The sequence below is a fragment of the Wolbachia endosymbiont (group A) of Bibio marci genome, from assembly GCF_947251645.1.
In the GTDB taxonomy this organism is placed as follows: domain Bacteria; phylum Pseudomonadota; class Alphaproteobacteria; order Rickettsiales; family Anaplasmataceae; genus Wolbachia.
Window position 1 is genome coordinate 1,037,023 of sequence record NZ_OX366364.1, and the last position, 115,343, is coordinate 1,152,365.

The 115,343-nt window shown below is 35.2% G+C and carries 113 protein-coding genes, 4 tRNA genes and 11 pseudogenes (2 of these 128 only partly in view); 48 read left to right on the forward strand and 80 right to left on the reverse strand.

Features of this window, described 5'->3' with window-relative positions; translation table 11 throughout:
- The 3 genes in view from hflK to OPR48_RS05480 are tightly spaced (at most 3 nt apart) and all read left to right on the forward strand, a layout consistent with a single transcriptional unit that may run on beyond the window.
- Window positions 1-318, forward strand: the 3' portion of a protein-coding gene (gene hflK / locus OPR48_RS05470) for an FtsH protease activity modulator HflK (protein ID WP_265026642.1). 720 nt of this gene lie to the left of the window's left edge; the window shows 318 of its 1,038 coding nt (coding positions 721-1,038); its start codon lies off the left edge, out of view; the stop codon is at window positions 316-318.
- A gap of 2 nt (window positions 319-320) precedes the next feature.
- Window positions 321-1,193, forward strand: coding sequence for a protease modulator HflC (gene hflC, locus OPR48_RS05475; protein ID WP_265025752.1), 873 nt, complete (start codon window positions 321-323; stop codon window positions 1,191-1,193).
- A 3-nt stretch (window positions 1,194-1,196) separates the two neighbouring features.
- Window positions 1,197-2,681, forward strand: a complete 1,485-nt coding sequence (locus tag OPR48_RS05480) for a DegQ family serine endoprotease (RefSeq protein WP_265025754.1) — start codon at window positions 1,197-1,199, stop codon at window positions 2,679-2,681.
- Here OPR48_RS05480 and OPR48_RS05490 read toward each other — a convergent pair.
- Window positions 2,656-3,734, reverse strand: a pseudogene (locus OPR48_RS05490) (alpha/beta hydrolase). The gene OPR48_RS05480 and the pseudogene OPR48_RS05490 sit on opposite strands and share 26 nt — an antisense overlap.
- Before the next feature lie 60 nt (window positions 3,735-3,794).
- Here OPR48_RS05490 and terL point away from each other — a divergent pair.
- Window positions 3,795-5,225 carry a phage terminase large subunit gene (terL, locus tag OPR48_RS05495; protein WP_265025757.1) on the forward strand — a complete coding sequence of 477 codons (1,431 nt, stop codon included), beginning with the start codon at window positions 3,795-3,797 and terminating at the stop codon, window positions 5,223-5,225.
- Here terL and OPR48_RS05500 read toward each other — a convergent pair.
- The 5 genes from OPR48_RS05500 to OPR48_RS05520 all read right to left on the reverse strand — a co-directional run bounded on the left by OPR48_RS05500 (window position 5,222) and on the right by OPR48_RS05520 (window position 8,568).
- Complete coding sequence (locus OPR48_RS05500; RefSeq protein ID WP_265025758.1) at window positions 5,222-6,586, reverse strand: hypothetical protein; 1,365 nt, start codon at window positions 6,584-6,586, stop codon at window positions 5,222-5,224. The genes terL and OPR48_RS05500 overlap by 4 nt on opposite strands.
- 30 nt (window positions 6,587-6,616) lie before the next feature.
- Window positions 6,617-6,850 carry a hypothetical protein gene (locus tag OPR48_RS05505; RefSeq protein ID WP_265025760.1) on the reverse strand — a complete coding sequence of 78 codons (234 nt, stop codon included), beginning with the start codon at window positions 6,848-6,850 and terminating at the stop codon, window positions 6,617-6,619.
- Complete coding sequence (locus OPR48_RS05510; protein ID WP_265025761.1) at window positions 6,814-8,064, reverse strand: hypothetical protein; 1,251 nt, start codon at window positions 8,062-8,064, stop codon at window positions 6,814-6,816. The genes OPR48_RS05505 and OPR48_RS05510 overlap by 37 nt, the downstream gene beginning before the upstream one ends.
- A 24-nt stretch (window positions 8,065-8,088) precedes the next feature.
- Window positions 8,089-8,286, reverse strand: a complete 198-nt coding sequence (locus OPR48_RS05515; protein WP_265025763.1) for a hypothetical protein — start codon at window positions 8,284-8,286, stop codon at window positions 8,089-8,091.
- Window positions 8,287-8,397: 111 nt separating this feature from the next.
- Window positions 8,398-8,568: a hypothetical protein gene (locus OPR48_RS05520; RefSeq protein WP_265025765.1), complete on the reverse strand. Its 171-nt coding sequence runs from the start codon at window positions 8,566-8,568 to the stop codon at window positions 8,398-8,400.
- 161 nt (window positions 8,569-8,729) lie between these two features.
- Here OPR48_RS05520 and OPR48_RS05525 point away from each other — a divergent pair, with 161 nt between their 5' ends.
- On the forward strand, window positions 8,730-9,686 hold the full coding sequence (locus tag OPR48_RS05525; RefSeq protein WP_264735368.1) for an IS5 family transposase: 957 nt from the start codon (window positions 8,730-8,732) through the stop codon (window positions 9,684-9,686).
- Between the two features lie 119 nt (window positions 9,687-9,805).
- Here the strand turns inward: OPR48_RS05525 and OPR48_RS05530 are convergent, their stop codons facing one another.
- The 7 genes from OPR48_RS05530 to OPR48_RS05560 form a co-directional block, all read right to left on the reverse strand.
- Window positions 9,806-11,128 carry a hypothetical protein gene (locus OPR48_RS05530; protein ID WP_265025767.1) on the reverse strand — a complete coding sequence of 441 codons (1,323 nt, stop codon included), beginning with the start codon at window positions 11,126-11,128 and terminating at the stop codon, window positions 9,806-9,808.
- A gap of 575 nt (window positions 11,129-11,703) precedes the next feature.
- Entirely contained in the window at window positions 11,704-13,425 is a 1,722-nt protein-coding gene (locus OPR48_RS05535) for an ankyrin repeat domain-containing protein (RefSeq protein WP_406831126.1), read from the reverse strand.
- Window positions 13,426-13,443: 18 nt separating this feature from the next.
- Window positions 13,444-13,593 (reverse strand): hypothetical protein, encoded by a 150-nt coding sequence (locus OPR48_RS05540; protein ID WP_265025770.1) that lies wholly within the window; start codon window positions 13,591-13,593, stop codon window positions 13,444-13,446.
- A gap of 188 nt (window positions 13,594-13,781) precedes the next feature.
- Window positions 13,782-15,695 (reverse strand): excinuclease ABC subunit UvrB, encoded by a 1,914-nt coding sequence (gene uvrB, locus OPR48_RS05545; protein WP_265025771.1) that lies wholly within the window; start codon window positions 15,693-15,695, stop codon window positions 13,782-13,784.
- 101 nt (window positions 15,696-15,796) lie between these two features.
- Window positions 15,797-16,561: a cytochrome c1 gene (locus tag OPR48_RS05550; RefSeq protein ID WP_265025772.1), complete on the reverse strand. Its 765-nt coding sequence runs from the start codon at window positions 16,559-16,561 to the stop codon at window positions 15,797-15,799.
- Window positions 16,561-17,790 (reverse strand): cytochrome b, encoded by a 1,230-nt coding sequence (locus tag OPR48_RS05555; RefSeq protein WP_265025773.1) that lies wholly within the window; start codon window positions 17,788-17,790, stop codon window positions 16,561-16,563. Before OPR48_RS05555 ends, OPR48_RS05550 begins: the two co-directional genes overlap by 1 nt.
- A gap of 95 nt (window positions 17,791-17,885) precedes the next feature.
- Complete coding sequence (locus OPR48_RS05560; RefSeq protein ID WP_265025774.1) at window positions 17,886-18,209, reverse strand: DnaJ domain-containing protein; 324 nt, start codon at window positions 18,207-18,209, stop codon at window positions 17,886-17,888.
- Between the two features lie 97 nt (window positions 18,210-18,306).
- Here OPR48_RS05560 and OPR48_RS05565 point away from each other — a divergent pair, with 97 nt between their 5' ends.
- Window positions 18,307-18,879 carry a NifU family protein gene (locus OPR48_RS05565; RefSeq protein ID WP_265026643.1) on the forward strand — a complete coding sequence of 191 codons (573 nt, stop codon included), beginning with the start codon at window positions 18,307-18,309 and terminating at the stop codon, window positions 18,877-18,879.
- On the forward strand, window positions 18,876-20,099 hold the full coding sequence (gene hisS, locus OPR48_RS05570) for a histidine--tRNA ligase (RefSeq protein WP_265025775.1): 1,224 nt from the start codon (window positions 18,876-18,878) through the stop codon (window positions 20,097-20,099). The genes OPR48_RS05565 and hisS overlap by 4 nt, the downstream gene beginning before the upstream one ends.
- A 24-nt stretch (window positions 20,100-20,123) precedes the next feature.
- Here hisS and surE read toward each other — a convergent pair whose 3' ends face one another.
- From surE to rseP, 8 genes are all read right to left on the reverse strand, one after another.
- Window positions 20,124-20,876 carry a 5'/3'-nucleotidase SurE gene (gene surE / locus OPR48_RS05575; RefSeq protein WP_265025776.1) on the reverse strand — a complete coding sequence of 251 codons (753 nt, stop codon included), beginning with the start codon at window positions 20,874-20,876 and terminating at the stop codon, window positions 20,124-20,126.
- A gap of 285 nt (window positions 20,877-21,161) precedes the next feature.
- Window positions 21,162-22,505, reverse strand: coding sequence for a signal recognition particle protein (gene ffh, locus OPR48_RS05580; protein ID WP_265025778.1), 1,344 nt, complete (start codon window positions 22,503-22,505; stop codon window positions 21,162-21,164).
- Entirely contained in the window at window positions 22,490-24,049 is a 1,560-nt protein-coding gene (locus OPR48_RS05585; RefSeq protein WP_265025779.1) for a proton-conducting transporter transmembrane domain-containing protein, read from the reverse strand. The genes ffh and OPR48_RS05585 overlap by 16 nt, the downstream gene beginning before the upstream one ends.
- A gap of 303 nt (window positions 24,050-24,352) precedes the next feature.
- The gene (locus tag OPR48_RS05590; RefSeq protein ID WP_265025781.1) at window positions 24,353-27,187 is read right to left on the reverse strand and encodes an FAD-dependent oxidoreductase; all 2,835 of its coding nucleotides are present in this window, start codon (window positions 27,185-27,187) and stop codon (window positions 24,353-24,355) included.
- 29 nt (window positions 27,188-27,216) lie between these two features.
- A complete protein-coding gene (gene fabZ / locus OPR48_RS05595; protein ID WP_265025782.1) occupies window positions 27,217-27,657 on the reverse strand; it encodes a 3-hydroxyacyl-ACP dehydratase FabZ in 441 nt (146 codons plus the stop codon).
- A 4-nt stretch (window positions 27,658-27,661) separates the two neighbouring features.
- Window positions 27,662-28,213, reverse strand: a complete 552-nt coding sequence (locus OPR48_RS05600; protein WP_265025784.1) for an OmpH family outer membrane protein — start codon at window positions 28,211-28,213, stop codon at window positions 27,662-27,664.
- A complete protein-coding gene (gene bamA, locus OPR48_RS05605) occupies window positions 28,214-30,544 on the reverse strand; it encodes an outer membrane protein assembly factor BamA (protein ID WP_265026644.1) in 2,331 nt (776 codons plus the stop codon).
- A gap of 7 nt (window positions 30,545-30,551) precedes the next feature.
- The gene (rseP, locus tag OPR48_RS05610) at window positions 30,552-31,670 is read right to left on the reverse strand and encodes an RIP metalloprotease RseP (protein ID WP_320109920.1); all 1,119 of its coding nucleotides are present in this window, start codon (window positions 31,668-31,670) and stop codon (window positions 30,552-30,554) included.
- Between the two features lie 99 nt (window positions 31,671-31,769).
- Between rseP and OPR48_RS05615 the strand changes: the two genes are divergently transcribed.
- Window positions 31,770-32,048 carry an FAD assembly factor SdhE gene (locus tag OPR48_RS05615; protein ID WP_182158663.1) on the forward strand — a complete coding sequence of 93 codons (279 nt, stop codon included), beginning with the start codon at window positions 31,770-31,772 and terminating at the stop codon, window positions 32,046-32,048.
- Here OPR48_RS05615 and OPR48_RS05620 read toward each other — a convergent pair.
- From OPR48_RS05620 to OPR48_RS05630, 3 genes are all read right to left on the reverse strand, one after another.
- Entirely contained in the window at window positions 32,023-32,349 is a 327-nt protein-coding gene (locus OPR48_RS05620; protein WP_250295111.1) for a cell division protein ZapA, read from the reverse strand. The genes OPR48_RS05615 and OPR48_RS05620 overlap by 26 nt on opposite strands.
- Window positions 32,350-32,421: 72 nt before the next feature.
- The gene (locus OPR48_RS05625) at window positions 32,422-32,700 is read right to left on the reverse strand and encodes an HU family DNA-binding protein (RefSeq protein ID WP_265025786.1); all 279 of its coding nucleotides are present in this window, start codon (window positions 32,698-32,700) and stop codon (window positions 32,422-32,424) included.
- 29 nt (window positions 32,701-32,729) lie between these two features.
- Window positions 32,730-34,382 (reverse strand): 30S ribosomal protein S1, encoded by a 1,653-nt coding sequence (locus OPR48_RS05630; protein WP_265025787.1) that lies wholly within the window; start codon window positions 34,380-34,382, stop codon window positions 32,730-32,732.
- A gap of 139 nt (window positions 34,383-34,521) precedes the next feature.
- Here OPR48_RS05630 and trmB point away from each other — a divergent pair, with 139 nt between their 5' ends.
- Entirely contained in the window at window positions 34,522-35,187 is a 666-nt protein-coding gene (gene trmB / locus OPR48_RS05635) for a tRNA (guanosine(46)-N7)-methyltransferase TrmB (protein ID WP_265025788.1), read from the forward strand.
- A gap of 297 nt (window positions 35,188-35,484) precedes the next feature.
- Here trmB and OPR48_RS05640 read toward each other — a convergent pair whose 3' ends face one another.
- The 11 genes and pseudogenes from OPR48_RS05640 to OPR48_RS05690 form a co-directional block, all read right to left on the reverse strand.
- Window positions 35,485-35,670 (reverse strand): hypothetical protein, encoded by a 186-nt coding sequence (locus tag OPR48_RS05640; protein WP_265025789.1) that lies wholly within the window; start codon window positions 35,668-35,670, stop codon window positions 35,485-35,487.
- Entirely contained in the window at window positions 35,667-36,623 is a 957-nt protein-coding gene (locus OPR48_RS05645) for an IS5 family transposase (protein WP_265025790.1), read from the reverse strand. The genes OPR48_RS05640 and OPR48_RS05645 overlap by 4 nt, the downstream gene beginning before the upstream one ends.
- Window positions 36,608-36,826, reverse strand: coding sequence for a hypothetical protein (locus OPR48_RS05650; RefSeq protein ID WP_265025791.1), 219 nt, complete (start codon window positions 36,824-36,826; stop codon window positions 36,608-36,610). Before OPR48_RS05650 ends, OPR48_RS05645 begins: the two co-directional genes overlap by 16 nt.
- Window positions 36,827-37,356: 530 nt before the next feature.
- Entirely contained in the window at window positions 37,357-38,094 is a 738-nt protein-coding gene (locus OPR48_RS05655) for a putative folate metabolism gamma-glutamate ligase (protein WP_265025792.1), read from the reverse strand.
- A 76-nt stretch (window positions 38,095-38,170) separates the two neighbouring features.
- Window positions 38,171-38,674, reverse strand: a pseudogene (locus OPR48_RS05660) (dihydrofolate reductase).
- Window positions 38,671-39,951: a dihydropteroate synthase gene (folP, locus tag OPR48_RS05665; protein WP_265025793.1), complete on the reverse strand. Its 1,281-nt coding sequence runs from the start codon at window positions 39,949-39,951 to the stop codon at window positions 38,671-38,673. The pseudogene OPR48_RS05660 and the gene folP overlap by 4 nt, the downstream one beginning before the upstream one ends.
- Window positions 39,951-40,349 (reverse strand): dihydroneopterin aldolase, encoded by a 399-nt coding sequence (locus tag OPR48_RS05670; protein ID WP_265025794.1) that lies wholly within the window; start codon window positions 40,347-40,349, stop codon window positions 39,951-39,953. Before OPR48_RS05670 ends, folP begins: the two co-directional genes overlap by 1 nt.
- Window positions 40,350-40,396: 47 nt before the next feature.
- Window positions 40,397-41,053, reverse strand: a complete 657-nt coding sequence (locus tag OPR48_RS05675) for a CADD family putative folate metabolism protein (RefSeq protein WP_265025795.1) — start codon at window positions 41,051-41,053, stop codon at window positions 40,397-40,399.
- 81 nt (window positions 41,054-41,134) lie between these two features.
- A tRNA-Ile gene (locus tag OPR48_RS05680) sits at window positions 41,135-41,208 on the reverse strand.
- Between the two features lie 42 nt (window positions 41,209-41,250).
- Complete coding sequence (trxA, locus tag OPR48_RS05685; protein WP_265025796.1) at window positions 41,251-41,574, reverse strand: thioredoxin; 324 nt, start codon at window positions 41,572-41,574, stop codon at window positions 41,251-41,253.
- 124 nt (window positions 41,575-41,698) lie between these two features.
- Window positions 41,699-42,319, reverse strand: coding sequence for a ribonuclease D (locus tag OPR48_RS05690; RefSeq protein WP_265025797.1), 621 nt, complete (start codon window positions 42,317-42,319; stop codon window positions 41,699-41,701).
- A 180-nt stretch (window positions 42,320-42,499) separates the two neighbouring features.
- Between OPR48_RS05690 and OPR48_RS05695 the strand changes: the two genes are divergently transcribed.
- Window positions 42,500-42,572: transfer RNA gene (locus OPR48_RS05695), tRNA-Gly, on the forward strand.
- A gap of 485 nt (window positions 42,573-43,057) precedes the next feature.
- On the opposite strand, the gene OPR48_RS05700 is transcribed toward OPR48_RS05695, so the two are convergent.
- Window positions 43,058-43,330 carry a hypothetical protein gene (locus OPR48_RS05700; RefSeq protein WP_265025798.1) on the reverse strand — a complete coding sequence of 91 codons (273 nt, stop codon included), beginning with the start codon at window positions 43,328-43,330 and terminating at the stop codon, window positions 43,058-43,060.
- 185 nt (window positions 43,331-43,515) lie between these two features.
- Here OPR48_RS05700 and OPR48_RS05705 point away from each other — a divergent pair, with 185 nt between their 5' ends.
- The 6 genes from OPR48_RS05705 to OPR48_RS05730 all read left to right on the forward strand — a co-directional run bounded on the left by OPR48_RS05705 (window position 43,516) and on the right by OPR48_RS05730 (window position 47,782).
- A complete protein-coding gene (locus OPR48_RS05705; RefSeq protein WP_265025799.1) occupies window positions 43,516-43,797 on the forward strand; it encodes a hypothetical protein in 282 nt (93 codons plus the stop codon).
- Between the two features lie 12 nt (window positions 43,798-43,809).
- Window positions 43,810-44,082 (forward strand): 30S ribosomal protein S15, encoded by a 273-nt coding sequence (gene rpsO, locus OPR48_RS05710; protein WP_006279944.1) that lies wholly within the window; start codon window positions 43,810-43,812, stop codon window positions 44,080-44,082.
- A 14-nt stretch (window positions 44,083-44,096) separates the two neighbouring features.
- Window positions 44,097-46,370 (forward strand): polyribonucleotide nucleotidyltransferase, encoded by a 2,274-nt coding sequence (pnp, locus tag OPR48_RS05715; RefSeq protein WP_265025800.1) that lies wholly within the window; start codon window positions 44,097-44,099, stop codon window positions 46,368-46,370.
- A 178-nt stretch (window positions 46,371-46,548) separates the two neighbouring features.
- Window positions 46,549-46,689 carry a hypothetical protein gene (locus OPR48_RS05720; protein WP_265025801.1) on the forward strand — a complete coding sequence of 47 codons (141 nt, stop codon included), beginning with the start codon at window positions 46,549-46,551 and terminating at the stop codon, window positions 46,687-46,689.
- Window positions 46,674-47,630, forward strand: a complete 957-nt coding sequence (locus tag OPR48_RS05725) for an IS5 family transposase (RefSeq protein WP_265025515.1) — start codon at window positions 46,674-46,676, stop codon at window positions 47,628-47,630. The genes OPR48_RS05720 and OPR48_RS05725 overlap by 16 nt, the downstream gene beginning before the upstream one ends.
- Window positions 47,627-47,782, forward strand: coding sequence for a hypothetical protein (locus OPR48_RS05730; protein ID WP_265025802.1), 156 nt, complete (start codon window positions 47,627-47,629; stop codon window positions 47,780-47,782). Before OPR48_RS05725 ends, OPR48_RS05730 begins: the two co-directional genes overlap by 4 nt.
- A gap of 338 nt (window positions 47,783-48,120) precedes the next feature.
- On the opposite strand, the gene rpe is transcribed toward OPR48_RS05730, so the two are convergent.
- Together rpe and OPR48_RS05740 are read right to left on the reverse strand one after the other, a co-directional pair.
- Complete coding sequence (gene rpe, locus OPR48_RS05735) at window positions 48,121-48,801, reverse strand: ribulose-phosphate 3-epimerase (protein WP_265025803.1); 681 nt, start codon at window positions 48,799-48,801, stop codon at window positions 48,121-48,123.
- Window positions 48,802-48,904: 103 nt separating this feature from the next.
- A complete protein-coding gene (locus OPR48_RS05740; protein WP_265025804.1) occupies window positions 48,905-49,333 on the reverse strand; it encodes a zinc-ribbon domain-containing protein in 429 nt (142 codons plus the stop codon).
- Between the two features lie 73 nt (window positions 49,334-49,406).
- Here OPR48_RS05740 and dapD point away from each other — a divergent pair, with 73 nt between their 5' ends.
- Complete coding sequence (dapD, locus tag OPR48_RS05745) at window positions 49,407-50,237, forward strand: 2,3,4,5-tetrahydropyridine-2,6-dicarboxylate N-succinyltransferase (RefSeq protein WP_265025805.1); 831 nt, start codon at window positions 49,407-49,409, stop codon at window positions 50,235-50,237.
- 6 nt (window positions 50,238-50,243) lie between these two features.
- Here the strand turns inward: dapD and OPR48_RS05750 are convergent, their stop codons facing one another.
- Both OPR48_RS05750 and OPR48_RS05755 read right to left on the reverse strand, forming a co-directional pair.
- On the reverse strand, window positions 50,244-50,528 hold the full coding sequence (locus OPR48_RS05750; RefSeq protein WP_007549418.1) for a DUF2610 domain-containing protein: 285 nt from the start codon (window positions 50,526-50,528) through the stop codon (window positions 50,244-50,246).
- On the reverse strand, window positions 50,529-50,900 hold the full coding sequence (locus OPR48_RS05755) for a hypothetical protein (RefSeq protein ID WP_370273656.1): 372 nt from the start codon (window positions 50,898-50,900) through the stop codon (window positions 50,529-50,531).
- 101 nt (window positions 50,901-51,001) lie between these two features.
- Between OPR48_RS05755 and OPR48_RS05760 the strand changes: the two genes are divergently transcribed.
- Window positions 51,002-52,045 carry a class I SAM-dependent methyltransferase gene (locus OPR48_RS05760; RefSeq protein ID WP_265025806.1) on the forward strand — a complete coding sequence of 348 codons (1,044 nt, stop codon included), beginning with the start codon at window positions 51,002-51,004 and terminating at the stop codon, window positions 52,043-52,045.
- 260 nt (window positions 52,046-52,305) lie between these two features.
- On the opposite strand, the gene OPR48_RS05765 is transcribed toward OPR48_RS05760, so the two are convergent.
- The 5 genes from OPR48_RS05765 to OPR48_RS05785 all read right to left on the reverse strand — a co-directional run bounded on the left by OPR48_RS05765 (window position 52,306) and on the right by OPR48_RS05785 (window position 55,861).
- Window positions 52,306-52,392 (reverse strand) — tRNA-Ser (locus tag OPR48_RS05765).
- A gap of 31 nt (window positions 52,393-52,423) precedes the next feature.
- Window positions 52,424-53,230, reverse strand: coding sequence for a DUF2163 domain-containing protein (locus OPR48_RS05770; RefSeq protein ID WP_265025807.1), 807 nt, complete (start codon window positions 53,228-53,230; stop codon window positions 52,424-52,426).
- A gap of 68 nt (window positions 53,231-53,298) precedes the next feature.
- Complete coding sequence (locus OPR48_RS05775; RefSeq protein ID WP_265025808.1) at window positions 53,299-53,541, reverse strand: type II toxin-antitoxin system RelE/ParE family toxin; 243 nt, start codon at window positions 53,539-53,541, stop codon at window positions 53,299-53,301.
- 32 nt (window positions 53,542-53,573) lie between these two features.
- Window positions 53,574-53,798, reverse strand: a complete 225-nt coding sequence (locus OPR48_RS05780; RefSeq protein WP_265025809.1) for a ParD-like family protein — start codon at window positions 53,796-53,798, stop codon at window positions 53,574-53,576.
- Window positions 53,799-53,911: 113 nt separating this feature from the next.
- Window positions 53,912-55,861, reverse strand: coding sequence for a WD0745 family porin (locus tag OPR48_RS05785; protein ID WP_265025810.1), 1,950 nt, complete (start codon window positions 55,859-55,861; stop codon window positions 53,912-53,914).
- A gap of 327 nt (window positions 55,862-56,188) precedes the next feature.
- Here OPR48_RS05785 and OPR48_RS05790 point away from each other — a divergent pair, with 327 nt between their 5' ends.
- Window positions 56,189-57,652 (forward strand): lipase family protein, encoded by a 1,464-nt coding sequence (locus tag OPR48_RS05790; RefSeq protein ID WP_265025811.1) that lies wholly within the window; start codon window positions 56,189-56,191, stop codon window positions 57,650-57,652.
- Here the strand turns inward: OPR48_RS05790 and OPR48_RS05795 are convergent.
- A complete protein-coding gene (locus OPR48_RS05795) occupies window positions 57,604-57,786 on the reverse strand; it encodes a hypothetical protein (RefSeq protein ID WP_265025812.1) in 183 nt (60 codons plus the stop codon). The genes OPR48_RS05790 and OPR48_RS05795 overlap by 49 nt on opposite strands.
- A gap of 40 nt (window positions 57,787-57,826) precedes the next feature.
- On the opposite strand from OPR48_RS05795, the gene OPR48_RS05800 reads away from it, so the two are divergent.
- Complete coding sequence (locus tag OPR48_RS05800) at window positions 57,827-58,783, forward strand: IS5 family transposase (RefSeq protein WP_265025515.1); 957 nt, start codon at window positions 57,827-57,829, stop codon at window positions 58,781-58,783.
- Between the two features lie 70 nt (window positions 58,784-58,853).
- Window positions 58,854-59,129 (forward strand): annotated as a pseudogene (locus tag OPR48_RS05805) (GIY-YIG nuclease family protein); the annotation flags it as partial.
- 98 nt (window positions 59,130-59,227) lie between these two features.
- On the opposite strand, the gene OPR48_RS05810 reads toward OPR48_RS05805, so the two are convergent.
- The 3 genes from OPR48_RS05810 to OPR48_RS05820 all read right to left on the reverse strand — a co-directional run bounded on the left by OPR48_RS05810 (window position 59,228) and on the right by OPR48_RS05820 (window position 62,690).
- Entirely contained in the window at window positions 59,228-60,049 is an 822-nt protein-coding gene (locus OPR48_RS05810) for a 3'-5' exonuclease (RefSeq protein WP_265025813.1), read from the reverse strand.
- On the reverse strand, window positions 60,042-60,926 hold the full coding sequence (gene era / locus OPR48_RS05815; protein ID WP_265025814.1) for a GTPase Era: 885 nt from the start codon (window positions 60,924-60,926) through the stop codon (window positions 60,042-60,044). Before era ends, OPR48_RS05810 begins: the two co-directional genes overlap by 8 nt.
- Window positions 60,927-61,655: 729 nt before the next feature.
- A complete protein-coding gene (locus OPR48_RS05820) occupies window positions 61,656-62,690 on the reverse strand; it encodes an aspartate-semialdehyde dehydrogenase (RefSeq protein ID WP_265025815.1) in 1,035 nt (344 codons plus the stop codon).
- 140 nt (window positions 62,691-62,830) lie between these two features.
- Between OPR48_RS05820 and OPR48_RS05825 the strand changes: the two genes are divergently transcribed.
- Window positions 62,831-63,280, forward strand: a complete 450-nt coding sequence (locus OPR48_RS05825) for a hypothetical protein (RefSeq protein WP_265025816.1) — start codon at window positions 62,831-62,833, stop codon at window positions 63,278-63,280.
- Between the two features lie 22 nt (window positions 63,281-63,302).
- Here the strand turns inward: OPR48_RS05825 and OPR48_RS05830 are convergent, their stop codons facing one another.
- Window positions 63,303-64,580 (reverse strand): APC family permease, encoded by a 1,278-nt coding sequence (locus tag OPR48_RS05830; RefSeq protein WP_265025817.1) that lies wholly within the window; start codon window positions 64,578-64,580, stop codon window positions 63,303-63,305.
- 122 nt (window positions 64,581-64,702) lie between these two features.
- On the opposite strand from OPR48_RS05830, the gene OPR48_RS05835 reads away from it, so the two are divergent.
- From OPR48_RS05835 to OPR48_RS05845, 3 genes are all read left to right on the forward strand, one after another.
- Complete coding sequence (locus OPR48_RS05835; protein ID WP_265025818.1) at window positions 64,703-65,584, forward strand: hypothetical protein; 882 nt, start codon at window positions 64,703-64,705, stop codon at window positions 65,582-65,584.
- A gap of 34 nt (window positions 65,585-65,618) precedes the next feature.
- Window positions 65,619-66,134: a hypothetical protein gene (locus OPR48_RS05840; RefSeq protein WP_265025819.1), complete on the forward strand. Its 516-nt coding sequence runs from the start codon at window positions 65,619-65,621 to the stop codon at window positions 66,132-66,134.
- 195 nt (window positions 66,135-66,329) lie between these two features.
- A complete protein-coding gene (locus tag OPR48_RS05845) occupies window positions 66,330-67,496 on the forward strand; it encodes an aspartate kinase (protein ID WP_265025820.1) in 1,167 nt (388 codons plus the stop codon).
- 369 nt (window positions 67,497-67,865) lie between these two features.
- On the opposite strand, the pseudogene truB reads toward OPR48_RS05845, so the two are convergent.
- Window positions 67,866-68,552 (reverse strand): annotated as a pseudogene (gene truB, locus OPR48_RS07290) (tRNA pseudouridine(55) synthase TruB); the annotation flags it as partial.
- 127 nt (window positions 68,553-68,679) lie between these two features.
- On the opposite strand from truB, the gene OPR48_RS05860 reads away from it, so the two are divergent.
- Window positions 68,680-69,069 carry a hypothetical protein gene (locus tag OPR48_RS05860; protein WP_265025822.1) on the forward strand — a complete coding sequence of 130 codons (390 nt, stop codon included), beginning with the start codon at window positions 68,680-68,682 and terminating at the stop codon, window positions 69,067-69,069.
- 72 nt (window positions 69,070-69,141) lie between these two features.
- On the opposite strand, the gene ribD is transcribed toward OPR48_RS05860, so the two are convergent.
- Window positions 69,142-70,224: a bifunctional diaminohydroxyphosphoribosylaminopyrimidine deaminase/5-amino-6-(5-phosphoribosylamino)uracil reductase RibD gene (gene ribD, locus OPR48_RS05865; protein ID WP_265025823.1), complete on the reverse strand. Its 1,083-nt coding sequence runs from the start codon at window positions 70,222-70,224 to the stop codon at window positions 69,142-69,144.
- Window positions 70,224-71,405 (reverse strand): deoxyguanosinetriphosphate triphosphohydrolase, encoded by a 1,182-nt coding sequence (locus tag OPR48_RS05870; protein WP_265025824.1) that lies wholly within the window; start codon window positions 71,403-71,405, stop codon window positions 70,224-70,226. Before OPR48_RS05870 ends, ribD begins: the two co-directional genes overlap by 1 nt.
- A 47-nt stretch (window positions 71,406-71,452) precedes the next feature.
- Here OPR48_RS05870 and OPR48_RS05875 point away from each other — a divergent pair, with 47 nt between their 5' ends.
- Both OPR48_RS05875 and OPR48_RS05880 read left to right on the forward strand, forming a co-directional pair.
- On the forward strand, window positions 71,453-71,917 hold the full coding sequence (locus OPR48_RS05875) for a HesB/IscA family protein (protein ID WP_265025825.1): 465 nt from the start codon (window positions 71,453-71,455) through the stop codon (window positions 71,915-71,917).
- Window positions 71,918-71,939: 22 nt separating this feature from the next.
- Window positions 71,940-72,614 (forward strand): ABC transporter ATP-binding protein, encoded by a 675-nt coding sequence (locus OPR48_RS05880; RefSeq protein WP_265025826.1) that lies wholly within the window; start codon window positions 71,940-71,942, stop codon window positions 72,612-72,614.
- 246 nt (window positions 72,615-72,860) lie between these two features.
- Here OPR48_RS05880 and OPR48_RS05885 read toward each other — a convergent pair whose 3' ends face one another.
- Window positions 72,861-73,559, reverse strand: coding sequence for an alpha/beta hydrolase (locus OPR48_RS05885; RefSeq protein ID WP_265025827.1), 699 nt, complete (start codon window positions 73,557-73,559; stop codon window positions 72,861-72,863).
- 155 nt (window positions 73,560-73,714) lie between these two features.
- Between OPR48_RS05885 and OPR48_RS05890 the strand changes: the two genes are divergently transcribed.
- The 5 genes and pseudogenes from OPR48_RS05890 to OPR48_RS07530 all read left to right on the forward strand — a co-directional run.
- Complete coding sequence (locus OPR48_RS05890; protein ID WP_265025828.1) at window positions 73,715-74,869, forward strand: cysteine desulfurase family protein; 1,155 nt, start codon at window positions 73,715-73,717, stop codon at window positions 74,867-74,869.
- 511 nt (window positions 74,870-75,380) lie between these two features.
- Window positions 75,381-75,566, forward strand: coding sequence for a hypothetical protein (locus tag OPR48_RS05895; RefSeq protein WP_265025830.1), 186 nt, complete (start codon window positions 75,381-75,383; stop codon window positions 75,564-75,566).
- A gap of 230 nt (window positions 75,567-75,796) precedes the next feature.
- Complete coding sequence (locus OPR48_RS05900; protein WP_265025831.1) at window positions 75,797-75,982, forward strand: hypothetical protein; 186 nt, start codon at window positions 75,797-75,799, stop codon at window positions 75,980-75,982.
- Between the two features lie 56 nt (window positions 75,983-76,038).
- A pseudogene (locus tag OPR48_RS07525) lies at window positions 76,039-76,952 on the forward strand (IS5 family transposase).
- Between the two features lie 45 nt (window positions 76,953-76,997).
- Window positions 76,998-77,069, forward strand: a pseudogene (locus OPR48_RS07530) (WPE palindromic element domain-containing protein); the annotation flags it as partial.
- Between the two features lie 69 nt (window positions 77,070-77,138).
- On the opposite strand, the gene leuS reads toward OPR48_RS07530, so the two are convergent.
- The 6 genes from leuS to OPR48_RS05940 all read right to left on the reverse strand — a co-directional run bounded on the left by leuS (window position 77,139) and on the right by OPR48_RS05940 (window position 82,242).
- Complete coding sequence (gene leuS / locus OPR48_RS05915) at window positions 77,139-79,673, reverse strand: leucine--tRNA ligase (protein WP_265025834.1); 2,535 nt, start codon at window positions 79,671-79,673, stop codon at window positions 77,139-77,141.
- Between the two features lie 12 nt (window positions 79,674-79,685).
- The gene (locus OPR48_RS05920; RefSeq protein ID WP_265026646.1) at window positions 79,686-80,300 is read right to left on the reverse strand and encodes a murein hydrolase activator EnvC family protein; all 615 of its coding nucleotides are present in this window, start codon (window positions 80,298-80,300) and stop codon (window positions 79,686-79,688) included.
- 53 nt (window positions 80,301-80,353) lie between these two features.
- Window positions 80,354-80,689 carry a MerR family transcriptional regulator gene (locus OPR48_RS05925; RefSeq protein ID WP_265025835.1) on the reverse strand — a complete coding sequence of 112 codons (336 nt, stop codon included), beginning with the start codon at window positions 80,687-80,689 and terminating at the stop codon, window positions 80,354-80,356.
- Complete coding sequence (locus OPR48_RS05930) at window positions 80,689-80,994, reverse strand: integration host factor subunit alpha (protein ID WP_265025836.1); 306 nt, start codon at window positions 80,992-80,994, stop codon at window positions 80,689-80,691. The genes OPR48_RS05925 and OPR48_RS05930 overlap by 1 nt, the downstream gene beginning before the upstream one ends.
- 61 nt (window positions 80,995-81,055) lie before the next feature.
- The gene (locus OPR48_RS05935; RefSeq protein WP_320109939.1) at window positions 81,056-82,021 is read right to left on the reverse strand and encodes an MFS transporter; all 966 of its coding nucleotides are present in this window, start codon (window positions 82,019-82,021) and stop codon (window positions 81,056-81,058) included.
- Entirely contained in the window at window positions 81,994-82,242 is a 249-nt protein-coding gene (locus OPR48_RS05940; RefSeq protein ID WP_265025837.1) for an MFS transporter, read from the reverse strand. The genes OPR48_RS05935 and OPR48_RS05940 overlap by 28 nt, the downstream gene beginning before the upstream one ends.
- 157 nt (window positions 82,243-82,399) lie before the next feature.
- Between OPR48_RS05940 and OPR48_RS05945 the strand changes: the two genes are divergently transcribed.
- Together OPR48_RS05945 and OPR48_RS05950 are read left to right on the forward strand one after the other, a co-directional pair.
- Window positions 82,400-82,771 (forward strand): ankyrin repeat domain-containing protein, encoded by a 372-nt coding sequence (locus OPR48_RS05945; protein WP_265025838.1) that lies wholly within the window; start codon window positions 82,400-82,402, stop codon window positions 82,769-82,771.
- A 266-nt stretch (window positions 82,772-83,037) separates the two neighbouring features.
- A complete protein-coding gene (locus OPR48_RS05950; protein ID WP_265025840.1) occupies window positions 83,038-83,349 on the forward strand; it encodes an NUDIX domain-containing protein in 312 nt (103 codons plus the stop codon).
- Window positions 83,350-83,586: 237 nt separating this feature from the next.
- Here OPR48_RS05950 and folD read toward each other — a convergent pair whose 3' ends face one another.
- The 5 genes from folD to OPR48_RS05975 form a co-directional block, all read right to left on the reverse strand.
- A complete protein-coding gene (folD, locus tag OPR48_RS05955; RefSeq protein WP_265025841.1) occupies window positions 83,587-84,465 on the reverse strand; it encodes a bifunctional methylenetetrahydrofolate dehydrogenase/methenyltetrahydrofolate cyclohydrolase FolD in 879 nt (292 codons plus the stop codon).
- A complete protein-coding gene (locus OPR48_RS05960; protein ID WP_265025842.1) occupies window positions 84,449-85,111 on the reverse strand; it encodes a UbiX family flavin prenyltransferase in 663 nt (220 codons plus the stop codon). Before OPR48_RS05960 ends, folD begins: the two co-directional genes overlap by 17 nt.
- Window positions 85,104-85,370, reverse strand: coding sequence for a DUF2312 domain-containing protein (locus tag OPR48_RS05965; RefSeq protein WP_265025843.1), 267 nt, complete (start codon window positions 85,368-85,370; stop codon window positions 85,104-85,106). Before OPR48_RS05965 ends, OPR48_RS05960 begins: the two co-directional genes overlap by 8 nt.
- A 13-nt stretch (window positions 85,371-85,383) precedes the next feature.
- Entirely contained in the window at window positions 85,384-86,667 is a 1,284-nt protein-coding gene (locus tag OPR48_RS05970; protein ID WP_265025844.1) for an HlyC/CorC family transporter, read from the reverse strand.
- An 88-nt stretch (window positions 86,668-86,755) separates the two neighbouring features.
- Window positions 86,756-87,934 carry an aspartate aminotransferase family protein gene (locus tag OPR48_RS05975; RefSeq protein WP_265025845.1) on the reverse strand — a complete coding sequence of 393 codons (1,179 nt, stop codon included), beginning with the start codon at window positions 87,932-87,934 and terminating at the stop codon, window positions 86,756-86,758.
- A gap of 498 nt (window positions 87,935-88,432) precedes the next feature.
- Here OPR48_RS05975 and OPR48_RS05980 point away from each other — a divergent pair.
- Window positions 88,433-88,555: pseudogene (locus OPR48_RS05980) on the forward strand (4-hydroxy-tetrahydrodipicolinate synthase); the annotation flags it as partial.
- 51 nt (window positions 88,556-88,606) lie between these two features.
- Here OPR48_RS05980 and OPR48_RS05985 read toward each other — a convergent pair.
- The 5 genes and pseudogenes from OPR48_RS05985 to OPR48_RS06005 form a co-directional block, all read right to left on the reverse strand.
- A pseudogene (locus OPR48_RS05985) lies at window positions 88,607-89,829 on the reverse strand (IS256 family transposase).
- A 236-nt stretch (window positions 89,830-90,065) separates the two neighbouring features.
- Window positions 90,066-90,853 (reverse strand): annotated as a pseudogene (locus OPR48_RS05990) (IS5 family transposase).
- Between the two features lie 422 nt (window positions 90,854-91,275).
- Window positions 91,276-91,599, reverse strand: coding sequence for a Grx4 family monothiol glutaredoxin (gene grxD / locus OPR48_RS05995; RefSeq protein ID WP_265025846.1), 324 nt, complete (start codon window positions 91,597-91,599; stop codon window positions 91,276-91,278).
- Window positions 91,600-91,614: 15 nt separating this feature from the next.
- Window positions 91,615-91,833, reverse strand: a complete 219-nt coding sequence (locus tag OPR48_RS06000) for a BolA/IbaG family iron-sulfur metabolism protein (RefSeq protein ID WP_265025847.1) — start codon at window positions 91,831-91,833, stop codon at window positions 91,615-91,617.
- 78 nt (window positions 91,834-91,911) lie between these two features.
- Window positions 91,912-93,234 (reverse strand): malic enzyme-like NAD(P)-binding protein, encoded by a 1,323-nt coding sequence (locus tag OPR48_RS06005; RefSeq protein ID WP_265025848.1) that lies wholly within the window; start codon window positions 93,232-93,234, stop codon window positions 91,912-91,914.
- A gap of 134 nt (window positions 93,235-93,368) precedes the next feature.
- Between OPR48_RS06005 and pgsA the strand changes: the two genes are divergently transcribed.
- From pgsA to OPR48_RS06040, 6 genes are all read left to right on the forward strand, one after another.
- Window positions 93,369-93,902 (forward strand): CDP-diacylglycerol--glycerol-3-phosphate 3-phosphatidyltransferase, encoded by a 534-nt coding sequence (pgsA, locus tag OPR48_RS06010; RefSeq protein WP_265025849.1) that lies wholly within the window; start codon window positions 93,369-93,371, stop codon window positions 93,900-93,902.
- Window positions 93,903-94,022: 120 nt separating this feature from the next.
- On the forward strand, window positions 94,023-94,964 hold the full coding sequence (locus OPR48_RS06015) for a hypothetical protein (RefSeq protein WP_265025850.1): 942 nt from the start codon (window positions 94,023-94,025) through the stop codon (window positions 94,962-94,964).
- Window positions 94,965-95,024: 60 nt separating this feature from the next.
- The gene (locus tag OPR48_RS06020; RefSeq protein WP_265026648.1) at window positions 95,025-95,732 is read left to right on the forward strand and encodes an outer membrane protein assembly factor BamD; all 708 of its coding nucleotides are present in this window, start codon (window positions 95,025-95,027) and stop codon (window positions 95,730-95,732) included.
- A 59-nt stretch (window positions 95,733-95,791) separates the two neighbouring features.
- Complete coding sequence (locus OPR48_RS06025; protein WP_250295785.1) at window positions 95,792-96,532, forward strand: YebC/PmpR family DNA-binding transcriptional regulator; 741 nt, start codon at window positions 95,792-95,794, stop codon at window positions 96,530-96,532.
- Window positions 96,533-96,535: 3 nt separating this feature from the next.
- Window positions 96,536-97,669 (forward strand): peptidoglycan DD-metalloendopeptidase family protein, encoded by a 1,134-nt coding sequence (locus OPR48_RS06035; RefSeq protein ID WP_410529727.1) that lies wholly within the window; start codon window positions 96,536-96,538, stop codon window positions 97,667-97,669.
- 7 nt (window positions 97,670-97,676) lie between these two features.
- Complete coding sequence (locus OPR48_RS06040; protein WP_265026650.1) at window positions 97,677-98,588, forward strand: SPFH domain-containing protein; 912 nt, start codon at window positions 97,677-97,679, stop codon at window positions 98,586-98,588.
- Between the two features lie 905 nt (window positions 98,589-99,493).
- Here OPR48_RS06040 and OPR48_RS06045 read toward each other — a convergent pair.
- Window positions 99,494-100,555, reverse strand: a complete 1,062-nt coding sequence (locus OPR48_RS06045) for a hypothetical protein (protein ID WP_265025851.1) — start codon at window positions 100,553-100,555, stop codon at window positions 99,494-99,496.
- Window positions 100,556-100,776: 221 nt separating this feature from the next.
- On the opposite strand from OPR48_RS06045, the gene OPR48_RS06050 reads away from it, so the two are divergent.
- From OPR48_RS06050 to OPR48_RS06060, 3 genes are all read left to right on the forward strand, one after another.
- Window positions 100,777-102,180: a malonyl-CoA decarboxylase gene (locus OPR48_RS06050; protein ID WP_265025852.1), complete on the forward strand. Its 1,404-nt coding sequence runs from the start codon at window positions 100,777-100,779 to the stop codon at window positions 102,178-102,180.
- 75 nt (window positions 102,181-102,255) lie between these two features.
- Complete coding sequence (lepA, locus tag OPR48_RS06055) at window positions 102,256-104,052, forward strand: translation elongation factor 4 (RefSeq protein WP_265025853.1); 1,797 nt, start codon at window positions 102,256-102,258, stop codon at window positions 104,050-104,052.
- A 616-nt stretch (window positions 104,053-104,668) separates the two neighbouring features.
- The gene (locus OPR48_RS06060; RefSeq protein ID WP_265025854.1) at window positions 104,669-104,806 is read left to right on the forward strand and encodes a hypothetical protein; all 138 of its coding nucleotides are present in this window, start codon (window positions 104,669-104,671) and stop codon (window positions 104,804-104,806) included.
- 142 nt (window positions 104,807-104,948) lie between these two features.
- Here OPR48_RS06060 and OPR48_RS06065 read toward each other — a convergent pair whose 3' ends face one another.
- On the reverse strand, window positions 104,949-105,089 hold the full coding sequence (locus OPR48_RS06065) for a hypothetical protein (protein WP_265025855.1): 141 nt from the start codon (window positions 105,087-105,089) through the stop codon (window positions 104,949-104,951).
- Window positions 105,090-105,464: 375 nt separating this feature from the next.
- On the opposite strand from OPR48_RS06065, the pseudogene OPR48_RS07535 reads away from it, so the two are divergent.
- A pseudogene (locus OPR48_RS07535) lies at window positions 105,465-106,328 on the forward strand (transposase).
- Here OPR48_RS07535 and OPR48_RS06080 read toward each other — a convergent pair.
- Window positions 106,284-106,469 (reverse strand): hypothetical protein, encoded by a 186-nt coding sequence (locus OPR48_RS06080; RefSeq protein WP_265025858.1) that lies wholly within the window; start codon window positions 106,467-106,469, stop codon window positions 106,284-106,286. The pseudogene OPR48_RS07535 and the gene OPR48_RS06080 sit on opposite strands and share 45 nt — an antisense overlap.
- A 793-nt stretch (window positions 106,470-107,262) precedes the next feature.
- Between OPR48_RS06080 and OPR48_RS06085 the strand changes: the two genes are divergently transcribed.
- Together OPR48_RS06085 and OPR48_RS06090 are read left to right on the forward strand one after the other, a co-directional pair.
- Window positions 107,263-107,793, forward strand: coding sequence for a phospholipase D family nuclease (locus tag OPR48_RS06085; protein WP_265025859.1), 531 nt, complete (start codon window positions 107,263-107,265; stop codon window positions 107,791-107,793).
- A 109-nt stretch (window positions 107,794-107,902) separates the two neighbouring features.
- A complete protein-coding gene (locus OPR48_RS06090; RefSeq protein ID WP_265025860.1) occupies window positions 107,903-108,445 on the forward strand; it encodes a hypothetical protein in 543 nt (180 codons plus the stop codon).
- A 416-nt stretch (window positions 108,446-108,861) separates the two neighbouring features.
- Here OPR48_RS06090 and OPR48_RS06095 read toward each other — a convergent pair.
- The 7 genes and pseudogenes from OPR48_RS06095 to OPR48_RS06125 all read right to left on the reverse strand — a co-directional run.
- Window positions 108,862-108,997 (reverse strand): annotated as a pseudogene (locus OPR48_RS06095) (IS66 family transposase); the annotation flags it as partial.
- Between the two features lie 81 nt (window positions 108,998-109,078).
- The gene (gene rnc, locus OPR48_RS06100) at window positions 109,079-109,777 is read right to left on the reverse strand and encodes a ribonuclease III (RefSeq protein ID WP_265025861.1); all 699 of its coding nucleotides are present in this window, start codon (window positions 109,775-109,777) and stop codon (window positions 109,079-109,081) included.
- A 92-nt stretch (window positions 109,778-109,869) separates the two neighbouring features.
- Window positions 109,870-110,937 carry a quinone-dependent dihydroorotate dehydrogenase gene (locus tag OPR48_RS06105; RefSeq protein ID WP_265025862.1) on the reverse strand — a complete coding sequence of 356 codons (1,068 nt, stop codon included), beginning with the start codon at window positions 110,935-110,937 and terminating at the stop codon, window positions 109,870-109,872.
- 129 nt (window positions 110,938-111,066) lie between these two features.
- A tRNA-Cys gene (locus tag OPR48_RS06110) sits at window positions 111,067-111,138 on the reverse strand.
- Window positions 111,139-111,143: 5 nt separating this feature from the next.
- A complete protein-coding gene (locus OPR48_RS06115; RefSeq protein WP_265026651.1) occupies window positions 111,144-112,040 on the reverse strand; it encodes a class I fructose-bisphosphate aldolase in 897 nt (298 codons plus the stop codon).
- A 64-nt stretch (window positions 112,041-112,104) separates the two neighbouring features.
- On the reverse strand, window positions 112,105-114,411 hold the full coding sequence (locus OPR48_RS06120) for an AAA family ATPase (protein WP_265025863.1): 2,307 nt from the start codon (window positions 114,409-114,411) through the stop codon (window positions 112,105-112,107).
- Window positions 114,412-114,615: 204 nt separating this feature from the next.
- A protein-coding gene (locus tag OPR48_RS06125) for a DEAD/DEAH box helicase (protein WP_265025864.1) crosses the window boundary here: on the reverse strand, window positions 114,616-115,343 show its 3' portion. It continues 499 nt past the right edge of the window; only the last 728 of its 1,227 coding nucleotides appear in the window; the start codon falls outside the window, past its right edge — the gene reads right to left on this strand; the stop codon is at window positions 114,616-114,618.

The following is a 115,343-nucleotide window of genomic DNA, read 5'->3' on the forward strand; positions in this document are numbered from 1 at the left end:
GCTCGTGCAGATAAAGAGCGTACTATAAACGAAGCATATTCTTATAGTAATGATATCATACCTCGAGCAAAAGGTGAAGCGATAAAGATAAAATTAGATGCAGAGGCATATGAGAATGAAGTAATAAATGAAGCAAAAGGTAATGCAAATCGCTTTTTATCTCTTTATGAGGAATATAGACAGAATCCTTCTCTCGTTAAGAATCGTATTTATCTTGAAACTATGGAAAATATTTTCAGTAAGGTAGACAAAGTTGTTGTAACTGATGATCTGAAAGGTATGTTTTCTTATTTACCTCTTACAAATTTAGGGAAATAACCATGAGTAGTAATATTAAAATCATTTTTGTTTCTGTATTTGTTGTTTTATTGATTGTTTTATCTAATTCAATATTTGTTGTACAAGAAACAAAGCAAGCTATAGTTATACAACTGGGTAAAGTTGTAAGGGATGTTAGGGAAAGTGGCTTATATTTTAAGTTACCATTCATAAATAGTGTAGAGTTTCTTGATAAAAGAGTTTTAGATCTAAGTCCTGATAAAACCCCAAGGGAAGTGATAACAGCGGATCAAAAACGTATTATAGTAGATGCGTATGCAAAATATAAAATAACGAATCCTGTTACTTTTTACCAGGCTGTGAGGAATGAATCAGGGCTGGTTAGAAGATTATATCCGGTTATAGAAGCACACATAAGAGAAAATATAGGCAGATTTTCGTTGATTAGTTTGCTGAATGAAAAAAGGTCAGAAGTCATGCAGTTAATTCAGCACGGAGTTTACTCTGAAGCTGAAAAATTTGGCATAGAAATAATAGATGTAAGAATTAAGAGAGCAGATTTACCAGAAGAAAATAGTTCTGCAATATTTCGCCGTATGCAAACTGAAAGGGAAAAAGAAGCAAAAGAAATTAGAGCAGAAGGAGAGCAAGCGGGGCAGGAAATTAGATCAAAAGCTGATAAATTAAAAAGGGAAATTATCTCCAGTGCAGTAAAAGAATCATATGAAACAAGGGGCCGTGGTTATGCTGAAGCAACTAGAATTTATAATGAGGCATTTAAGATTGATGAAGAGTTCTTTAACTTTTATCGCTCCATGAGCGCTTACAGTAAATCATTTGCCGAAAATAATACTAAATTTGTACTTTCACCAAACAATACCTTTTTAGATATTTTAAATAAAGGATGGAAATAATTTATGAAAAGTAAGGCATTTATTTTATCTATATTTGCATATTTTCTAATTGCGTTTTCTTCGCATGCTAATATGTTTGATTGGAATGCAAAAAAGGTCGTTGATGCTAGCACTACTGCATGCAACTGTAATCAAGGACTTGCCGATTTAGTGGAAGAACTCATTCCTGCGGTTGTAAATATTTCAAGCGAACAAATCATCAAACAAGAAAATAACAGCAGAACTAGAGTTCCATCTATGCCAGGAAATAATTTTTTTGATGATTTTAGAGAGTTTTTTGAGCACTTTGATCAGTTTTTTATGGATAGGGGCCCTAGTGTTAACAGAGAGGTGGTGTTGCTTGGTTCTGGGTTTATTATAGATAAAGGTGGAACTATAGTAACCAATTATCACGTTATTAAAAATGCCAAAGATATCACAGTTACTATGAACGATAATACTTATTTCAAAGCAGAAGTTTTAGGCTATGATGCAAGAACTGATCTTGCTGTGCTTAAGATTAATTCTGATAAAGATCTTTCTTCTGTTGCATTTGGTGATTCTGATAAAGCAAGGGTTGGTGATACGGTTATGGCAATAGGTAACCCATTTGGTTTGGGTGGCTCTGTAAGCACAGGAATTATATCTGCAAGGTCCAGAGACATTAGTATCGGCACTATGAATGAATTTATTCAAACTGATGCTGCAATTAATAGAGGCAACTCTGGAGGGCCATTATTTGATTTAAATGGAAAAGTTATAGGCATTAACACCGCTATCTATTCCCCATCTGAGTCTGGCGGTAACGTGGGTATAGGCTTTGCTATACCATCTAATTTAGCTATGTCAATTATTGACACATTAAAAAGTGGCAAAAAAATAAAACATGGTTGGCTTGGTGTGCAAGTTCAGCCTATAACGAAAGAATTTGCTGAGTCTTTGGGTTTAAAAGATACAAAAGGTGCACTGGTTGCAAGTATAGTAAAGGATAGCCCTGCAGAAAAAGGTGGAATTAAGGTGGGTGACATATTATTAGAATTTGATGATAAAAAAATTGATAGAATGACACAATTGCCTCAAATGGTTTCAAGAACTGAACCTGGAAAAAAAGTACAAATTAAGTTACTTAGAAAGGGCAAAGAGGTCAATATTAAGGTTGTGATTGAAGAATCTGCAAATGATGGTCAAGGTAATAATCAAGAAGAAAATAAATCAACATCCGATTACATAACTGGTTTAACTGTTTCAAACCTGCCAAAAGAATCAAAAGAAAGTAATCCTACAAAAGGTGTGATAGTTACTAATGTAGATAGTAACAGTAATGCCACGCTGCGTGGTATTAAAAAAGGGGACATCATTATCCAATTAGATGGAACCGATATAGAAAATATTAATGATTTTCAAAAACAAGTTGATTCAGCAGTAAAGAAAAACGGTAAAGATTCAATAATGTTGCTTATTTACCGCAATGGAAATCAATTCTTTACTTCGATAAAGTTGAAGAAATAGTTGACTCATAGCTACCTGCAGGGTGTCGGTTTGCTGCCGTAATATTTACTTTCGACATTGAACTTGTACAGCCAGAAAAATCTTCATAAAATTTACTTTTTCTAAACTCTTCAACTTTCTCTTCGCTGTTTAGTGAGCCACATTCAGCAAAGTATGAATCTGTCTTTTGAATATATAAACTGATTAATTCAGGAAAAGTGTAACTAACTTTGTTGGAAGATTTTAAACACTTAATAGGCAAGCCATGAATGCCCTTGTTAGTCCTTTTAGGATCAATACATTCATTATTTTTTATTAACATTGTATGTGCTTGAAAAATTTCTCATTCTCTTCAAAACCTTCGAAGACTTCTTTTTTTTGGTAATTTTTCTTTCTACCATTTTTTTCTATTCTTTCTATTTTTGTTGCAAGTTGCGCTGATTGTTTGATTGTCTTATCTCCTTCGCGATTAAAGTACATCGTATAAGGAGTAATTGAATTTATGATTTTATGTGTCTTCCAATGACAACCAAAAATCTTTAGTACTAATTTGATTATCGGAGCAAGAAGAATTTTTAATTTTGCTATAAAACCAAAGTAGTAAAGAGAGGCTTGTTTGAGTGAACTAGCAGCGTTGCTAACAACACACCTCAAATGTATATCATTATTTTTAAAATTTTTATGAACCTCTGCAGCTACATGTCCGCCAAAGCAATCCCCAAATAATATTATATTATCCGGCTTTATACCATTTTTTAACAAATCAGTGACAACTACAATGCCTGATTCAACTCTATCGTTACGAAACGTAAAAGAGTTTTTGCTCTTGCCCAAGCCAGGATAGTTAAAGAGATGTACAGTAATTCCTCGGTCTGTTGCCCATTGCCAATTTTGCAAATCCAACTCTTTGGATTTTACAATACGATTCCCTCCACCTACAAAATAGACTAGATGCTTTCCATTCCGTTGATCTACATCTTTACTAGGCATTATTATCTTTTGGATTTTCATCCCATTTTGAGTTCTTACAAACTCTTCCTTAGTTTGTATTTTAATTTCTCTTGTTTCTTTCACGTCTTAACTCTCACTACATCAATTTCATAATACATAAAATCTTTAAAAGAGTCAATCCTCATGAATAAAATCAACTTTCTAAAATTCATTGAACTGTGCTTTCAAACGGTGGTGCCGGGATGTGAGTATAATGATTATCAGTACATAAAAGTCATAGAAGACAGGCTGAAAGCAGCGAATGCTGGCGAAGTAAGGCGCATAATATTCAATATGCCTCCGCGTTCAATGAAGTCCATATGTGCTAGTGTTGCGTGGCCCGCGTGGATACTGGGAAATCAGCCATCTGCAAGAATAATAGTTACAAGTTATTCTAAGTTGCTTAGCGAAAAACATTCGCTCGATACGAGGTGCATAATGCAATCTGATTGGTATAAAGAACTATTTCCAGAGGTAAAATTATCCAAAGACCAGAACACTAAATATAAATTCCAAACAGTGCAGAGAGGATTTAGAATCGCAACATCAGTTGGAGGGACGTTAACCGGTGAAGGTGGAGATTTCATCATCGTGGATGATCCGCTTAACCCTGCTCAAGCTTTGAGTGAAACGTTTAGAAAGCGTGCCACAAACTGGTTCGATCAGACTTTGGTAACGAGGCTCAACGATAGAAAAAAAGGAGTAATTGTGCTTGTTATGCACAGGCTGCACCTGGAAGACTTAACTGGGCACCTCTTATCCAAGCCAAAAAACATATGGCATCACATTTGTTTGCCAATGATTTCTGAAAAAGTGGAGATAATCGACTCAATTACGACACAAGAAAAAGGTTTATATTCAAGAGAAGAGAATGAGTTATTATATCCCCTCGAGGGAGGAAGAGAAGAAGTTGAGATGATAAAAGTTGAACTCGGGAGTTACGCTTTTGCTGCTCAATATCAACAAAACCCCCTGCCGCTTTCAAGTGGTATAATAAAACAAGAGTGGCTAAAGCGCTATAAAAATTTCCCTGATAATCTCTCACATGTAACTCAAAGCTGGGACACTGCAGTTTCAACAAACGATTCCAGCGACTTTAGTGTCTGCACCACCTGGGCAAAAATAGATAATAAATTCTATTTACTTGATGTATATCGAGCAAAGCTTGAGTACCCAAAGCTTAAAGAGCAAGTTCTGTCACTAGCTGCAAGATGGGCACCACATGCAATTTTGATTGAAGCAAAAACGAGTGGTCAGCAATTAACACAAGAGCTAAAGGCAAATAGCGATCTACCGATTATTGAAATAGTGCCACACAATGACAAACTCACTCGATTTTATCAAATTGTTCCGGTGATAGAGTCTGGCAGGGTTTTTTTGCCACAGCAAGCGGTATGGCTCAGCGATTTTGAGTACGAAATTTTAATGTTCCCAGAAACTCGCCATGACGATCAAGTGGATAGTACCGTACAATATCTGCAATGGATGAGAAAAACTAATACCAGTGCTTTCAGGGTCAGGGACTTTGGCCCCAACCCTAATAAAACACTTGGGTGGCTGAGAGCAGTGGATTAGATTAAATCAATAGCTGAAGACTTATCTGTTTGATGAGAGGGACTACTCAAACTTAACGACTTCAGCATTGAAAGTGGTGAAGAATCTCTTTTCGGAGATTTTCTTAGACTATCTTCACCTACAGGCGATTGAGACTTACGTTTTGGCAATCTTTTTCCAGTATTCTCACAATCCATAGACTCATAACCACTTATTCCACTTGTTGTTGCCTCAGCTTTAGAACTTACGTTTTCAGCATCAGTTACGAACCCGGAAGAATAACCGCTGTCTTTATTATCTTCGAGCTTCCCCTTTTTAGCTACTGATGTACCTTTAGTACACTGTTGCTCTTTCAAAGGCAACTTTGTTTCCCAATCGTTAAAAGTACGGTCAAGGCAGTATCCACCTTTGTCTTTTATAATTGGAATATCTTCTAATGCGTTTTCATCGGGATAACAGGCTGTAGCTGCTTCGCGATGTTTTATCCTATTGTAATATCCTCCTTCTCTTTCTATTCCTTTCTTCACCTTGAGATCTACCAATCTGTCCTTTTTAGATTTCACTGCCTCTTTGATAATGTTAATGTCGATCTTTTCTATTTTCACTTCTTCCTCATACCCATAAATAAAAAGTTTTTCTAAGTTAGATAAAGCACCACTACTTATATTAGCAACAACTGTCTTTCTTGAATTTTTCTCACAATCATTTTGATTTTTTTCATAATCAGGATCAGGAAGAAATTTAAATGGAAACTCATCAAAATCGCAAGATTCTCTTGCTTCTTTCTCAGTTTCATAATACTCTTCTACTACATAATCTATTACCGCCTGTAAATATTCCTCTCTATCAACATTATCATGGAGTAAACTAACAATTTTCCCATCTTTTGCAAAAAAGTTAGTATAAACACTATCAAGAGTATAATTCATTAGGTTGAATGTATAAAGCAATGCTTTAGACAACTTTTCTTCTTCCTTTTCCTTAGTAACTTGCTGTTTTTCTTTCATGCTACAAATGTTCTCCGTATCTTCTGGAGGATCTGCAAAAATTCCAAGATTTGAGGATATTGGATCATTCCTTGTCGTAAGAGAAGAAGTCGATGGTGGCAAACACCAAGAACTACTCCCTGTTGGCATATTTTTACCAGCGCCTCTCGATGATGAAGCTCCACTCTGTGAGCATGATAAACCACTAGGTTCTGGTTTAGTAAATTGCATTGACGATATCCATTTATTTTCGGACGTGCCTTGTGATAAACAAGGGTTCGTTTGCTGAGCCCAAGGGTTAGCCCCTACTGGATTAGCACCTTTCCATGATGAAGGTCCACTCTGTGACCATGATAAACCACTAGGTCCTGGTTCAGTAAATTGCCGTGACGGCATCCATTTATTTCCGGACGTGCCTTGTGATGATCAACGATTTTGAGCAGCACTTACAGATTGCGATAATGAAGATGGCCCTGAAACACCATAACTAACTGCAATAGAATTCAGCTGCGGCAATGGCGGAAATCCTTTACTCGTTCCAGCTAAATTTACATGATTGTGCAGTAGCAGACCTTCTTTTTCCGTTTCTGATCCTTGCTCTGACCCTCGCCTGGGAGAATCATTTAATGCTCCTTCCTGACTCCGCGTGGGAGACTCCAATTGTGTGTCTGTGACATCTTAGACGATGGCCCTGGACCACCACTTGAAGAACCAGAATCCTTAGGTTTCGAAGGTGAATTACTATCATAACCACTATCTGTGTCTGCTTTCCTTTTGTTGGGCGGTGTTTTTGGAGGCGGCAATGCTCGAAAATGAAGCTCATGGTCAATGGACAGTTCATGATCTTTGTTGATTACAGAGTTTTCTATGATTTTATTCAGCACACAATAAGAAATGTTCACATCAGCAAAATCTATAGCATATACGTAATCACTACTCCAGTATGGATTTTTTAAATGACGACTTTCAATTCTGGTAACCACAGCATCACCAAATGTACGGTTGAGGTCATATGCATCATCCTTGCTGAGAAACTCAAGAAACTTACCATTTTGCACAAGAGGAATAAGAACTGAATCTTCTTTACTATTAACATAAGAAGTACGAGTAATAGTACGAACTGGAAGGTCTGCTGCCCTATCTATAAAATCGATTATTGTATATTTCAGTTTATCAACAGTTTTGTTCTTAGCACTAGGAGTCTGAAGATAACGACATTCTAAAGATGTATTATATGCTATTATGTCTTTAATGAACTCGACATTATCAAAAATGCTTTTTTTTATGTATACACAATTACCAATTATTTCCAAGTAGTCTCTTGGAGCATTTTCGTACCCTTCAATATTTGCTAAAAATGAATCAACAAAGTCTTTTTGTAGTCCCTTATCATAAAAATGCATACAATATAAATAGGAGTTCCTATCGAAACTTATATTATATATATGTTCTCTTAAATACCCTGGACCATGTTTCTTTCCCATGCCCTCTTTTACATCTCCGGCAAGTGCTTTAGCTAGATAGCATTTTAAATTAAAAACCACTTCTTCATCTATTTTTACTGAAAATTTCTTTCTTCCTTTATCATCTCTAGGTAAATGTTTCGTGTTAAAAGCGAACGGAAAAAACTTCAAATTATAAGATACACCAGCAGCTTTTTCATCTCTATAAGATTTTTTAATTATTTTCTCCTTCACGTTATTCAAATACTTCATACATTGTTTGGAATCCATATTTTTATCAAATGAGACAACAATATGATCCTTACCATGCAAACTTTGCACGGTAAGGTTAGTAAATGCAATATCATTAAAACGAAGATTAATATTAAATGCCTTTACTAATTCTCGATTTACTTCACTTATATTAGGCATAACACCCCCCTGTTTTAAATATACTTATGACCTTGAACTACCTTTACTACTACTCTGACTATTACAACTACTCATAGAACTGCTAGGATCATTCTTTCTTGCCCTCTCTTCATCTCTTTCTTTAAACCTATCACGATAGTCATCGATATACTTTGGATCTACTTTGCTTAGATCAGCTATTTCTCTTTTTCTTGTAACACGATCAGATTCTTTTTTATCCATATTGCTCCCAGTAAAAATATTATGTAATTAATATACTAAAAATAAAATTAAGTGCAAGCACTTTTTTATATTTTTTTTTAAAAAACTTTATTCACTCTTTTTTCATAAAACTTAAGTTTTCGAGATTCCAGTGTCACGCACTGGAATGACAAAAAAAGACGCTGAATGACGCCTGTGTTTCTTTTTGCCATCAACTCCTACTCTTTTAATGTCATACCAGTACCTCTTTTTCTTGTCATCCCAGTGCCCAGACACTGGGATCCAGTCTTTTTTGCAATTCATCAAAAACGCTCCCTTTTAACATAAAACCCTACATTTATCAAACCTAATGTACAATTAAGTTTCCTGGATTCCAGTGGGCTTTGTTGCATAGCAACCGAAAAAATCTGGTGGCTACTGACAAAATTCATTATAAATAACCATTTAACTGTTGAAGAAAAAATATGCCACAGAAAATGAAAGTCAGCAACCAAAACGAATATAACAAATTCCTTGAAAAAAGGGGAAATATTTTTCGTTACATCGATGAAGCTATCGAAAATTGGTATGAAAATAGTCCAAAAATGCAGGGCGGCAACTATATTTACAGTGATAAAGTCGTAATTTTGGTGCATATAATTGTCAATCTTTTTAGAATTGGTTTAAGACAAACGGTGGGGTTTATAAAAGGATATCTGCAACAAATAGGAAAAAATTTGGCAGTTATCAGCTATTCACAAGCATCAAGAAGGTTTAAAAAACTTAATATTAAGATAAATGATTGCAGGGTTGATAAAAGCAACATGGAAAATATTGAAATTATCATAGATAGCACAAGTATCAGCATTTACAGTAACACTCCTGGCCACAGTAAGGAAAACAGTGCAGATAGAAAGTACCGAAGCTACGAGCAAGTAAGAAAGTTACATGTTATGTTAAGTGTGAATAGTAAAAAAGCTATAGCTGCAAGATACAGTAATGGCGTCTACTCTGACCACTATGGAGCTTGCGATTTGCTTGAAGAAGTTAATTTTCAGCACAAAATAAAAGCATTATATGCAGATAGGGCATACGATAGGCACAAACTTTATAAATTGTGTAAGAAATACGATATAAAGACAAAAGTTCTACCAAAAAAGGATGCAGCAGAACATTCAAAAATAGATTATATGTCTGACAGAAATGCTGCTATTAGGTTAATAAAATTATATGGACAAGATGGTGTAAAAGAGTGGAAAAAGGAAGCAATTTATGGAAAGAGATCTTACATAGAAGGATTTTTCTCAAGGTTGAAGCAAGTATTTGGATTTAGCTTTAGGAATAAATCTGAAGTAAATCGTGAAAAAGAATTACTAATTAAGTGCTATTTGCTCAACAAATTCACTGATATTGGTATGGCTAAATTTGAAATCATTACATAAATTTGTCGTAAACCATCACTGCTTAAGGTGCTATGCAACAAAGCCATTCCAGTGTCACGCACTGGAATGACAAGAAAGGGACACTGGGATGGCTTTGTCATCTAAGTAGCTAAAACTAGCTATCTCGATGGTGTATTACCATTTCCTCTTGCTGCACGTTCATTCAATACATCAGTAACTTTTGACTTAGGATTTTCTTTAGCATCACTTGCAGAACTACGCTGATCAGCATTAGACTTTTCATTATCAGTAGTTCCCGATGGAGCTTGATAATGACCAATTGGATAATCATGTACAGGAGTAGGTATTCTTCGAGGCTTTTTAGCATTACCACTATCTAAATTTATCTTCTTTGATTTATGATCACTAGCTTCAGACCATTTATCCTGCCCCTCCCTCGTCATATTTGCCCCAGACTGCCCTGAAGTTTTCTGTGGACACACCTCTTTCTTCGGTTCAGGCTTCGCTTTTTTCTCTTCTTCCACTTTTGGTTTTGTTTCTTTTACCTCGCGGATCTCCTCCTTTATAACCTCTTTAGGCATTAGTTCTTTCATAGGTTTTGGTAAAAGATCTAGTTCTGGTTTGCTCAGAACAACCGGTCTTACAAATCCGGGTGAAACTTCAAAAAGGGAAACTGGCACTTTAGGTTTTTCTCTTTCATCTACCTTGATTTCTACGTCTTTACGAACTTCTTTAGTTGCTTCTTCCTTTAATGATGTTTTTTCTGCTTTTTTATCTTCTTTTTCTTTAGATGCCTCTGCCACAGCCGCCAACTCAACTCCAAAAATCTCTGCGAACATTGTAACAATCCATCCGACAACGGCCAGCTGTAACTTGAGTTTCAGTCCCCTCAGCGCTTCAAGCCTCTCTAGTATTGCTACTTCCTCTTCTTTAGATAAACCACCACCGAATAATTTTTCTTCCAATTCTTTTATCTCTTTGTCCAACCTCTGATCGAAACTTAAATCGCGTGCAAAAATCTTCTTGATTAACTCCTTAAGCTTGTCACGCATAAATTTAATTATCGAAAGAAGCCAATTTTTTTCTTTCTTCTCCTTGAGCATTTGGTAGATTTTCGGATCTACATCTACTTCAAAGAGGTTGAAGAGAGGTTCAAAGAAATTCCACAGTGTTCTTTCATAATTGAAGTAACCCTCATCACCTTCTTCTCCGATATGTAGCTCTGCTTGAGATGATATTTCATCGATACAACTAGAAGCCTGACGCTCACACTCGAGCCTTCTGAGTAAATCTTGTCTGGCAAGCTCCTCTACGGCTGCTTTTAGTTCATTTAACTTCTGCTCCGCAGAGAAATCTTGCTCCCTGATTTTTCCTTGGAAGATTGAGCTACCGTTTTTGTTATTATCTGAAAAATTTTTCATTATTTTTGTCCCCTCAATAAAATTACTGCCTTTGTTCTTACCTAGAAAGCTTTCCACCATTTTTACTCCCTTCATAAAACTTAATAATTTAATTTTACAGCACTAAACATTTAAGAACTATTAATGTAAAGATGTCAATAAGATTATTTACATCTTTACACTATATATATTATATCATACGCCATTTAACCTTTCAATAATATTCTTGCTGCTTTTTCAAACTCTAGCATGCGCTTTCCTTAAATTGGTTCTTATTAGTGTTCACTTTTGCCTCTACCACCACTTTTTCCTGTAAAGGATTTGATATAGATTTTATTATACTCTCTGGCATAACATTGTACAACATATTATATTCAGAGTGTATTGAACGAGCCTGAAAGGCTGATAAACGAGTATCAACAAAGACTGTCAGAAAGCAAAGATAAAGCTACATTAGATATATCTTAGCCACTTAAGTAGGGTTGGGCCCGACCCTGAAAGCACACCCATTGTAAATACTGTACTATCCACTGTGGCGAGTTTCTGGGAACATTAAAACTCATACTTAAAGCCATACCGCTTGGTGCGGCAAAACAACCCTGCCAAATCGGAACAATTTTGAGTGAGCTTATTATTGTGTGGCACTATTTCAATAATCACTGTCTGCCTTTAACACTTGTGTCAATTTGCTGCGAACAAGCTTGCGTAAAATCAGTAGATGGAACATCCTTAGTAGTCTCGGTTGGCTCTGTAGATACACTATCACTCATCTTAAAATTCTTGCTTATAACTTCTGAAACATTTTCTCCCTCTAAAAGACAGTCTTTTCCTAAACTTGATTTGTCTTTTAATTTGTTAAACTTTGCTTTGTTTTCCTCATCAATCTCTACTTTTATTTTATTACCACCTTCCTTACTAGGACTTAGATAAATATTAATCTCTCCTACCTCAGTGGTAAAAGACATTTTAATGCTACCTTTTAAGACATCTGTGTAATTTCTTTTTCCATCTTTTGTACCTTCAACTCTCACTATACTTTCCCCAATTTGAAGTATGCCGACTTTTAATTTTAACTCTTTAGCTTTCTCATTGTTTAAGATTTTCACAGGTTCAATAATACTATCTTGTGAATATTTCACATAAAAATATCTATTATCTATTTCTGCTTTAAAGTCATACTCATGAATTTGCTTACTTTTGTTTACAATACCTTCACATGCTATGCTTATTAGCTTGCTTTCAATTTCTTCACATTCCTTAGAGAGATTATTTATATAATTAGATCCATAATCTTGTGCTAGATCGGTATTACCGAAGAAAAATTCTTGTCTTGCTTTTCCACCTTTTAACAATAACTTGTTAGTGATGCTTTCTATGATGCCTGAAACTTTATCTTCATTGTCATCGTCTTGGTCGGAGATACCATCAGACTGCCTTTCACGCGCTCCAGTTTCATCGCGTAGTTTCAAATTATTACTACTAAGAACATCGTCTATTTCTTTAAATATTAAATTTGTTACAGTTTCTTTATCATCTTTTTCATTGTCATCACTACAACTTGAATTTAACCTTATTCCTTCCTTCAAGTACTCATCTACTATTTTCTCAATACTTTCTAGAATATTTTCTTCAGATTCTTGTTTATTTTGTGCTGTCATACCTCTTATCTCCTCACAAAACTTATCAATTAGCTCCTGTTCATCTGTAGTTAATGGTATTTCTAGCTTCGCTAACAGTGAGTCTTCTAGAAAAAGATAATCACTTGAACTACAGCTCGAATCCTCGTCTTCTGGGTCACAATCACTCGGTTCAGTAGAAATTGTTTTATTATCGTCACCGGAGCTATTTGAACAATCATCTACCGAACCATCAGATGTTGTTGAATTCCCTTCATTTTCACGAGAATCATCTGAATAATAGTCCGAATCCTCTTCTGTGTTACAATCACTCAATTTAACAGACTCTATCTGACTATCATCACCAGAGCTATTTGAACAATCGTTTCTTTCACCTACCGAACTATCAGGTGTTGCCGGATTCCCTTCATTTTCATAAGAATCATCTAAATCATAACCCAAATCCTTCAAAGCTTGACGGCACTCATGTTTAGTAACATATTCAAATGGAGTCTTTTCACTTCGATCTTGCACATTTGAATCAGCTCCTGCTTTTAAAAGAAATCCTATACCGTTAGTATCGTTACGTTCAGCAACGTAATGTAACAGAGTTTTTCCATCTTGGTTTTGTACATTTGGATCAGCCCCTACTATTAGAAGAGACGTTATATATTGAATATAATTGTAATCGCCTAATGAATTGCTATTGCTTTCTAACCAATTTAAAATGCCACGTAATTCTTCATCTAAGTAATATGACAGAGTTTTTCCATTTTGGTTCTATATATTTGGATCAGCTCCTGCTCCTAGAAGAAACATTATATGTTGAATATTATTGGGAGGATCTAATAGATTGCTATTGCTTGCTAACTGACCTAAAATGTTACGTAATTTTTCATTTAATTTCTTGTTTGGTACCCCACCATGCATATTCTATAACCATTACTCACTAATTCTTCAGTGATTACTGTAATATATAGATAAATCAATAAAAAAATACACCTTTCCTTCTTCAGTTCTAAAATATTGTCAAAAGGCTCAAAAAGATGAGTTAAAGTAAGAAGGAGAATAGCAGGTTGTTTACACTTTCATGCTATGCCCATAGCATCATATATTACTTAACCTTTCAATAATTTTTTTATTCTTGCTGCTTCTTCAAACTCTAAATTTTCAGCATGCTCTATCATTTGCTTTCTCAAGTCATCCTTATTAGTATTTACTTTTGGTTCTGCTATTGCCCTCTCCTGTAAGGTGTTTGATATAGGTTTTATTATAGTCTTTGGGACAATATTGTGCAATATATTATGTTCTTCTTGTTTTTTTCTTCTTCTTTCGGTCTCTCTTAATGCACGATCTAAAGAACCAGTGATTTTATCTGCATATAAAATTACTCTACCTTCAGCATTACGTGCAGCACGACCGATCGTTTGAATTAATGAAGTTGCCGATCGCAAAAATCCTTCTTTATCAGCATCCAAAATTGCAACTAACCCACACTCTGGAATATCAAGACCTTCCCTAAGCAAGTTAACACCTACTAAAACGTCAATTTCTTTAGATCTTAATTTACATATAATTTCTATTCTCTCCAGCGCACCAATATCCGAATGCAAATAACTCACTCTCATATTCAATTCACTCATATATTCAGCCAAATTTTCAGCCATTTTTTTCGTCAATGTAGTGATTAAAACACAAAATCCCTTCCCTATTGTCACTTGTGCCTCATGAATTACATCATCAATTTGACTCTCTATTGGTTTCACAATGCAGATTGGGTCTGTAAGCCCTGTTGGACGGATAACCTGCTCTATAAATACATTATTGGTCTTTGCTAGCTCATACTTTCCGGGAGTGGCTGAAATGTAAATAGTCTGCGGCCTAACTTCCTCCCACTCTTCAAATTTTAATGGACGATTATCAAAAGCGGAAGGGAGCCTGAAGCCATAGTCAATCAATTTCTTTTTACGCGCCTCATTACCACTGTACATCGCACCAACCTGAGGAACGGTGACATGACTCTCATCAACAAATAAAATTACGTCTTTGGGTAAATATTCAAACAAAGTAGGCGGTGGATCCCCAGCTTCCATTCCATAGAGATAACGCGAATAATTTTCAATACCTTTACATATTCCTGTTGTTCTCATCATTTCGATATCAAAATCAGTGCGTTGCTCGAGGCGCTTTGCTTCAATAATCTTGTTTTGCGAGTAGTAATAATCCAAGCGTTCATGCAGCTCTTTTTTGATTAGCTGAGCTGCCTGCAACAAGGTCTCACGCGGGGTTATGTAATAGCTGTTTGGAAAAATGGTGATTTTATTTACGCCTTTAGTAACATTGCCCGTTATAGCATCAATTTCAAAAATTTCTTCTACTTCATCGCCAAATAACGATAAACGCCAAGCTTTATTTTCATAATGGGAAGGAAATATATCAATAATATCGCCGCGCACTCTGAAATATCCTCTCTCAAACCTGGCATCAGAGCGCTTGTATTGGAGATCAGTTAAGTTGCTCAGGAAATCATTAATACGAATTTTATTTCCAACACTAAGCGATATGATCATGCTAAGATAGCTCTCAGGCGAACCAAGACCATATATGCAGGAAACACTGGCAACTACGATCGTATCCCTGCGCTCCAAAAGGGAGCAGACGGTGGAATAACGCAGCATCTCAATTCTTTCGTTGATTGCAGAATCTTTTTCGATATAAGTATCAGTTTGTGGTAAATAGGCTTCAGGTTGATAATAATCATAATAAGAAATGAAGTATTCAACAGCATTATGGGGAAACAATCCTTTCATTTCCTCATAAAGCTGTGCTGCTAAAGTTTTATTGTGTGCCATAATTAATGCAGGCCTATTTGTTCTTGCAATAACATTTGCCATAGTAAAAGTTTTCCCAGAACCAGTAACTCCAAGCAAAACCTGATCTCTTTTATTGCTATTTAGCCCTGCAATTAAGCCATCGATTGCTTGTGGTTGATCTCCATCTGGTTGAAAATGTGTAGTGATTTGAAATTCCATGAGTTCTACCTACTATGTTTTCATAATGTGTTTATTATTGTATAATACACTTGCTAGTGTAAATAAGGTATGAAAGTGAATGTAAATAGATGTAAGAAATTCTATTTTTTCCTTTTATAGAGTTTGCTCCAAACTTTATTGTTAGTTAATACAAAAAACACTGTTAAAATTATAAAATACGCCACTACTTTTAATCCAAGTTTATGCCTGCGCTCTAATTCTGGCTCTCCTGCCCATTGTAAAAAATTTACCACGTCATATGCCATATTTTCAACTGTGGCTTGTCTTGCACCATCATATTCCACCATTCCTTCAGAAAGTGGTGGCGCCATAGCTAATCTGCCTGTTGGAAAATACGAATTAAAATATAAATCATTTTCATCGTGTTCGCCGTTTTGATAGCCTGTTAACAGTGAATAGACATAATTTGCACCATCATGCCTTGCTTTAATAATTAACGATAAGTCTGGTAGAACAGCACCATTATTGCTTGCTGCAGCTGCTTCTTTTGAATCAAAAGGCGCAATAAAATAGTCTGAAGGTACTCCAGGTCTGTCAAACATTTCACCCATATCATTTGGGCCATCTTTAACTTGGTAAGAAGCCGCAATCTGTTTTACATCTTCTTCAGAAAAACCGATGTCTTGCAAATTACGAAATGCTACTCTATTCATTGAATGACAAGCAGCACAGACTTCCTTATATACCTTGTAGCCACGTTGAATTGATTCTCTATCGAAAGACCCAGTAATTCCATCACATTTCCAGTCCATTTTTTTATTTGGTGATGGTTTAAAATCTTCTGCATACACAAAATTAGTAAGGAATAATGCACAAAACACAGCCAATATATTTTTAACCAGCATTATTTCATCTCCGGCACAGAATCACTTAAGGTTTTTGGTGGTTCTTCTGGCTTTTCATATTTACTAAGCAGTGGTAAAATTATTACAAAGTATGCAAAATAATAAAGAGTGGATAGCCTACTCATAGTGATGTAAGGCTCCTTCACCTCTTGTCCTCCAAGCCAGGCAAGAAGTGCAAAATTTATTGCAAAAACCCAAAAAAAATTCTTGAATACCGGGCGGTAAGCACCACTTTTAACTTTTGATCTATCAAGCCAAGGTAACAGAAACCAAACTAAAATAGATGCAAACATAGTAAGCACACCAGTAAGTTTATCTGGAATTGAACGTAGCATTGCATAAAAAGGTAAAAAATACCACTCTGGCACTATATGTACCGGAGTTACCATAGAGTCAGCTTCTATATAATTGTCTGGATGCCCAAGATAATTGGGAGCATAAAAAACAAATGCAAACAAAGCTACAAAAAACAGACCAAAAGTTATGCAATCCTTGACTATATAATAAGGATAGAGAGGAATGGTATCCTTATCTGATTTTACCTCCACTCCACTTGGGTTACCAGAGCCAAACCTATGCAGAGCTATCACATGAAGCATAGCTAAAGCAATAATAACAAAAGGCAGAAGATAATGCAGAGCGAAAAAACGGTTAAGTGTTGGGTTATCCACTGAAAAACCACCCCATAACCATATAACTATTTTATTGCCAATTAAAGGTATAGCAGAAAATAAGTTGGTTATAACTGTTGCACCCCAGAAACTCATTTGCCCCCAAGGCAATACATATCCCATAAAGGCAGTTGCCATCATTGCAAAAAATATAAATATACCAACAAACCACACCATCTCTCGTGGCCTCTTGTAAGATCCGTAATATAACCCACGCATTATATGAACATAGACTACCATAAAGAAGAGCGATGCTCCAACAGCGTGAGTGTAGCGTATTAACCACCCGTAATTTACATCTCGCATTATGCGCTCTACACTATTAAACGCATAATCAACATGCGGAGTGTAGTGCATAGCAAGAAATATACCTGTTATTATTTGTAAAATTAGTGCTATACCAGCCAAAGAGCCAAAATTCCAAGCATAATTTAAGTTTTTTGGCACTTGGTAAGAAGCAGTGTGTCTTAGAAAAGAAAATATAGGCAGTCTATATTCTATCCACCCTAATATGCCTTTTTCTTCTTTTATTGTTTCTTTTTTGTTATCTTCCTGCATAACTTAAAGTTTTTTGAATATTGCTATCTTTAACTCATTTTATTGTAGCAGCTTATCCTCTACGCACAATAAAAAGTTTAAAGTAATACTAATTACTACTTCTTCAGCAACCTATCACGTGCTGCGTTTAATTTTTGCGCAAAATATTCCGAGCCTCCCTTATCTGGGTGAACTAATTTCATTAAATTTTGATATGCTTTATTGATTTCATTTTGACTGGCCTCAGGATTCAGCCCCAGTATCTTTAATGCTTCATCTTTGGACATGTTATCACCAGTGTAATTTTCAGTATAACTTCTACTGCTATCAAATTCGTTCAAAAACTTACTCAATATAGAGTTCATCATGAAACTTACGTTATTTTTTCTTGTCAGGAAGAGAAAAAATACAAAAACACTAGGCAGAATAAATGTAATCACTATGAATATCAGAAAAAGGAAAAAGATGAATGACATGTATATTTTTTTATCATTTTATGATTAAATAGTAACAATTATAATCGTCATGGTAAATAACATGTTCATTCAGATTGAAGAAACACCTAATCCAAACACACTGAAATTTCTTCCTGGATTTGCAATTCTAAACGAAGGAGAAACGGCTGATTTTTCAAATGCAGATGAAATAAAAAACTCCAAGTTAGCAGCAAATCTTTTTCAAATAGAACATGTGGTAAGAGTGTTTTTTGGCCATGATTTTATTTCAGTGACAAAATCTGGTGGGATTAATTGGGATATATTAAAAGTGGAAATTTTAACTACAATTATGGATCACTTTACTTCAGGTGGAAAAGCACTAGATAAAGAAGGAGTGAATGATAATAACATACCAGATGAGGAATTTTTTGATAAAAGTGATATAGAAATTGTAAATAGAATAAAAGAATTGATGGAAAGTTACATCAAACCTGCAGTTGCTCAAGATGGTGGCGATATCAAATTTCGTGGCTATAAAGATGGAATAGTTTATGTTGAGTTACAAGGAGCTTGCTCTGGATGCCCAAGTGCTGCAATTACCCTCAAGCAAGGAGTGCAGAATATGCTGAGCTACCACATACCAGAGGTTGCAGGTATAGAGACCACACTATGACTAATCAAACGGTTAGAGGAACAAAAGATCTCCTGTTTGATGAATGGTACAAGTTTAAACACATAGAGCAAATAGCAAGCAGAATCTCAAGTCTATATGGCTTTTTGCCTGCTCAAACTCCGATATTTGAATATACGGAAGTTTTCACAAAGACTTTAGGTGATAGCTCAGACATCATCAATAAAGAGATGTACACCTTTAATGATAAAGGAGGAAAGAGCATAACTTTACGTCCTGAGTTCACTGCAGCGATTGTCAGGCTACTCATTGAAAAAAAACTGCAAACACCGATAAAATTATTCTCAACAGGACCTGCATTTCGCTATGAAAGACCGCAAAAGGGAAGACAAAGGCAATTTCATCAGATAAATTTTGAGATTTTTGGCATAGAAGATCCAAAAGCTGATATTGAATTGATATCACTCGCTCAGCACTTACTAACTAAATTTGGCATCAATAAAAATGTAAAGCTGGAAATCAACTCTTTAGGTGATGGTGAAACAATAACTAAATATAGAGAAGCTTTGATCTTATACTTTACAAAGTACCAAAATGATCTATCAGAAGATAGCAAAAATAGGTTGATCAAAAATCCACTCAGAATACTAGATTCTAAGGATGAGAAAGATAGATTAATAATCTCTGGTGCACCTAAAATCAGCAATTATTATACGAAAGAGTCCTCAGATTTCTTTGAACAAATACTAAATGGATTAACAATTCTTGATATACCTTATACCGTAAACAATAAACTAGTTCGAGGTTTGGATTATTATTGCCACACAGTGTTTGAGTTTGTTACAGAAGATTTAGGTGCACAAGGGGCAGTTTTTGCCGGTGGAAGATACGATAATCTAGTATCTTCAGTAGGTGGAAAACACACTCCAGCAATAGGATTTGCAGGAGGTATTGAACGCATAATGGAGTTAATCAATTATTCTCCGAAAGAAGAGCGACCTATTTACCTAATTCCGATCGGCAGAGAGGCTGATGAACATGCTCTAACACTTGCAAATGAATTGCGCAGAAATGGTTTATATGTAATCTATGAATATAGCGGAGCGCTTAAAACCCGAATGAAAAAAGCAAATCAAGCAAATGCTAAAGCTGCCTTAATTTTTGGTAATGAAGAATTGAGTAGTAAAACTTTAAAGATTAAAAACATGGATACAGGTGAAGAAAAAATAATTGCTCGCGATAACACAATAGAAAACATCTAATTAGGAGCAATGCAAATGTTTTTCTCAGTCAGCTATAGAAGAAAATTCGTCTGCACAAGAATTTTTCATAGCATTCAATGTATCATAATCTGTAAAATCTAATTTTACTGGTGTGATAGTAATAAATCCTTCTTTTATTTTATTTACACTACCACTGCCTGAGTGCTCTCGAGACCAATTTAAGCTAAAAGAGCCATTCGAATTTTCAGTAAAAGTTAAATCCCCATCAATGTTATATTCACCTTGTTCAGCAAATTCTACTCCTTTTACTTTTTCCGTAGCAGGAAAATTTACACTCATCACTATGTTTTTAGGCCAACCAACCTTAACTAGCTTGGCAATAACCTTTGGTGCAAAAACCTTTGTATTGTGCCAGTCTATTTTATCATGATAAACTTGGCTCAGCGCAATAGAAGGTATAGACCTTGCAGCACCTTCCATTACAGCACCAATTGTTCCTGAATAACAAATATCGTCCCCGACATTTGATCCAATATTTACTCCGGACAATATTAAGTCTGGTTTTTTATTCATAACTTTATTTAGCGCAATAATGACACAATCTGCAGGAGTACCAGACACACTAAATTCCCTTTCACTATGTTGTTTTATTCCAATAGATTGTTTCACTGGATAATCAAGAGATCTTGCAGCCCCGCTTCTATCAGTATCTGGTGCCACTATCCATATTTCTGATGCAAAATTCCGTGCAATCTCTTTGAGTAATTTTATTCCTTCACTTCCAAAGCCATCATCGTTTGTTATCAATATTATCATGTACAATACTCAGCTATACAGTTCCAAATTATGTAAATCACTGGCTGTAAATAAACTCATAAGGCTTTAGGTTTCTTTGCATAACTACGAACTGTAACAAAGAACCTGCTGTAAATCAATAAGAAAAGATTAGGAGTGCAAACAGGTTGGAAAGTATAGTATTTCCTAAAATTAATAATAAATTTCTTGGCTAGCAAGAAGCTGTAAATTTTTTTGCGAGACCTAAGCCGCTTTTGATATAGCTAAAGGTTTACTGACAATCGTCTCATTCCACTACCTGCTGACTTACTTTCTGCTTAGCATATCCATCAAATCAGATTCTTTGAGTTTACTATGGTCAACTTTACTGAACTTATTCACTATAGAGCTCATTTGATTATACTGCTTAATTAGAAGATTAACGTCAGTTACACTTGTTCCGGACCCCTTAGAAATTCTAAGTCTTCTTTTGCCATTTAAAATATCTGGATTTTGCCTTTCCTTTTCAGTCATTGAGTTTATGATGGCTATATATTTTTTCACTTTATTGTCATCTGGCACACCGCTGCTTAGCTTTTTTGTGAATGAACTAGGAATGAATTTCATTATGTTGCTAATACCATCCATTTTATTGAGAGTTTTTAACATTCCCACTAGGTCATTTAGGTCGAATTTACCCTTTTTTACTTTCTTTTGTAACTTATCAATTTCTTCCTGACCAACAATCTCAGCAGCTTTTTCAACCAATGATACAACATCACCCATGCTAAGTATCCTTTTTGCAATTCTATCGGGATAAAAATCATCGAGGTCACTTAATTTTTCACCACAAGCAATAAATTTAATTGGACAATCGGTGATCATTTTCATAGAAAGAGCAGCACCACCACGTGCATCACCATCAACGCGGGTGAGAATAATGCCGGTTACACCTATTACCTCATTGAATGATTTGGCAATGTTGACCGCATCCTGGCCTATCATTGCGTCGGCTACTAAAATAACTTCTGCAGGTGAAGCTATTTCCTTTACGGCTTTCAACTCATTCATCATATTATTGTCAATATGAAGCCTGCCTGCGGTGTCTAGTATTAATACATCATAATTATCGTTCTTTGCTGCTGCCAGTGCCCTTTTTGTAATTGCAATAGGCCCCTCATTTATTACTGTAGGTAAAGTTTGTACGTCTATCTGTTTACCCAGCACCTCAAGTTGTTTTTGGGCAGCCGGCCTATAAATGTCTAAAGAGGCAAGCATCACTTTTTTCTTTTGCTTTTTTAGCTTGAAAGCAAGCTTTCCTGAGGTAGTTGTTTTACCTGCACCTTGTAAGCCCACCATCATAATCACAGCAGGGGGTTTAACTGCTAGATTTAAGTCACTTTTCTCTGATCCGAGAACTGCAACTAAATTATCCTGCACAATTTTAATTATCATTTGTGCTGGAGAAACACTTTTTATGACTTTTTCCCCAATCACTTTATCTTTAATGTCGTTGATGAATTTTTTTGCAACTTCAAGTGAAACGTCAGCTTCAATTAAGGCTATGCGTATTTCACGCATGGCAAGATTAAAATCATCTTCAGAAATGATCGACTTTCCTCTTAGTTTACTAAATACAGAATTTAAACTTTCAGTTAACGATTTAAACATAATAGCGTTAGTAGAATACTCATTAAAAAGAGAGAAGAAGCTGAAACAAAACTCACTGAGTTATAACCCAGCACTTCTTTAAGTTTAGTAATATTATTAAAGTATAAACTAGTAAGTGAATTAGTCAAGTTTTGCACTACGCTGGCAAATATTTCTCTAGTTTTAGAGACTAACTGATTGAACAGCAAGGTAATATAGGATATGAAAGCTCTAAAAATCCAATCAACATCCATTTTAAAATTTACTCTCGGGTAAAATAACTTGCGTAAAGGAATAAACAATAAAGTGGTACATAGTAACAAATTAAATTGCGACAAAATATTTTTTGTGTTGTACACAAAATCGAAAATCGAAGGTTTATTGTAAATAGGTAAGTAAGGATTGCCAGCGATTACGCATATAAATGCTAAAATGATCATAGTCATTTTGCCCCCCCTCTCTGCTAACGGTTTTGACTTACTTTTTGCAATAAATAAGTAATAAAGAAACTTTAGCCCCACGCTTAAATGAAGCAGCAAATTTAGAACCTTATATAAATTTTTATACCCTTTTAAGGCAACAGTGTTCATTTCAATTTCAGCTGTGATATATGATTTACTGATAAATCCAGCGGTTCCAGGAAATGCAGCCATTGTAAGTATTGCGATTATAGCACACATGCCTTCCACTGACATCAGTTTACCTACTCCATTAAAACTAATTGTTTTTGTTCGTGAAATAATCGAATTGCTGACCACAAACAATAATGATTGATAAACAAGAGAGAAGATTATATGCAGTATCAAAATTGGTATTGCCTTTTCCGAAGGGCTAAGTAAACCTCCTGCAATAATCAGCAAGCCCATTTGTCCTACAACGTTATAGCATAAAAATCTGCGAATATTTTGCTCAAGAGAAGCAAATATAATGCTGTAAATCGCAGTGATAGAGCCCAATAATGCTAATGTTTCAGCATGATTCTGCCATAAACCATAAGTGTGTAAAAGCATCACTAAAAAAGAGACTTTAGTGGTAAATAAAGAGAGATATGTAGTGCCATGTAGCGATGCAGCAGGATATGCATCAACAACCCAAAACGAAAAAGGAAAACAAGCGCAGTTTATCAATAAACCTAAAATTATCAGGTTAGTGCTTTGAAGTGCCAATCCTGCTATTAATATAACTCCAACGAAAAAGTGTACACAGGCGTACCTTATTGCAGGTCCACTATCTCTACAGCCAGCTGCGATAGTAAAAAATGCACTGACGGTCATTAATTCACAGAATATTATAACCAATATCATATGTTCAGATAAAACTGCATAAAGTGAACTAATAGTGTAAGCAGCAAAAGATAGCATTTCTGAAAAAGTCAAATTTTGTGCTGGTAGAACAGCTAAAAATGCAACTGATAAAAAAGATATTAGTATGATACGAAAAGATAAATCAAAATCTAGAATTGGGAGAGACCAATTTACTGCAATGCTCAAATTTTCAGGTAATTTTAGGACTATAACTATTAATATAGTCAGTAGGAGTAACAGTGACGATTTACAAAATTGCACAATAATTTAAACCAATATGGTTTATGCTATCTCAATATATGAATAAAATCAATTTGCATATTAACCACTAATTAAACTAATTATCATATAATTATATCAGAGTTTAGAGGGTTATAGAGAAACCGGTCAGATTAGGTTTTTAATCTAATCTGACCGATAGCTTTAATAGTGAGGTAAGCTTTAATATAGCATTCTTAATTCATAATGCTACACTCGTGCATAATTTATTTTTAATTTGTGCACGAGCGTTAGTAAATTATTTACTTTTTGAAATAAAATTTGGCATCACTTTAATATCCAGACTTAGTAAACCTCAGTAGGGCATCCAGTTGGGCCCATAAGAATTATTTGCTCGCCTTCTCTTAAGTGTCTGCATAAACCAGTGGAACCGCCGATTTCCAGCACAATAGTGGAAATAATTCCTTTTTTTTTGTCTACTTCAGTGCCAGTTACAGCTATACCTTCCATAGCGAGGTTAGTTTTTTTGCTATTGGTTTCAAAATTTTGCAACCTAAAGAATTGTCCAGGTTTAAAATTCTTTGCCGCAAGTGGTGCTTTGATCACTATTTCCACAACTTTGTCTGTTAAATATTGAACTTTTATAACCTTTGCAGTGAATTGCTCTTTGATTTTATTGAAAAATTCTTTGTTAGCCAGATCTTCAACGCTTGACCACGCATTTTTTTTCTGGATCTCAGTGTCAGCTACTTGGATGACATCTTTTTTGGTAAAAGTTACTCTTACATTACAACATTCATACAATTGTGCATATGACTCCGAGATTCTAGCTGGAGTGACAGAAACGAAGCTATTAACTCTATTCAAAAGCTGGGAAATAACAGGGTAGCCGTTCTTAGCACTTGCCATAGCTTTCACGACGCTGCCGCTATACGAAGGATGAAGATCACCAAAAAAGCTAATTGCTTTATTGCCTTGCTTATACACTAATATTCTATCTTTATTTTGCATTTTAGGAGAAAATATTGGATCTATTTCTTTTCCTGATGAATTCAAATGAGTAAAATACCCATTACTTAATTTAAAATGCTTTTTATCTTCTGTTGCAATAACCGTATTTGGCTCAGTACCTGCTGCTATAAAAATAGAACGTGCTTTCATGCATTTGATTTCGCCGGATTTTGTGCCTATCAGTTTTATTGATTCAGCATGGTTATATTTATCCGTCACAACTTCAACTGGCTCTAAGTTTTCAATAAAGTAAATCCCTTCTGATAATGCGTTTTGCACCTCTTCGCTATTTAATCGATAACTTGGCGAGTCTTTCAGCTCTTTTCTATATACAACTTTTACTCCCCCAAGACTCTGCATTAACTCTAATATTTTTATTTCTCTACTCTCTTTTTTTGCTAACTCTTGCTCTGCTTGGATCAACTTTGCGTGCGATATAAATTCATTCGCAATTTCATGTTCTTCTTCTGTCCAATCTTTTTCAACATAGTCTTTTCCATATTTACCAACCAATACCTCGTAACGAAGAAGAAATTTTTCTACTTGAATTGGATAATACGCTAAAGCTTCAGTGGCAGTGTCAATCGCAGTAAGCCCCGCACCTATGACAACTATCGGCATACGAACTTGCAGATTTGCTATAGAATCAAATTTAAGAGCGCCAGTCAGTTGTAACAACATAAGAAAGTCAGATGCCATGCGCACCCCACGAGCTAGCATATTCTTTATTTTTATCATTCGAGGCTTACCTGAGCCAAGCGCCAAGGCGATGTGATCAAAACCTAGATTGAAGCTATCTTTCACGGTAATTGTGCCACCAAAACGAATGCCGCCATAAATTGCAAAATTTTCACGTCTTTCTAGTAATAACCTGATAATTTTTAAGTAATTTTTATCCCACCGAGAAGTAATGCCATATTCTGCCACCCCACCAAACCCACCTGCCGTGCGTTCACTCAATTTTTCGTGTTTGAAATCTTTAATTAGCTGGAAATTATCGATCAAAGGTTCAATCTTTAGTCCATCAATGGCGATAACGTTATGCCCATCATTCAACAAATGATGAGCTAAATTAAAACCAGCAGGACCAAGGCCTACAACTAGAACGTTTTTTCCGGTGTTTTCTCTTGGCAATGAACGCTGAAAATTTAAAGGATTCCAACGGCTGAGCAGAGAATATATTTCAAATCCGTACGGTAAACTAAGCACATCATCCAAAATCCTTGTTTCAATCATTGGCACATTCACGGGTTCTTGTTTCTGATATATGCACGAGTTCATGCAGTCATTGCATATTCTGTGCCCAGTAGCCGCACATAATGGGTTATCTATCATCACAATTGCAAGGCTTGCTATGCTGTAGCCTTCGCTTTTCACCAGATTCATTTCTGATATTTTCTGTTCTAGTGGGCAGCCATGCAGCTCAACTTTTAGTGGGGATTGTTTAAAAGTATTGTCGTTATTAATTAGCCCCTTTGAGCAGCTGTCCTTATTTTGCTTATGACAGAATATGCAGTAGTGAGCGTTATCTAATGCTTTATTTAAACTCACCTTTTTGCTTATTAGATCAAAACCATATCGTCTTTTTACTTCATTTGAATACAGCACTTCAACTTTGTCTACTTCTTTTTTAGAAAATGGTATGAGATTTTCATGGTCAATTTTCCTATGGATACTAAAGAGTATACTCCGTTTATTTTTTACTCTCCACACTGCATATTGTGCCGCAAGTTCTATTTCTTCTTTGTGATTTTCTTTATCTTGAAACCAATGCATCACCTGCTCAGCAAAATTTTTTTCTGTTGTTGGCAAAGTGAGAAAATGACTTAGTCTGTTAGTAATATCTATATTCGCCACATTAGTGTATTTCTTCAATGCGTAGCGTTGGACAAATAACCTTTTACATTTATATATTACAGCAAAGTCATTGTGTTTTTTCTTTAGCTCTTCTATTTCTTTTTCAATGTTGAAAAATTTTGCAATAAACTCGTCAAATAAATATGAGAGGTCTATTATTAACTGGCTATCACCAATCTGATTTTTCCTTGCTTCAATTAATGAACAAAACAAGCTTTCATCACATGATTTAATATAATTCAAAAATGTCTCATCCAATTTTATTAATCCACTGCGAGTATATAGACTAGAAAATGAGATATTAAGCTGCATTATACAGTATGCACACTGTCTTTTGTATATTACGTATTTTGTAGCATAGCTAAAATCGTTGCCTCTGCAACCTTTTCTTCACCAACATACGCAATACACTCAAATTTACATGCACTTAAACGTGCGTTTTTAACATTAGCTTGAAGAATCAGTGTGTCCCCTGGAGTGACTGGCTTTCTGAATTTTGCATTTTCAATAGACATAAAGTAAATAGCTTTGTTTTCTATTGTATCTTGACTTTCTTTACCAAGAACACATATAGCAGATGCTTGAGCTAGAGATTCAATTATCAAGACTCCGGGCATTATTGGATGACCAGGGAAATGGCCAATAAAAAATGGCTCATTGAAAGTCACATTTTTGATTGCTTTTATACTTTTACCAGGATCACACTCTATAACCCTATCTACTAAGAGAAACGGATAAGAATGTGGTAGTATTTTTATAATATCACTGATATTAAATTGCATAAGCCTACTCAATGCCTTTAAAAGCAAATTCAGGTATTTCCTTGTTTATATTGTTTAATACCATATCCGATAAATCAACTTCATCCATAGAGTATAAAACTTGGTTCTTTTTTGAAATAAATAGTACCAAATCTATGTTGTTTTTTTCTGCCGTTTTTTTAGCAACTTCTTTTATCTTGTTAAAAACACTCTCTACTGCATCTCTATAACTTTCTTCTAAATACAACATTTTTTCAGCGTAAGCATCTCTAGCATTTACAGTATGCTTATTAAACTGTTCTGTCTTTTCCTTTTTTGCTTCTTCTGACAAAAGTTCAAATTCTTCTTTTGATGGCTTAAGTTTTTCTAACTCACTTTCAAATTCTTGTTGTAATCTAGAATTCTGCTCCTTTATTTGTTGTTGTATGTTTTGCAGAGCAAGAGATTCATTAATGACTTTGTCACTATCAATAATTGCAGCTTTTGTGTTCTGAGGCCGATATTCTATAAACTTATACCCCACAAATAAGGAAATAATTAAGGCAATAACTGATATAAATAACTGTATATATTTCATTCAAATCCCCGCTTCAATAGAAAATTTAACATTTGGTGATGGTATTATATCATAAGATTCCTTTACTAAAGGAAACCCAAAATCTAATCTAAGTCTACCAAAAGGAGAAGGCATTGAAAAGCCAAAACCTGGTGACACTCTTATAAGCTTACTATCATTATATGGATCTTTATATTTCCCATTTTTATCATCTAAGCCGAAAAGTGCTGCATAGTCAACAAATAATGAGCCTTTGATACCAGCATAGTCATATAGTTTTGGTAGTGGAAAATCTACTTGCTGTGTTAAATTAAAATAAGTTTTGCCTCCTAGTGAGCTTTTATTTTTGTTTTCTGTTCTTGGTCCAATACCGGAAAGGTCAAATCCTCTAATTTCATTACCACCTTTAAAAAAGTGCTGGCCAATGTTTAGATCTTCATCGGTATAAGAAAAAATATGACCTGCTGCCATCTTAAAGCGTAGTATTATGCTATCGTCAATTTTACTTAATATAGGATGCGTGTAAAAAGACAAGAACTCAGATTTTAGGAAGTTTACATTCCCTCCCAATCCTGAAATATCCTGACTTAAGCGCAGTAAATACCCTTCTTTTGGAGTATAGAGGTTATCCAGTTTATTATACGCTAATGTGTATCCTACTGATGAAATCTGATGTTCACCTTCTTGCCCCTTTATTATATCAGAGATGTCATTGTCTTTTCCATCCTTATTATCCATATGTATACGGTTATACTTGTAAGAGTAGCGAATGGAATTAGTTAAGTTTTCTATAACTTTGTATGATAATTTTGTTGAAAATCCCATGTCACAACTGTCGAAGCTAGTGTGTGGTTTATCTTGTTTTTCATAAAATACGCCCACACCTAGTGATGTATCAGAATCGTTAAAATTATTTTCAACAACCTCTACATTAGTAGAAAGTGAATATTGATTTTTCTCAAGAGCAAAAGAGAGCTCTTTACCACTACCAAATAAATTACGATCTGTGAAATCAGTTTTTACAAATGCTCCACCAGGAAAGGACATACCTCCTGCTAAAGATAATGAAGCAGTTCTTTTTTCTTTAACATTTAAGTCAAGATTTACTGCATTGTCATTAACTGCGTAACTATTTACTTTTACTGTTTCAAAAAAATCACTACTCATTAGTTTTTTACGTGATTTTTGAATCTCAGATATATTGTACGCATCACCTTCTGCTATACTTAGCTTACTTCTGATCACCTTATCTAAAGTGCGATCGTTACCATCAATTGTAATTTGATTTATATAAATCTTTTTACCCGGCAGCACTCTGTAGGTCACATCTACAACATTGTCACGTTGTACATACTTTGGATTAACTTTTGCAAATATATATCCTTTCTCATTTAAATACTTGTTTATTTTTTCTACTGTATTATTAATTTTAACTCTATTAAATATCTTATCGTTTTCCTCTGTTATAAAGTCCAATATTTCTTCTTTTAGGCTTAAATCCTGAATTTCAGTTTCAATATTAACCTCATTATTTCCAAACAAATATTGCTGTCCTTCGTCAATCAAAAAAGTCAACTCTATCTGATTGTTATTATCAACCTCAACAATCGGTTGAATATTATTTTGAATATATCCTTTAGATGAATAAAAACGATCGAGCAATTCTGTGTTAATCAATAAATATTGTGGTGAATAACGAGTTCCGCCCTTAAAAATGGCTCTAAATAACTTACTAAATATGTCATTACTATGCACTTTAATAGCTTGCTCTAGCTCGGTTTCAGAAAAGTTTTTGTTACCTATAAATCTTATATCCTTAATTTTAGAGGTTTTACCTTCTTTTATTTTGAAAATTAGATTGACCCTATTACCATCGAGCTTCTCCAACTCATATTCAATTTTAACGCCGACTTTGCCATTATTTCTATAAGTAGTAACTAAATTCATTAAATCGCTTTGCAATTTTGTTTCAGTGAAAATAGTTAGCGATTTTGACTGAATCACATTATTTAGTAACTCTTTGCTATTAAATAACTTATTACCCTTTAATATTATCTTGTTAATTAGTGGATTCTCTTGAATTTTTACTACTAAATTTTTTTCATCATCAACATAAGCGTTAACGCTAGCAAACAACTTTGTTTTATATAGATCTTTTATAATTGAGTCTATATCATCGTCATTTACATAATCGCCAGGTTTTAGTTTTATATAAAAACCTATTGTCTGGTTGCTTACCCTCTCATTACCAATACATTTGACATCTTTCACCTGCACTTTTTCCTTATTTTCTAAAGCAACAAGTAGAGCGGGAAAAATTACTATTAATAATATGTAAAGTAGCTTTTTCATGTTTATTTTAAAAAAGACTCCTAATATCATTCGAAATTGCAATTGCCATAAGCAAAAACAATACGGAAGCACCAAAAGTAGCTGCATATTTTTGATATTTCAAACTTAAATCCCTGCGTATAACTGCTTCTATAATATAGTGAAATAAATGCCCACCATCCAATAGTGGAATTGGCAGCAAGTTAATTGCAGCTAAATTAGCTGAAATAATTGCCATGAAATACACAACCATAATGACCCCCTTTTTAGCTGATTGCCCTGAATACTTTGCGATTTTTATTGGCCCACCTATTTCATTGATACTCCTTTTACCAACAATAATTTGAAAGAGAGCTTTGATCGTTAAGCACATAGTGTGGTAAGTTTCACTTACTGATAAGCTCACAGCCCCAAGAAAAGACGACTGCTTTAATGTATTGACTGAAGTAATCCCTATCATTTCTCTTTCTACTTTGTTACCAAAATCGTCCTTACCCTCTATTATTAACGGAGTGAGGCTAGTTCTGTGCTCTGCATTATTTCTAGTATACTCAATTTCCATTTTTGTCTTAGGGTTTGACATTATCACACGTGAAATATCTTCAAAGTATTTTATTTTATGCTCATTGATTTGTGTAATAGTGTCACCTGGCAACAAACCAGCTTGCTTGGCTGCACTGCCTTCGACTACATTTCCGATAATCGGTGGAGTGTGATAATAGCCTTTAATGCTGAAAAACATTGTAAAAGCGATAACAGCGAGTACCATGTTTGCAAATGGTCCTGCAAAAACCACTGCTGCCTTTTGATGACGCGGCTTTGTATGGAATGAATATAATCTTTCTTCGTTAGTCAATTTTTGCTGATCAGCTGGAACGCTTGCTGCATTAGTATCCCCTAGCATTTTAACGTAGCCACCCAGTGGAACAGCACTTAATCTCCATCTAGTTCCAGATTTATCGTTAAAACCAAAAATTTCAGGACCAAAGCCTATAGAAAAAGATTCAACTTTAACTTTGCATGCTTTAGCAACAATATAATGCCCATATTCATGCACAAACACTATAACAGAAATGATTAAGGCAAATGACAAAAAACAATATATTCCATTGCCAAACTGATGAATGAAATTTGAAATTAACTCCACCTGTGTATTTAGATCTTATACAAATGTTAAGTATATTAAAACGCGCCTCGCTTGACAAGTATTTAGTTTAACTTTTAAATTAAAAAAAGTTTAATTGTAATGACAGATACCTCACTACTCAGAAGAAAATTAATGTATAGAAGCTGGCATAGGGGTTGCAAAGAAACCGATATACTTTTAGGGCATTTCGCATTGAAATATCTTGATAAATTTTCCTTAAGCGAACTAATCGAATACGAAAAAATAGTTGATCTTGATGATTACGAATTATATTGTTACATAACTCGTAAGACAAACCTCCCTCCTGGCTTAAATAGTCAGATAGTCAATTTAATTGCTTGCTTTATTGAAGCTAATCCTTTATGCACTCAAGATTAGTGATAATCTTATTTACCTTATCTAGTACCTCAGTATATTCTATTCTTTTCTCGTTTCTATACTTTTCGCGCTCTTGATTTGCTTCATCCAACCGCTTTGTTAATTCTAAAATTTTATCCTCAAGAATTAGTGCTGCAAGTAAGAAATTTAATGCATCCGAACCCTTACCTCCAGTTTTTTGAGATACAGAACCAACTAGCTTGTCAAAACTATTAGCAAGGCGTAATAAATGGCTCTTCTTCCCACTTTCGCAAGATATTTTATATGTGTTATTACGTATAACTATTTCTACTACTTGCATATGGTGCTAAAAATTTCTATCGTACAGTATAAACTCAAACCCCTACTTTCATCTTATTTATGGTATAAATTTTTATTCATTTATCAAATCAGATAATTTTTTACTGCTACGAAAATATGTTTTAAAGTATTGATTCTTTGTAAACTTCTGTAACATTAAATGGCTTGTTTCTTTCAAGTTATAACTTCTAACTGAAAAAGAACCAAATCCCCTAATTTCAACTCTATTATGATGTTTCAATGTGTTTGAAAGTATCCCAAAAAATCTATCAACTATAGCTGCTATAACAATCTTATCTAAAAAAGGATGTCTTTTTGCTACCCTCGCTATTATATCAGACTTTGTTGCCATTTATATGAAGCCAAAATAAGTAAACCTTATCACTTAGCAGATAATACTATGTTATATTCTTCAACACCCAATACTTCAATTTCTATTTTTTCTGATATAGAGAACTTTTTATTTTCCGGCAAATGTTCTTGATCTATTAGAAGGGTTACATCGTTCTCAACTTCAACGACTAGTCCATTATCTTCTCTCTTACCTACAATAACCTGTATTTTATCGCCTACCTTAACTTTCTTTATCAGTTCTTCAAGAGGATCATACTCTATTTGTTTTATTCCAAGATAAATTCTTGCCCGATTCACGTTAGCCCTTATCACTTTTGCTTCTATTTTATCACCTACATTATATTTCTTTATCTCATCTGAGCTATTTTTAGACCAACTTAGATCTTTCACATAGATTGTCCCTTCTACGTTCTCATCTATTTCAGAACCATTGAAAGCAACAGATATATATGAGCCGGTATTATTCTTAACCTCACCAGAAACAATAGAACCAGGAGGATACTTATTGACAAATACTTGCCAAGGATTATCTATACACCTTTTCATGCTTAAACTCATCCTATTCTTAGCAATGTCAATACTGAGAATTTTTACATATACTTCTTGTCCCCTTGTTACGAGACTACTAACTGGTAAATTGCTCTTAACCCAAGTTATTTCCGATGAGTGCACTAAACCTTCAATCCCAGGTCTAAGCTCAACAAACAATCCATAATCTTCTATACTTGTTACATGACCCTTATGCACACTATCAACCGGATATTTTGACTCTGCATCTTGCCAAGGGCTATCTTCTAGCTGCTTTACACCTAAGGAAACTTTCGCATTTTCCTTATCTATTTTTATAATTTTAACTTTTATAGCCTGGCCATAAGCAAAAACTGCAGATGGATGACTTACTCTACTCCAAGAGATATCTGTAATATGTAGCAACCCATCTATAACTCCCACTGCATCTGATTCATGAATACCAACAAATACACCGTAATGAGTGATGCTTTTTATTTTTCCTTCTATTATATCGCCTTCATTTAAAGATTCTAAAAATTTAATTTTTTCACCAGCGTGCAATTTTTCTAACACCAGCTTTCTTGATACTACAATATTACCTTGCTTCTTATCCATTTTAAGCACGATGAACTTTTGTTCAGTTTCAATAAGGTGCTTCGCATCTTTTACTTGCTTCAAATCCACATGACTCAGCGGTAAAAAAGCGCTTATTCCGTCACCAAGATCAACAATAAAACCACATTTAATTGAGCGTTTAATAACTCCGTTTACTTCAGCTCTTGTAACTGTATCTTCTTCCAACTTATTCCATTTTTCGTCCCTAATTGCTTTTTCACGGCTAAGAACAACATTACCATGATAATCTTCAATTCTTTCCACATAAACTCTAATTTTCGAGCCAATAATGACCTCATCATTACAACCGAGTTCCTTGATCAGAATTCTTCCGTCAGACTTTAAACCAATATCAACCACAACGTCGTTAGGGTTTATTCTTGTAATTACACCTTCTACCACATCTCCTTCTTTAATTTTGTTAACAAAAGAATCTTCAAACAAGGCATTATCTTGATCCTCAAATTGGCCTTGACATATCTCTTCTATAAACTTGTTTGATGATAGCTTTCTGATAGTAACCGGTAGATTTACAACTGGATTATTATTATTCATACCTTTAATTTAAACTTTATTAGAACTCATATATTATATAATATTAATAATTATTGACAAGTAATTTTTCATTAATTCATTTCGAGAATTGTTTAAGCTATGTAAAATATAGTGAGAAAATTATATATGTATCAAGAATATGCTATTTAAGAATAGCAAGTGGATTAGATCGTTCTCCAGAAGGTCCAGGCTAAAACCGGATGTTGATGAAATATTGGAAAGATATTCTATTCAAAACAGCAAGGAATCTATAGAGAAGATTGTAAATTCACAAAAAAGAATATGGGTAGAAATAGGCTTTGGCAACGGTGAAAATATGCTTCACCAGATGCTCAATGAACCTGATCTATTGTTTATAGGATGTGAGCCCTACTTAAAGGGGGTTTCTCGCTTGCTAACAAACATAGAAATACAAAACATAAAAAACATTTTAATATGGACAGAAGATGCAAGAGAATTGATTGCAAATTTTCCGGACAACAGTGTTGAAAGACTCTTTATTCTCTTTCCAGATCCATGGCCAAAAAGAAGTCACAATAAAAGACGATTAATTAATACGGAATTTTTAAATTTATTAGCAAAAAAAATACTTATAACAGGGGAAATATTCATTGCAACCGATCATCAGGACTATGCAAAGTGGATAGCATCACATATAAAGCAGTGTAACTCTTTAATCTATAGGGAAGACGATTTCACAAGTTATACTCTTACAAAATACCACAGAAGAGCGCTCAAAGATCAGCGTAAAGTGAGGTTCTTTAAAGTAAGTGTTATTAATAATTTGCAGACTATGGATCAATAGAGTTTTTGCATATCTCTTTTACGTTAACTATAGATTAAAAATAATAAAAAAAGAGGGAGAAATAGAGTAAATTCCTTTAACTACTTCTCCTTATGAAGGAATAGACTTCTTGCATAACCCAAACTAAGTAGAAAAAAGGTACAAGGATGATGTCATTCCAGTGCTTAACACTGGAATCCAGGAAAGTTTGCTTATGAGCAAGCAAACTGATTTGGTGAGTATAAAAGTATAGCTTCTACGTCATGCCGCCACGGTATCTCAGCCGCTAACAAGCAGCGGGATGACAGCAGTCCTACGTCATACCGCCGCGGCGCTAACACGTAGCGGGATGACGGTTGTCAGGGTGTCATCCCAGTGCCTTGACACATAGCTGTACAAACGTTTTCGGCTTGACTCACCAGTGGGTGTCATTCCAGTGCTTGACACTGGAATGGCTTTGTTGCATCGCACCTTATACTGGTAGTAATTTACGATAAATATCATGTAGCCATTTCAAATTTAGCCATACCAATTTCAGTAAATTGATTAAGCAAATAGCACTTAATCAGCAATTCTTTTTCGCGATTTACTTCGGATTTATTCCTAAAGCTGAATCCAAATATTTGCTTTAATCTTGAGAAAAACCCTTCAATATAAGATCTTTTCCCATAATTTACTTCTTTTTTCCATTCTTTCACGCCATCTTCACCGTATAATTTTATTAACCTAATAGCAGCATTTCTGTCAGACATATAATCTATTTCTGGATGTTCTGCCGCATTGTTTATTGGTGGAATTTTTGCCTTTATATCATATTCGTGACACAATTTGTAAAACTTGTGCCTATCATATGCCCTATCTGCATATAGTGCTTTTATGATATGCTGAAAATTAACTTCTTTAAGCAAATCGCAAGCTCCATAGTGATCAGAGTAGACACCGTTACTGTATTTTACAGCTATAGCTTTTTTGCTGTTTATATTCAACATTACATGCAATTTTCTTGTCTGTTCATAGCCATGATATTTTCTGTTAGCGCTATTTTCCTTGCTGTGACCAGGGGTATTGTTGTAAATGCTGATACCTGTACTATCTATAGCAATTTCGATGTCTTCCATATTATTTTTATCAATTCTGCAATCATTGATCTTAATATTAAGTTTCTTAAACCTTCTTGATGCTTGTGAATAGCTGATAACTGCTAAATCTCTTCCTATTTGTTGCATATATCCTTTTATAAACCCCACCGTTTGTCTTAAACCAATTCTAAAAAGATTGACAATTATATGCACCAAAATCACAACTTTATCACTGTAAATATAGTTGCCGCCTTGCATTTTTGGACTATTTTCATACCAATTTTCTATGGCTTCATTGATATAATGAAAAATATTTCCTCTTTCCTGGAGAAATTTGTTATATTCATTTTGGTTACTGACTTTCATTTTCTGTGGCATATTTTTTCTTCAACAGTTAAATGGTTATTTATAATGAATTTTGTCAGTAGCCACCAGATTTTTTCGGTTGCTATGCAACAAAGCCCACTGGAATCCAGGAAAGTTTGCTTGCTCACAAGCAAACTAGCATAGAAAGTGGTTACAACGTTTTCGATGAGATTATATGGAAAACTGGATCCCAGTGTCAAGCACTGGGATGACACCCTTCACTACCCTTCACGGGCTCTTTTAGCTACAAATATTAAGAAATTTACCAAATGAAAAAAAAGGCAAAAGAAGCCCCGATTAATATCTATTTTAGAACATTGGCGTTTTTTAAGTCTTAAACACTGCAATTTAGCTGCTTTTAAATGCAACTCACCTTAGTTTGAATGTTTAAGAAATTTACTAAGCAGAAAAAAAGGCAAAAGATATCCCGTATTAGCTAGTTGTCACTCTCTAATCCTGCAAATTGGCGTGCTATACTGTCTTAAACGCTTTATAAGCGCGTTTCAGCTTATATAGGTAAAAACCCAGAAATGTTGTGAAGACGTAGGGTGCGCATAGTGCAAAAAATTAAAAATAAGACATTACGTAATACTGTTGTCGTTTAATCTGCACAGATTGAAGATAAATGAATACCTTCAGTATCATGATAAGGGGGCTGGCGAAGGGTGTCAAGTAAGTTTTTCGTTTCTATTCCCAATGTTATATGGTTATGCAAGAAGTCTAATAGCAGATTTTAAGTTTCTCTTTAACTCTTTAACCAGCGGGCTCCCATGAGGAGAGGAGAATAAAGGTCTTTTTTCATAGATATCTTAACACTTTTTTCTTTTTCTGTAGTTGGCGAACGAGTAAGAAAGTGAACCTTTGGTGCACCACTAATTATTGCCATTGGTGTTTGCTCTGCCCCTTCTCCCATAACTAAAACAGCAGATGTTGCCAGTGCATCAAGAAGATTGACTTGTGTTACTTGCAGTGGTTGATTATAAAGATCTGGCTTGCCTATATAGGAATAAAGTGGTTCAAATCCACACCAACCAAGAGCAACGCCCGTAACCCCAAGGCGCATAGGTGTTATGTTACTATCTGTAATCAAAATACCAAGATGTTTTATGCAGTGTTTTGTCTTGAGATAGTTCCATATCGACAGAGCTGTTTTCTGAACATCTTTTGGATATAGAATATACACCTCATTACCATTTGATTCATCAATACCAGCAGATGGAATTAAGATATTATCTTTAATCGTTAAACAGATACTATGAGGATTGTGGTCCACATCAACAATTGCATCAGCTTCTCTTTTGATTAGCTCTTCTTTAGAACAAGCAGTTTTGCAAACCACCTGTTTTTGACAAACAGAAATGATTTTTGATGTGATAGCAAGAACAACTTCCTCTCTTAGCAGCTCTGAAACATAGCGATCAAGAACCTGCTCTAATACTTCTCCACATTCAATGCGGTGGGTATAAATTGCTTTAACATACATACTATTACATCAAAAAGTTTCTCATAAAAGCCCTCTTACCTGTTGTTTTAGTTGGCATAATTTATAGTTAAGAGACTTAATGAGCTTCACAATTTTTTCTTCCATCTTTATCACGTATTAATCTACATATAGTATAATCTTTTGTTTTGGTGAGAATAGTTTTATTCCATCCACTAAGAAGTGTTAAGTTGAAATATGTATCACCCTTATAAGTTTTGTAAATTTCAGTCATAATAAACTCTGAGATTAGATTATATTCTAAAAAAAGGTGCGCTATTTGTGCTCCACCAATCATGAAGACTTTAGAACTACTTTGGATTGACAAAAACTCTTGCATAGAAGAAACAATAGTGCATTTTATGCCTTTATTAAAACAAGGACTTAATTTGTTACGAGAAAAAACAATAGGCTTTAATATGTTTTGGGGTATTATCTCAAACGTTTTTCTTCCCATAACAATAACTTATTTGTCAGTTACCTGACGAAAATGATCTAACTCACTTGGATAATGCCAGGGCAATCCATTATTTATTCCAATTACCCCCTTGGGATCAACAGCCATAATTCCGATAACTATCATCCCTGTAAAGCAGCTTGAGCTACAAAAAATCGCATGTGATCACGCACATTATGCACTCGAAGGAAATCAACCTTGTTGTGCAATGCAGATGATAAAGCAATTGTTTCTAAATCTCGGTTAAAGACAGGTTCTGTAGAAAAAGAAGAAATAAATGACTTTCTAGAATGACCAACCAGAACTTTGCAGCCAAAACTTTGCAATGCTTCTATATTGCGTAAAATCTGGATATTCTGGTACATAGATTTTCCAAAACCAATACCAGGGTCAATAATTATTGAATTTTTATCAAAACTTAGGGCAAATAACCTGCTAATGCTCTTCTCTGCCCAATTATTTATGGTATCAATTGGATCAGTGTCACTTGGGATAATGTTGTCTCTATGTGGTGGTATGGAGAGTGAGTGCATAATAACGATGCCACATCCACTGCTAGCGATTGCTTTTAAGGTATTATCATCTAGATCTCCCTTCTGATCGTTTACCCAGGCAATGTTGTAGTGCTCCAAAACGTTCAAAATAACATCTGGCCAGAAACTATCGATGCTGACTTTAATATCACCAGCTTCCATATAATGACTAAGATTATCAAGCACTGGTTTTAAGCGTGCATATTCTGCTTTTGGAGTTTGTATTGAGGAGCCAGGTCTTGTTGATTGAGCACCAAGTTCAACTATGCTTGCACCATCTGATAACAGCCGCAGTGACTGTTTGGTTGCTTGATCTGCATCATAATAAAGACCACCATCTGAAAATGAATCAGGAGTAATATTGACAATACCTACAAGCTCTGGTGAAAGCGTAAAACTCCTTAAAAAGCAATCCTTAATGTTAGGGTTAACAGTACCAAACGTTTTGTTAACTACTGCCATGGGGCTCAGCATTGCCATCAAGTGAAGCAAAAATGGTCTGTTTATCAATTCTGAGTGAGGAACCTTAAGGTAGGATGTATCAAGTGTCAGGTCATCCCATAACAAAATATCCAAATCAATAACGCGAGGTGCCCATTTTCCATAGACCTGCAGGCGGCCAATGTCGCATTCAATTTGTTTAAGGCCCTTTAACAGCTCTTCAGGAGAAGAAGAACAACTTCCATACACAACCATATTTAGAAATGGCTTATTCCACTGAGGTGGAGCATCATTTGGTAAAATAGCCTTAGTCTCCAGAATAATTGAAGATTTTAAATTTTTAAAATAGCGCTCCTTTAGTAACTGAGCAGCCTTTTGTAAATGGGAAAAGCGATTCCCCATATTTGAGCCAATAGAGATGTAAATCATTAGTCAGCTTCCTGTTCTTGTAATGTATTACAATAAGTAAAGAGAACACCTCCATGCACATCGGGAACGGGTGGTGCAACTTTGTGAGTAGTCACTCTCATGGAAGAAATAGTATGTTTTTTTTGCACCAAAAGATTATTAATGGCTCTGTATATATCATGGGTTAAGTGCTCGATTAAATTGAATTGCTTGCTCTGAACAAGAGATTGAATATTTTGTACTATCTCTAGATAGCAGACAGTATCTTCAAGCCGGTCAGTCATAAGCCCTAAAGGAGGAGATTTAAAAATAAAATCAACATCAATACTAACTAATTGGGAATGATACTTCTCTTCTGCACTATAGCCTAAATGAACCCAAAGCCGTAAGTCAGATATAAGAAGATTACATGCAGACATTGCATCCCAACATCACTGAGTTTTAATTCTTAAGCTACTTACAACTGCTAACACACGCTAGCATTCATCATTCCATCAAGAAAACCCCACAAGAGCTTTGCTCCCTTTTGAGCACCCTGCATAACTTTATCTTGCTCTTTTTCATCTAGATCTTCAATAAGATTTGCACACTCCTCAGAATGCCATTCATCAGCATGCATATGAACCGTAAAAAATTGAAGAGAACGCTCATCACTTATTGAATAGTGTTTTTTTAAACCTTCAATTTTAGACTTAGAAACCTCTGGAGTTTGACGTTCGTAAGCGTACAAGGCTCCAAGACCTGCTGCAAAACCTGATCGTATAATATCAAAGTAACCGTCAACTAATTCTTGTGTCTCCTTAACTTGTGCATCTTCAAGAAGATCAGACCTTGCTACTCCCAGTCCTTCAGCAAAACGCTGCCATAACTCTGGATGATTTTCATCACCTTGTTCTTCTTCTATCAAATTACCAAGCAAAACCTGTCGCATTTTTAGATCTGGGCACAAAAAATGTATACCACTGATATAACGAGGAAACGCAGCAACGTGGTGATAATATTCTTTAGCATAGGTCTGTAAAGCTTGCAAGCTTAAGCTTCCTGTATTCCATGATTGGTAGAATGGATGATTTAGTAAGTGCAACTCATCTAACTTATTATTCAAAGATTTAGTAAATTCCATTATTTCCTCTATTATATCAACATATAGTTCATATACTATAGTTTTCTCATTGTTACGATCATGCTAAGATCAATACAACGGTGGGATTGGTAGGACTCGAACCTACGACCAATTCGTTATGAGCGAACTGCTCTAACCGACTGAGCTACAATCCCTTTTATCAATATTTATAATACACACAAAAGCAAATTTGTCTATTAGCTTATTTCACTATCAACCCAACTTAGCAAATCATTTGTTGCACCAATTTTGCGTGCAATTTCCTTACCATCTTGAAATATGATTAAAGTGGGTATAGATTGCACTCCATACTTACTTGGCACTTCAGTTTCTCCATCTATATCGAATTTGCAGATCTTGATCTTGCCTTTTCTATCCTTAGCCAATTGTTCGATACGTGGCATTAGACTTTTGCATGGCCCGCACCATTCTGCCCAAAAATCTACCAGCACGAACCCTTTATAGTCAATGACTTCAGATTTGAAATTTTGATCATTTACCGATGTAATATCATCACTCATAAAATACCTAAATTTTTGTAAAATATAGCGCATCAATTAGCAACTAATCAACTAAATTCTTACCGCAGAGCCTGAAAAATTGCCCTAAAGTGTTTTGCACAAACAAAAAACTTCTCACAGATGATTACATCTGGTGGTTAAAGATATCCACGTTTTCCCACCCCATTAAATCCAACTCAATACGAGTAGGAAGAAATTCAAAACACTTTTGGGCCAATTCTTTTCTATTTTCACGTTCCAGCATTAAGTCTAGCTTTTCCTTTATCTTATGAAGATACAAAACATCAGATGCAGCATAACTTTTTTGTTTGTCTGTTAAATTTTCATTTCCCCAATCAGAAGATTGCTGCTGCTTATTTAGTTTGGTATCAAGCAGCTCTAAGCATAACTCTTTTAAACTATGATTATCTGTGTAAGTGCGAACCAAACGTGAAGCTATTTTTGTGCAATAGCACGGAAGTGCCCAAATTTCCAAGTAATGACGTATTATGCTTACATCAAATCGCGCGAAGTGAAATATTTTAGTTATATTTTTATCCTCTAATATTTTTCTCAAATTTGGCGCTGTATAATCGTTCTTGAGTTGAACTAAGTGAGCGTTGCCATCATTAAAAGAGAGCTGCACAAGGCATAATCTATCTATGCTATGAAGTAGCCCCATTGCCTCGGTATCAACAGCTATAGACCTTACATCATCTGGTATTGAACTAGCTGGCAAGTCGTCTTTATATAAAAATATTCCCATAAAATTAATACATTTTTTGGCACAATTGAAAACCTATGATAATCAAAAATGAGCCTTAAGTATACGAAAAGATCATAGAAGGAACCACACAAATTTATGGGCTCTCACATTTTTCGTGTACACGGGGTTTACAAATCGCTGTATATGCCTATAATTAAGTAAATTTAGGTTAATTTAATTGCGGGAGTAGCTCAGTTGGTAGAGCGCAACCTTGCCAAGGTTGAGGTCGAGGGTTCGAACCCCTTCTCCCGCTCTTTACTTTTAAAATCATTTCGTCAAAGATTCCTTGACAAACTCCGCCAGCGCCCTTATCATGGTACTGAAGGTATTCAGTTATCTTCATCTGTGCAGATTAAACAGCAAAAAAAACAACGTACTTGGCGTCTTATTTTTAATTTTTCGCACTATGTGCACCTTATGTCTTTATAAAACTTTTAGGTTTCTACCTATACAAGCCGAAACGCGCTTATAAAGCGTTTAAGACAGTATAGTACGCCAATTTGAAGGATTAGAGAGTGAACACTAATTACCACGGGATTTCTTTGCCTTTTTTTCTACTTAGTAAATTTCTTAAACATTTAAGCTAAGGTGAGTTGCATTTAAAAGCAGCTAAATTGCAGTGTTTAAGACTTAAAAAACGCCAATACTGAAAATAGATAGTAATCGGGGTTTCTTTTGCCTTTTTTTTCGTTTGGTAAATTTCTTAATGTTTATAGCTAAACGACAACCGTCATTCCCCTACGTGTTAGCGGCTGAGATACCGCGAATGAATCCACAACTGTACGAACATTGTGATTTGAGAACAATCTCCGCCAGGAAGGGTGTCATCCCAGTGCCCAGACACTGGGATCCAGGAAACTTAATTGCAAGTAATGCATTGGGTTTGGTGAGTATGGGTTTTGCGTTATAGAATGAAGCACTTTTGATGAATTTGTAAAGAAAACTAGATTCCAGTGTCAAGCACTGGAATGACACCGAAGGAGCTACTGGGATGACAGGGGAAGTTGACAATCATCATCCCGCTGCTTGTTAGCGCCGCGGCGGTATGACGGTCTGCGGTGGCATGACGATAACTTCGTCATCCCGCTGCTTGTTAGCGGGATCTAGAGATACCGTGACGGGATGACGTAGAGCTCGCATTAGCTATACTTTTATGCTCACCAACTTAGCTGGATCCAAGTATTCAAGCTACTCCGATGACAAAAGGTGATACTGAAGTAATAGAAGGTAATAGAGCGACAGGGAGTAGTGCAAAAAGTTTCGTTATCCCCATTGAATCGGCTTTAAAATCGATGTTCAAAGTTGAAATTTCCCTAGAAGATGCTGGGGAAATCAGAAAAGGTCAGGAAATTGTATTAAATAACTTGCGTAATTTAAAGAATTATGATACTTGTTGTACGATAGTGGGTAGTGTACCTATTGCAATCTGCAGTTTTATTTATGGTTGTGTGAAACCTATTCGTGTTTTTAATATTTAAAATGAGGTTTAGATGTCGATAACATCCGAAAAGAAAAAGAGTTTGATAAATATATATGCAATTAAAGAAGATGATACAGGTTCATCTTTTGTACAATGTGCAATTTTGACCGAGAGGATCAGTAATTTAACTGAGCATTTTAAAGTGCACAAGCATGACCATCACTCTAAGCGTGGTTTACTTATATTGATAGGTAGAAGACGCAAGCACTTAAATTATATAAAGCGTAAATTTGGTAATGAAGCCTATCAGGAATTAATAGAGAAGTTAGGCATTAGAAAATAATCGAGGAATTTAGTATGTTTAAAATTATAAAAAAATCTATAGAGTGGGGTGGTCGTACCTTATCTTTAGAAACAGGAAAAATAGCACGCCAAGCTCATGGTTCAGTAGTTGTAAATTACGGTAATACTTCTGTTTTAGTAACTGTTGTAAGTAAAAAGAAGGAAGAAAATGTTGATTTCCTACCTTTAAATGTACAGTTTATCGCAAAAAGCTATGCCATGGGTAAGATCCCTGGTGGCTTTTTTAAAAGAGAAGGCAAGCCATCTGATAGAGAAACTTTAATCTCAAGAGTAATAGATAGAAGTATAAGACCACTATTTCCAGAAGGATTTAATGATGAAGTTAGTGTGGTGTGCAATCTATTAACTTATGATACAGTCAATCCTCCTGAAGTGCCAGCATTGATTGGTACTGTTGCAGCTCTTACAATTTCTGGTGTTCCTTTTTACTTTACTATAGCTGGAGTGATGGTTGGTTGTGATGAAAATAATAACTATATACTCAACCCTTCTGTTCAAGAGATGAAAGCAAGCAGCTTGGATCTATTTTTGTCTGGTGATGAAAATTCAATTTTAATGATTGAATCAGAAGTGAAAGAGCTCTCTGAAGAAAATGTTTTTAATGCAATAAAATTTGGCCATGAACACCTTAAGCCTGTCATTGAGCTCATAAAAGAGTTTGCTGATACAGTTGGCAATAAACCTGAAAGCTTTGCTCCTGTTGATATATCAGATATAACACAAGAGCTTGAAAAACACGGTAAAGATTTTGAGAAAGCATATTCACAAACAGTAAAACAAGAGCGAGTTCAAGCTCTAGAAGCGATCAGAGATAATATATTGAATGCTCTTAAGGAAGCTGGAAAAGACGAAAAGTTAATTACGTATGCAGTAAAAAACTTCGAAAGATCTTTAGTACGTGAAATAATTAGAAAGAAAGGTGTAAGGATAGACGGTCGTAAGCATGATGAAATACGTCAGATAGAAATTGAAGTTGATGTTCTATCCAAGACTCACGGTTCTGCGTTGTTTACCAGAGGTAACACTCAGGCGCTGGTTGTTACTGCTCTTGGCACTACGCAAGATGAGCAAATCGTGGATGATATTGAAGGGGATAGACGTGAGCACTTTATGTTACATTATAATTTTCCTCCTTTTTCTGTTGGAGAAATTTCTACTGGACGTCCACCTGGAAGAAGAGAAATTGGTCACGGTAAACTTGCTTGGAAAGCAATTCATCCTGTTTTACCCGATAAATCTGAATTTCCTTATACAATAAGAGTAGTGTCCGAAATTTTGGAGTCTGATGGTTCTTCTTCTATGGCAACAGTTTGTGGGACTTCTCTTGCTTTAATGGATACGGGTGTGCCAATAAAGGCCCCTGTTGCTGGAGTTGCTATGGGCCTTATTAAAGATAAAGACGAGTATGTGATACTTTCCGATATATTGGGTGATGAAGATTATCTTGGTGATATGGACTTTAAAGTAGCAGGAACTAGTGAAGGGGTTACGGCACTACAAATGGATATGAAAATCTCTGGTATAAGCTTTGAAATTGTTGAAAAATCTTTAGAACAGGCAAAAGCTGGAAGATTACATATTTTAGAAAAAATGAATGCAGTGATTTCAGAACACAGTGATGATGTCAAAGACCATGCACCAAGAATGTTATCATTTTACATAGATAAAGATAAAATTTCTGCAGCTATTGGTGCTAAAGGAAAAAATATACGCAGTGTGTGTGAAAGAAGTAATGCAAAAATTGAAATAGGAGATGATGGTAAAGTTTCTGTTTTTGCCACGAGTGGCACTGAAGCTGAAATTGCAAAGAGTATGATGATTGATTCAATAACAGAACTAGAACAAGGTTCTATAGTTGATGTCAAGGTTGTAAGAATAGAGAAGTCTATTGTAGAGCTTGAATTTCTTAATGGCAGAAAAGGAAAAATGCACATAAGTGAAGTAGCTAATGAACACATAGATTCTATAGAGAGCATACTTAAACAAGATGATACTTTCAAAGCACTAGTAATTGACTTCGAAAAAGGTGGATGTCCAAAGTTGTCAAGACGTCGGGTTGATCAAGAGACGGGAGAGTTTTTTGAAGGTGAGCTTTACAACGAGGAAAGGAAAGATGGTTCAAATGACAGGGATAATTATTACAATAATTCATTTAATAGAAAACCTGGAGGAAGTCACCATAAGAGGCCTCCTCGTCCTCGTTCTGGTTTCAGCAACAGAAACAGGCCGAAATTTGGTAATAATGATTCATCATCAGGTTTTTATTAAGAGTAAACTTCTTGCGTTACCTCTCGTCATCCAAGTAGCTTGACTACTTGGACCAGAGACTTTTTCAAATTGGTAGATAATAGAAATGGGTATCTGTTCAGGGGAGTGGCTAATGTGCAAATATTGAGTATCTGTTCAGGGAAGTGGCTAATGTGCAAATATTGAAGCAAAAATTCCAGTGCTCCCTTTCTTGTCATCCCAGTGTTTGACACTGGGATGGCTTTGTTGCATAGCAACCGAAAAAATCTGGTGGCTACTGACAAAATTCATTATAAATAACCATTTAACTGTTGAAGAAAAAATATGCCACAGAAAATGAAAGTCAGTAACCAAAATGAATATAACAAATTTCTCCAGGAAAGAGGAAATATTTTTCATTATATCAATGAAGCCATAGAAAATTGGTATGAAAATAGTCCAAAAATGCAAGGCGGCAACTATATTTACAGTGATAAAGTTGTGATTTTGGTGCATATAATTGTCAATCTTTTTAGAATTGGTTTAAGACAAACGGTGGGGTTTATAAAAGGATATATGCAACAAATAGGAAGAGATTTAGCAGTTATCAGCTATTCACAAGCATCAAGAAGGTTTAAGAAACTTAATATTAAGATCAATGATTGCAGAATTGATAAAAATAATATGGAAGACATCGAAATTGCTATAGATAGTACAGGTATCAGCATTTACAACAATACCCCTGGTCACAGCAAGGAAAATAGCGCTAACAGAAAATATCGTGGCTATGAACAGACAAGAAAATTGCATGTAATGTTGAATATAAACAGCAAAAAAGCCATAGCTGTAAAATACAGTAACGGTGTCTACTCTGATCACTATGGAGCTTGCGATTTGCTTAAAGAAGTTAATTTTCAGCATATCATAAAAGCACTATATGCAGATAGGGCATATGATAGGCACAAGTTTTACAAATTGTGTCACGAATATGATATAAAGGCAAAAATTCCACCAATAAACAATGCGGCAGAACATCCAGAAATAGATTATATGTCTGACAGAAATGCTGCTATTAGGTTAATAAAATTATACGGTGAAGATGGCGTGAAAGAATGGAAAAAAGAAGTAAATTATGGGAAAAGATCTTATATTGAAGGGTTTTTCTCAAGATTAAAGCAAATATTTGGATTCAGCTTTAGGAATAAATCCGAAGTAAATCGCGAAAAAGAATTGCTGATTAAGTGCTATTTGCTTAATCAATTTACTGAAATTGGTATGGCTAAATTTGAAATGGCTACATGATATTTATCGTAAATTACTACCAGTATAAGGTGCGATGCAACAAAGCCATCCCAGTGTCTGGGCACTGGGATGACACCATTTATTGTAACTCACATTTACTCTATGATTATCTTTTTAGATCACCTTGTCTACCTATTTTGCCACTCTGCTGAACGGATACAGAAATGGTTTGTGTTAACTAGCTAAAGATCTTAGGTTTGCCAACATTCCGCTACGTGTTAGCGCCGCGGCGCATAAGTGTTGAAAGTGCTATAAGTGGCATTATATAAGGTGGTTAACGGCATAAATTTCAATGGTAATAAAATAAATTAAAAAAGCGCCTTTTTGCCTGTGGTTAGAAGGTTTAAGCGAATTTTCGACGTGGTTTATCTGCTTTCCCAACAACGAAGGTTGATATCAAGAGGAGATTTACATACCATTAATCACCTTGTGTGATTGCACTTTCAACACTTATGCGCCGCGGCGGTATGACGTAGCTAGCTATATAGGGTCACAACGATGGATTTTTAAGATCGTTTACGGCCTTCTTAATATCTTCAGCCTTGAATATCGCCGATCCCGCAACTAAAATATCTGCACCTGCTTTTATTATATCAGCTGCGTTAGAAAAGTTAATTCCACCATCTACTGAAATTTGTGTTTTAAGATTATGCTCCTGTATCATTTTTTTTATAGTAGATATCTTGTTCAACTGTGAATGAATAAATTCCTGCCCTCCAAAGCCAGGGTTGACTGTCATAATCAGTACAATATCTAGCTCATGTATTATGTATTCAAGCACACTTGGGGAAGTTGAAGGAACAATTGAAACTCCAACTTGAATCGGTTTTTTTGCATCGTTTACATTTTTGTATGACTTTATCTTTCTTATCAACCTCTCAAGATGTATCTCTGCTTCTGCATGTACAGTGATAATATCAGCACCAGCATTTATAAAGCTTTCAATGTGGTTACCAGGAGATTTGACCATTAAATGCACATCAAAAGGAAGATTGCTATATTTACGTATTGCAGAGACAACGCTAGGACCAATTGTAATATTTGGAACGAAATTCCCATCCATAACGTCTATGTGTATGTAATCTACACCTAAATCGCTAATTTTTCTTACTTCTTCTCCTAATTTTGCAAAGTCTGCTGAAAGTATAGAAGGTGCAATTTTAATACTCATGAGCTGCCTTTTTTGCTAAAAAATAACTTATTTTTAAAACTCTGTCACCCTAAGCACCATCTGAATAACTAGAGGAACTGGATACCGATATCGGTATGCCTATTTAACTAGATCTTAAATTAGATAAAAAAAGGTAGTCTTGATAAAACTTATTTACAGCAAGTTTTTTTACATTTGGACTTTCTGTTTGTTCTTTTTTGTACCCTAATTTATAGCCTATTGAATCCTTATATGAGCTGATCGTTTTGTATGCTTTGTTCATCTCTCTAGGAAAGATGCCATTAGCAATTACGACGCATAACCCCGTAGCTGTTGCAAAAGCTAGAGTGGTAAATGCTAGATTTTGTAAAAAATTCCTTCCACTAACTTTTTTTTCCTGTATATTAGCAGAGTGCGATTTGTTTGACACTTCTTCTAGATATTCATGCCATATGTGATTGCAGTTCGTACATTTTACCTTCCTTCCAGACGCGCCAATTTGCTTAGGAGATACTAAGTAAGTTTTAGTACAACTATTACATTGTATTTTCATAGCACTTACATATAAGTAGTAACAAGCCCAAATGATACGAGCTATAAATTTAATATCAATATATATATAACAAATGGAAGGTTTGCAACTAAAAAAAACACAGAGTGAGATAAAAGATATTTGGAAAAATAGAGAAAAATTTAATGACTGTAATCTAAAGAAAACAGCAAGAATAGCAATTAAAGAGGTAATTGAGCTCCTTGATAGTGGCAAAATTAGAGTAGCAGAAAAGCTATCAAGTGGAGAATGGGTAGTACATAAGTGGATAAAGCAGGCAATATTATTACATTTTCTCACTGAAGAAAGCAAAATAATAGACAATACCAATTGCTGGTTTGACAAGATCGGTAACAAGTTTAGTGAATGGAATGAGGAAAAATTTCGCCGGTTAAAAATTAGAGCAGTTCCTGGGTGTTTTGTTCGCCGATCTGCTTATATAGGTACAAATGTTGTTCTAATGCCAAGTTTTATTAACGTTGGTGCATATGTTGATTCAGGAACAATGATAGATACCTGGTCAACGATTGGTAGCTGTGCGCAAATAGGAAAAAACTGCCATATTTCCGGTGGAGTGGGAATAGGTGGAGTTTTAGAGCCTATTCAAGCTTCACCTGTCATTATAGAAGATAATTGCTTTATTGGAGCACGTAGCGAGGTGGCCGAGGGTGTGGTAGTGAGAGAAGGATCAGTCCTTGGCATGGGTGTGTTTATTGGGGCATCAACAAAAATTATTGATAGAGAAACTAGCAAGGTATTTTATGGCGAAGTGCCGCCTTATTCTGTAGTGATACCAGGGTCTATTCCATCTAAAAATAACATTTCAACCTATTGTGCAGTCATAGTAAAAAAAGTGGATGAAAAGACGAGATCGAAAGTCTCTATAAATGAAATATTGAGGGATTAAACTATCTCACTGCTTGTCGTCACTTTTTTTATCATTATTACTAACCACAGTAATGGCATACGCGCATAGCTCTGAGAAAGAGACTCCATTTTCTTGAGATAATTTATATAATTTTTGTAGACTTTCTTTTACTTTATTAGGGATATTCCCTCCACGTTCTTTTACAAGCCAGGAATCTTGATGATGAATTGGATGAGCATCACTTTTTGGATTTCCTATATATATTGCAAAAGGTGAACTTTGCCCTTTGAAGTCACATTGTACAGTAAATTTTTTTATAGATTCAGCCATCTAAAGACCTCTACTTTTCTTTTTGGTCGATTTTATAGCAGGTGGAAGAGGTGGTTTCTTTATAAAATCTTGTCTATTGACAACACTTTCTTTACCTTCCAAAGCTCGGCGAACATCAGCTCTGCTTAATTGCGACTCTTTTGCTACCTTCATTCCATGCTTTGCCATAATATTAGCATATGCTAGTACTTTTTTTACCAATTCTAGATCACCATTTAGCATTTGAACTAGCACTTGAAATACCTCTGCTAAAGTTAACCCGTCAGCATTTATAACCTTGTTTTCTATAAAATTGACAGCTTCTTCAAATTTGTATTCAATACTATCATCTTGAGGTATAAGGGCAACATAATCGGTGTTTTTGTCGTCCATAACTGAAGCACTATTACTCACAAACTTAAGTTTATACTATATATATAAATACTCTACTATTTTATATTATGGCACACTATAGTTAAACATTTATTAATAACATGCTCACTTATATACACGAATTAATTGACAAAAGTCAAGGATCAATATCCATCAGTGATTTCATGAATGCCGTTTTGTACCATGAAAAATACGGCTATTATACGAATAAATTACCACTTGGTAAGGATGGTGATTTTACTACCGCACCTGAGATCAGCCAATTATTTGGTGAAGTAATTGCAGTTTGGATAATGCATACATGGGAAAAATTAGGAAAGCCATCAAAATTTTCTCTAGTTGAACTTGGACCAGGCAAAGGAACACTCATTCACGATATAATAAGAGTCACTAAAAAATACAGCAGCTTTTTTAATTCAATGTTGATCCACTTAGTTGAAATAAGCCCTACTTTACGGAAGATACAAAAGGAAAAATTAAAAGGCTTAGATGTTAATTGGCACAAAAATATTGACAACCTACCAGAACAACCAACCATTTTTTTAGCAAATGAGTTCTTTGACGCTCTTCCGATAGATCAGTTTGTATATCGTAATGAGGGGTGGTATGAAAATAGGGTGACAAAACAAGATGATGGCAGTCTCTTGGTGTCATGCCAGTGCGTGACACTGGAATCCAGAAAAAAAGAATCATGGATTCCAGTGTCAGCTACTTGCATGACAGGGGGTTTCGATGGTGCAGTGGTGGAAATATGTTCAACTGGGGTTGAAATATTAAAAAAACTTGAGAAGAAGATATATAATCATAAAGGAGCTGCTTTGATTATAGATTACGGTTATGTATACCCCGCGTATAAGAGCACTTTGCAATCGATAAAACAACATAAGTATGCTAATTTTCTTGAGAATGTTGGTAATAGTGATATTACCGCACTTGTAAATTTTCAAGCATTAAAAGATTCATTAAAACACGTAGATTGCGAGATTTTAACTCAAAGGGAATTTTTATATCTTTTTGGCATAAAAGAAAGAACCCAGGCTTTAATGAAAAGCGCAAGTGATGAACAAAGGAATAGGATCTTTAGTGAATTCCTAAGGTTGACTGAAAATATGGGCACTCTTTTTAAAGCAATGCTATTGATATAGCTAGCCCAAGAAAGGTTTCCCTACGTCATACCGCGATTCATTCGCGGTATCTCAGCCGCTAACTAGTAGCGGAATGACGAATTTGTTGTTTTTCAAATTGTAGGTAAACCTAAGTCACTTTAGCTATAGCATAGCTAAAGTAATTTATGTTATTGGGTAAGTTAAAAATATGATATAAATGAGATAATAGGGAGCTACTCACTATAGGAATAGAGTTGCGCGCGCGACCGAGGGTTTTATACCATTCTAGAAGTAATATACGGAAAAGGGGGGATTCGAACCCCCGACATATTTTCATATGTGCACGCTTTCCAAGCGTGTGCTTTAGACCACTCAGCCACCTTTCCATGCTTATTCATAATATTGAAAATTGTACTGCTAAACAATATAAAAACCTGGTATATAGGGTTCACCACGAAAATTTACAGTATTGTTAAACTTGCTTCTGCAAGTTGGAAATGTTTTATCGCAACCTGCAAGTATTGAATATTTATCTCCAGCAAAAATTTGGTATGAAGGCGAAGTAAACAATGTAACTACTTTATTTTTATATTCTTTTACTATACCTTCAAACGCTGTTGAGCCAAAGAATTTCACTACTCCGTGCTTATAATATTCATCACTCTCAGTTAAATTCGTGTCTTCAAATCTTCTTTCATCTATTACTTTAGTGATTGTACTTATTTTACTAAATTTTTTAGTATTGGCTTTACATTTATCATCGCAAAATTGTGCTCTGCATGCAGGAGAGTATAATTTTGCTATACTTCTCTCAAGCTTTGCTGAGAGACCTCTAATTTCAACAATAAATCTTCCACTACTTAATGTCACTTTACCAAAAGTTCCTGAATGTAGATTCATTGTCCCCTGGGTCAAGTCTTTATAATTCACAAGAAATATCTCAATATTTGCAAAGTCGTACTTTCCTGATAAAACATCTTCTTCTTTAATATCAACACTATTTAATATCCCTTCAATTTCTAGATTATCAGTTTTTAAATCGCTGTTTAATATTATACTACTGGCTGTAAATCCACTTGAAGATTTATAGAGTATATTATCAATATTTAAATCTTCATCATAGTCAGTGAATCCCATTACTTCTCCACCTGCGAGCTTTAATTTCCAGCACGTAGCGGTGGTAAGTAATTCTCCAGCTAAATGATTTTTTAGTGTGGTTTGCATAGTGGCCTCCTATAAATAATGATAGAGAAAGATAAGTAATAGCTACAATAATCGCTAATAAATCTCGTCTATATTCGTTTCTTCAAATCCCTATAAAAATTCTCATGTGGAGCAAGGGCAAGAAGTGTCAATTCATTATTTTGTTCATTATAAAGATAAGCCAACAAAGTAAGTTGATTAAAAATGGAAAATTTATACACACGAACATTTGCAAGGTCGCCTGATTTGAGCTCTCCAATATGTGGATTTCCTTGGACTTGCTTGATAGCTTCTTCAAGTTTAGGTAGTTGATTGTTATGCAGCTTTTTCATTGACCGCTTAAAAGTGTTGGTAAGAAGAACCTTCAAAATTTTGTAGATTTATACTCCTCAACATCACCTGATTTTGCATCTTCGATGCCTGAAAGGATTTCTTTAATGATGTTATAGCTTAGCTCAGGGTTATCTTCAACAACTTGACCAACTTTAGCCCAATGCTCGATTTGTTGTGGTACGGAACGATTTTGTAACATGGAATGAGACTGTACTATTTTCTCAAATTCTCCATCAAGATTTACTGTTATATCCATGATATTGTTACTTCTACTTTAAGCTATTATACCATATATTGGAAATTTTTTCAATATAAATAATTTTCATCTGGAAATACACACCACATTAAACTGTGGTGTGTACTAGCTGGTTAGAAAGAAAACTTCACACCAGTGAGCAAAAGAACTCCTTGGTTAAAAGGTACATCAACATTATTTTGATCTTTCAGCGCACCTTTTTCATCAGTCATAAAATAATGAAGAGCTGCGTAAGGAACAAATTTGCTCTTACTGCATGCAGGAGATAGATCATATTGAACGCCAAGTGCACCATCATGAAGCATATCTCCATCATTCATTCTGCTACCAAAGTACGTCAAACTTGTGTAGATATTCTCATGTTGATAACCAGCTCCTACAGTCCAATACATGGTGTTTATACTATCTTTACCAAATTGAGCTTCCAGCCCTTTCACTCTTTTGTCAGTATCAGGAAGCGGTTTATATTCTACAATTTTATCGTCAGCATCTATTTCTAGTCCTTTAATACCTTTTGGTTGACCAGATTTGCCCAAGTATGCAAAAGAAGCAGCAAATTTTACGCCTTGGTCTTCATTAATCTTATAATCAGCGCTTACACCCAAATTAACACCCATAAGGTCATTGTACTCTACATATTCATCATAAACACGCTTATCTTTATTTGGTTTTTTCGCTTGACCATACTCACCAACTGCAGAAGTTTTAACTTTTACATTATATTTATCAAAGTCATATTCATATGATGCACCAGCACTTACTATATGCTCATAATCTGGACCGACATGTTTTATGTCATCACCATCCTTTATAACAAATAAACTACTATCATAGCGAGGTGAATAGCTAACACCAAACCTTGCGCCCATATAATTTGGTGAGTAGTAAGCAACTCTAAACGGCAGTGTAGTCATAACGCCTTTGTTATATTTCCCTGCCATACGGAAAGAGAATTTTTCACTTTCACTCGAAAAACTTTCAGTGTAAAGACGTGGTGTTACATAAAATGGAAAGCTAGCAGCGCTTCCTTCTAAGTTCACTTTTCTGAACCAGTCACTATCTGCAGCTCCGTCAACAGTTGCAATTCTTGTTGCATCAAGTCTCATTAGAGCCTCAGGACCAAATTGGTAACCAAGCTTCACGTCACCATATTTTGAGTTAACAAACACATGCGCACTTCTGCCTTTTGCAGCATAAACACCCTGTGAAGCTCCCTTACCTTCGGTCACTGGAACATGAAACTGCACGTCAGCACCATAAAGAAGACCTAAATCTTCATTCTTATTTTCTGCTCTGAGGTGCAATATCGCGTCAGCAATCATACCCATATCGTTGCTGTAATCACCAATATTTCCTATTCCTTCATAGAATATTGGATTTGCTCCTTTTGCTATATCTAAAATGGCATTATAATACTCTGTAGATCTGTTTGGCATAACGTTATAACGTTCATACTCTTTACCACTTGGCCCAGCTTTACCATAACCTTGAGCATCAACAACACCGCCAAAAGTTATTCTTAAATTACTTTGCCCTTGGTTGGTATCGATAACATCAACTCCACCAACTGAAACAACAGGACTTGCCTTACCTTTTTTCTCTGTATTTTGATTAACAACTTTTACATCCTTCTTTACATCTTTAGCTTCAACTTTAGCATTCTTAGTTTTAGAACGCTTAGTTTTTGAAACTTTACCTTTTTCTATATTAGAATTCTTAGCGCTTAGAGCTTTCGCTTTTGAATCCTCTATAAGCTTTGCTTTTTTCTCATTTGCTAGCCTGATCTCCTCTTTTTTCTTCTGCTCGGCTGCTAATCTCATCTCCTCCTTTTTCTTAAGCTCTTCAGCTTTTTTTCTTGGATCAGCATTACATATTCTGTCCATCTTTTCTTTCAGTTTTTTATTTGATGTTTTCATAACTTCTGTTTTTCCAGAAGTTTTTGTGCTCTCTTGCTTTTTTATTTCCTTCATACTCTCATCAGGAAAGTCAGCTGCAAAGCCGCTGAAAGAATATAAAGTTAATAGAGAAGCTAGAGCAGTTCTAGTATAAATAGATTTTTTCATGAAGTGCCCCCAAAAAATTTCGAAATCATATCTTAAATGTAAATAGTATAAAAATGTTGAAAATTCAACTTAAAGCAACCTTATAACGAAAATAAAAGTAAAATGCAATACCTTAAAAGCAACTTTCTTAATACGCTCAACGTGTATATTAACCAAAATTTAGTACAGAGGTTCGCTTGTTAGTGCATTATAACTCTATATTTATTCTATGGAAGTAAAATTTTTTTATTCTAGCAATAGAAAGATTATAGAAAATACTATTGACAATAATATTAATCTACATTATAGTTAAATAAATTGTTTAGCTGATAGTAGATTAAGGTAGTTATGGATTTTAGTTTTTTACGCAATTGGTTTAGCACCACAGGTACTAGTGCAAGTAGTATAGATTCACAATTAGGTGATGTTGAACAATCAAGCTCCATCTTAGCAGATAACGGCAAATATAAGGTGGATGATGAGTTTGAGATCATTGAAGATTATGAATTTATAAATCCTGCTGACCCAAATGAACCACATTCTTTACCTTCTTCTTACCAAATAGATGAAAGTATTGCAGAAATTGCAGGATTTAATAAAGAGAAATTATTGGAAATGAGTAATTTCTGTAAAATAAGCTATGGCGATGACGACAATAAGCTAAGTGAAAAAAGATGTCACAACTTAGCTGAAGGAGTATACAAAACTGAATTTAAAGTTGTAGAAGATTTTGAAATTATTCCATCCACTGAAAAAATGTATAAAACTAGAGCTGAACTTATTAGTGAAGGTTATGAAATTATTCCATTTGGTAATGGATTCGAAAAAGATGCTGGTCATGTTTTTATAAAAGATAAAGAAATAACAATAGCTTACCATGGTACTCGTTTAAAAAATCCATTAGAATATGGCTTATCGGGCTTAAACGATGGAATCACTGATCTCAATTTGTTTTTTACTCCCTCAGAACTTTTACCTGAAGGTGGAAGAATGCATCGTGGCTTTAATAATTCGTTTCAAGATTCATGGCCTAATCTTTATGGCATTTTGAAATCTCATGCTGAAAAACAAAAATCAGAAATAAAAGATTTTAGAATTAATCTCACAGGTCATAGCATGGGAGGAGCTATTGCTAAGATAGCTGCTTTATGCCTCAACAAAAAAGAAGGCGCTGAAGATGTTCATGTTGCAACTTTTGCTGATCCAAGGGTTTTTGACCTTACTGCTAGTGAAATTTATAATTACGCTCTTCAGGAAAAAACCATAAGGGTCACTCACCACAGGCAAGATCCAGTGCCAGCAGTATTACCTGGTTCGTTTGGTTATGCTCACGTAGGTGCACAATTAAGAGTACCAACACCAGAAGGATATTCTGGTATAGATTATTTTCATGGAATAGATGGTTATCATGAAGCTATTAAGATGATGGATGAAAGTGATTTCAAGTCAAATAATAACGTATCTCTCTTTTACTATCCTGCTAGAGCATTAAGTCGAATTAGCTGTGTGCTTGGAGGTAATGCTCAACATTATTTTGCCAATTTCCAAAATTATATTTTTGGCGAATCAAATTTTTTTGAGAAAGTAAAAAAGGAATATCAAGATAATAAATTAAAAAGTTCTTCTCAGGTTGAACAAGTAGAAGTTGAGCAGATAGCACATGAAAGTTTCCCAGCAATAGGTGGCTACTATTATGGAGCAATTGTTAGATTGCTCCATAATATCTGTTCATTTAAATTCAATACAAAACTTTCCACCACAAGTTATTTGCCACTCTTCTGTATCCGTTCAGCAGAGTGGCAAAATAGGTAGACAAGGTGATCTAAAAAGATAATCATAGAGTAAATGTGAGGTAAGTCCTTACAATAAATGGTGTCATCCCAGTGCCCAGACACTGGGATGGCTTTGTTGCATAGCAACCGAAAAAATCTGGTGGCTACTGACAAAATTCATTATAAATAACCATTTAACTGTTGAAGAAAAAATATGCCACAGAAAATGAAAGTCAGTAACCAAAATGAATATAACAAATTTCTCCAGGAAAGAGGAAATATTTTTCATTATATCAATGAAGCCATAGAAAATTGGTATGAAAATAGTCCAAAAATGCAAGGCGGCAACTATATTTACAGTGATAAAGTTGTGATTTTGGTGCATATAATTGTCAATCTTTTTAGAATTGGTTTAAGACAAACGGTGGGGTTTATAAAAGGATATATGCAACAAATAGGAAGAGATTTAGCAGTTATCAGCTATTCACAAGCATCAAGAAGGTTTAAGAAACTTAATATTAAGATCAATGATTGCAGAATTGATAAAAATAATATGGAAGACATCGAAATTGCTATAGATAGTACAGGTATCAGCATTTACAACAATACCCCTGGTCACAGCAAGGAAAATAGCGCTAACAGAAAATATCGTGGCTATGAACAGACAAGAAAATTGCATGTAATGTTGAATATAAACAGCAAAAAAGCCATAGCTGTAAAATACAGTAACGGTGTCTACTCTGATCACTATGGAGCTTGCGATTTGCTTAAAGAAGTTAATTTTCAGCATATCATAAAAGCACTATATGCAGATAGGGCATATGATAGGCACAAGTTTTACAAATTGTGTCACGAATATGATATAAAGGCAAAAATTCCACCAATAAACAATGCGGCAGAACATCCAGAAATAGATTATATGTCTGACAGAAATGCTGCTATTAGGTTAATAAAATTATACGGTGAAGATGGCGTGAAAGAATGGAAAAAAGAAGTAAATTATGGGAAAAGATCTTATATTGAAGGGTTTTTCTCAAGATTAAAGCAAATATTTGGATTCAGCTTTAGGAATAAATCCGAAGTAAATCGCGAAAAAGAATTGCTGATTAAGTGCTATTTGCTTAATCAATTTACTGAAATTGGTATGGCTAAATTTGAAATGGCTACATGATATTTATCGTAAATTACTACCAGTATAAGGTGCGATGCAACAAAGCCCACTGGGATCCAGGTTACTATATATGAAAAATTATTATGTTTATATACTTGCAAGTGAACGAAATGGAACCCTGTATATAGGTATAACATCAAATTTAATCAAACGAATTTGGGAGCATAAAAGCAAAGCCATTTCCGGTTTCACGTCAAAGTACAATGTTAGTAAATTAGTCTACTCTGAGGAGTTTCAAGACATAAATTTAGCAATTAGTAAAGAAAAGCTTCTAAAAAGCTGGCAGAGAAAATGGAAAATAAACTTAATTGAAAAAACAAATCAAGAATGGAAAGATTTATATGATGAAATCGTATCTGGATTCCAGACTGGAATGACACCATTTGTTGTGCAAATTACCTTTGCAAACAAATGTTCGTACAGCTGTGTGTCACGCACTTTGCTTCAATATTTGCACATTAGCCACTCCTCTGAACAGATACACTCTTCTTTAAATTTTTTTAGATGTTCTTTTTTCTCGCACTCTAAAAGCAGCTCTTCCACACTTTTGTTGTAGCTTTCAGTAGTAATCCTTCCCTGATGATGCATGAACCTTAAGTAAATTAAATAAGTGTTAATTACATCTGCTTCACAATAATCTCGAATCTCTTGTATCTTGCCGCTATCGTATAAGCCCATAACTTGTGACCCATCAACTCCAATCTTGCCAGGAAGATTAAATGCTGCACAAACTTCGTTCATTTTTACTCTCGCAGAAGCTCCAAAATCAGAGAGGGTTTCAAGCAAATCACAATGCCAATCACTGCTATATCTCTGATTGTAACTATTCCACTTATCGCCAGCTTTATGAAAATATTCTGCTTGAATGCCATGGACCATAGCACGATACTTCAGTACCGGTATATCAAAAGTGCGTCCGTTGAACGAAACTAATCTTGGCTTTTTCTCTGATATGTAGTTAAAAAATCCTTTCACTAGCTCCTTTTCACTGGAATTTAGTGTGCCTCCAGATCTTATTTCTTGCAGTGTGAACACCTCATAACCGCTCTGGTAGCTTATATTGCAAAGTAAAAAACTAATAACTACAATTTGGTGGAAGGGCTGACGCAAAAAAGAGTTTTGCCCGTTTGTTATTTCAAGATGATATTTTGTTAATGCATCCCTCTTCTCTTCTACACTACTATCATCACTAATATTGAGTAAATTTTTGCAGGAATTTACATCTGGTATAGTTTCAATATCAAATACCAATAAAGAATTAAGCATTGCCTATATACTCCTCAGGACGGTCGATCCAAGGTCGCACTTTCACAAATAAAAAGAGGTGTACCTTGCACTCAAATAATTTTTCTAGTTCAGCACGCGCTTCGATATTAATTTTTTTAATATTACTGCCATCTTTTCCTAGCACTATTTTTTTATGACTATCTTTCAACACGAATATGATCTGTTTTATGACTAAACTCTTATCTTTTTTTTCCTCAAATTGTTCAGTTATAACAGCTGTAGAGTATGGCAATTCTTCACGCAAGTTCAAGAATAATTTTTCTCTCGTAATTTCTGCTGATAAAAAATTTGTCGAGGAATCGGTTATTTGATCTTCTTCATAAAACCAAGGGCTCACTGGTGCAACTTCAGATAAGTAATTCACCAAATCAGAAAGTCCATCATTCTTTAATGCGGATATTGTAAAAACCTTTTCAAATTTATAAAGCAAATTCAGATGCTCATGCGCCATCTTTAATTCAGGCCTTTTTACCAAATCAGTTTTATTGATAACCAAAATGCATCTGCCTTTTGTGCGCTGCAGTCGTGCAAATATAGTCTTAATTCTTTCTATATTTTTCAAATAATTGCTTACATCAACAAGCAACAAAGTGATGTCATCACCCTTGATTGCTGACCATGCAGACTTGACTAAAGCTTTTTCAAGTTTTGTTTCTGCTGAGAAAATTCCTGGGGAGTCAGTAAAGACAATTTGTGTGTTGTTGCATGTTGCAATACCCCTTATTTGCGTCCTTGTTGTTTGCACTTTAGGGGTGACAATTGCAATCTTCTTACCTATGATGCTGTTAATTAATGTAGACTTCCCAGCATTTGGTAAGCCAGCTATGGTTACAAATAAGCACTTTTGTTCTTTCACAAAGGAAATTATAAAGAAAACTGGATGCGAGCGTCAAGCTACTTGGATGACATCATTCTCCTGTCATCCAAGTAGCTGACACTGGTTCACTCTATAATGGTATCACAGCAGTCCTACGTCATACCGCAGCGGCGCTAACAAGTAGCAACTGTTCTCCCTCGTCACGGTATCTCTAGATCCCGCTAACAAGCAGCGGGATGACGGTTGTCGTTTAGCCACAAATATTTAAGAAATTTACCAAACGAAAAAAAAGGCAAAAAAAACCCTAGTCATTGTCTATTTTCAGTATTGGCGTTTTTTAAGTCTTAAACACTGCAATTTAGCTGCTTTTAAATGCAACTCACCTTTGTTTAAATGTTTAAGAAATTTACTAAGCAGAAAAAAAGGCAAAAGAAACCCCGTGGTAATTAGTGTTCACTCTCTAATCCTTCAAATTGGCGTACTATACTGTCTTAAACGACTTATAAGCGCGTTTCAGCTTATATAGGTAAAAACCCAGAAATGTTGTGAAGACATAAGGTGCACATAGTGCAAAAAATTAAAAATAAGACGCCAACTACGTTGTTTTCTTGCTGTTTAATCTGCACAGATGAAGATAACTGAATACCTTCAGTTTCATGATACGGGGGCTGGCGAAGGGTGTCAAGCAAGTTTTTATGACTTAGATTCTAACGTTACGCGCTGCCATGTGGTATACAAATTTCCTTCGAATTACAACGTACGTGCACTCTATATGCACTTGATTGACAAATGCTCTCTTATCAAAATCTCAAGAATCTGCACTATATTTAGTGCTGCACCTTTGCGCAGGTTATCAGCCACTATCCACATATTTAATCCGTGCTCAACAGTATTGTCTCGTCTAATACGCGATACATATACAGCATTCTCCTGTACAACATCAATTTGAGTTATGTATTCACTGTCTTCACGCCTGTTGTATACTAAAACTCCACTATCTTCGGCTTCACTTAGCACTTCACGAGCTTGTTCTTCAGTGATATGTTGACCAAATTCCACATTTACTGCCATAGCGTGGCCGATAAAGACGGGTACCCTTACACAAGTTGCAGTAACTTTTATATCTTCCTCTAAAATTTTTTTTGTCTCCTCTTGCATTTTCCATTCCTCTTCTGTAGAACCATTCTCCATGAATTCTCCTACATGGGGAATGCAATTAAACGCTATTTGCTTAGGGAATATCTCAGGCTTTTTAGTCTCATTCATGAAGATTTTTTTTGTCTGATTATAAAGTTCATCCATTGCTGCTTTACCTGCACCAGAAGTTGATTGATAAGTTGAAGCAACGATTCTCTTTATTTTTGCTTTCTGGTGTAATAGATGTAGTACTAGCAACATCTGTATTGTAGTACAGTTTGGGTTGGATATTATGTTGTGGTTTTTATATTCCATAATTTTTTCTTTATTAATCTCTGGAATAATGAGCGGCACACCTTCTTTCATTCTAAAATGGGAAGTGTTATCTATTACGATGCACCCAGCCTTAATTGCAGTCGGTACGTGTTTCTCAGAAACATGAGATCCGGCACAGAAAATGGCTACATTAGTTCCAATGAAGTCATAATCCTCAAGGCATAAAACTGTTAACTCTTTGTCACCAAAACTCACCTTCTTCCCTTCTGATTTTTTCGACGCAAGTGCAATAACAGAATCTATCGCCTCATCTTGAAACTCAGCAAGCGTGCTTAACACCTCACGCCCTACTCTTCCGGTTGCTCCAATAACAGCAATTTTGTATCTCATATAGATAAACCTCTAACTTTAAAGTTATATTATATTTTTACTGACAAAATTTACAATTGTTTTAATATTTTCACCTTGCAATTAATTGTAATTTAGCTATTATTATGCAATATTAGTAATATTACATAATAAAATGAAAGATGAGTAAAGAATACGATGAAACTAAGGTTAAACCTGCAATGTCTACACCTCAAGAGCCTGAAAGAACCAATGGATTAAAGGCTCAAAATGTTCTTTCGAAAAAAAGAAAGCCTGCAATAAATTTTGATGATAAAAAGTATGGTGTAAAAAACCTTAAAATAGACCAACAGTTCCTAAATAAAAGACAAGAACCTTCAAAGCTAAGAGATTTCTTAAGATCAATACCAATAATAGGGAGATTTTTAGCAAGGATTTTCACACCTGAAAAAATAGAAATCATCAGTAACCCTATATATGACAACATGGAAGCATATGAAAAATCGCAAGCAGGTCACTCCAGTAAGATAAAAGATGAGACTAGTATAGATGATGAACACGCAAAAGAAGTAGATAGTAAACTTGAGAAGGGTAATGTCGAACAAGTGGACAATAAGAAAAGTCGTTATTAAATAAAAGGCCTTAAACTCTATTTTATTGTGCAGGAGCTCTGCGATACCAAAATAAATAAAGAGGTACGCCACTTGCGGTGAATAAGCTTGCGATCAGCAAAGTATTCACAGAAGTTTCAAATATTACCCAGCAGCAAAAGGTTGTTGCTATACTGCCAATTAAAAATTTGTAACAACTCTTTTCTTGCACAATAACTTTGAGAAAAGCAAGGCTGCATGCAAGGTAAACAAATAAAAATGAAACTACAGAAAAGTCGATAATTGATGTGATCTGTTTAGCAAAATTGTTGCTTGAAGTGAGAATTAGTAGAACTGAAGTGCCAACAGAGCTGATTATTATGCCCCAGAAAGGAGAACCGTGCTTATTTCTTTTAGCAAAGAACTGTGGCATCAGTTTATCTTCTGCAAGGCCAAGGGCCACTTGTCCACTAGCTAGTACCCAAGCATTTAAACTGCCAACACAAACAATAAAAGCAACAATAGAAATGATCAAATGCCAATTACCTGGAAACATAATTTTTATTGCGTCAACATACGGCGCTTTTGAATTAACTAGATCATTGCCGTTTATCAATCCCATGATTGCAAGGCTATTAATGAAATATATAACTGCAACAGAGATTGTGCCAAGCACTATGGCTCTTGGTATAGTCTTAGCTGGATCGTTGACTGATCCTGCAGGTGCTGTTGCTGATTCAAGTCCAATAAAACACCATAGAGTGAGTAGTGTAGAGCGAGCAAGGACTTGAGACATCGTGAGGCTTGATATTTCCTCACTTATGATAAAATTATTCCTATCAAAGAAAAACAACGCTGTTACCGGTATAGCAAGCAGTGCGGTAATTTTGACAGTCATCAATAAAAGCTCAACACATCCAGCAGCAGTGACACCTCTTAAATTTATTAGTGTAATGATCGTAAATAATAGTATTTCTAAAAATAAGCGTATATTTTGAATATCTCCATGAAAAAGCGAAGTAAGATAGCCAATACTTGCAACGATTACTGCTGTCGTGCTAACCCATGAAATTACCCAATATGTCCAACCAACAAAGAAAGCTGCAGCAGGGCCAAAAGCATGCTTTACATAAACGTGAGGACCACCCGTTTCCGGAAATTTTGCACAGAGTAAGGCAAAAACCAAAGCAAGAGATATAGCACCAAGCCCTGATATCACCCAGCTTACAAGGCTGTACATGCCATATGGAGCAAGGCTAATTGGAAGCATAAAAATTCCAGAGCCAATTTGGCTACTAATCACTAAGGCAAAAATAGCCCAAAAACCTATTTTATTTGACACAATAATTTTTATCTAAATAGATTAACGATATAACTGAAGCTCAGAAATTTCAATCGATCTTTATAAAAACTTGCATTTTTTTAATTTATGCATATAATGAAATAGATTATTAGGAGAAGGCTATGAATCCAAGGTTAAAAACATTTTTGGTTGTTTGTGGGTATGTTTTATTAATTGGTGCTGCTATTGGAACATTATTTTATCATGATTCTCTGCTTAAGATCTTTATTAATGCGCTTTATGCATTCCTTCTTGCCAAAACTTCAAGTGAGGTATTAGCTGCTTTTGGAACACTTGCAATTTCTCTTGCTGCCTGTGTTGCATGCTATGGCATACATAAGCTCTGTTCTATCTTTACAGAAAAAATTACAAGCAACTATCAGTCTTTCAAAAATAAAAACAGTGATGATAGTATTTTTTCTGAAGTATATAACGACCCAACAATAGGGTTGAAAGATAAGATTCTATTTTTCTCTATATATTTAATATATTACATTCAATTACCATTTTTGTACTGTGCATCGAAAATATCTGCCCTTAATGGGTGGCTGCTACTGAGTACTAGAAGAGAAATACCAAGTAATCACATATTTCTTGTGCTTATAAATGCTGTATTATTAATTCCAGTAGCACTTCTTGAATTGATAAAGTATCCATTAGTGAGGCTTTTCTCACCTTTGGGTTTGAATGTAAAGCAGCTAAGCTTTTTGTTTAATGTAAGTGATGTGGGCACTGGCAGTCAAAGTGTTCATACTAGAAGTTTTGAGGAAAGTGTTATAAAGTGTGCTGAGGAGCTAAAACAGAAATTTGGAACTCAGTCAAATGCACTCAATAAAAAGTATGAAGATTATATAAACAACTCAGATGAGTTAACAGCTGAACAAAGAAATCAATTGCAGAATTATCTTAACTTTAATAATTCTAATATAGCAAATTGGCGAGAATCAAAAACTGGCCTAACTCTCACACAAGCTGCAAACTTAGTTTCTTTCAGCTGCTGCTGAGAATCAAAAATCAGATGTGAATTCACTACTATTAATGAATTTAAAGGATGGACTTGGTTTATGTCCTCTGGGAATGTTCGATCGTATTATTTATTCGCTTAGTTGTCTTGAAACGAAAAATAATTTCTTGGTTCAAATAAATGGAGCAGTGAACGTATTAACACCTAAATTTACTGAAAGATTTTTAAAAGAATATTGCAATTATAAAAAATTAAAAATTTTGGTAGACAAGTTTGAAGATTTTTACTCCGAAGATTATGCGGATAAAAATAATATAAGCGATGAGGTGAAGAGCAACATTAACCAATCAATAATAGAAATAAGAGAATTTGTCTTTAAAGAGCTTTACATAAAATTTTACGAAGAGTATGGAAAAAGTATTCAAAGAGGTGCCATAAAGCAAAAATTAAGGGAATTAGTTACAGATGATAGTATAAAGGAAGCAGTGTATTATTCAATGTATAATATAGAAATCCCTGCAGAACCACCTACTTATCTTGAAAGAGTAAAAGAATTTTTTGGAGGTCATGCAAGGTCTCCTGCTGCTTAGTGGTTTGATTCGTGCTATATAGCTAAACTGACTTAGATTTACCTACAATTTGATAAGTGTGAAACTCGTCATTCCGCTACTAGTTAACGCCGCGGCGGTATAGCTATAGCTTTGTCTTCCCTTTTCTGAATGGCTTGCAAGCTGCTATCTCTACAAAAACTATATTTTTCTTCAGAAGAGAGCTATATTGTAACTATGGACAAAATAATCATAAAAAAATTTGGTGGGACTTCGCTAACTGATTTAAACCGAGTTGCAAATTTGATAAAAAACGATATTGAGAAAGGTTGTAATGTAATCGTTGTTGTATCTGCTGTTGCAGGATTTACTGACCAAATGGTTTTTCAGGCTAGGCAAATCTCAAATTTAAGTTGCAGACAAGAGTTATCAGAGTATGACGTTATGCTTTCAGCAGGAGAACAAATCTCTTGCGGTCTATTAGCTATCACTCTCCAATCGATCGGAGTTAATGCTAAATCGTGGCTTGCCTGGCAGTTACCAATTGTAACTGATGATTTTTATTCTGAGTCTAAAATAAAAACAATAAAGATTGAACGTGTGAAAAGATCTTTTGCTGAGGGTTATACTGCTGCGATCATCGCTGGTTTTCAGGGTATAAATGATGATAGAATCACTACTTTTGGAAGAGGAGGCTCTGATATATCAGCAGTTGCCTTCGCGGTAGCCTTTGGTGTTAGAACTTGCGAAATTTTTACTGATATTGATGGAATATATACAGCAGACCCGAGAATTGTTCCAAAGGCACGCAAGCTTAAATTTATCTCTTACGATGAAATGTTGGAAATGTCGTCATCTGGTGCTAAAATATTGCATAATCGTTCAGTACAACTTGCAATGAAACATGACATTAAAGTGCAAGTGCTATCCACTTTTAAGGAAGTAGAAGGCACCACAGTGCTACACAAAAGGGAGGTACTAGAGAGATACTTAATTACTGGAATAGCTTATAGCACTAATGAAGCTCTTGTAACTTTCACTAACCTTGCAAATAACTTGCGTACTTTAAGAGATATAGCAGGAGCAAACGCTAAAATTGATATGATACATGGGTCAAGTTTTGTTATCTCCAAATTTGATATTGATTTAATGGAAAAGTTACTGAATAAGAATGAAAATTATGCTATAAATGGTAATGTAGCTAAAATTTCAATAATTGGTATTGGTGTTATGTCTAACACTGAAGTGATGCACCGCACACTCAAGGTTTTAAGCGAAAAAAAGATAGAAGTACTTGCTATCGCAACATCTGAAATCAAAATCAGTATAATTGTTCAAAAAGAATGCGCTGTAGCTTTAGTCAAAGATTTACACACTGAGTATGAGCTTGATATGCAGCACTAGGATAGGCTTGACGTCCACAACTGGTATCCGTTCAGCCAATGGCGTCAACTTAAGAGTCCTCATTAGCAAACCCTCCTATGGATCTTCTGAAAAATTTTTGAGTATATTGTATTTTTAATTTGTAAAATAAGATTTTTTCCTTTCTGCATGTCTCCTTATAGAAAGGACACATTTTAAACTTTTTTATAGAAACAACAGCGTTTTTTTTCACTCTTTGGATAATTTTATGATAAAAAATTTAGAGAGAAATTTTACACACTATCGCTTATATTTTTCCTTAAGTTGACGCCATTGAGTGTACGGACATTGTGATTTGAGTCCACCAGGGAAGGGTGTCATCTGAGTAGCTGACACTGGTTCTTTTTTTTTGGATTCCAGCGTCACGCGCTGGAATGACACCAAAAAGCGAGTTTTTTCAATAAGTTGCTCAATTGTCACTGATTCATTTTCTCTAAAGTCACCTACCATAGTTCTTCTTAATTTTGTAATGTGTCCAAAACAATTTAATGCAATTCCAAGATCACGAGCAATTGATCTCACATGTACACCACTACCGCACATCATAGAAAAATTTGCACTATTATTTATGGTGTCCACAGATATCAATTTCAGTTCATGTATTTTGACTTGTCGGGCTTTATATTCACCTTTTGCCCACTTCTTGCCAATTTATACGCCCTTGCTCCTTTAATTTTTATTGCTGAAAATTGAGGAGGAGTCTGCTTGATCTCACCAATAAAATTTTTAATTGCACAATTTATTTGACTATATTGAGGTTCTATAGTGCTAGTTCTAATAATATCACCACCCAAATCATCCGTTGTTCTTTGTTCACCCCATTTTATTGTGAAATCGTATGCCTTTAAGTCGCAAGATAAATACGGTATAGTTTTTGTTGCTTCGCCAAGAGCAATTGGCAACACACCTGAAGCTAAAGGATCAAGTGTTCCCAGATGACCAGCTTTTTTTATCCCAAAAATCCCTTTGACTTGGGCTACAGCCTGTGCAGAGCTAATTCCTATTGGTTTTATCGAGATTCAGCCAACCATGTTTCATAGTTAATTATATACAATTGGTAACAGTTTAGCTTGAAATATATACTTTATGTAAAAAATGGCTTGACCAACATGCATTATTAACACATACTTAATCCTTTTATTAACCTTACTTTAAGAGGACTATTATGACTATAAAAAACATATTGAAGTGGGAAAATACTGCACATATAACAAAAATGAGTATTGAAGGTTTAGTTGCAGTTGCATCTTTAGCGGGAGCAATAACAGCAATATTAATTGCTACTAAAGTAATTGCTGGACCTGCATCTTTAGCACTTGTTGCTAGCCCTGCTGGAATTGCAGTTCTATTTATTGCAGCTGCATATTTTGCCGCAGCAGCTTACTGTTCATATCAGCAAATGAATGCTACTAAAGGACCTCAAGGTGAAAAAGGGCTGGATGGTGATAAGGGACCTGAAGGTGATAAAGATAACGTTGTAAAAACATTACTTAATGGACTTAGTGATGATGATGTTAAACAGCAATTTAAGACTGCGCTTAATATTTCAAACTAATTAAATAAATTAGCATAACCAGAGGTAGATTTTCTACCTCTTTCTTTTTCCTTTCATTTGAATATGTAAAGGTTAAGGCAATCTATCCCACACCTCAGCTACATCCTCACTAAACTCTATTATCTCTGTTTTTTTGAACTGGTAACATTTGTTAATAGATTGAATTCCTAAATTTCCTATAAAAGGAGTGGCGTCATTACCTAAAATTTTACCACTGCGGCAGATTATCAACCTATCGATTAAATTGCACTTTAATAGTTCTGTGATTAACACTCCTCCGCCTTCAACTAATAATCTTGTTATACCAACTTCTGAAACAAGTTTTGATGCCATGTCTTTTAGGCAAACCTTACCTGCGTTGTTTGAATTAACTATCAAATAGTTAATGTTTTTTATTTTTTTCTTTACTTTGTCGTTTGTAATCACCCAAGTTGTTACTTTATCTGCAGTCTTTGCAATATTGTGCTCTTCCTTCAATTTTGCTTGGCTATCTATAATCAGCCTTATTGGCGATCTACTTCCGAGTTCTGGTAATCTGCAAGTTAAGAGTGGATCGTCATTAATAAGAGTATTGCTGCCGATCATAATTGCATCATATTTTGCTCTAAGCTCATGTACCCAGTTTCTCGTATCTTCACTTGTTATCCATCTGCTATCGCCTGTAAATGTTGCAACTTTTCCGTCAAGAGTTGTTGCGATTTTGCAAGCTATAAATGGTCTATGTAATTCTTTAGTGGTGAAAAAACCGACATTCAGTTCTTCTGCCTCTTTTTGCATAATACCTTGCTCAATCTCAATTCCTGCTTCTTTTAGAGCTTTAATGCCTCCACCTAAAACTCTACTATCTGGGTCAATAGTTGCAATTACTACCCTTTTTATTCCAGCTCTTATAATTCCTGCGGTGCAAGGTTCTGTAACTCCAAAGTGGCAACATGGCTCGAGCGTGATATACATAGTTGCATCTTGAGTTGAGCCTTTCGCGTTTTGCAAAGCGACTACCTCCGCATGCGGACGCCCACCGATCCCTGTATATCCCTCACTAATAATTGTACCATCCTTTACAATAACACACCCGACAGCAGGATTTGGTGCAACATTTCCAAGATTTTTTTCTGCAAGTCTTAATGCAATTGACATGAAATGATCATCAGTCATTAGAAAGAAGTCATTTCATATGAGGTATCAAAAATTCTTCTGTGCTCGTGTATGGCAAATCTATCTGTCATACCCGAGATATAGTCACATATTATTACTGAACGCTGAGATTCACAAGCGAGTTTGCTCCACTCTGTGGGAAGTAATCCTGGGTTTTCATAAAAACATTGAAAAAGTTCCTGTATTATGCGTTTTGCTTTGTTCATCGTTCTACTCAGTTTATAGCTTCTGTATATTTTCTCCATATTGAATCTTTTCATTTCTTTTGTAGCATTCGCAACTTCTGGTGAAAATGTGACTAGCATTTTATTTAGACTTCTTACGTCTTCTACGCTTTTTATTTTGTGATCTTCAATATTTCTTTCAGTCTGAGAAACAACATCGCTTATCATAGTTCCTATAGTTCCACTCAGTGATTCATGTATGAGTTTGCTCTGAGGCAATTCTGAATATCCGCTCCTTACGTCTTTAAACATTTTTCCAATTAAAGGGACATTCAGCAAATCTTCGATGGTTACTAAATTTGCCCTGAGTGCATCATCAAGATCGTGAACACTGTAAGCAATATCATCCGCAATTGAGGCAACTTGCGCTTCAATGCTTGAAAATTCTTCAAGTTTTAGATCATATTTTTCATTATATTCTAATAACAGTTGATTATTTGTAGAAGACTCTGCGTTTTGACCAAGCAAGGGACCATTATGTTTTGCAACCCCTTCAATCACCTCCCAACTCAGATTCATACCATCAAAATCAGCATGTTTCTGTTCAAGGTAAGTTAAAATCCTTATAGCTTGAACATTATGACCAAACTCATACTTCTCATTATCAACTTGAACTAGAGCATCCTCACCTGTGTGACCAAATGGGGGATGACCAAGGTCATGTGCAAGCGCTATGCATTCAGTGATGTCCTCATTTAAGCCGAGTCTGCGTGCGATGGATCTTGCAATTTGTGCAACTTCAAGGCTATGAGTCAGCCGAGTGCGATAGTAATCGTGCTCGTAATTGATAAAAACTTGTGTTTTGTACCCCAATTTCCTAAACGCATTAGAGTGAACAATGCGATCCCTATCACGCTGAAAGCAGCTGCGATTCTCATCTTCTGGCTCTTTGAAGTATCTCCCTTTTGTTTTGCTTGGAAAACATGCATAACTTAATAGAAAATTATTGTTTGACATGTAAAATTTCTACTATAATAAGTTATCAATAATAAACGGTGGTTACTATGTCAACAAATTACAACATCAACTTAACTGATAACGCACTAAAAAAAATCCACTCTCTTGCAGAACAGGAAGGGGATAAGAGTTCCGTTTTGCGGGTTGCAGTTTCAGGTGGTGGATGTTCTGGCTTCAAATACAATTTTCTTATGGATCAAATGAATAAAAATCTATCTTTGGATGATGAAGATGATGATTACGATGATGAATTTGATGACGAAGACGAAGATGATGAAGAAAGCGAGGACTATAGAAGCCACTCCAGTTTTAGCGAAAAAGGTAAAGATATAGTAATTAATGATGAAAATGGCAATCCTGTATTAATGGTTGATAATTGTTCAGCAAAATTTTTAAATAACTCAGTTATAGATTATACTGAGAATCTCAGTGGTTCTGGTTTTCAAATAAAGAATACCCTTGCTAAGTCTCAATGTGGTTGTGGTAACAGTTTTTCGGTTTCCAAAACTTAGATGCCTTCTGGGTCTTTTAAACATGGGTGGTAATGTAGCACTAGAACTAACTTCTGTAGATAAAAGCTTCAAGGACAATTCTGCTGTTGTAAAAGACATCAATCTAAGTGTCACAAGAGGGCAAGTAGTAGCGCTGATTGGCGATTCAGGTACAGGGAAAACAACTATATTGCAAATCGCAGGCTTGTTGGATAAGCCAACTTCAGGTATAGTTACGATAGATGGAATAAATTGCACACAAGCCAGTAATAAGCATAAAACCCATGTAAGAAGAAATTTTCTTAGTTTTGTTTATCAATTTCACTATTTGTTACAAGAGTTATCGGTGTTGGAAAATATTATGCTTCCTCAACTCATTGCAGGAAAAAGCAAAGCTGAAGCAAAAAAAAATTCGCAAGCAACATTGGAAAAATTTGGTCTGGAAAACAAAGCAAGTAGTATGATATCTGAAGTTTCAGGTGGGGAAAGGCAGAGAGTTGCAATTGCAAGAAGCATTGTAAATTCTCCAAAGCTTTTACTTGCAGATGAGCCAACAGGAAATTTAGATCCAACAAATTCTTTTAACGTGTTTTTACTGCTACATTCATACGTAAAGGAAAATAACAGCTCTATGCTTATAGTAACGCACAATCATCTCCTTGCAGAAAAGGCAGACTGCATTTTCCAATTGAGAGATCGATCATTAGTGAAGTTATGAATAGGAAAAATAGCACAATTTAAAACTACCTATGCCTTATACTTATCTAACCAATGATCATTAACAGAGTACAACTCGCATGAAATGCTTTCATTGCTTTTTATACACGGACTTTTTAACTTACGCTGTTTACTTAGGGAACACCCCGATAACATAAACACAGCTAAAACAAAAAATAATAGCTTTTTAAACATAACAAAACCTTTTCATTTATATTACTACACTCATTTCTCTTGTTTGTAAAGATTAGGCATATTCTTTTACCCTTACCTCTTTTTTGACCTTTTGAGAAGAAATAGTTGCACTATTCAAGCGCAGTTTTATATAATCGTCTACGATTTGAGTCACTTCCTCTTCTTTATCCCTTAGAAAGTGATTAGTCTCATCTATTATATGGTATTTCATGTGATCACTTTTTACTGAATTTATCAACCTTTTTGCTAATTCTGTTACATCGCTTTCTTCTGAGATTGTATCATTACTGCTTTGTATTATAAGCCCAGAAACTGGACAGGGAGAAAGAAAAGAAAAATCGTACTTAGTTACCGGAAGAGAAAGAGCAATAAAACCCACTATCTCAGGGCGGCGCATTGTTAGCTGCATAGCCACCCATGCTCCAAAAGAAAAACCAGCGATCCAAATTGGAACGTTGCTAGAATTATGTTCCTGAAGCCAATCAATAGCTACCGCAGCGTCAGTTAACTCTCCTATACCCTTATCAAAAGTTCCAGTAGATTTTCCCACACCCCGAAAGTTAATTTTCAATGCAGAAAAATTGTTATCGATAAAAGACGTATATGTACTATGTACAATTTTACTATCCATATTACCACCATATTGAGGATGATGATGTAAAACCAGCACAACCGGCGCGTTGGCATCTTTGCTTTGGCGGTATTCACCTTCTATCTTTTTTGTTGCATTATTCAAAAAAACTTCAACCATGGTAACCCCTAATAAGAACCTGCTTGACAGGTATTGATGACGTGAGTTATTAATTATGTATTAATTTCGCTGTTTTTGCAATAAATTTTTTATCGTATTAAAGCTAACGTACATAGTTATGGTTATAGTTGATGGTAAACTTATTTAAGTGACAGATGAGTCCATTCTCTTTAGAAAATAGTGGTTGCGTATATGCTGATTACAATGCAACTGCTCCAATTAGTGAAAATGTAAAAAAAAGTATATTTGAGGTCTTGTTAAAACAAACGCTCAATCCATCATCACTACATAAAAGAGGACAAGAAGCGAGGAAGATTCTTCAGGAGGCAAGAGATAACGTACGTGGTGCTATTGGCGTCTCAAGTGATAAAGAAATAGTTTTTACGTCTGGTGCAACTGAAGCGAATAACCTTGTTATGAGAGGAATAGCAGGCTACCTGCATGTAATTTCAGCTATAGAGCATCCTTCAATTCTTAATTCTGCATGTAATCCATATATAATACCCGTTGATCAGGAGGGCATTGTTGACTTTTTAGAGCTAAAAAAAATTCTAAGCGAACTTAAAGGAAACAAAGCAATAGTTTCAGTTATGATGGCAAATAACGAAACCGGAGTTATTCAACCTATTGAGGAAATAGCTGAAATAGCACACAAATTTGGAGCAATTTGCCACACTGACACTGCTCAAAGTGTTGGGAAAATTAAAGTTAATATGGAAGATTTAGGAGTGGATTTACTCACTTTATCCGCCCATAAATTTGGCGGTGTAGCAGGCAGTGGAGTTTTAATATTCAATAAAGAACTTGCGATAGAACCTATTATAATAGGTGGTGGACAAGAGAAGGGATTTCGTGGTGGTACGGAAAATATTGTTGCAATTGCAGGCCTTTCTGCTGCACTGCAAAATATTCCAGATCTTCTATCAAAAATGGATGAAGTAAAGGAGCTACGTGATCAATTAGAGTGTGAATTATTAAATCTTGCCAGTGACATAAGAATCTTCGGTAAAAACTCTAAGAGGCTGCCAAACACAAGTTTTATTTATATGCCAGGAGTAAAGAGTGATGTGCAGCTCATGCATTTTGACTTGAATCATATTGCAGTTAGTAATGGTTCTGCATGTTCTTCTGGAAAAGTTGAGCCTTCCCATGTTTTGCTTGCAATGGGGGCAACAAAAGAGCAAGCAGAGTGTTCAATTAGAATCAGCATAGGTCCAGAAACTAAACCACAAGACATAAAAAAAATAGTGGATTGTTGGTATAATATCTACAAGAAGAACTCCTTGGAATATATGGCAAGTAGCTCATAAAAACGGATTAAACGCAAAACCTACTTGACAAACTCCGCCAGCGCCCTTATTATGAAACTGAAGGTATTCAGTTATCTTCATCTGTGCAGATTAAACAGCAAGAAAACAACGTAGTTGGCGTCTTATTTTTAATTTTTTGCACTATGTGCACCTTATGTCTTCACAATATTTTTGGGTTTTTACCCATATAAGCTGAAACGCGCTTATAAGTCGTTTAAGACAGTATAGTACGCCAATTTGAAGGATTAGAGAGTGAACACTAATTACCACGGGGTTTCTTTTGCCTTTTTTTCTGCTTAGTAAATTTCTTAAACATTTAAACAAAGGTGAGTTGCATTTAAAAGCAGCTAAATTGCAGTGTTTAAGACTTAAAAAACGCCAATACTGAAAATAGACAATGACTAGGGCTTCTTTTGCCTTTTTTTTCGTTTGGTAAATTTCTTAATGTTTGTAGCTAACATGAACAAACATTTGAGAGTAACTTCCGCTAGTAGGGTGTCATCCCAGTGCCTTGACTACTTGGGTCCAGGAAAGTTTGCTTGCTCACAAGCAAACTAGCATAGAAAGTGGTTACAACGTTTTCGATGAGATTGCAGAAAGGCTGGATTCCAGTGGGCTTTGTTGCATCGCTAGCTATGATGGATTAAAGATAAAAAAGATAGAGAATATCAGTAGCTTATTATTCTGGTATTTATAACAAGAACGGTCAGTGAATACCTAAATTCGAGTAAAAGAAATTTCACTACCACTCACTAATCCGGCTAAAATTCAAGAATTTCAATGCTTTAGCTATTTTCAATAGAATTAAATTTATTAATACAAATAACAAATTACTATTCTTAAATTTGATCAGATTGATTGCAAAAAAACAAGATTTTCTATAGGTTGCTTATAATCCTAACTATAGTTAGCCTTTCATAAATAGCGATGCAACAAAGCCATCCCAGTGCCCCTATGATGTCATTCCAGCACTTGATGCTGGAATCCAGTTTTCTTTACAAATTCACCAAAAGTGCTTCATTCTATAACGCAAAACCCATACTCACCAAACCCAATGCATTACTTGCAATTAAGTTTCCTGGATCCCAGTGGGCTTTGTTGCATAGCAACTGAAAAAATCTTGCAGTTACTGACAGAATTCATTATAAAACAGCTATTTAAGGAAAAATATGCCACAGAAAATGAAAATCAGTAACCAAAACGAATATAACAAATTCCTTGAAAAAAGGGGAAATATTTTTCGTTACATCGATAAAGCTATCGAAAATTGGTATGAAATTGGGCCAAAATGCAGGGTGGCAACAATATTTACAGCAATAAAGTGGTGATTTTGATACATATAATAACCCATCTATTCAGAATAGGTTTGAGTGGGATTTTTAGAGGGATACATTGAATAAATAGGAAAAATTTTGCAGGTTATCAGCTATTCACAAGCATCAAAAGAAACTTGATATTAAGATCAATGATTGCAGAGTTGATAAAAATAACATGGAAGATATCGAAATTGCTATAGACAGTACAGGAATTAGTATATACAACAACACACAGCAAAGAAAATAGCAAAGATAGAGAGTACCGCGGCTATAAACAAGTAAGAACAATTGCACATAATGTTGAGCAAACAAGTCATAGCTACAAAATACAGTAATGGCGTTTACTCTGATCACTATGGAGCATTGGGGAAATTTGATGTTAAATATGCTATAAAAGCACTATATGCAGATAGGGCATATGATAGAAAAAAGCTCTATAAGCTGTGTAATCAATATGGCATAAAAACGAAAATTCCTCCGAAAAACAACGCAGCAGAGCATCCAAAATTGGATTATATGCTTGATAGAAATGCCGCTATTCAGTTAATGAAATTATATGATGAAAATGGTATAAAAGATGGAAAGAAGAAGTAAATTACGGAAAAAGATCGTATATTGAAGAATTTTTCTCAAGGTTGAAGCGAATATTTGGGTTTAGTTTTAAGAATAAATCTGAGACAAATAGAGAGAAGGAACTACTTATTAAATGCTACTTAATGAACAAATTTACTGCAATTGGTATGCCTAAATTTGAAATAGTCGCATAAAATTATTTACTCTGGAAAAAACTTACGTTGCTATGCAACAAAGCCATTCCAGTGTCAGCTACTTTCATGACACCACTTACTACGCAAATTACCTGCAAATTGCAATGTTCGTACAGCTGTGTGTCAAGCACTGACCACTTTTGCTTCAATATTTGCGATGCCCCTGAACAGATACACTCGGATTTTTTATATAACTATATTTACTATCTTATTTGGTACAGCATATACAGTGCGAACTTTGCTTTGATCGATCTTACTGGACACAGAGTCTATCGCTATTTTCTTCAATTCTTCTTGAGGTAAGTTAATTGCCACCTTTATTGTTGTACGTAATTTTCCATTGATTTGCACTGCTATAGTTACCGTATCGTCAACTAATAATGATTCATCAGCTTTTGGCCAAGGTTGACCTCCTATTTCTTGCCATAGGCTTTCAGCTAGATGTGGTATAAATGGTTCGATTACTCTGATTAGTATGCATATACCTTCATCAATAAGAGATTTTCCAGCTTCTACGTCTATTTCAGCTATTAAATTCGTCATTTCGCGAAATTTTGCCACTACACAGTTTAATCTGCAGTTTTCCAAGTCATCTGTAAGTCCGTGTAAGAGTTTATGAATTTTTTTTCTGTACTCTAGAAGTCCACCCGTAACACTTTCATTATCATAGTGTATATTTACAGGTCTCAGCTGCATTACCATACGCCACAATTTGTTTATATAGCGAGAACAGCCTTCCACGCCATCATCGGACCATTCCATATCTTTTTCTGGAGAAGTGTCGGATAACACAAACAAGCGAGCAGTATCAGCACCATACTTTCCTATGATAAAGTTTGGGTCAATTGTGTTCTTTTTCGATTTGCTCATTTTCTCGACTTTTCCAACTTGAACCTTAGCTCCTTGTGCAATCAACTCTTTTGCTTCTTCGGGAAACAGCCATTTGCCATTCTCGTCTTTGTAAGTTATATGGCAGACCATTCCTTGAGTGATTAAAGTAGAGAAAGGCTCTTTAATAGCAAAATAGCCACATTTGGTTAAAGCACGGCAGAAAAATCTTGAATAAAGCAAATGCAAAATTGCATGTTCTATTCCACCTATATAATAATCAACAGGCATAAAACGATTACATGCATCTTTGTCTATTGATTTATCTTCACTACAGAATGCAGCAAAATACCAGGAAGACTCAAAAAAGGTGTCGAATGTATCAGTTTCACGCTCTGCTTGCTTTCCGCATTTTGGGCAGTCAACAAATTTCCAAGTTGGGTGTTTATCAAGCGGATTACCACCACTTGCAAATTCCACATCTGTTGGTAGAACTACAGGAAGGTCTTTTTCTGGTACTGGAACAGTACCACAGTCTTTGCAATATATGATAGGTATAGGGCATCCCCAATAACGCTGTCTTGAAACTCCCCAATCGTGCAAACGATAGTTTGTTGTTTTCTCACCTATCCCTTTTTCTTTGAGCTTTTTAATGATTACTTCCTTTGCTCTACTTACCGTTAATCCGTTTAAGAATTCAGAATTGAACATTACCCCATCGCCAGTATACGCCTCCTTTGTCATCCCAGTGCTTCGACACTGGGATCCATTGTAAGAATTCTGAATTCCAGCGTCACGCGCTGGAATGACACCTAAGTGGGCTGAAGAAATAACGGGAATAATCGGCAAATTGTACCTCTGCGCAAATTCAAAATCACGCTGATCGTGTGCAGGGCAACCAAAAATCGCGCCTTCTCCATATTCCATCAACACAAAATTCGCTATGTAAAGTGGCAATTCCTTATCAAGAAATGGATGTTTTACGTTTAATCCGGTGTAAACTCCAATTTTTTCATCAATTGTCATTCCAGCGCGTGACGCTGGAATCTCATCTTTTTCCTGGATCCCAGTGTCACGCACTGGGATGACAGCAAGCCTGATATCCTGCACAATAGGGTGCTCTGCTGCCACTGCACAAAAAGAAGCCCCAAACAAAGTATGAGGATAAGTCGTAAAAACTTTTAATTTCTTATTCAGGCCAACGATTTCAAACTCTATAGTTGCTCCTTCAGATTTTCCTATCCAACGCTCCTGCATTGTTTTGACTTTTTCTGGCCAATTTTTCAAACTTTGCAGGCACTTGAGTAAATCTTCAGCGAAATCAGTAATCTTTAAAAACCATTGGGACAACTTACGTTTTTCAACAACTGCACCTGATCGCCATCCTTTTCCATCAACCACCTGTTCATTTGCAAGCACTGTTTGGTCCACTGGATCCCAGTTAACCCATGACTCTTTTCGATAGGCAAGCCCATGCTTTAAAAAATCCAGGAAAAATTTTTGTTCGTGTTTGTAATAATCAGGCTCACATGTGGAGAGTTCACGCTCCCAATTATAAGAAAGACCTATAGATTTCAACTGTGTACGCATATTATCTATATTCTCTTTTGTCCATGTTTCAGGGCTAATATTGTTGTCCCTTGCTGCATTTTCAGCTGGTAATCCAAACGCATCCCAGCCAATTGGATGCAAAACCTCAAATCCATTAGCTCTCTTGTAACGTGCTATCACATCCCCTATTGCATAGTTACGTAAGTGTCCCATATGAATTTTACCAGATGGATATGGAAACATTTCCAACACGTAACACTTTTTTTGTTTACTATTCTTGCTTACAGAAAAATCCCATTTATCTTGATAAAATTTTTCAACACTTTTAAAATCATATTTCATATAAATCCAAATTCAATTACAGTTCACATGCATCAAAGGATCAACCGCTTGGCCATTATGCCGTATTGTGAAACACATCTGTGGATCTTTATCTTGTGTGCTTGATTTACCTGCAGATCCAATTACTTGACCTTGCTTTACTTTATCGCCAATTTCAACATGTATGTTTTTTAAATAGGAGTACACAGTCATGTAATTATCTTTGTGTTCCACTATAATTAAATTCCCATACCATCTCAGCCCTTTGCCTACATATACCACTTTGCCAGGTGCAGAGGCAACTACGTTCGTTCCATTTTGAGCAGCAATTTTTATGCCATCCTTACACATTTCATCAGAAGAAGTAGCTGAAATAACTGTACCTTTAACTGGCATTACAAATTTACAATTTACCCCATTAATTTCCACGTTTTGTGCATTATTGTTATCTTTGTATATCCTGTTTATGATGGCTTTTCTACTTTCTTTTTGCACTGAAGGCTCCCTAGTTAAATGGTACTCTCTTGTATATTCCAGCTCTCTTTTTCCGTAAAATCCTTCGCCTTTAAGCAGCACAGGTGCAGGTTTTTGCAGGCCACAGCCTATTAATATTGCTAATAACATAAGAAATGAGGCTATATGCCACATTTTAGATATATCAACTCTCACAAAACTCCAAAATTCTAGCGAGACGTAGTGTTTCACGCCTGTTCGTTACTTTCTTCGTTATTTATTTTACTAGTTAAATAGTCCCTCAAATCGGTAAGTTCTTGCAACAAATTCTTTGGATCACGATTGACTTTTATATCATTACCAAATTCCTTTCGCACTCCTTTTATTGTATATCCTTTATCATATAGCATGTACTTTACTTTCTTTATGGCCTCTATACACTTACGATCATATAGCCTTCTTCCTTTACGCTTTGTAGGCTTAATTTGATGAAATTGACCTTCCCAAAATCTCAAAATATGCTGTTCCAAATGTAGCTCTTCAGCTACTTCCCTAATCGTATAAAATAATTTTTCCTTATTCATTAATTATTTATTGATTTTTTTATAGTTTTTGAAGGCCTAAAAGAAACTGAGTTTCTTGCTTGAATCATCACTTTCTCTGATGTATTTGGTATATTTCCTGGTCTTTCCTTCTTTTTTTTGACCAAGAATGTTCCAAATGACGATATTTTCACTATTCCATCCTTTGCCAAGCTCGTCTTCATTTCGTCCAATATATCGTCTATTATCGAAGCAGAGTCTTCCTTTGATAATCCTATTTCTTGGTTTATATTTTCAGCTATCATTGCCTTAGTTACTGTTGTGTCTTTTGTTGTAACGTGATCCATAATTGAGTAAGTATTGCAATATGTAAACACAATATAGCAACTGACTTAAGGTTCAGCTACTTTATTTTTTAGGGTATGTCTCTTTTGTAGCATAATTTAAAATACTGGCAGTTGCCAACGTTACGAATATTGCAAAAAGCGCCATTTGATAATCTGTAAAAAGTGCTAACATTGACACTATAACTCCACTGCCAATAAACATAAATCCATTGATAATGGATGATGATGTGCTAATGTATTTTCGTTTCACAATCTCGCTGCCGACAGTAAAATTAAGCATATGTCCTCCCGCAAAAAACCCGAACATTAACATACAAAAGTACACAACGTGGACTGTTAAATGGCTGCATAGTAAAATAATAATTGAGACGCCTTGCAATAAAGCAAAAGCAGAAATTACATGTTTCCTATTTTTAAATAAGTTTGAGATTCGATCTGCAATTGGAGCACCAACTGCAAGACCAAGCCATAGTATTGCGGTTGCTATACCTGACTCCATTGCATTGAGTTCTGAGTTGCTCAGTAACCTTGGAGCCCACAAGGTATTAAGTGCTAAAAATGTTCCAAAAGTAATAGCACCCACCACTGAAGTTATCCAGATATCTCTTAATTTTAGCACCGTTAGTACAGAGCACATTACTGTTCTTATAGAGCTTTTTATTGTGCACTTTTCTGAGCTGCTTTCTGGAAGTGTGTTTGGATAAAAAAGCGTAAGTACAAATATCAACACACCAAACAGTATTATGCATACAATCAGATTCTTCCAATCTGCACCTTCAGCAAGCAAGCTAGAGAACAATATTTGAATTATCAGCGCAGAAAGACTTGAAATCGTTTGCACTAGTGAAAACATCAATCCAAATTGGGCAACAGGAAAACATATGCTACTTGTATGAGCAGCACCAATAAAACCAAATGATGCTCCAGTTGCAATAAACACTTGAGATAAAATTAAATGGGAAAAATTGTTACCGTTAACAAGGACAAGAAACCCGAGGATTATAGTTGATAATGAGAAAGAATAAATTTTTTACTGGAAAAAACATTAAACATTGCCCCACTAAAAAATTGTAAGATGGCAAAAGTCCAAGTATATGCTGAATTAGCCAGTGCAACTTGCGTGATTGTGAGCCCAAGTTCTTTTTCAAGATGCACACTTATAAAGGTGTAGATTATCTGCATGTTGCTGAATATAACAACCAAGTTACTAATCAGCCAAATGAACCAAGCCTTAGTTCTACTTTCCATAAGATTTATTTTTATAAGTAATTTTCTAATAATTTAACACTAAACCTTTTTCGAAGCTATAGGTCCTGATGATAGACATAAGTGTTGAAAGCAAGAACCTTTGATTTCCTTTAGCTTTACTGTATACTTAAAGGGTTTTATTCTAGAGGTTAGTAGTATGCCACCACAAGATATGTTTCAGCTTGGAAAATTCAATAATATGCTTGCAAAAGTAAGTGATAGTATTGACTCCGGTCAGGGCGACCCAACTAAATTTATTGATGAAGTAAAGCATAGGTTGCAGTTGCAAGAAGAACTTAAGGCAGTATATGAAGAATGGGAAAGAAGCGGATTTGATATAAATTTTAGGTTCAGGCTAACTGATTGTAGTCCAATTAGAGAAACAACGCTACTGCACATTGCCATTCTATGCAGAAAAAATAACGTTTGTGTACCAATAGTTCGATGCTTGTTGGATAAGGGGGCTAATCCCAATGATATTCTTGAATTTACTAGTTTTCGGACAACCTCTAAAATCATTCTAAACTGATACAGTTAAATAGCTTTATTAATGTTCACTTTTAGTTCCTTGCAAATTTATAAATTTGTTAAGTGGAATTTTTATATTGAGTAATTGTATTTATAATACATTATTTTGTATAATTAATTTTTTAAATTATTATATTAACTCTAATGTTTTTGGTTTAATGAAAGATAATATTATTTATCACTCTCACTTAGGCGTATATGGTTTAATTTTAAAACCTAAAAGTATAGTTTTGGTGAAAAAAAGTCGAGGTCCTTATAAAGGGTTGTTTGATTTACCAGGTAGAAATTGCTGAAACGCTTGAAGAGGCGCTTGTAAGAGAAATTAGAGAAGAAACAGGTTGTTTAGTGAAACAATACGACCAAATCCGAACAGTTACTAGCCTATATCATTATAATGAAGACAATGTAAATAAATGTCTAAAACATATAGCAGTTTTATACAAAATTGAAATCATAGGAGAAATAAAGCGAGAATCTGATGGAAAAGATTCTGATGGTTGTATATGGCAAAATATAGATACTATAAACTATAAAAAAATTTCTCCGATGGTTCATATAGCAAGTAAATTCATAAAATGAAGACTATTATTTTTATTGCAGGTGTATCCACGGTTGAAAAATCAAGTTTAGCTCATATATTAGGTTCAAAGCTTTTTGTGCCTAGAAACTTTGCGATTCCACTAACTGCTTGTAGAGAAAAAAGAATAGATGATGATCCTAAATATTTAATAAATTTGACTACTGAGGAATTTCAAAAATCTCAATTTTTTATTAATTGTGAGATGTCTATCTTCATACAGCTTTCCTCTTCATACCTCAATTAATAAAATTAGAAGCATCAACTCCCTTCTGTAAGCAAGCAGCAATGGCAGTGTTCATCATTAGAAATGCAATGGTCATTGGGCCAACGCCCCCGGGTACTGGAGTAATAGCTTTGGCTTTCCCTTTTATTCCCTCAAAGTCAACATCACCTACAAGCTCTCCTACGTTAACGCTATTTATGCCAACATCTATCACTATTGCACCTTTCTTTATCCAGTCTGCTTGAACAAAATTTGGCTTTCCGACTGCTGCAACTACTATATCCGCTTTAGAGCAATATTCAGCTAAATCCTTGCTTTGTGAATGCAAGATGGTAACAGTGCAGTTTTCTTGCAATAGCAGGTGAAACATTGGTTTACCCACGATATTTGACCTACCAATTACCACTGCGTTTTTACCGGAAAGGTTCTCTTCAATTGATTTAATTAAATGCAAAGAACCTTTAGGAGTGCAAGGTATAAGGCAGTTTTTTTCACCTTTAACTAATTTGCCAACGTTTTCATCATGGAAGCCATCTACATCTTTTTCAATACTTACTGCGTTAATTACTCTGCTTGCACTAATATGATTTGGTAAAGGCAACTGTACTAAAATGCCATGCACAGATGGATCTTCATTTAATTCATTAATTTTTCCAATTAACTCATCTTCTGATGTCTCACAAGATAAAAGAATTGTTTCAGAACTTATGCCTATTGATTCTGCTTTTTTCTGTTTGTTGCGAACATAAACCTGACTTGCTGGATTGCTACCAACGAGAATTACTTTTAGGCAAGGAAAAATATTATACTCCCTCTTTAGGGCATAAATCTTTTGTGATAGCCTCTCACACAGGTCGTTCGCTATTTTTTTACCATCAATAATAATTGTCACTTCCTTGCCACTCCTTAAAGTCAGGTAATTTGATATCAAATAAATCCAATACTTTGCCAACAGAATGATTAATAATATCATCCAACGATTTCGGTTTAATATAAAAAGCAGGCACTGGTGGAGCAATAATCGCTCCCATCTCCGTTAATTTTAACATATTTTGTAAATGCCCAAGATGCAGTGGTGACTCTCGCACCATAAGAACTAACTTTCTTCTTTCTTTTAGTGTTACATCTGCAGCTCTTGTCAATAGATTGGAAGTAACACCTGATGCGATTTCAGACATTGTCTTCATAGAGCATGGTGCTACAATCATTCCTGAAGTTTTAAATGAGCCGCTTGCTATTTTTTCTCCTATTTTTTCTTCAGAATAGTAAAAATCTGCAAGTGATGTAATATCTTCAAGTTTTTCTTTAATCTCATGAGCTAGAGTTATTTTCCCAGCACGGCTTATCACTAAATGAGTTTCATAGCCAGGTTTGGTGCCATTTGAGTAGCTGACATTGGAATCTATACACTTTTTCTGGATCCCAGTGTCAGCTACTCGGATAAGAGATCTATTAATATTTCTTAACGCCTCTAAAATACGTACACCGTAAATAGAACCAGATGCTCCACTTATTCCAATTACAATTCTGCTATTCACTTAACTCTTCTTCGTAGCTCATTCCCAATGCACGTTTATAGGTATCAAGCAATATTTCCTGTTCCTCTCTGTCATCATCATCCATCTTCCTCAGTCTAATAATTTGTTTCATCATTTTTGTATCCCAACCTTCATCTGCGGCTTTTGCATATACATCACGAATGTGATCTTGCACATCCCTCTTTTCTTGTTCAAGTTTTTCGATTCTCTCTATGTAACCCTTCAACTCTTCAGCCGTTATTTTTACTGTATCTTCCATGAAACTCCACCAATTAATTGCTGCTACTAGTATTACCAGTTTTTACTTGCACTTCAACAACAGTAATAATATTTTTATCTTTTTTTAAAATCTTAAAGCGAAAACCATACATGGAAAACTCCTCGCCTTCGTCAGGAATGCGCTCTATTTCATTCACAATCATACCTGCTAGAGTTGTAGCTTCTTCATCAGGGAGATTCCAGTGTAACTGCCTGTTAATGTCCCTAATAGTAGATTTTCCTTCTATGTGATACATATTATCAGATATTTTCTTTATGAAATTCTCCGTAATCAGGTCATGCTCATCCGAAATTTCTCCAACTATTTCTTCCAGTATATCCTCAAGAGTTACAATTCCCTGCAGTGCTCCATACTCATCAATAACAAATGCAAGGTGTTTCCTGTTCTTACGGAAGTTGTGAAGTTGCACGCTGAGCGGTGTACTTTCTGGTATGAACCAAGGCTTTGACATAACTTGGGTAATGTCAACTTCTTCCGCTTTATTATTCTTTTCACGCAAGGCATTTATTAGACCTTTCACGTGAATTACACCTACAATTTTTTCTGATTCTTCTTGCCACAAAGGAATTCTACTGTGACTGCTGGTTAAAATCTTCCTTATCAGCTCTTCTTTATTTTGATTTATATCAAGAGAGAACAAATTTTTCCTGTGAGTCATGATTTGTGATATCTCTGTTTCAGCTAAATCAAGTATGCTGCTTAGCATATCTAAATCCTGTTGTAACATAGTTCCTTCACTGCGGTGAAGAGTAATCATATTACGCATTGCATCCGCTGCAGATATCACTTCCTTATCTTTATGCAGCCCACATAATTTCAGGATGAGGTTAACAATAAATTGAATACCTAGCGTCAATGGAGAAAAAATCTTTACAAAAAACAATACAAAATAAGCAGAAAATGATGCAAATTTTTCAGGATTTTGAATAGCATAAGTTTTTGGTAGAACTTCGCAGAACAATAAAATACAAAATGTCATTATAATTGTTGATAGGAGAATGCCCTCATTTCCAAAAAGATTGATAAATATTGCTGTAAATAAAGCAGAGCAAGTAATATTAATAATTGTATTGCCGAGCAATACCGTTCCTATTGTCAATTCTTTCTTATTTAATAAGCGGTCTATTATCCTGGCTCTTTTGTTACCGTCTAGCTTTAGCTTATTAACTCGAGAACGGCTAATTGAGGTTAAGCCTATTTCTGCTCCTGAGAACAAAAACGATAAAATTAACAAAATAAAAATTGCTGATGATACTAAGACCAATAACCAATCCATTAAAGTACGATGTTATTGTGATAAAAAACAAAGTTAATTTTACATGTTATGAAAGGCATTTGCAAGCTTGAATTTATATTACCGAATTTTATATATCTTTAATCTTAAAAAACAAATCATAAAGCATATTACAAGCTGCGTTCACATGCTCATCCTCAATGATAAGTGGTGGGGTTATCCTTACTACTTTGTTGTTTAAAACCCTAGTTATTATTAAACCTTTATCAAGAGATCGACTAATAATTTTATCGGCTACAGGAGTTGCTAGTTCTATTCCCATTAGTAACCCTTCTCCACGAACTTCTGAAATCATCTCAGGAAATTCTTTAGCTAAAGGCAACAGCTTTTCTTTTAAATATTTACTAATTCTCTTAACATGGTCAAAAAAGCCTTCTTTTAGCATTATATCGAGTACCGCATTACCAACAGTCATGGCAAGTGGATTGCCACCATAGGTTGATCCATGAGTTCCTGGAGTGATTGCTTCTGCTATGTAATCTTTTACTAAACATGCAGCTAGAGGAAAACCGTTACCCATAGCTTTTGCACAGGTTAGCATATCAGGTTCAATGCCGACATTTTGATAATAAAATAAAGAACCGATGCGTCCATATCCGCATTGCACTTCATCAAAGCACAAAATTATCCCTTGAGCTTTTGTTATTTCCCTTACTTTTTGAAGATATTTTACGTCTAGTGGATATACTCCACCTTCGCTTTGTATGGGCTCTAAAAACACAGCAGATGTTTCATTATTGATTTTTTCTTCTAATGCTTTAATGTCATTTCTTGGAACTTTATCAAAACCAGAAAGGAGCGGAGCAAAACCTTCGCGTGATTTTTCATTGCCTCCAGCAGAAATTGCAGCAATACTGCGGCCATGAAACCCTCCTTCAATTGTAATAATACGATTACGTTTTGCTTGCCCCTTTGAATAAAAGTAACGACGAATAAACTTAATTGCAGCTTCTGTTGCTTCAAGCCCACTTGAGCAGAAAAAAACTTTATCTGCAAAAGTAAGGGTTGTTAAACGCTCGGCAAGCCTTTCTTGCTCGGGAATAGTGAAAATGTTAGAGCAGTGCCATAATGAGCTCAATTGCTCTTTCAGCTTATCTGTAATGTATGGATGACAATGCCCTAAAGAAGTTGTAGAAATACCTGCAGCAAAATCTAAATATTTTTTACCACCTCTATCAAAAAGATATACCCCTTCTCCCCTGACTATAGGAGTGTCAAGTCTATTATACGCATTAACAACATGATCCATTTTATAAGTATTGTGGTATTATCTATACTATACCTGAAATGAATCCATTAACACAAAGCTTTTCCTTTAACCTCTTATGCTACTTCAATTAAAAATTTAGCCAATGCAAACCTTTTTTGTCATTCTATAGCTAAAGTGACTTAATTTTACCAACGATTCGCCACTTATTAGCGAAATCCAGAGATATCGAAAATAAGCACAGTATGGCGTCTGTGTCATCCTGTAAAGGTCATCCTTCTTGGCGAAAATTACTCTTAAATATTACAACGTTCGTACAATTGTGTATTAAGAGAGAGCTTATTGTTCAAGAAGTTCTAGGCTCTGCGGACAAAAAATAAGGGAGGGAAGAAAAAAAGTGGTAGTTTAACCTAATAGATATAAAAATGGAGAAACTACCGAATGGAATATTATAAAAAAGAAAGGAATTGGAAACAAGTTTTAGAGTTTATAAAAGGCGTAAAAGGAATGCATAGTAAAGACGAAAAACGTCTAAGAATAGCATTTTTGCATGATATTGGGCTCATAGAACACAAAACTGTCCGGTTACCACTCAGCACAGAAGACTTGCCTTCTATTGAAATGCTAAGGCAAGTGAATGCTTGGGTGGGAGGAATTGATTAGTGACTAGGACAAAAACTGGGAATGTTCAAAAAAGTGTGTCAAACCGCATTTTTAGTTCAATTCAATTTTCAATCTATCTGGAAAGAAAATATCAAGTTGAGACATAGTCAAAGCCCAATTAGGCAGAGCCATAGTCCATTTTTGCTCTACTTTTTTTATAGCACAATATACCTGTTTATACAAGGCATTTGTGCTGGTAAATGAGCCCTTGGTTTTAGTGAATTTTCTGATCTGTCTGTGCAGCCCCTCAATTGGATTTGTGGTCCCTCCTAACTGGGCTAGAATACTTGAAATAACCAGATAAATTTTCCCAATTGTTCTGCCACAATTTTATAACCAAAGGATACTTTTCTCCCCATTTTTCTTCCAGTTCAAGCAAGTAATTTTCAGCAATTTCTTTACTTGTAGCACGATATATTTTTTTCAAATCATTCATGAAAACTTTCACATCTTTGCTAGATACATATTTTAGTGAATTTATTATCTGATGCACTATACATAGCTGTACTTCTGCTTTAGGAAACGCACTGTTTATAGCTGCAGGAAAGCTTTTTAGCCCATCTACACATGCAATCAGAATATCTTCTACTCCTCTTTCTTTGAGGTCATTTAGCACTCCCAACCAAAAGTTAGCTCCTTCACTTTCAGCCAAATAAAAGCCCAAGACTTCTTTTCTGCCATTTTGGTCTATTCCTAATATGTTGTACATACATTTACTCACGCAATGCCGGTCTTCCTTAACCTTAAAAAACATGCCATCCATGAACACTATTGGATATACAGATTGCAGCGGGCGACTACGCCATTCGTTGATTACCGGTAGCAGTTTGTCAGTAATACTTGATATCTCTGCCACCGATATTTTGTGATCGTAAATTTCTTCTACATGTGATGCTATATCTCTATAGCTCATACCACTGGCAAATGTGCTCAAAATCTTTATTTCAAGCTCTGGATGTAGGCTTGTTTGCCTTTTTTTGATATTTGTGGTTCGAAACTTCCCTCCCTATCTCTTGGTGTTAATAGCTCAAATGAGCCTGCACTGGTACGTAAAGTCTTTCCATTTCTCCCATTTCTTCGATTATTCTCTTCACTTTCAGCTAATAAGTGATTTTCTATTTCACCTTCCAAACTTGCCTCCAGCAGCTTTTTTATAAATGGTGTTAATGCTCCGTCCCTTCCTGTCAGCGGCCTTCCTTCTCGTATAGACGACAGGTTTCTAATTCTTTATAATCTACCAATCCGGTAGTTCTGTTTACTACTTTCTGACTCATTGTCAAACCTCCATTTTTTTATATCAATTTATTACTTTTTTTTCAGTTTGACACACTTTTTTGAACATTCCCCAAAAACTACGCTTATTAACACCATCAACGTTCTCTGGAGTTTCTATTTTCAAATTACGTATTTCTTCTAGATCGGATTTTACCTTTTCTAATAACGTTTTTTTTGTGTTTTTTTCTAAAAGGCTATGATAATCCTTTAAGAGCTTGTCCGGAAACTGGTAAACTCAAGCATATTCCCTCCTTAACATAACCCTACTCATAGCCAGGTATATGAAATTTTCAGTGGATGTTGTAAATATTCCTTTGATAGCCTTCTATTCCTCAAGCAAAAGTCCTTTCTACAACCCATCTTCTTGACTGTACTTTAAACCCCTGTTCCCTCATTGGTAGTAGTTCAGGTGGTGTGTCTTTGTGTACCCAAAACCTACATGGAGGCCTTTTAACAATTTCAATGTCTATTCCGTACTCTTTTTCTATGTACTCCTTTAAATTTCTTCCTTGATACCCCATATCAGACCACATTTTCTTAACGTTAGTATATTTTTTCCTCATATTATCCAATGCTACCATCTCTGTCATTTTCACTAGCAACACCCACATAACAGCCTAATATAAAACCCTGAGATTATGTACCTTTTTCTACCTTTTACTTTTTTACCCCCATCATAACCTTTGACCCCCCTTTTTCTGTCGTTTTTACAGATTACTATGCAAGCACTTGGCTCCTCGTTTCTTCCCATTTTTGACCTACTATATTTAGTGATATCGTAGTTCATTTTTTCGAAAATTCCTTGCTTTTTCCACCTCCTAAATTGTTCATATACTTTCTTCCATGGCGTGCGGTAAATAGCGCCATTGACATCCTGTACGTAGTACATAAAAAATTGCCGATAATACTTCTCTTTTGCTATGTTTTAGCGGCCTTCCTCCTTTCTTGTATGATACTCTAAAGTGTTTCTCTATTAGCCGACCACTCTCTTTCACTAAGATCTGTAGGATACTTTTTTCTCATTTCTAACCCCATTTTTAAAACTCATATACTATACTTTTTTTCATTTGCGGATAAGCTCTAACTATTGCATTCCTGAACTTTTTGATTCATCATTTTCATGACAAAATTGTCTTAACTTTCTCTCCACTTTTTCTGGGTAAGATCACTAACTCTTTAGTAAGAGACGGTAGACTGTTTACTGAGGAATATAGTCCTAAGACTGCTTCTATATAATAATAGCGTAGCTGTGAATAAGTACACCCACACAAATTTTAAGTACTTATTCACAGCTACATCAATTTTTCTATTGACTTTTAACACAACTGCTCCACCTAATGCTTAAGCTTAAAAACACTAGATGCTTTTTTCAAGATACAAGATCCTTTTTCATAGCTATACTACGTTATACCAATTCCAGCGTCTGGGCACTGGTTTCTTGGTACTTATTCCGCAATAATTTTTTTTTCCTTCAATAAACTTTGCAGTTCGCCTTTTTCGTACATCTCGCGAGTGATGTCGCAACCACCGATAAACTCTTCCTTTATATATAATTGTGGAATTGTTGGCCAATCAGAAAACTTTTTTATAGATTCACGTATTTCATCATTCTCCAACACGTTAATACACTTAAACTTCACATTCAATTTTTTTAGGATTGACACGACGAGTCCAGAGAATCCGCATTGAGGAAAATCAGAAGTGCCTTTCATATACAATACCACATCATTTTCTGCTATATTTTTTTTTATTTGTTCAAAATTGTTCATAAATTCACCTTATTTTTAAGTATTAGTTTCTAGCTGCAAGGCATGTATAGACTGACCTTTTAGTGCTTTATATACCATTTTATGCTGTTCTATTTTTGTCTTTCCGAGAAAGCGCTTGGAGGTTATTTTTAAATAATAATGATCATTATCTCCAGCAAGATCATGAATCTTTATATCAGCATCGGGGAACGATTGTTTGACGATTCTTTCTAGTTCATGAATTGCAATAACCATTGATTTACTTTAAATTACAATACTTTTATTATAAATCTAAAACGATTGAGCACAATTGAATTATTGATTGTATAGTTACTAATATCGTGAAGACAGTAAATTCAGCATGTTAAGAGCACTAGTAAGGCGAGATTTTAATTGATTTTCATATTTGCTCCAATCTTGTATTGCCTTTCTTGCAACACCTGAGTAAACTGCAGCTTTTGCAACAGCAGGAGATACTATAGAAATTAATCTTGGGTCAAATGGAGTAGGCATTATATATTCACGTCCATAGCTCATTTTACGACCGCCATAGGCTGCAGATATCTCACCTGGTACTGGCTCACGGGCAAGCTTTGCTATTGCATCTGCAGCTGCAATTTTCATTTCATCATTTATTGTTGTTGCATATACATCAAGCGCCCCTCTAAATATATAAGGAAAACCCATTACGTTGTTGACTTGGTTGTTGTAATCTGACCTACCAGTTGCGATTATTGCATCTGGCCTCACAGATTTTGCAAACTCAGGCCTTACTTCTGGATCGGGGTTAGCGAGAGCGAAAATAATCGGGTCTTTGCCCATACTCTTTAACATCTCTTCATTTAACACATCTTTTGCAGATAGTCCGATGAATACATCAGCGCCTTTTATTGTATCAAGTAGAGAACGTTCGGAAGTATCAATTGCATACTTTTCCTTCCACTCATTCATGTCCTCGTTTCTACCTTTGTATATTACTCCTTGCTTATCGCACAGCACTATATTTTTAGCGCCCATGGACTTTAGTATTTCTAAACATGCAATACCGGCTGCTCCAGCACCATTCATAATGATCTTAACGTCCTCTAATTTCTTTTCAACAATATCAAGAGCATTTTCTATGCCAGCTGCAACAACCACCGCAGTTCCATGCTGGTCATCATGGAACACTGGAATATCCATCAGTTCATTCAGACGTTTCTCTATTATAAAACAATCGGGAGATCTTATATCTTCTAAATTTATCCCCCCCCAACTTGGCCCAAGATACCTTACTGCATTGATGAAATCTTCTATATTTTCTGTATCAACTTCTATATCAACTGCATCAATATCAGCAAAACGCTTAAATAAAACAGCTTTGCCTTCCATGACCGGTTTTGAAGCAAGAGGACCGATATTACCAAGTCCAAGCACTGCAGTGCCATTTGAAATGACAGCAACACAGTTGCTTTTTGCCGTATAATCATAAACAACCTCAGGATTTTTAGCTATTTCAAGACACGGAGCTGCAACGCCAGGAGAATAAGCAAGTGACAAATCATACTGGGTAGATAAAGGTTTTGTTGGCATAATTGAAATTTTACCAGGGTTACCACCTCTACTGTGATACTTAAGTGCTTCTTGTTTTGTGGTACTATCTAAATCATCATTCATCATTACATCCTTATATTTTAAGCTTGTATTTTTTAAGTATATGGAGTTTTTATAAATGTTCAATTGTAAACTATTAGCTTGTGAACTCTGTTGTACTTCTGTATAAGTTTACCTATTACGTAAGATGATATTACATGCTTAAGAAAAACGTGCCTAATTTGCTTACAATTTCTCGTGCACTTGCAATACCAGCAATAATATTAAGTTTTTATATAGAAAATAAATATGCAGGCCTGATAACAATATCAATCTTTGTGTTTGCGTGCATTACGGATTTTTTTGATGGTTACCTGGCGCGTGCGTGGAAAGTCCAATCAAAGTTTGGCAAGCTATTTGATCCAATTGCTGATAAATTAATAGTGGTTTCAACGATAATTATGCTAATTTATAAGCAAAAGATAAATGATTTTACAATAGTACCGTCAATTATCATCATCTGTCGGGAGATATTAGTCTCGGGTTTACGGGAGTTTCTGATAGCTACAAATGTTAGTCTACCTGTAAGCAAAGCTGGAAAAATTAAAACATTTCTACAGATGGTTGCTGTAGTAGCGCTAATAATGAACGATTATTATATGATTCAATATACAGGTGCGATTTGTTTATGGGTTGCAGCTATTATAACTGTGTGGTCAGGCTATAATTATATCCTAGCCGGCATCAAATAGATTGATTAAATCTCCTAGGAAATAGTTAATAGACAAGAGTAGTTAATATCTTAGTGATATTGACTCAGAAAGCAAAAAGGTGTATAATTGTATTAACTTACAACTAATTAGGTTAATATTATGAAAATACCTAGTGGCAAATTTTCTTCTACCAAAAAGGTTCCAGGAAAGAATAAGAAAAAAAGAGATTTTGAACCATTAGAAGAGTTTTTTTGGGATTTTTGGCCAACAGTTGATAAAGAAGTCAAAAGAGAAAGGCTAGAACAAGAGCTATTAACACTAAAAAAAAGAGAGCTATATAGACAATGTGCATCATTGGTAACAATGGTTCCATTTGCATTATTTATGGCTATTGAACTGGAAAAAATATGTAGCGATCAGGTATTACTTGGCGTGATAAGTGGCGCGCTAAGCCACACTATATTACCTTTCATGGTCCTATCTCTTATTTGTACACTATATTTAATTTACAATAATAGGAAAATAGCACAAAAAGAACGAGAGTTGAAAAATATTGAAAATGAAGAGGAAGTAAAGGAAAAAGAGCACAATATTTCTGATATAGGTCAGTGTTTGATCTATATTGAGGCTATAACAACTGCACTGGTTATTGTAGGTATGATAATGGGTGAAACATCTTCACTTGAAGCAGCAGAGGATGCAATTTTATTTCTTGCCAATGCAATTGCTCTTCTTGTAACTATTGTTTCTTATATTGATAAGCATGAAAAAAATAAGAAAAAGGAAACAGAAAAATCTAATCTTGATGAAAAATCTAGCAAGAAAACTAGCAATATGTCTGTAGCCGGATTGGCGCTTGCTGGTTCTTCTATATTTTTAATAAGAAGGATAATGTTAATGGCATTAGCATCGTCCTTAAATCCTGCTGTTGGGCCTACTTTAGGCTTGATAGGTATTGCACTTTTTATGGTTGTACAGATATTAACTATACGTTCCTACAGCAAGACGCTGAAAGATCCAAAAGTGGAAGGACGAGGTGAATCAAGAAATGCAGGTAGTTCTGACCGTAGTTATAAAGAAGAAGGGCCGGCTATTGCCTAAGAAATTTATTTATTTAAGTAATATTTAGGTCTATACTTTATTTTGATCGAAAAAAATCTTATGTATAAGACTTTAATCACGTGCTTTATTTTCCTAATTTGCTCCTTTACACAATCGTATGCGAATGATCTTGAAAAAACTGAAACTGAACTATATGAAGAAGCAGTTGAACTTTTTGACCAGAAAAAATATAAACAAGCTATTAGGGCATTTCATAAGATAGAGGATTTGTATCCTTTGTCTTATTGGGCAATGAAAGCGAAATTATTATCTGGGGTTTCTCACTATAATATGGGTAACTATAGCAGTGCTGCAAGTGATATGGATGATTATATATATGTTTATTCAAATGGTGAAGATTTACCATATGTATACTACTTAAGAGTATTATCTTATTACATGCAAATTAATAAAGTGCAACTTGGACAGCAAACTGCATATAAAACTTTAGAGCTGGCTACAGAGTACATTAATCTCTTTCCAGGCAGCGAATATGTAGACGAGATAAAGGAAAAAGCAAAGCTAATCACAGAGCATATATCAACAAAAGAGTATTTTATCGGTAAATTTTATCTGAGGCGTGGTGAATATTTGGCAGCAATTAAGCGTTTCCAGAATATGGCAAGCTATAAGGATTCTAAATATTTTTCTAAGTCTATTAACCATTTAGTAGCAGCCCATTCAGCTATTGGCCTTGACTTAGAAGCTAAGCAGTATGAAAGTATATTATTAGCAGAAAACCTGCAAGATGCCAAGCCGGAGGCTTGAAAATTTGCTTTAGTTTTTTCTATGCTTTGATATATAATTAGGTTTTTAACTATTTGAATATGGCTGGTCATTCACAATTTTCAAATATCAAACACCGAAAAGGTGCTCAGGATGCAAAGCGCTCTCAAAAATTTACGAAGCTGATTAGAGAAATAACAGTTGCTGCAAAGCAAGGGCTACCCGATCACGAACTCAACCCGCGCCTTCGCTCTGCTATATTTGCTGCACGCAAGGAAAATCTACCAAAAGATAAAATAGAAACAGCAATAAAAAATGCAACTGGTAACGTTGCTGGAGAAAATTATGAGGAAATCCAATATGAAGGTCATGGGCCTTCTGGCACTGCACTCATTGTCCATGCCTTGACTAATAACCGCAACCGCACTGCTTCTGAGGTGCGTTATATTTTTTCTCGCAAAGGTGGAAATTTAGGAGAAACAGGAAGCGTTAGTTATCTTTTTGATCATGTAGGTTTAATTGTCTATAAAGCAGAGGGTGTGAATTTTGACGATTTATTCAGTCATGGAATCGAATTAGAAGTATTGAATGTTGAAGAAAATGACAAAGAAGGGTTACACGTTATAACTTGTGAAATAAAAGATTTTGGTAAAGTACGCGATGCCTTTTATGCAAAATTCGGAGAACCAGAACTTGCTCGTCTTTCATGGCAGCCAAAAGATCTGATTGAAATTAGCGATAAAGAGTTGATTGATAAATTATCTGCATTGGTTGAAGAGCTAGAAGATAATGATGATGTACAGTATGTGGAAGGTAATTTTACTTTTGTTGATGCTGTTTAAATGATGAAGCTGATTGTATTTATGCTGCTCTTTATCTTACCGTTATATACCGCTGAAACATCAACAGATCTTGCGCAGTATGCAGCCAGTGCCTCTTTTTCTTGTCATCCCAGTGCCCAGACACTGGGATCCAGCAAAATTGATTGTAAACAGCACACTATACAACATTTTCGATTAAAAAACTGGATTCCAGTGTCAGCTACTTGCATGACAGAAAGCAACCTGACTCACTCTCCAGTGTCACTTCAGCAAAGAATCAGGAAAAAAAAAGATATTACTTTGATGGAGGAAAGCAACGTAGGAAACTTAGTACATGATAGAAAATTATTATTCATATCCAGCACCATAAAATCTTCCTTTTTTGCCACGGGAATTGAGCAAGGGTTGGCGCCAAATACAGTGGTGAAATTGATCAACATATATAAAGATTTCGGTGTTGATTTCAAAAAAGACATTGTGCCGAAGAGTAAATTGGAGGTTCTTTTTGAGAGATTGCCTAATAATCAGAAGACTGAAGAAAAAATTTTATATTCTTCACTGACAATAAACAAGAAAGCTATTAGTTTATATCATTATAAATCGCAAGACGGCAAAGAAAGGTATTTTAATAATGAAGGAATAAGCTTAAAAAATGGCGAAATTTTTGCAAATCCTTTAAATGGAGATTATCGCATATCCTCAAAATTTGGCAATAGAAAGCATCCTATTCGCGGTAAAATTGCTTTTCACAAAGGAGTGGATTATGCAGCTAAACTTGGCACTCCCATATACGCTGCTGCAGAGGGTGTGGTAGAATATATAGGAAAGAATGGTGGCTATGGAAATTACATCAAAATAAAACACAAAAATGAATATTCAACCTGTTACGCGCATGTAAGTAGATTTAGTGGCGATATAAAGTTAGGCTCTAAAGTAAAGCAGGGGCAGGTTATTGCCTATGTTGGTAGCACTGGTGTTGCAACAGGACCCCATTTACATTACGAAGTTATATATAACGGCAAACACATTGATCCGCTTACGATAGCGCATAAAAACGAAGTAAGGTTGCTTGATCATGAATTAAAGGAGTTTAAACTATTTGTAAGCAAGATAGATAAAACGATTAACAAGGAGGGTTCAAGTGAAAAAGAAGTTTAAAGACAATATGGATAAGAATACGATAAACGATAGAAATTTGAGTCAAATTCGGTTTTTTCCTGCATTAATACTAGTGATAATACTAATGGCAATACCGTTATCACTACTTGCGGTGTATGATACTCTGGCTTTAATACACAATAGCCTGGTTTCAATGGATGGTACTGCTTTAGTATTAATAATCCCATTTGTGATCCTATTCGTGATCCTATTCATAATTTTACCTACAGGGTTTTTTATCAATCATCCTAATGAAGCAAAAGTGATAGAATTTCTTGGTCATTATATTGGAACTTATTTTAAATCCGGAATGTTTATCACAATCCCATTTGCAAACAAACATGTCATTTCTCTAAAATTTCAAAATATTAACACAGAAAAAATAAAAGTGAATGATGCAAACGGAAGTCCAATAGAGATTTCAGCAGTGATTGTTTGGAGAGTAAACAGCCCTGCAAAGGCGTATTATAATGTTAACAACTATCACGAATTTGTTTTTGTACAAAGTGACTCAGTAATAAGAGAATTAGCTAGTAACTATCCGTATGACAGCGAAAGCGATGAGGAATCTTTACGTAAAAATTCTGATAAAATTTCGAGTGAATTGCAGTCAATGTTACAACAAAGATTAGATATTGCAGGAATTGAGATTACAGAAGCAAGAATATCACATTTAGCATATTCATCCGAGATTGCACAAGCAATGTTAAGGCGTCAACAAGCACATGCTATCACTTCGGCAAGAAGGCATATAGTGCAAAATGCAATAGGAATTGTCGAGGAAGTAATAGCTCATTTTGAAAAAAACAAAAGCCTACAATTAGATGGCAAGCAAAAAGTTCAATTGATAAATAATTTGTTGGTTGCCCTAATCTCTGAGCAAGATGCACAACCGACGATTAGTTTGGATAATAATTAGCTTAGGTATACTTTTAATTCTTTTTGGTTGATAGGCCAAACTATGTTATTATTATAATTTAGTAAAGAAATTTAAGATTATCAACATTTTAAGCTTGATATAGCTAATGCAAGTCAGGTTTCCCTCGTCATACCGCCACGAACCATCATACCGCCGCGGTATCTCATCCGCTAACAAGCAGCGGGATGACGAGCTTATCATCATGCCGCCACGAACCGTCATACCGCGATTCATTCGCGGTATCTCGGCATAGATCCCGCTAACAAGCAGCGGGATGACGAGATGCCACCGCGAACCGTCATACCGCGATTCATTCGCGGTATCTCTAGATCCCGCTAACAAGTAGCGGGATGACAGTTGTCGTTTAGCTATAAACATTAAGAAATTTACCAAACAAAAAAAAAGGCAAAAGAAACCCCGTTGGTGGTTGGCTATTTACTATGTACTAAAATATCGGCGTTTTTTTATTCTAAAACGCTTGATTAAGAGCGATTTAGTTACTTTTAACTTGCAACTAACCTACACCGCAAGTGTTTAAGAAATTTACTAAGCAGGAAAAAAGGCAAAGAAACCCCGTAGTAGCTAGCATTCAAATTCTCCCTTGTCAATTTGACGTTTTTTGCTGTCTTAAACGCTTTGTAAGCGCGTTTCGGCTTATATAGGTAAAAACCCAGAAATTTTTAAAGACATGCGATGCACGTAGTGCGAAAAATTAAACATGAGACGCCAAATACCCTAAGTTTTTTGTCATTAACCTGCACAGATTGCGAAGATAAATAAATAGCTTCAGTCTCATGATAAGGGGACTGGCGAAGGGTGTCAAGTAAGTTTTTTCGTCTCTATTCCCAATAAAAGTTCGTTATATGGTTATGCAAGAAGTCTAATGTTAGAAGGGTTAGTAATTCTTAACTACCACGAACATGTCCATTGCTGTGAGCAAAAGGTTCTACATTTTTCAAACAACTGCCTACTTTCAGTGAGTTGTTCAGATTATGCTCTATTTGTGTTTTTGTTTCGAACTTAAATCCTAACTTTTCACAAAATTTTTGGAAATATTCTTTAATAATGTCAAACAAACTCTTATCACCCTCTTGATAGTTTTTTAGCTCTTCAGGAGCAGTAAGTAACAATTTGCCGTCTTTATATGTTACACCATCTTTACCATCTTGAGACTCAAGTGTGAATTCTAATGAGCTGGATAGATCACATATTTTTTCTTCTGGATTGTCAAATGTGGTTATAGGTATTGCCATATCAGACTTAATTTTTATGTGATTGTGGTCAATGTAGTAGATATTTAGTGCTTTTTCAGGATCATGTGGAGTTAAGCTGTAACTGCTAAGCGCAGCGTGATACTCATTAAATATACCAGCTCCATATCCTGCTTGATTACAATTAGTGACTAGCTCTTCTAAAATGGGGTCACTTGGAACTTCTGCTCCAGCATATCCAAACATTTCCTTAAAAATTTCTTTTGCAATTGGGCGGTAATTTTTATCTCCCTTTCTTAGTAGTAGGTGATTATGCTCCTTTCCTATGTTGTAAAATCTTTCAAACTCTTTTCTATATGAATCAGTTTTCTGATGATCAGTAGTTTCAGGATTATTGAAGTGGTTCTCCCAAATTTTAGGTAATCTATTCTGATTAAGCTCTTTTAACACTGAATCAACAAAAACTCTACCCTGATCTGTATCTATTTCTCTTTCACCAACTAGAGAATCACTATAAATATCATTCTCACTAAGAAGCTTACTCTCATAGTCCTTCGCTCCTTCTTTCAGCGCAATAATAAGACTTTTATCTATTTTTTTTTCATTAATAACGAAATTCATCCTGTGGAAATCTAAGTACATTGTTTCGCCAGAGTTTGCTTCTTTATTATCCTCTGCAGCTCTTAATTTACTGAAGTCAAATTCTTTAGCTTGAGCGTTTAATGTAACGATTGGATTTTTCTTTGCTTCTGCCATAATCTTGCTCCCCATTAACATTCTGAAATTAATTGTATTACTGAATTATTAATAATCTAGTAATAGTGCCTGCTATGTAGCTAAAATAACTTGGGTTTACCGACGATTTGACAAACGATAAATTCGTCATCCCGCTGCTTGTTAGCGGTATCTAGAGATACCGCGGCGGTATGACGTGGGGAAACCTGACTTGCATTAGCCATGTATAATAAAGGGAATCTATGACGAAAGAATCATTGGTAAAAACTGATATAGTGAAAGTTGAAGACAAAAAAGCGGTAAGGAGCTTTTTTAAAATACTAGGTGGAGTGGCAGATGCTGTAAGATCATGGATTGGTAACATCGGTCCTGATTTAAGTAACAGTCGCGATATCGATAGTTTAGTCTTGAAGATGAACGAGTGCTTAAATCCAAAGGGAGGGGAGGTTTCAGCACGTAAGAATGCTGTATCTCTTGGTAATTTGTACTTAAGCTTATCAGAGAAAGGTAAAATAAAATTTCTGCAAACCCTGGCAGAAAAATTTAATCCGAATAAAGAGGAAATAGACGAGAAAATAAAAGAGTATCAAAAGAATCAAAATCCTGAATTAGGCTATAAGTTTGAGCAAGATTTGATAAAAATTCTTGAATCACCGCGTTCTAAAATATTGAAGCAATTTATTTCTTTACCAGAAGGCCTTAAGTTTATTGTTGATATGCGTTCTGATGTGCTTAAACTAAAGAACCAACATAGAAGCTTGAACCCACTAGAGAACGAATTAAAAAATATACTCTATACTTGGGTTGATGTTGATCTACTTGATCTTCGTCAAATCACTTGGGATTCACCTGCATCATTGCTAGAAAAACTTATAAAATATGAAGCTGTGCATAAAATTTCCTCTTGGGGCGACCTAAAAAACAGACTAAACTCTGATCGTCTCTGTTTTGCTTTTTTTCATTACAAGATACCGAACGAACCTCTAATTTTTGTAGAGGTTGCATTGGTGGATAAGATTGCAGATAGCATTCAACACCTTTTAGATGAGTCGGTACCTTCAAATGATCCAAGTAGTGCAAGCACTGCTATATTCTATTCAATATCAAATACTCAAGCAGGGTTATCTGGAATCAGCCTTGGTAATTTTTTGATCAAAAGGGTTGTAGAAAAGCTGTCACAAGAGTTTAAAAGTATAAAAACATACGCAACTCTTTCTCCAATACCTGGCTTTACGAAATGGCTAAAAAACAATCTAAACCAAGATGTCACTTTATTGGGCAAACTAAATATAAAACAATCTAGTGCAGAAATTTTAGAAAGTGCAGAGCAATTAAAAACTAACGTTGAATGTACAAATGAAACTAAACAATGCATGCTTAAACTATGTGCACATTACTTGCTCAAGGTTAAGAGCAATAATGGAAGTGCCTATGATCCAGTGGCGCATTTTCATTTAAGCAATGGTGCATCGATAAAACAATTAAACTGGATGGCGGATACTTCTGAAAAGGGTATTAGTCAGTCGGCTGGGATGATGGTAAATTATCTGTATGAGTTGCCTAAAATAGATAATAATCATGAAAACTATATGGTTAATAAAGTGATTTCCTGCTCGAAAAAAGTGTCGTCTATGTTGAAGGAGTAAATAGTCTCTTAATAAATAATTGCCCTCACAACACTTAAAATGTAAAATAGTTCTACTTAAATAAAATAGCCATAAATGAACAACATAAGAAATTTTGCAATAATAGCGCATATAGACCACGGTAAGTCAACGCTTGCTGACCGTTTAATAGAGAAATGTAACGGCCTTGAAGCAAGAGAAATGATCAATCAAATACTCGATTCAATGGATATAGAGCGTGAACGTGGCATTACAATTAAAGCACAGACGGTAAAACTCAATTATACGGCAAACGACGGTAATCAATATTGCCTAAATCTCATGGACACCCCAGGTCACGTTGATTTTTCTTATGAGGTAAGTCGAAGCTTAGCTGCATGTGAAGGTTCGCTTTTAGTGGTAGATAGTAGCCAGGGCGTTGAAGCACAAACCCTTGCAAATGTATATAAAGCTATTGACAACAACCATGAAATAATAGTTGTGCTCAATAAAGTTGATCTTCCTGCTGCAGATCCAGAAAGGGTAAAACTCCAGGTTGAGGAAATAATTGGTATTGACGCAAGTGAGTCAGTTTTAATATCGGCAAAAACTGGACTTGGGATAAAAGATGTACTGGAAGCAATAGTGGCAAAACTTCCAGCTCCTCAAGGTGATGTAAATGCTCCACTGCAAGCAATTTTAGTTGATAGTTGGTATGACACTTACTTAGGAGTAGTAATTTTAGTGCGAGTTAAAAATGGAGTGCTAAAAAAAGGCATGAGAATTGTTATGATGTCTAATAATGCTACATATCAAGTGGACAATATTGGTATTTTCACCCCTAAAAAAGTTATGACGAGTGAGCTTTCAGCGGGTGAAGTTGGTTTTATAACTGCTTCAATGAAGGAAGTAGCAGACTGCAAGGTAGGGGACACTATCACTGAGGAAAAGAGACCTTGTAGTGAAGCACTTCCTGGATTTAAAGAAGTGCATCCTGTGGTATTTTGTAGCATTTTCCCTCACAAAACGGATGATTTTAAATATTTAAGGGAAGCTCTAGAAAAGTTACATTTAAATGATGCAAGTTTTACCTTCGAAGCTGAAACTTCAAATGCGCTAGGCTATGGATTTCGTTGTGGTTTTTTGGGAATGTTGCATCTTGAAGTTATTCAAGAAAGGCTCGAGAGAGAATTTGATTTAGACCTAACAGCAACTGCGCCGAGTGTTATATATAGGGTTACAACACAAAGTGGTGAAGTTTTGAATATTCATAACCCAAGTGATATGCCAGATCCAACGAAAATTGAAATTGTGGAAGAACCATGGATTACTGCAACAATAATGGTCCCCGACCAATACTTGGGAGAGATTCTATCTCTATGTGAAGAAAGGAGGGGAGAACAGGAAGATTTATCTTACATTGGTAACACAACAACAGCATTATTAAGATATAAATTACCACTGTCTGAGGTTGTTTTTGACTTTTATGATCGATTAAAATCAATTTCCAAAGGGTACGCAAGTTTGGATTGGGAAATCTCTAGTTATCGGGAAAGTCAAATAGATAAATTAAGCTTTTTAATTAATGGAGAGCCCGTAGATGCATTAGCCTGTATTGTTCACAAAAGTAGAGCAGAAAAAAGGGGGCGTGAAATATGTGCACGCTTGAAGGATCTAATATCACGTCAGCAATATAAAATTGCGATTCAAGCGGCAGTGGGCGGAAAAATTATTGCCAGAGAAACGATTAACCCATACAGAAAAGATGTAACAGCTAAACTCTATGGTGGAGATGTAACGCGAAGAATGAAACTACTTGAAAAGCAAAAAAAGGGTAAAAAAAGGTTACATTCTATAGGGAACGTAAATATTCCACAGAATGCTTTTATTCAAGCCTTGAAGATAAGTGATTGATCTTAAAAGACTTCTTGTATAGTTTTTGGCAACAACCGTTAGAAACAAAAAACTTCCTTTACAAGCTTCGCCAGCCCCCTTATCATGAGACTGAAGCTATTTATTTATCTTCGCAATCTGTGCAGGTTAATGACAAAAAACTTAGGGTATTTGGCGTCTCATGTTTAATTTTTCGCACTACGTGCATCGCATGTCTTTAAAAATTTCTGGGTTTTTACCTATATAAGCCGAAACGCGCTTACAAAGCGTTTAAGACAGCAAAAAACGTCAAATTGACAAGGGATAATTTGAATGCTAGCTACTACGGGGTTTCTTTGCCTTTTTTCCTGCTTAGTAAATTTCTTAAACACTTGCGGTGTAGGTTAGTTGCAAGTTAAAAGCAGCTAAATCGCTCTTAATCAAGCGTTTTAGAATAAAAAAAACGCCGATATTTTAGTACATAGTAAATAGCCAACCACCAACGGGGCTTCTTTTGCCTTTTTTTTTGTTTGGTAAATTTCTTAAATATTTATGACTAAAAGAGCCCGTGAAGGGTGTCATTCCAGTGCTTGACACTGGAATCCAGCTTTTTCATAATCATCAAAACATTGTACTTTAACATAAAACGGCTACTTTTATGCTTACCAACTTAATAAAATTCCTGGATCCCAGTGGGCTTTGTTGCATCGCTACTTATGAAAGGCTAACTATAGTTAGGATTATAAGCAACCTATTGAAAATCTTGTTTTTTTGCAATCAATCTGATCAAATTTAAGAATAGTAATTTATTATTTATATTAATAAATTTAATTCTATTGAAAATAGCTAAAGCATTGAAATTCTTGAATTTTAGCCGGATTAGTGAGTGGTAGTGAAATTTCTTTTACTCAAATTTAGGTATTCACTGACCGTTCTTGTTATAAATACCAGAATAATAAGCTACTGATATTCTCTATCTTTTTTATCTTTAATCCATCATAGCTAGCGATGCAACAAAGCCATCCCAGTGTCTGGGCACTGGGATGACAAGAGAAGGTACTGGGATGACACCCTGACAACCGTCATCCCGCTACGTGTTAGCGGCTAAGAGATACCACGGCGGCATGACGTAGAGCTCGCATTAGCTATACTTTTATACTCACCAACTCAGCTGGATCCAAGTAGTCAAAGCACTGGAATGACAATGTGGAGTGTCTGCTTCTGTCATCCTATGATAGGATCCAGTCTAAAAAAAAAGACCTGGATTGTATCTTAAAAAGAGTCAAAAGACTATAATAAGCAAAGGAGTGATACTGTGTCTGGGTAAAAACCGTTGGAATCTTAGTACACTCCTGGCTTAAAGCAAAATGTAGTATGAACGGTAGGTGGATCTAAAAGATCGAATTACAATCCTGTATACAACATTTGCATTGATTATATTTATAGGTAAAAAAATGGCTAGAATAAATTTTATGGGAGTAGATGTTTCCAAGGGAACATTGAATTAACGGCAAGCATAAGCGCATAGCAAACATGAATGGTGCTATATCTGGGTTTATAGAAACAAATATAGTCGATTTACCCATCAAGTTATGTGTAAACCGGCGGCTATGAAAAGCTCATTGTAAAATTGTTGCAAGGTAACTGTCCATAAAGCTCACCCGAATCGGGTATATGCATTTGCCAAAGCTTGCAATCACTTCGCAAAAACTGACAAATTGGATGCTAAATTACTGGAGAAATACGCTGAATTTATCAGTAAAAACGGTGAAGTAAAAGGATGTACAAAAGCAAGAAGAATTAAAGGAGCTAGGAGCAGTTGAGCGTAATTTAAATCATGCAAATAAGTGTCGTCTGCAAAATGCAACGGGAAAAGCTAGAGAATATATAGAAAGACAAATAGAGTTTGCTGAAAAACAATTGAAGGAAATTAGGCAAGACATAGAAGACGTGATAGCTGAATTGAAAGGAAAAAATGAGCTTTTAATCAGCTATAAAGGTATTGGGTCAAAGACGGCGAGCGTTCTACTGACAGAGGTTTGGTAGATTAGAGAATAGAGAAATTGCATGCTTGGTTGGAGTTGCACCTAAAACTAGCGAAAGTGGAAGAAAAGTTGGCAAAGCTCAAATCAAAGGAGATGCAAGGAAAGCACTATACATGTCAGCTCTTGTTGCTATGCGCCACAACAGAAAAATGAAAGCAGCGTTTGGTTGATTCTGGCAAAGCTGCTAAGGTTGCATTAGTTGCTGTCATGAGAAAAATTATCGTTTGTTTAAATGCCATGATAAAAAATAACAATTTTTATCTTGACTCTTAAGACGGTAGATTCCAGTGCCCATTTTCTTGTCATCCAAGTAGCTCCTTTCTCGTCATTCAAGTAGCTGACACTGGTTTCCATCCAAGACGGCAGTGCCCAGACATTGGAATCCAGAAAAATTGATTGTGCACTATACAACATTTTCGATCAAAAGCTGGATTCCAGACTGGAATGACAGCAGTCCTACGTCATGCCACCGCGAACCGTCATCCCACCACGAACCGTCATACCGCCGCGGTATCTCTTAGCATAGATTCCGCTAACACGTAGCGGGATGACGAGGCTTATCGTCATGCCACCGCGAACCGTCATACCGCGATTCATTCGCGGTATCTCTTAGCATAGATCCCGCTAACAAGCAGCGGGATGACGGTTGTCGTTTAGCTATAAATGTTTAAGAAATTTACCAAACGAAAAAAAAGGCAAAGGAAGCCCTGGTCATTGTCTATTTTCAGTATTTGGCGTTTTTTAAGTCTTAAACACTGCAATTTAGCTGCTTTTAAGTGCAACTAACCTTAGCTAAAATGTTTAAGAAATTTACTAAGCAGAAAAAAAGGCAAAAGAAACCCCGTGGTAATTAGTGTTCACTCTCTAATCCTTCAAATTGGCGTACTATACTGTCTTAAACGACTTATAAGCGCGTTTCAGCTTATATAGGTAAAAACCTAGAAATGTTGTGAAGACATAAGGTGCACATAGTGCAAAAAATTAAAAATAAGACGCCAACTACGTTGTTTTTTTGCTGTTTAATCTGCACAGATGAAGATAACTGAATACCTTCAGTTTTATGATAAGGGGGCTGGCAAAGGGTGTTAAGTAAGTTTTTTCGTTTCTATTCCCAATAAAAGTTTGTTATATGGTTATGCAAGAAGTCTATTGACAGGTGATTAAATTATGATGTAGCCTATCGCCGTATATCCTGGGGTGGGTTGTTGTGAGGCTTTTTCACTTTTTATTCTTGTTAATGTGTTTTTCTCTGTATTACTATGCGGGTTTTATATTTTCGCCCTGCCCAAAAGCTACGGTTTGCTTTTCACCTGGAGAAGACTGTGCTATGCCGATAATCAGCGTAATAGATCAGTCTAAAAAATCTATCTTAGTTCAAGAATATACATTTACTCTTGGAACAATTGCAAAATCTTTGATCAATGCTAAAGAGCGTGGCGTTGATGTTAAAGTCATTTTAGATAAATCGCAACTCTACTCAAAATATAGTGTTATAAATGAATTATTTTCAGGTGGAGTACCAGTTTGGATCGATGATAAGCCAAAAATTGCTCATAATAAGATAATGATTGTTGATAATCAAAAAGTTATCACAGGGTCGTTTAACCTGAGTAAGACAGCTAAAAAAGGAAATGCTGAAAATTTATTAATTATTACAGATTATCCTGAATTGATTCAGCAGTATGTGAAAAACTGGGAGGCACGAATGTCACAGTCTTATAAATATGCTCCCAACTAATCAAGAGCACTTGCTTAAAATCAGTTCTAAAAACAGCAAGAGAGAGCTTTTTTGATTGATTGGCATGATGATTATGATATAATAAACCAAAAGTTTAAGGAATCAGGTAATGGATTATATAAACGATGCTGCCGGTAGCTATACTGCCATTCATGATTTTTTTCAAGACAATGGTGTTGGAGATTACAAAGTTCAATGCAGTTATGGTGGTGTACCGTATGCTACTGACGAATACGTACATTCTGGCGATAAATTTTGGAGTAATAATTTCATAGACTCACATTTTGGAAGGGAAATAAAAATGTATCCTCAAAGTGAACTTTTAGCTAAAGAATATGCTGGAAGTACGCTGCCAGTTTCAATATCACTAGATAAGGATTTAATAAAAATAAAGGAATGTCAGAAAAAAACGAAATTTGTGGAACTAGAAAGGGAGTCAGGCGATTTAGTGTATGATAAGCAAAAGCATGTAAAGTGTTACACAACAAAGCTATCATATGATGATGTGCATATTTACAATAACGATAAAGTTTCAACATTTAGCATAAAATACGACGTGCCAAATGATCCGAAATACAGTTTAAATATAACATTTACAAAGGTTAATGATAATAAACCAGGATTTTGGCAAAAATTTAAAAACATGTTTTAACCTGACCGTTCACTGGTTTTTACTCAATCAACCAACTACATTCTGTAATATTTGGGACGTCAAAAATTGACTTTATTTTTCTTGAGCTTTTTTTAATTTAAAATAAATACAGAAGCTTGTATCTTGAAATTTGCTGCAAGTGCAATTGCTTTCTAGCTATCTTTTATGGTATCTGTTCAGCTAAGCGGTGTGAGAGATAATATAGCTAAACTGACTTAGATTTACCGATAATTTGAAAAACAAAAATTCGTCATTCCGCTACTTGTTAGCGGAATCTATGCTGAGATACCGCGGCGGTATGACGTAGGAAAACCTTTCTTGGGTTAGCTATATCAGTTAATATTAAATTTTATAATTAAAAAATATGCTATTTTTTAAAACTTTCATTCTCCTTGACTCTGTCAACTTCACAAAACAACTCTTGGACCAAATGTATCTGGCATAACACCTTTTGGTAACTTGCTACTTCTTTTTTTTCCGCATCTCCAACAACGGCCATTGATATTCCACCACATAAGGCTTAATTTTTGGTAGATCAACTTTTTTATGAATAATACTATGCTTCTCCTTAAATTGACCATTTCCCCTAAACGCTATTAGCTTCCTTAAAACTTACATTAATGCCTATTTTGCCTAAACTGAAGCGTTTTTTCCAATTTTTTCTAGCATCAACTCAGCAGCTTTTTGTTCAGCAATCTTCTTACTAGAAGCGCATGCAGAAACTTTACCATAATCTTCTATGCAAACTGATATAGTAAATTCAGGATTGTGTGCTGGTCCAGTTTGTTTTACAAGCTCATATTCTGGTAAAGGCAATTTGCTTTTCTGAGTCCACTCTTGCAGTGAGGTTTTAGGATCTTGAGGGGGGTCAAGCATACTTTTAGCTAGCTTTTCCCAATATTGGATAATAAATTTTTCAACATTTTCAAGCCCGCCATCAATATAAATTGCACCTATTAGTGCTTCAAGCGAGTTTTCTAAATTTTTTAGGTTACATCTTCCTCCATTGCAGCGTTCACTATTATTCATGATGATAAAACTGCCTAATTTTATCTCTTTAGCAACATTAGCAATGGTGTTGCCACAAACTAAATCCGTTTTTCTTTTTGCCAATGCTCCTTCTTTTTCTTCAGGAAATAGTTTATACAATATAGCAGACACAACCATATTCAAAACACTATCGCCTAAAAACTCTAGTCTTTCGTAGCTTACGATCTGGTTTTTGCTATTCCTTTTATTTACGCTTGGGTGAGTTAGTGCCTCTTCTAATATTGCATAATTTATAAATTTATAATCAATGATTTTAGATATTGCATCATTCAAATTTTTCATACCCATTGTTTAAAAGAAAAGCACTTCCTACCACACCTTTATATCAGAGAATTAGTTTAGTTTTACTAAAATAATATCAACAATTTTCAAAATTAATGTATACAACCCACCACCTCACTAATGTTACTAAATCCATCCCTTCTTACTAATTCTGCAAGTTCCAGATTGATTTTATCCACAACTTGAGGCCCTTGGTATATGAGAGCAGTGTACAGTTGCACTAAAGAGGCTCCTGCCTTTATTTTTTTATATGCATCAGCACCACTTGAGATTCCTCCGCACCCTATCAATAATATTTTGCCCTTAGTAAATTTGTACATATCGCCCAATAACTCGGTTGAAAGTTTGAACAGTGGTTTGCCACTCAATCCGCCACTTTCGTTGTGGTGGGAATGCAGATTATCTCTACTTACCGTAGTGTTGCTTACTGTTAATCCGTCAATCTTATATTCCAACGCAAGCTCAGCGATATTTTCTTTCGTTTGCTGATCTATATCTGGTGAGATTTTTAATATTATTGCGGAATTATCAATTGATTTCCGGGTTAGAGTTATGGATTTCAACAATTCCGATAATTCTTGCTTATTGTGCAGATTGCGTAAATTAGGCGTATTTGGGGATGAGATGTTCAGCACTATATAATTGCTTTTTCCATATACCATCTTTATTAAATTAACATAATCACGGATTTGGTCTTTCGATGCACTATTTTTTCCTATATTTATACCAAAAATGCAGTCATCAAGCTTGGTTTCATCTATTTGTTTAAGAAAATAGTCTATTCCTTTATTGTTAAATCCCAATCTGTTAATTACCCCTTGATCTTTAATTAACCGAAAAATTCTTGGTTTTTTGTTTCCATATTGTGGATTACGAGTTACAGTACCAGTTTCAATAAACCCAAAACCAAATGAAAGCATAGGCCTTATAACTTCTGCATTCTTGTCAAAACCTGCAGCCAAGCCTACGGGGCTTCTGAGCTTACTACCAAAAAAATTCACACTCAAAGATTCTGGTAGCTCTATAGGATTCTTATAAGGTATTTTCTTTAATGCCATGATTGCCAAAGAGTGAGCAACTTCAGGCGGCAGTAAAAACAATAAATTACGTAATATCATTTTGTAAAACACTTTGCTTATTTTTAGTTTATTTTTTACCATGAAACGCTATAAGAGTATAACCATAACTTAAAAAGAATTGATTTTACTTATGAATAATTTTCTCTATAGGTTACACACTTAAAGCTACTGTTGAATTGAGCAACTTTTACAAGATATAGAAAATGAAAGAGGCCGGGACCGGAATTGAACCGGTATAAAAGGATTTGCAGTCCTCCGCATAAGCCATTCTGCCACCCAGCCGTTTTTTATGTGTAGATATCCATTATATCTTTTAGCATAGATAAAGCTTCCTCCCTTTTGCGTTGAAAAGTGTTACGTCCAATGATTGAACCATTACCACCACCCTGCTTAATTTCTTTCGCTTCATTGCATATGTCATCTACTTCCTTCGATTCGCCACCAGAAAAAACTACTATTCTTTTCCCTGCAAAACAAGATTTTTTAACATATTCAATTCTTTTAGATAATGATTCAATATTTTCTGTTTCTATCTTTTCTTTTTCCAAATATCTAGTTGGAAGCTTTACTTTGATTATATTAGCGCCAAGTAAAGCTGCTATGTGTGCAGCATAGGCAATAACATCAACTGCTGTTTCACCTTCTTTGGAAATTCCTTCACCACGTGGATAAGACCATAGCACTACTGCAAGCCCATAAGATTTGGCTTCAGCTACGATTTCACGAGCTTCTTCCATCATATCAAAACACTTGGCAGAACCAGGATATATAGTAAATCCAACAGCCAAGCAGCCCAAACGCAGCGCATCTTTCACAGAAGAGGTTATTGCTTGATCAGAAGTCAGATTTTTTGAATGTAAGGAGTTGGAACTATTAAGTTTCAAAATAAGTGGGAGCATTCCAGCATAAGTCGAAGCACCAGCTTCAATCATACCAAGTGGAGCAGCATATGCACTTACTCCCGAATCAACCGCAAGCTGAAAATGATAATGTGGGTCATAAGCATCGGGATTAACTTCAAAGCTTTTTATTGGCCCGTGCTCAAACCCTTGGTCTACAGGCAGAATCACTAACTTGCCAGTGCCACCAAGCTTTCCATGCATGAGAATACGAGTAAGGTTTGCTTTTACCCCGGGGTTTTCACTTTCGTAGTAGCTTAGAACTTGTTTTACTTTATCACTTATCACTATAATTCAAATTAAATTTAAGTTATAAATTGTAACAAAGATGAAGTTCAATACAAGGATTTTAAACTATATCAAAAGCAATTTTATTTGCTACTTTATTCATATAAATTCTTAATTTATTTTTTTTTGTTAATTTACGATTCAGTATTTCTTCCGCTAAGTAACTTTTTATCTCTTTTTCAATAAGTCTCTCTATCGGACGTGCTCCCATTTCTTTACTATAACCCATTTGTACAAGATAAGATTTCACTTCATCCTCTACCAAGCAGTTTATGCCTTTTTGCGTCAGTTGCTTTTTCAGTTCTAGGACAAATTTGTCCACAATATGCAAAATCACATCCGTACTTAAGTCAGAAAAAGAAATAATCGCATCAAGACGATTACGAAATTCAGGGCTAAAAACCTGTTCTATCGCTTTTTCACTATCACCAATGTTAAAATTTTTATGCCCAAAGCCAACAAAACTTTTGCTGCGTTCAACTGCTCCTGCATTAGTTGTCATAATTAAAATTATATTGGAAAAGTTAACTTTACGTCCGTAAGTGTCTGTAACACAACCATAATCCATAATTTGTAGCAATATATTATAGATATCGCTATGGGCCTTTTCAATTTCATCAAGCAACACAACACTATATTGATTGTTAGATACAGACTCTGTGAGTAATCCACCCTGATCATAACCTACATATCCAGGAGGAGAACCAATCATCCTTGATATCGTATGAGATTCAATGTATTCGGACATATCAAAGCGTATAAGATTCATGCCCATGCTTTCTGCTAATTGTTTTGCTAGCTCGGTTTTACCAACACCGGTTGGCCCTGCAAAAAGATAATTTGCTAAAGGCTTATTGTAATTTCTCAACCCAGATTTAGCAATTTTAATAGAACTAACAAGAGATTCTATTGCCTGCTCTTGGCCAAAAATCACCTTCTCTAGATTAGCTTTTAAAGACTTTACTTTCTGCAAATCATCAGATTCAGATCCGCAAGGCACATTTGTAATTCTAGTAATGGTATTCTTAATATCTCTACTATTTACAATTTTACCCCTGTTTCTTAGCAATTTACAATATGCTCCTGCCTCATCAATAACATCAACCGCTTTATCAGGTAATATTCGCCCAGTAATATACTTATGCGAAAGTTCAGCCGCAGACCTAATGGCATTCTTTGTATAATATACTCCATGATACCCTTCATAGTAGTGCTTTATACCATCTAGTATCTTTATCGTTTCATTAACAGAAGATTCTTTAACATTAATTTTTTGAAACCTTCTCGCTAGTGCTTTATCTTTTTCAAAACTAGTGCTGTATTCTCTATATGTAGTTGCACCTATACAACGCAGTGTACCTCTTGCAAGCGCAGGTTTGAGTAGGTTACCTGCATCAAGAAAGCTACCACTTGTAGAACCTGCTCCAATGATAGTGTGTATTTCGTCAATAAAAAGGATAGCACCTGGTTTTGCCTCAATCGCTTTTATTATAGATTTTATTCTCTCTTCAAAATCACCTCTGTAGCGTGTCCCTGCAAGGAGTGATCCTAAATCCAAAGCATAAATTACACTGGACCTGAGCGCACTCGGAACACTGCCTTCAATGATCTTCAATACCAAACCCTCAACTATTGTTGTTTTGCCAACACCTGGGTCTCCAACATATAAAGGGTTGTTTTTTCTACGCCTCAATAATATTTCTATAGTGCGATTTAATTCATAATCACGACCAATAACATAATCTATTTTTTTGCTTCTTGCATAGTCATTTAAATTTTTACAATAACTTTGTAGAATTTCCTCATCTTTTAGTAGCTCACCTTTATTTACTGTAGTAGGAGCGTCATTATTTTTATCAAGTTTTACTTTATGATCGGTGGTGTATTCATCTATATCGTTAGAGTATTTCATATTAGATATATGGTAAATCAAATTGGAATCTTTTGCACTTTGTTTCTGCAATAGATCTTCAACGTAGAAATCTTGCCCAGACAAAATTTCTACTAGAACACTTGCTCCATTTATTTCTTTTTTCCCCAAGCTATGAGCCCGTATTATTGCTCTGTGTATTATGCATTGAAACATTGAGCTAGGTTTAACTCCACTGATAATCAATTCAGAACTGCTTTGTAAAAACCCTTTTATATTATTATTATAATCATTAGCCTTAATATTGCATCTTGATAGAATGTTATCCATATTGATGATTTCATCGGCTCTGATATTACATCTTGATAAAACGTAATTTACGTCCACGTCTTTAGTTAACGCCAGCAATAAATGTTCTACTTTCGCATATTTTAGATTAAAATTAGAAGCAATGAGTAGCGCTCTATTCAAACTTGCCTCTAAGTTTTTGGAAATCATCTTCTATTCTCTTTAAAAGTGGGAACTCATATATAATGAATAGCACACAATTATTAAAAAAATTGAAATCCAGGAGTTCGCTGTAGCCAATTTGAATCCCCACTATGGATCTACGTCATAGCACCGCGATATCTCAGCATAGATTCCGCTAATGAGTAGCGGAATGACGAGTTTTACGCTTATCAAGTTGTAGGTAAATCCTATTTAATACGCTTTTTCTAGTACTCTGCTTTTCTTCTTAAATGCATTGATCTTTTTTCTACCGTATTTAGTCTTTAACGTACTTGGCCTTTTAAAGACCTTTTTGCTGTTACGTTTTTTAAATTGCACACTACAATCAAAATTTGGCTCTCCTTCTTTGTCTGCCAGTGCAGGCAGTCTTCTCTTATCTTGAGGTGTAACAAAAGATAGCGCATACCCTTCAGCTCCAGCGCGTGCAGTTCTACCTATACGATGAATATAGTCAGCTTGCGATTGTGGTGCATCATAATTGATAACATGTTGAATGTGGGGAATATCAAGGCCGCGAGAAGCAACATCTGTTGCAACCATGATTTGATTATGGCCACGACGAAAAGAATTAATGACCCTTTCGCGCTTGTGCTGCCTTAAATCACCATGAATTGCTAAAGCGCTATAGTCATCTTTGTGCAATCTGCTAGCTAGCTGATCCGCTCCTTGCTTTGTTTTGACAAAGATAATGATTGATCCTTCGCGCTGACATAGTTGTGTAACAAGCTTTTCATATTTTTCTGATTCTGATGCATAAACAATTTCTTGCTTAATTTTTACAGAAGTTGTAGTCTCACAATCAACAGAAATACGTTCTGGTCGATTAAGGTACTTCTCAGTAAGTTTAACTATATCACTAGGAAGAGTTGCAGAAAACATAAGAGTCTGCCGTATTTTTGGCAGATATTTCATGATCCCTT

What these genes read in the sequence shown, in the direction of transcription:
- OPR48_RS05920 (WP_265026646.1), bottom strand. Translation starts at nt 80,300, where the DNA reads ATGTGGCATATAGCCTCATTTCTTATGTTATTAGCAATATTAATAGGC.
- OPR48_RS06025 (WP_250295785.1), top strand. Translation starts at nt 95,792, where the DNA reads ATGGCTGGTCATTCACAATTTTCAAATATCAAACACCGAAAAGGTGCT.
- trmB (WP_265025788.1), top strand. Translation starts at nt 34,522, where the DNA reads ATGCTATTTAAGAATAGCAAGTGGATTAGATCGTTCTCCAGAAGGTCC.
- OPR48_RS05750 (WP_007549418.1), bottom strand. Translation starts at nt 50,528, where the DNA reads ATGGCTGAATCTATAAAAAAATTTACTGTACAATGTGACTTCAAAGGG.
- OPR48_RS05870 (WP_265025824.1), bottom strand. Translation starts at nt 71,405, where the DNA reads ATGTCAAACAATAATTTTCTATTAAGTTATGCATGTTTTCCAAGCAAA.
- OPR48_RS05770 (WP_265025807.1), bottom strand. Translation starts at nt 53,230, where the DNA reads ATGCAAACCACACTAAAAAATCATTTAGCTGGAGAATTACTTACCACC.
- grxD (WP_265025846.1), bottom strand. Translation starts at nt 91,599, where the DNA reads ATGAACAATTTTGAACAAATAAAAAAAAATATAGCAGAAAATGATGTG.
- OPR48_RS05625 (WP_265025786.1), bottom strand. Translation starts at nt 32,700, where the DNA reads ATGGCAACAAAGTCTGATATAATAGCGAGGGTAGCAAAAAGACATCCT.
- OPR48_RS05530 (WP_265025767.1), bottom strand. Translation starts at nt 11,128, where the DNA reads ATGGTGGAAAGCTTTCTAGGTAAGAACAAAGGCAGTAATTTTATTGAG.
- OPR48_RS05640 (WP_265025789.1), bottom strand. Translation starts at nt 35,670, where the DNA reads ATGATATTTATCGTAAATTACTACCAGTATAAGGTGCGATGCAACAAA.
- OPR48_RS05845 (WP_265025820.1), top strand. Translation starts at nt 66,330, where the DNA reads ATGGACAAAATAATCATAAAAAAATTTGGTGGGACTTCGCTAACTGAT.
- OPR48_RS06090 (WP_265025860.1), top strand. Translation starts at nt 107,903, where the DNA reads ATGGATTATATAAACGATGCTGCCGGTAGCTATACTGCCATTCATGAT.
- ffh (WP_265025778.1), bottom strand. Translation starts at nt 22,505, where the DNA reads ATGTTTAAATCGTTAACTGAAAGTTTAAATTCTGTATTTAGTAAACTA.
- OPR48_RS05670 (WP_265025794.1), bottom strand. Translation starts at nt 40,349, where the DNA reads ATGTCTGCATGTAATCTTCTTATATCTGACTTACGGCTTTGGGTTCAT.
- OPR48_RS05880 (WP_265025826.1), top strand. Translation starts at nt 71,940, where the DNA reads ATGGGTGGTAATGTAGCACTAGAACTAACTTCTGTAGATAAAAGCTTC.
- rnc (WP_265025861.1), bottom strand. Translation starts at nt 109,777, where the DNA reads ATGAAAAATTTGAATGATGCAATATCTAAAATCATTGATTATAAATTT.
- OPR48_RS05525 (WP_264735368.1), top strand. Translation starts at nt 8,730, where the DNA reads ATGCCACAGAAAATGAAAGTCAGCAACCAAAACGAATATAACAAATTC.
- OPR48_RS06080 (WP_265025858.1), bottom strand. Translation starts at nt 106,469, where the DNA reads ATGTTGTATAGTGCACAATCAATTTTTCTGGATTCCAATGTCTGGGCA.
- OPR48_RS06000 (WP_265025847.1), bottom strand. Translation starts at nt 91,833, where the DNA reads ATGGTTATTGCAATTCATGAACTAGAAAGAATCGTCAAACAATCGTTC.
- OPR48_RS05900 (WP_265025831.1), top strand. Translation starts at nt 75,797, where the DNA reads ATGCAACAAAGCCATCCCAGTGCCCCTATGATGTCATTCCAGCACTTG.
- OPR48_RS06015 (WP_265025850.1), top strand. Translation starts at nt 94,023, where the DNA reads ATGAAAATACCTAGTGGCAAATTTTCTTCTACCAAAAAGGTTCCAGGA.
- OPR48_RS05835 (WP_265025818.1), top strand. Translation starts at nt 64,703, where the DNA reads ATGAATCCAAGGTTAAAAACATTTTTGGTTGTTTGTGGGTATGTTTTA.
- OPR48_RS05655 (WP_265025792.1), bottom strand. Translation starts at nt 38,094, where the DNA reads ATGTATGTTAAAGCAATTTATACCCACCGCATTGAATGTGGAGAAGTA.
- OPR48_RS05890 (WP_265025828.1), top strand. Translation starts at nt 73,715, where the DNA reads ATGAGTCCATTCTCTTTAGAAAATAGTGGTTGCGTATATGCTGATTAC.
- terL (WP_265025757.1), top strand. Translation starts at nt 3,795, where the DNA reads ATGAATAAAATCAACTTTCTAAAATTCATTGAACTGTGCTTTCAAACG.
- uvrB (WP_265025771.1), bottom strand. Translation starts at nt 15,695, where the DNA reads ATGGAATTTCAAATCACTACACATTTTCAACCAGATGGAGATCAACCA.
- OPR48_RS05940 (WP_265025837.1), bottom strand. Translation starts at nt 82,242, where the DNA reads ATGGAAAGTAGAACTAAGGCTTGGTTCATTTGGCTGATTAGTAACTTG.
- OPR48_RS05590 (WP_265025781.1), bottom strand. Translation starts at nt 27,187, where the DNA reads ATGCAGCTTAATATCTCATTTTCTAGTCTATATACTCGCAGTGGATTA.
- OPR48_RS05790 (WP_265025811.1), top strand. Translation starts at nt 56,189, where the DNA reads ATGGATTTTAGTTTTTTACGCAATTGGTTTAGCACCACAGGTACTAGT.
- OPR48_RS05925 (WP_265025835.1), bottom strand. Translation starts at nt 80,689, where the DNA reads ATGAATAAGGAAAAATTATTTTATACGATTAGGGAAGTAGCTGAAGAG.
- leuS (WP_265025834.1), bottom strand. Translation starts at nt 79,673, where the DNA reads ATGAAATATGATTTTAAAAGTGTTGAAAAATTTTATCAAGATAAATGG.
- pgsA (WP_265025849.1), top strand. Translation starts at nt 93,369, where the DNA reads ATGCTTAAGAAAAACGTGCCTAATTTGCTTACAATTTCTCGTGCACTT.
- OPR48_RS05740 (WP_265025804.1), bottom strand. Translation starts at nt 49,333, where the DNA reads ATGAAAATACAATGTAATAGTTGTACTAAAACTTACTTAGTATCTCCT.
- OPR48_RS06020 (WP_265026648.1), top strand. Translation starts at nt 95,025, where the DNA reads ATGTATAAGACTTTAATCACGTGCTTTATTTTCCTAATTTGCTCCTTT.
- OPR48_RS05520 (WP_265025765.1), bottom strand. Translation starts at nt 8,568, where the DNA reads ATGAATTGCAAAAAAGACTGGATCCCAGTGTCTGGGCACTGGGATGAC.
- OPR48_RS06050 (WP_265025852.1), top strand. Translation starts at nt 100,777, where the DNA reads ATGACGAAAGAATCATTGGTAAAAACTGATATAGTGAAAGTTGAAGAC.
- OPR48_RS05510 (WP_265025761.1), bottom strand. Translation starts at nt 8,064, where the DNA reads ATGCCTAATATAAGTGAAGTAAATCGAGAATTAGTAAAGGCATTTAAT.
- OPR48_RS05565 (WP_265026643.1), top strand. Translation starts at nt 18,307, where the DNA reads ATGTTCATTCAGATTGAAGAAACACCTAATCCAAACACACTGAAATTT.
- OPR48_RS05500 (WP_265025758.1), bottom strand. Translation starts at nt 6,586, where the DNA reads ATGCCGTCACGGCAATTTACTGAACCAGGACCTAGTGGTTTATCATGG.
- OPR48_RS05630 (WP_265025787.1), bottom strand. Translation starts at nt 34,382, where the DNA reads ATGAATAATAATAATCCAGTTGTAAATCTACCGGTTACTATCAGAAAG.
- fabZ (WP_265025782.1), bottom strand. Translation starts at nt 27,657, where the DNA reads ATGCAATTTAATATCAGTGATATTATAAAAATACTACCACATTCTTAT.
- OPR48_RS06045 (WP_265025851.1), bottom strand. Translation starts at nt 100,555, where the DNA reads ATGGCAGAAGCAAAGAAAAATCCAATCGTTACATTAAACGCTCAAGCT.
- OPR48_RS05840 (WP_265025819.1), top strand. Translation starts at nt 65,619, where the DNA reads ATGAATTTAAAGGATGGACTTGGTTTATGTCCTCTGGGAATGTTCGAT.
- OPR48_RS05930 (WP_265025836.1), bottom strand. Translation starts at nt 80,994, where the DNA reads ATGGATCACGTTACAACAAAAGACACAACAGTAACTAAGGCAATGATA.
- OPR48_RS05785 (WP_265025810.1), bottom strand. Translation starts at nt 55,861, where the DNA reads ATGAAAAAATCTATTTATACTAGAACTGCTCTAGCTTCTCTATTAACT.
- OPR48_RS05810 (WP_265025813.1), bottom strand. Translation starts at nt 60,049, where the DNA reads ATGCTTAATTCTTTATTGGTATTTGATATTGAAACTATACCAGATGTA.
- OPR48_RS05970 (WP_265025844.1), bottom strand. Translation starts at nt 86,667, where the DNA reads ATGGATTGGTTATTGGTCTTAGTATCATCAGCAATTTTTATTTTGTTA.
- OPR48_RS05515 (WP_265025763.1), bottom strand. Translation starts at nt 8,286, where the DNA reads ATGGATAAAAAAGAATCTGATCGTGTTACAAGAAAAAGAGAAATAGCT.
- OPR48_RS05690 (WP_265025797.1), bottom strand. Translation starts at nt 42,319, where the DNA reads ATGGGAATATTTTTATATAAAGACGACTTGCCAGCTAGTTCAATACCA.
- folP (WP_265025793.1), bottom strand. Translation starts at nt 39,951, where the DNA reads ATGATTTACATCTCTATTGGCTCAAATATGGGGAATCGCTTTTCCCAT.
- surE (WP_265025776.1), bottom strand. Translation starts at nt 20,876, where the DNA reads ATGATAATATTGATAACAAACGATGATGGCTTTGGAAGTGAAGGAATA.
- lepA (WP_265025853.1), top strand. Translation starts at nt 102,256, where the DNA reads ATGAACAACATAAGAAATTTTGCAATAATAGCGCATATAGACCACGGT.
- OPR48_RS06120 (WP_265025863.1), bottom strand. Translation starts at nt 114,411, where the DNA reads ATGATTTCCAAAAACTTAGAGGCAAGTTTGAATAGAGCGCTACTCATT.
- OPR48_RS05615 (WP_182158663.1), top strand. Translation starts at nt 31,770, where the DNA reads ATGACAGATACCTCACTACTCAGAAGAAAATTAATGTATAGAAGCTGG.
- OPR48_RS06005 (WP_265025848.1), bottom strand. Translation starts at nt 93,234, where the DNA reads ATGAATGATGATTTAGATAGTACCACAAAACAAGAAGCACTTAAGTAT.
- OPR48_RS05555 (WP_265025773.1), bottom strand. Translation starts at nt 17,790, where the DNA reads ATGCAGGAAGATAACAAAAAAGAAACAATAAAAGAAGAAAAAGGCATA.
- OPR48_RS05775 (WP_265025808.1), bottom strand. Translation starts at nt 53,541, where the DNA reads ATGAAAAAGCTGCATAACAATCAACTACCTAAACTTGAAGAAGCTATC.
- OPR48_RS05480 (WP_265025754.1), top strand. Translation starts at nt 1,197, where the DNA reads ATGAAAAGTAAGGCATTTATTTTATCTATATTTGCATATTTTCTAATT.
- OPR48_RS05620 (WP_250295111.1), bottom strand. Translation starts at nt 32,349, where the DNA reads ATGCAAGTAGTAGAAATAGTTATACGTAATAACACATATAAAATATCT.
- ribD (WP_265025823.1), bottom strand. Translation starts at nt 70,224, where the DNA reads ATGACTGATGATCATTTCATGTCAATTGCATTAAGACTTGCAGAAAAA.
- trxA (WP_265025796.1), bottom strand. Translation starts at nt 41,574, where the DNA reads ATGAGTGATGATATTACATCGGTAAATGATCAAAATTTCAAATCTGAA.
- OPR48_RS05780 (WP_265025809.1), bottom strand. Translation starts at nt 53,798, where the DNA reads ATGGATATAACAGTAAATCTTGATGGAGAATTTGAGAAAATAGTACAG.
- OPR48_RS05875 (WP_265025825.1), top strand. Translation starts at nt 71,453, where the DNA reads ATGTCAACAAATTACAACATCAACTTAACTGATAACGCACTAAAAAAA.
- OPR48_RS05825 (WP_265025816.1), top strand. Translation starts at nt 62,831, where the DNA reads ATGAGTAAAGAATACGATGAAACTAAGGTTAAACCTGCAATGTCTACA.
- OPR48_RS06040 (WP_265026650.1), top strand. Translation starts at nt 97,677, where the DNA reads ATGGATAAGAATACGATAAACGATAGAAATTTGAGTCAAATTCGGTTT.
- rpsO (WP_006279944.1), top strand. Translation starts at nt 43,810, where the DNA reads ATGTCGATAACATCCGAAAAGAAAAAGAGTTTGATAAATATATATGCA.
- OPR48_RS05675 (WP_265025795.1), bottom strand. Translation starts at nt 41,053, where the DNA reads ATGGAATTTACTAAATCTTTGAATAATAAGTTAGATGAGTTGCACTTA.
- OPR48_RS05800 (WP_265025515.1), top strand. Translation starts at nt 57,827, where the DNA reads ATGCCACAGAAAATGAAAGTCAGTAACCAAAATGAATATAACAAATTT.
- bamA (WP_265026644.1), bottom strand. Translation starts at nt 30,544, where the DNA reads ATGAAAAAGCTACTTTACATATTATTAATAGTAATTTTTCCCGCTCTA.
- OPR48_RS05945 (WP_265025838.1), top strand. Translation starts at nt 82,400, where the DNA reads ATGCCACCACAAGATATGTTTCAGCTTGGAAAATTCAATAATATGCTT.
- OPR48_RS05600 (WP_265025784.1), bottom strand. Translation starts at nt 28,213, where the DNA reads ATGAAATATATACAGTTATTTATATCAGTTATTGCCTTAATTATTTCC.
- OPR48_RS05820 (WP_265025815.1), bottom strand. Translation starts at nt 62,690, where the DNA reads ATGAGATACAAAATTGCTGTTATTGGAGCAACCGGAAGAGTAGGGCGT.
- OPR48_RS05755 (WP_370273656.1), bottom strand. Translation starts at nt 50,900, where the DNA reads ATGGACGACAAAAACACCGATTATGTTGCCCTTATACCTCAAGATGAT.
- OPR48_RS05975 (WP_265025845.1), bottom strand. Translation starts at nt 87,934, where the DNA reads ATGGATCATGTTGTTAATGCGTATAATAGACTTGACACTCCTATAGTC.
- OPR48_RS05645 (WP_265025790.1), bottom strand. Translation starts at nt 36,623, where the DNA reads ATGCCACAGAAAATGAAAGTCAGTAACCAAAATGAATATAACAAATTT.
- OPR48_RS05965 (WP_265025843.1), bottom strand. Translation starts at nt 85,370, where the DNA reads ATGGAAGATACAGTAAAAATAACGGCTGAAGAGTTGAAGGGTTACATA.
- rpe (WP_265025803.1), bottom strand. Translation starts at nt 48,801, where the DNA reads ATGAGTATTAAAATTGCACCTTCTATACTTTCAGCAGACTTTGCAAAA.
- OPR48_RS06060 (WP_265025854.1), top strand. Translation starts at nt 104,669, where the DNA reads ATGCTTACCAACTTAATAAAATTCCTGGATCCCAGTGGGCTTTGTTGC.
- OPR48_RS05730 (WP_265025802.1), top strand. Translation starts at nt 47,627, where the DNA reads ATGATATTTATCGTAAATTACTACCAGTATAAGGTGCGATGCAACAAA.
- OPR48_RS05885 (WP_265025827.1), bottom strand. Translation starts at nt 73,559, where the DNA reads ATGGTTGAAGTTTTTTTGAATAATGCAACAAAAAAGATAGAAGGTGAA.
- dapD (WP_265025805.1), top strand. Translation starts at nt 49,407, where the DNA reads ATGGAAGGTTTGCAACTAAAAAAAACACAGAGTGAGATAAAAGATATT.
- OPR48_RS05540 (WP_265025770.1), bottom strand. Translation starts at nt 13,593, where the DNA reads ATGCATGGTGGGGTACCAAACAAGAAATTAAATGAAAAATTACGTAAC.
- pnp (WP_265025800.1), top strand. Translation starts at nt 44,097, where the DNA reads ATGTTTAAAATTATAAAAAAATCTATAGAGTGGGGTGGTCGTACCTTA.
- OPR48_RS05705 (WP_265025799.1), top strand. Translation starts at nt 43,516, where the DNA reads ATGACAAAAGGTGATACTGAAGTAATAGAAGGTAATAGAGCGACAGGG.
- OPR48_RS05760 (WP_265025806.1), top strand. Translation starts at nt 51,002, where the DNA reads ATGCTCACTTATATACACGAATTAATTGACAAAAGTCAAGGATCAATA.
- OPR48_RS05550 (WP_265025772.1), bottom strand. Translation starts at nt 16,561, where the DNA reads ATGCTGGTTAAAAATATATTGGCTGTGTTTTGTGCATTATTCCTTACT.
- OPR48_RS05860 (WP_265025822.1), top strand. Translation starts at nt 68,680, where the DNA reads ATGACTATAAAAAACATATTGAAGTGGGAAAATACTGCACATATAACA.
- hflC (WP_265025752.1), top strand. Translation starts at nt 321, where the DNA reads ATGAGTAGTAATATTAAAATCATTTTTGTTTCTGTATTTGTTGTTTTA.
- OPR48_RS06105 (WP_265025862.1), bottom strand. Translation starts at nt 110,937, where the DNA reads ATGGTAAAAAATAAACTAAAAATAAGCAAAGTGTTTTACAAAATGATA.
- OPR48_RS05725 (WP_265025515.1), top strand. Translation starts at nt 46,674, where the DNA reads ATGCCACAGAAAATGAAAGTCAGTAACCAAAATGAATATAACAAATTT.
- hisS (WP_265025775.1), top strand. Translation starts at nt 18,876, where the DNA reads ATGACTAATCAAACGGTTAGAGGAACAAAAGATCTCCTGTTTGATGAA.
- OPR48_RS06035 (WP_410529727.1), top strand. Translation starts at nt 96,536, where the DNA reads ATGAAGCTGATTGTATTTATGCTGCTCTTTATCTTACCGTTATATACC.